The organism is Leptolyngbya sp. GGD (assembly GCF_026735145.1).
Classification (GTDB): Bacteria; Cyanobacteriota; Cyanobacteriia; order Leptolyngbyales; family Leptolyngbyaceae; genus Leptolyngbya; species Leptolyngbya boryana.
Window position 1 is genome coordinate 228203 of the sequence record NZ_JAPQKE010000003.1, and the last position, 115343, is coordinate 343545.

Below are 115343 nucleotides of genomic sequence, written 5' to 3' on the forward strand. Positions count from 1 at the left end.
AAAGAGCTAATTCAGCACCCAGATGGCTCCAAAAAAGCGGATCTCAACATTGAAATGGCGGTCGATATGATCACCCTTTCCCAGCACTGTGACACGATCATCTTGCTCAGCGGCACAGGCGACCTCACCTATGCCGTTGATCATGTGTCCTATCGCGGAGTCAAAATCGAGGTCGTTAGCCTACCGACGATGACCAGTGACAGCTTGATTCATGTGTCGGATCACTTTATCGATCTCACCCACCTCAAACCCAATATTGAGAAGCTCCGTCCCGCTCAAGAGCGAATACCCGACTGAACTCGCCACAAGGCAGCATAAACGCCATCATGAGCCAGTAATTCTTCATGCGTTCCTTGCTCCACAATGCGCCCATACTCCATTACATAAATGCAGTGTGCCTGTCGAATCGTAGAGAGACGATGCGCGATCGCAATCGTCGTGCGATGTTGGGTGATCGTGTCGAGCGATCTCTGAATGGCTGCCTCAGTCTCGTTATCGACTGCAGAGGTTGCTTCATCCAAAATCAAGATAGGTGGATCTTTCAGAATGGCACGCGCGATCGCCAGTCTTTGTCTTTGCCCACCCGATAATTTCTGACCGCGTTCTCCAACGATCGTGTCATACCCCTGGGGCAAATCTGCAATGAATTCATGCGCTTCAGCGAGCTTCGCGGCTTGCATAATCTCTTCACGACTCGCATCAAAGCTGCCATAGGCAATGTTTTCAGCCACCGTTCCATGAAAGAGAAAGACCTCTTGACTGACCCAACCGATACAGCGTCTAAGATCCCGTAGTTGCAGCTCTCGAATATCAACTCCATCAATCAGAATTTGCCCTTGCTGAATTTCATAAAATCGCAGCAGCAATTTTACTAAGGTGCTTTTCCCTGAACCCGTTGCACCGACAATGCCAATGGTCTGTCCAGCCGGAAGATGCAAAGAAAGATTCGTCAACGCGGGTGTGCGATCTGGGTATGCAAACGTGATGTTGCGAATCTCAACTTCACCTTTAACTTGATGGGTCGGAAAAGGTCGATTTCCGGTGGGAATTGCGATCGGCGTATCGAGCAAATTCATGACGCGGTTAATCGATGCCATAGCTCGCTGATATTGATCCAAAGTCTGTCCCAACTGCGTAAACGGCCACAGCAACCGTTGAATAATGAACACCATAAATCCATACGTTCCAACCGATAGCCGACCATTTGCCGCTTCAAGTCCGCCGAGAAATAAGGTGGCAGTGAATCCAATCAGAATGACAAATCGAATCAACGGCACAAATGCAGCAGAAAGCGCGATCGCTTTTCGGTTACTGCGTCGATAGGCTTCACTCTCAATGCCAACGCGTTCGAGTTCATAATCCTCAGCCGTAAAGCTTTTAATCGTGGCAATGCCCGACAAATTATTTGCCAATCTTGCGTTGATCAAGCCTGATTTCTGCCGCACATCAGCATAGCGAGGGGCAAGCATCTTCTGAAAGACCAACGTGCCCCAAATAATGAATGGAATCGGCAACATTGCTAGCCATGAAACCGAGGGTGCAAAAGCGATGAATGTTCCACCGACGAGCAATACAGTCGTGAAGAATTGCAGAATCTGATTTGCACCACTATCGAGAAAGCGCTCTAGCTGATTGATATCGTCATTGAGAATGGCGAGTAAATTGCCAGTTGTCTCAGTTTCAAAGAAGCTTAGCTCTAACTCTTGCAAATGTTGGTAGGCATCGAGCCGCAAATCATGCTGCATCGTTTGGGCGAGATTTCGCCATTGTCGATCGTAGAAATATTCAAACAGGGATTCTAAGCCCCAAATTAATAAAGTCAGGAATGAAATGACCGTCAATTGTCCTGGAATGCTTTTTACCCCAAGTTGAGCAATCCAAGATTGATCCCGCTTGACGACAATATCAACTGCAATCCCAATCAGATAAGGAGGCGCAAGGTCAAATGCCTTATTGAGAACAGAGTTGAGACTCGCTTGTAGTGCTTGAGAACGGTAAATGCGATCGTAGTTAAACAACCGTTGCAGTGGGTGAGGCTTCTTCTGAGTCATAGCAACGTGATTTTAGGAAATCTCACCATACTACAACTTGTGGTATTCATTTCAACAAACGAAATTTCAACAAACAAAAAAATGGAGAGATGCAGTCGCTACATCTCTCCGAAGATTCTTCATGGAGAAAACTTGTGATTGACAATGCTATTGCTGCATTGAAGGAGCCGAGAAAATCCGACTGCTCAATGGCACTCTGGCTTGCGTCTTTTGAGCAACGGGTTTTTCCGCATCGGATTGTGACACGAGAACTGGCTGATCCTGCTTTGGAGCTTCTTTCTGCACGACAACCTGCTGATTCTCAGTAACAGGTTGCTGGACTTCAGGAGCCGTCTCAGCCACTGCCGGATTGACCATCGCACCTGCAAAACTCAAAAGAACAATCGAACGCAAGAGTGAAGAAGACATAATCAGCGTGAAAAATGGATGCTCACACCCTAGTCCTTCTCCCTAGTCGATCGCGTTGAGCACTTCTACTGATTTTCTTGTGAAGAACTGATAAACCTAGAATGCGAAAGTTGTCCGGACAACCCCTGTCACAAACGAATCGCTATCTGGTGTATGTCCAGGTTGAATGATCCAAATCAGTCCAGGGGTCACACTGATATTGTTATTCAGCTGCCAGCGGTAGAACGCTTCAACGTGTGTCGTCGTTCCAGGTTGTCCACCTGAGCGACCCAATCCCGTATTCAGTGAATCCGGAATATTACTCCCGATGGGTAAGCTACTCCGCGTAATTTTCGGTGGCTGTCCCACATACAGACCTCCCAGATTTCCTTTGCCAAACAGATCCAGGAAATTCAAGTAGACCATGTAATTCGTCGTCTCAACTCGGCCCGATTCGCCCGGAATGTAAGAGTTGGTATAGCCAAACCATCCTCCCAGATTTAGCCGCGGATTAATTTGCCAGTTTACCGTTCCCCCAAATGCATTGGTTTGAGTAGGAGCAGAACTTCCGCGTACCGGATCGATCGCTGTCAGTTGAGCATCCCCCACAAAACTAAGCAACTGACCATTCGGAGAATAGTTGTTGATGTAGTACAGGGCAACATCGACTTGATCGGTCGGAGTCACAGCAAGCTGGACACCTGCTGTATTGTGTCCTTTGCCGCCAATTGAGTTAGGGAAGAATCCAGGAATATTGGTGGAGTAAATAGCCTGCAAACTTGCCCGCTTGGCAAATTGCCAATCAAAAGCAACGCCACCCCGACCAAAGCCAATATTCAAAATCGGATTACGCTGAGCAAAGTAAGAAACCGGGCCTGTAAATGCTCCTTCAGCTCGATTAGGTCCTCGAAATGCCAAACTGCTGTAAATGCCTTCTGTTCCAACCATCCCGACCAATTTGTCCGTGACCATAAAGTGATATTTTAAGTCACTGATATAGAGGGGGAATCCACCCGCGTCATAGCCGACTCGAGCATCATTGGTGAGCCGAGGATCGCCACTTCCATTTTGTTGCCAGAATGCGAAGTAGAGAAAATCGCGCGGGCTGAACTGCGTGGTGAAAGACAGATAGTTGTTTGTGATGACATTAAAATTCGTTCCTGGATCATCGGTATCCCGTTGCCCATCTCTGGGATTACGATCGCCCCGATTTGGTGTCCTTCCCTGTACGCCAATGACCGAAAATCCATTCATTTTGGTCGTGGTCGAAAACTGTTGAGATTCGAGCTTTGCAGTGCGTGCTTCTAGAGTGTCAACCTTACCTCGAAGTGCAGTTAACTCCGATGAGAATTGAGTTTGCAGCGTTTTCAGCTTCTCTAAGTCTTCCTGCTTGACCAAATCAGCGGTGCTCGCCGCAATCAGTTCATTCACACGATCAAGACAAGCATTCAAGCCTGCTGCAAATTCGTACCGAGTCAGGGCGCGATTGCCGCGAAAGGTTTTGTCAGGATAGCCTGCAATACAACCATAGCGCTCGACTAGAGACTGCAATGCCTGAAATGCCCAATCGGTCGGCTGAACATCGGTTAACTGAGAAACAGAAGTGACCTGATCTAATTCTGTTGCTTCAGGTGCTTCCGACTCTCCTGCGATTGCAGGAAACGAAATGAAGCTCAGCAATAAACCGACAAGCAGACGATCGCGCAAACGTTGAGACATGATTGGAGAAGAACTCAATGATGCTCATCAATCTACGGATTTCCTCAGGGTTTCAATCCGTAATCTTGCCCAGGATTTTTATGTTCGTAGAAAACGCGAGAAATTTTACGCAAAAAAAAAACTCGCCCTCATTGAGAGCGAGTTGAATTGAAATTGATTTAGCCGCCAGCGATCGCCGGAATGATGCTGACTTCATCGCCATCTTTCAGTGCCGTATTCTCGTTATCGAGAAAGCGAATATCTTCGCTGTTGACATAGAAGTTGACGAAGCGGCGAAGCTTGCCTTGTTCGTCTACGAGACGAGCCTTGATGCCCGGACAACTCGATTCAAGCGATTCTAGCAATCCACTGATCGTATCGGCACTGCATTCAACAGTCGCTTGATCGTTGGTAAGTTTTTGCAAAGGGGTGGGAATGAGGACTTTGACAGCCATAGTTCAGAAAATGCGTAAAAAGAACAGAAATTAATTAAACCAAAACTTGTTGCCACTCTAAGCGATCGAGGGTGCGAGATCTTTCTAAAGCACGCTCAAAGCTTTCCAGCTTCGGCTCGATCGTTAAGGGTTCACCGACGTAACCTTGAACCGCTTCTTGCGTCTTCAAGCCGTTACCCGTGATGTAAACCACAGTTGTTTCATCAGGATTGATCTTACCGGCTTCAACCAATTTCTTCAGAACTGCGATCGTGGTTCCACCTGCGGTTTCTGTGAAAATGCCTTCAGTTTCAGCCAAGAGTTTGATGCCATCTACAATTTCCGCGTCGGTGACCGATTCGATATTTCCATTGGTCTTCCGAGCAATATCAACGGCATAAACGCCATCTGCCGGATTTCCAATTGCGATCGATTTTGCGATTGTGTTCGGCTTAACCGGAGAAATGAAGTCTCTGCCTTCTTGGAATGCTTTTGCGATCGGAGAACAGCCTTCAGCTTGTGCACCACTAAACCGCACTGCTTTTTCTTCGACCAATCCCACTTCGACGAATTCGTTGAAGCCTTTGTAGATCTTGGTGAACAACGAGCCAGAAGCGAGAGGAGCCACAATATGATCCGGCAATTGCCAGCCGAGTTGCTCGATCACTTCGTAGCCCAAGGTCTTCGACCCTTCTGAGTAATAAGGACGCAAGTTGATATTGACGAAGCCCCAGCCGTGAGTGTTTGCCACTTCAGAGCAGAGACGATTCACTTGGTCGTAGTTGCCATGAACTGCCATCAGGGTTGGGTTGTAGATCAGCGTTCCGAGAACTTTACCCGCTTCTAAGTCAGATGGAATAAACACGCAGCAATCTAAACCTGCGTGAGCCGCGATCGCTGCTGTTGAATTTGCCAAATTGCCAGTACTTGCACAGGAAACCGTCGTAAAGCCCAATTCGCGCGCGCGGCTCAATGCTACTGAAACGACGCGATCCTTAAAGCTGAGCGTCGGCATATTAACCGCATCATTCTTGATAAACAGCTTTTTCAGACCTAACCGACGTGCCAAACGATTTGCTTGAACCAGGGGAGTCATTCCGGTTCCGACATCAATCACATTGTCAGTTTCGACAGGCAAGAACTGACGATACCGCCAAATCGAGTTCGGGCCTGCTTCGATCGTTTCACGAGTGACCGTTTTGCGGAGCCAATCGTAGTCGTACTTCACTTCCAACGGGCCAAAGCACAATTCACAAACGTGAGTCGCTTTCGGTTCATATTCTGCGCCACACTCTTTACACTTCAGTGCTTCAAACGCAGATTGGCTGGAACGGGTTTTAGAATACGTTGCGGTCATCTCTCGAAACTCCCTAACTGCAAGCTTTTTATCGTTTGACTGTGATTTCGTTTGAAATCGTAGCACGGCAAAAATACGGAGTCAAACATACCCGACAAATTTTATCGGGTATAGCTCAACCGCCGCTCACAGGCGGGATCAAGACAATTTCGTCACCATTTTGCACAACGGTGTCCGGTTCGACAAATTGCAGGTTTACACCGAACCGAGTAATTTCTTTGAATGCAGAAAGTTCTGGATGCTCCAGGATTAAGCGATCGCAAATCTGCTCCACCGTTTGCCCAGTCGGGATTTCCAATGAGAGTTCGGGTACGCCATACGCATCCTGATATGCCGCAAAAAGTTTCACGGTTACGGTAATTGAATTATTCATTTCAGCAAAATTTACAAACGCTTGTTCAAAATCAGGCAGAAAAGATCAATCTAAAGATGACGATCCTCGCCCTTCTCTGAGTATGACGTACTGTATTAACCCGGATTGCCCCCAGCCTCAAAATCCAGATGGACTAGACTCCTGTCAAACTTGCGGTACAACATTAATCGACCGCCTTAGAGGGCGCTATCGCATTCTCGAACCCCTAGGGCAAGGGGGATTTGGGAAAACATTTTTGGCAGCAGATGACGATCGTCTTGGAACTCGCTGCGTCATTAAACAATTTTCCCCGCAACTGAAGGGCACAAAAGGACTAGAGAAAGCGATTCAATTATTTGAGCAAGAAGCGGTTCGCCTGCATGAACTGGGCGAACATCCGCATATTCCGACGCTGCTGGCATATTTTGAGCAAGACCAACGCTTATATCTCGTTCAGCAATTTATTGAAGGATCAACGCTCTCTCAAGAATTGAACAAAAATGGTCCTTTCAGCGAACAGAAGATTCGAGAAGTGCTGGTGCGGCTGTTACCGCTGTTGAAGTTCGTTCACGATCGCAATGTGATCCATCGCGATATTACCCCTGCCAATATCATTCGTCGCAATATTGACGGGCGCTTAGTGTTAATCGATTTTGGCATTGCGAAGGTGCTCTCAGAAGAGAATGCCAGCAAGCCTGGAACTAAAATTGGCACAGAGGGATATGCGCCGATCGAACAACTTCGTAATGGCAAAGCTTATCCAGCGAGTGATCTCTACAGCTTAGGTGCAACCTGTCTCTATTTATTGACGCAGGTGCGTCCTGAAGAATTGCATGATCCGCTCTCTGGTAAATGGTTGTGGCGTGAACGCTTAGCCAGTCATGGCGGCGGTATTAGTGAAAATATTGGACAGATTCTCGATCGCATGTTGAAGGATTTAGTCAGCGAACGGTATCAAACTGCTGATGAAGTTATGCACGATTTACGCATGGCACTCTCAAAACCTGCGGTCGGTGCGGCTCCTCAGACTTCAATCCCCAGCCGTGGCAGAAGCATTCATCTTTCGGCGATCGCGTATCCTGCAACTCAACCGCCTGCTGACCTCCCATCTCCCTTATCTGCACCGCAAAGAGTTTCAACACCCCCGCCCCCGCCGTCTCTGCCTCTCAGCGCGACGCGACACTCTGGGATTCCGAAGCCTCAGCCAAGAAAATGCTTCTACACGCTGACAGGTCACACCTCATGGGTCGTATCGCTTGCCATCAGTCCTGATCGTCGCACGCTTGTCAGTGGCAGCTTAGACGATCGCATTATGCTCTGGGATTTAACCACGGGCGAACGCTTAGGAACTCTAACCGGGCACAAAAACTCGATTAATTCACTGGCTTTTAGTCCTGATGGGCGAACGTTAATTAGTGCGAGCGATGACGACTCGATTAAAATGTGGCGACTGCCCACTGGGGAAATGATTCGATCGCTCCAAGGTCATTTGCGCGATGTGAACTCGATCGCAGTCAGCCCGGATGGGAGCTTTTTTGCCAGTGGTAGCGAAGATCGCTCGATTGGCATCTGGCGAATGAATACAGGTGAAATGATTCACAGTTTTACAGGCTTGTCTGGCATGGTGAAAACCGTAGCAATTAGTCCGAATGGGCAAATTTTGGCAAGTGGTGGATTGAACAATCTCGTCAAACTATGGAATCTGATCACAGGGCAACCTGTCAGAGAATTAGCAGGACATCAAAATTCGATCACTTCGATCGTGATCAGTTCAGATGGCAAACATTTAGTCAGCGCCAGCAAAGATAAAACGATTAAAATTTGGGAACCCAATACTGGGCAAGTGGTGCAAACTTTAACCGGGCATTCGGACATCATTAACTCGGTCGCAATTACACCCGATAGTAAGACGCTCATTAGCGGTAGCAACGATAAAACCGTGAAATTGTGGAATCTTAATACTGGTGATCTAATTTGCACTCTGACGGATCATTCTCATTCTGTAAATGCGATCGCGATGAGTAGTGATGGTCAATGGTTTGCCAGCGGCAGTTCTGACAATACAATTAAAGTCTGGCAAACATTTCCCTGATGCCAAAAATGAGACGTAGGGATGAGCACCGATCGCCTTGGTTTCGATTACGCTAAAACTATTCGCTTCGATTCCGATCCTCTTATCCTTTCCCGGAACTCTAAATCGATGGATGCAGCTAGAAGCCCGCTTCGACGAATTGACTACTTGTTGCGTAAGGCTGACTATGTGAATTGGCATCGCCAGCAGAGTAATCGCCAAATTCTGCGATCGCAACAGGGATTTAGTGATGTAGAACCGTCTCGCCCAAGAGCTTGCCGAGGCTGTGCAAATTATCACGGGGTTGCCTACGGCTATAGCCGCGAGAGCCGCACTGCATTAGTCTGCGGATTTCATCCCTATGGCTGGCTAGACAGTTCAGATTGCCCAGATTGGCAGGAAATTCGCTGATGGATAAAGTCGAAGAGTTGGTGTGCAAGTTCTAGTTTTGTACAGGGTGGAATCGCAACTTGTCGTCCAGTGCGATCAATGAACATTGCCTGATTGATATCGCTGCCAAATCCGCTATTCGGTTGGTCAATCGGATTGGCAATAATCACATCTAAGTTTTTGCGGTGCAGTTTTTCGAGTGCCGGGGTCACGAAATCTCCGGTCTGCGCAGCAAATCCAATCAATTGCTGATTCGGGCGTTTCAATGTTGATAGTTCTGCAAGAATGTCAGGAATGGGAACTAGGTCTAACTTCTCTGGCAGTTGGCTTTTTGGCAATTTCGCATCACTGTAAAAATTAGGTTTGACATCCCCGACCGCAGCAGACATAACAATATAATCTGCACTGCTAAAGTTCTGTTTCATCGCTTGCTGCATTTCTTGTGATGTTGTAACAGGAATGCAGCGAATCGAGCGGAGGGGAGCGAGTAAATGCGAGTCGATTGGCGCGTGGACGAGCGTTACTTGTGCACCTCTATGTAATGCTGCTTGTGCGATCGCGATTCCCATTTTTCCAGTTGAAGGATTGCCGATAAATCGCACTGGATCAAAGTGTTCTCGCGTTCCGCCTGCACTAACGAGAATCTGTTTGCCCGTTAAATCGCGATCGTGAGTTTGTAAGAGCGATCGAATTTGTAGCAGTAATTCTTCTGGCTCTGCCATGCGTCCCGTGCCGACACGATCGCACGCGAGAATTCCTTCTCCGGGAGCAGCAGAGTGATAGCGTGTGTCAGACAACAGTTCGCGCCAATTGCGTTTCGTCGATCGCTGTTCCCACATGTCGGTATTCATCGCAGGAGCTAGCAATATCGGGCAGGTTGAAGCGAGAACTGTATTCGTGAGTAAATTGTCTGCAAGTCCATAGGTTAGCTTTGCCAGCGTATTTGCTGTCAAAGGTGCGATCAGAAACAGATCTGCCCATTCGCCTAATTCGATATGCAACGGACGAGGATTTGACGCATCCCAAAACATTTGATCCGTGTAAGCCGGATTGCGGCTCAAGGTTGCAAACGTCAGAGGTGTGACAAAAGCTTGAGCCGCATCGGTGAGAATCACCCGCACCTCAATCTGCTCTTTGGCTAGGGCTGAAACCACATGACAGACTTTGTAGGCTGCAATTCCGCCACCGACACCGATTAGAACTCGCTTTGGTCTCTCACTCATTTTGTTTGTGCTGATTATGTCCAGTCATCATCGTCCCAAACATCTGAAGTGGAGGACTGCGATCGCTGAGGTTGAGGCGCTTTCACTTCTGGTTTTGTTTTAACTTCTGGCTTTTTGGGCGGTTCTACTTCCCAATCGTCCCAGGGATCAGGATCAGAAGAAGGTGCAGTATACGGCTCGGTTTCTTCCAAGGCAATTTCTTCGACAAATTCATAGGTCTGTTCGGCAACGGATAGCGCTTTTTCTTTTAATCGACGCGCTTTTTCGCGTGCCAGGTCAGCCAGAGATTTTACTTCTTGGCTGACTTGTTGAGTGACTTGCGATCGCTCTTCTTTTAGGCGATCTTTTACCTTCGAGAATTTCTCCTGAACGCCACCTCGATACACTGCAAACGATTCGACCGACTCTTGAGGCACAAGCACCCGCTGATTGCCAAATCGCAGAATATAGTTCGCTGGCAACAGATAAACGCTGCCGACAATGCCACCCCAACCATCTGACACATACAAATAATGTTGAATCTCGCCCGTTTCAAGATCGAATAAATAATCTACAATTCGACCGACCTGATCGCCTCGATCTGTCCAAACCTCGGAGCCAACCAGCGATTCGAGCTTCTTCACTTTCTCGGCATCAGTTTCAACAGGCGCAGAATTGACCAAAACGCCGTTACTGCCGATCGTGTCCAACTGATCGAGATTAAACGCCGTTTTCTTACTGCCAAGCCAACCCGACTTACAAATAAATCCAAGCACCCGATGCACTTTCGGATACATCCAAAGCACTTCGATCTGTCCTAGCTCTTGCATCGAACCGCGATCGAGGACAGTCTGATTCAGAACCTCACTTTGCCGAACGATCTCCGCCATATCTTGCCAAAACGCTGCTATTTCTTAGAGTTTATCTCGCAAATGCCAAAAATGTCGCTTGACATAAGCATGTTACATTTTGCATACTAGTTAACTGGCTATTAATTCATGCTCGGATCAGGTATTGGCAACTGCGATTCTCGACGATCGCGACCTGTACGGCGCTTATCAGGATAAACTCATGGCTCACGCAATTATCGAAATCGCAGGACAGCAAATTCGGGTTGAACCGAGTCGTTTTTATGATGTGAACCGTCTCGTCGGAGATGTAGACTCGCAGCTCGAAATCGATCGTGTCTTGTATGTGAATAACGCAGGCGAAGTTAGCATCGGTGCACCCGTTGTAGAAGGAGCAACCGTTCAGGCAACGATTTTGCGTCACATGCGCGGACGTAAAGTTCTCGTCTACAAGATGAAACCGAAAAAGAAAACCCGCAAAAAGCGCGGTCATCGTCAAGAACTCACCCGCATCATGATCGATTCGATCACGGTCGGTGGAACCGCGATTGATACCAAAGATCAGCCGCGCGGTTAGTCTAGTCAATACAAGCACGAATTTCAGAGGAAATCATGGCTCATAAGAAAGGTACAGGAAGTACAAGAAACGGACGCGATTCTAACGCTCAGCGTTTAGGCGTGAAGCGTTACGGTGGTCAGAAGGTTTTGGCTGGAAACATCTTGGTTCGTCAGCGCGGAACCAAAGTGCATCCAGGTAACAATGTCGGACGCGGTAGCGATGATACCCTGTTCGCATTGATCGAAGGTGAAGTGAAATTTGAGCGCTTGGGCAAGAGCCGCACGAAAGTGAGCGTTTACCCTGTTTCGGCATAGATCGAAATCTGAGGATATTGAAAAGCCGCCTAAATTTTAGGCGGCTTTTTTGGTGTTGATGCTGGCTAGATTCTAAACAGGTGCTGTGACTGCGGGGACAGCAATGATGGATAAATCTACTCGTTCGTTTGCGGGTTGAGTCACATCGACGCGGACATTTGGGCCGAAGAATGAAGTCATTTTTTCAATCTTTTTCTGCCACATTTCCAGGGTAATAAAGGGCGAATCGAATTCGAGAATCATGGCGTAGGCTCCGTCGATATTCTCTTCGCGGATGCCAATGATTGTGGGTCGATCGTCATCAGTCGGAGCAAGACCCAAAAATTTCAAAGCGCTGTCTAAATGTGCTTCTTGCCCATAGCGATACCGAGTCAGGTCATCAAAGATTTGCTTTTGGGTGTCGGTCGCTTGGGTCGCTTTGAGTGCTTCTACTTCGGAAGTTGTGGGAATCGTCAGAGGCACGGGGCGAAGTTCAGTAATTTTGAGCGCTACGCCGCCTAGGAGTAACGGAATTCCATAGAAGAAGCCAATCATGTTGAGCGCTGCATAATTGAGCGCGTAGGCGGTAAATCCGATGATTGTGATGATGGCTCCTCCACCGAGGCACAACGCAGCCAAAGGAGGCAATCGACGAAGTAGCGATGACATAAGACGAGTTTTTTGCAAAGTTTGTTAACTTTTATTATCACCGCTTTCGGGAACGTGCAGCAAAGCGGATTGATTCTCGATCGCAGATTTACACAGGTTTACGTTTCTGCCCTTCGGAACGCAGGATCTTTTACCCTAGAAATTGTATTCAAAATGATGATTTCAATATGACTCGTGCTGTAATTAAGTTCTCGTCTGAAGATTGCGGAATTTGCCACAAAATGTCGTTCTATGACCAGAAAGTGGTGGAAGAATTGGGCTTAAGCTTTGTGGATGTGAAAATGCAGGATACCGCGACTTATCGGATGTATCGCAAGATTTTGTTGGCGCAATATCCGGATAAGGCGGATATGGGATGGCCGACTTACATTATTTGTGATTCACCAGAAGCAGAATTTAAGATTTTGGGTGAAGTCAAAGGCGGACATCCCAAAGGCGAGTTCCGCAGTCGATTGCAAGCGATTTTGGCGGAATCAAATTAGTTAGGTGTCAACCCGCGCAGCATCTCAAGTTTTTTGGATGCTGCGCGAAGTCGAAACACAGTTCAAGCTGTGTTTTAGAGCAATTCAAACGTTTTCACTTCGAGAATCTGTCCGACCATTGCAAAACTCATCACATCATCGCGGATCTCGCCGTCAACTTTGACTTTCAGACCCGCTTTTTGCAAGTCTTTCGGCGGTTTATGCAATTCGTAGGTTTTCCCGTCTTCGGCATCGATCGCCCAAGTTCCGGTTCCAAATCCTTTTCGCTGAATCACACCTGTGACTGTCATACCCATCGATCCTTCGGTTTCAACGCTAAGCGAGCTAAGCCAAAACAGAGCAGTGCATTGATGCTCAAATAAGCACGTCCAATCCATCCGTCACCAAGCCACATGACTTGCGGATCGACGATTGCGCTAATTCCTAAGCAAGCCGCAACCCCGATCGTTGCTCCGATCGCGAACGGTTTCCCCCAGGAATGACCTAACAATAACGCAAGCAGCAGAAATGGAATCAGCACACTGGCAGAAATCGGGTTCAAGGCTGCACTACCTTGCACTGCACTGCCTAACTCTGGAAGCGAACTTCCCAAAATCCGGAACGGAAATTGCGGCAAGTCAAATAAATAAAGACCTTTGAGCAAGAACAAACCAGAGCTACCCGCGACTAAACCTGAACCCATTGCCCAACTCCAGTTGAAAGGGAAATAGACCCGCAGGAACCAGGCAAGTAGATAAGATCCAAGCACCATCGCAATTTTAGGCAACAGTGCAACTACGCCCCCATCAATCCAGAATCGCGGATTGAGATAGCCATTATCTCGCAACCATCGGAAGAAATCGTTAAAGGTAATTTTGCCGTGTAGTGCAAGCTTCACAGCCGCAGCCGCATCTAATTTTCCGGCTCCGTAATGATTGAGATCATCGGATTCTACTTTGCGTGCAGATTGCTTGAGAACTGCTAAGACTTCATCTGGATTGTCTACACCTGCTGCTTTGATCAAGGCTGCTACGCCTGCTGCATGAGGAGCGGCCATACTTGTGCCCTGGAAAGCTGCAAAGACGGATTCTCCTGTTTCTGGATTGAATGTATTTTGCAGAATGCCACCCGATTCTCCTTGCTCAGTTGAGCCACCTGGAGCCGCAATATCAACGCCTGCACCAAAGTTAGAATAGGGGGCTTTGGCTCCCGAAGCATCGAGAGCGGCAACTGCGATCGCATGGGGATATCGGGCTGGATAATCGGCTGCATTACGATTCGAGTTTCCGGCAGCAGCGATGACGACGACCCCTTTACTGTGGGCATAGTCGATCGCATCTCGCATCACTACGCTTTCACCGCCTCCACCTAAACTGAGGTTAATCACATCTGCTTTGTTATCTGCGGCAAATCGAATTGCTTCGGCAATGTCTGCAACCGTTCCGCCTCCAAAAGAACTGAGAACTTTGAGCGGCATAATATTGGCTTCGTAAGCAATTCCAGCCACGCCAAAATTGTTATTGGTCGATTGTGCGATCGTGCCTGCGACATGAGTTCCATGTCCATTATCATCTGCGGCATTTTCTTGATCGTTGACGAAATCGAAGCCTTTGACAAAATTTGTTTTTTCTAAATCAGGAACCTTTGACACTCCGGTATCAATCACGGCAACGGTTACACCCCGCCCTTTTGTCTCAGTCCAAGCTTGCTCAATTCCGATGTTATGCATATTCCACTGTTTGCTGTACATCGGATCGTTTGGAGCCTGACTCGCCCGTGGTTCTGAAGTTGAACCGACGAATTTTCGAGATTCGCCGTCTGGAATACGATAGATATAATCTGGCTCGATCGCTTCGGTATAGCGTTTCAGATCAGATTTTCTCAAAGCATCTAGCAGTGATTTATCACCTTTAACGATGTAGAGATGTTCTGGTTTAGAGAACTGGCTATTGAATTGAGGACGAACCTTATAAGTTTGTGCGATCGCGTTGAGTTGCTGCTGAATTTCTGTATCTGCAATATCTTCGCGAAAATCGAGAACAATCTGATCGTAAATTCCTTGAGTTGCCAAGCCGGGAAACTGTGCAATTGTCCACCCCAATCCAACCAGAAATAGGGCGATGATCAGGAGTTTTTTCATACTTAGAAATCGTGCTTGCGATCCAACGATAGCGAATCAACTCTGCCCTTGGGGAGACAAAATCGTAAAGAGTAGTAAAGCTGTGGCAGGATGAAGGGTGTCGATCGTGCGTTTACGTTATGATTCACGGACTGTTATGGTTTCCCTTACTCGCAGTATTCATCGGCTTGGCCTATGCCGGATGGAATGAATATCAAACTCTAGAAACGTATCGACGCTGGGCAGACCCGTTTCAACGGGCGAAGTATGATATCTATTCCGTTTTAGGACAGCAAAGCGAAACGCTGATTTTCGGCAAGGCTTCTCGGAAAGGGATTCAAGTCATCGAAACGTTCTCACTCAAAGCAGTCGAAAGCATTCAATTACAAGTAAACGGGCAAACGGTTGATATTGCAGCACCCCCTGAAAAAGGCAAGCAGATTGTATTGAAGTTTCAATTGGGCGATCGAGCGATCGAAGTACCGTTTACCAATGTCAAACTCGCAGCAAAATGGGGCGAAGTTTTGACAAAAGACTGGCAAGAATTGAACTCTTAAATCTTTACTCATGAGCTTTTATGAAAATGCCTGCACTCTCAAATTTCCGTGATCGTACTTGCTTGCGAACTGATTACACTGGATTGATATCTTGAAACAACAATCAGTATGACCGACACTACAATCAATCCTCTCACATACGATGTCGAGCAAGCAGTTTTAGAACGCTACGAAGCAGGAGCGCGACAGCCTCAGGCTGCACTCTGTTGTCCGACTGATGGCTATGAGAGTCGCTACTTAGAGATTTTGCCGCAAGAAATTATCGAGAAAGACTACGGCTGTGGCGATCCGACACGATACGTGAATGCAGGCGAAGTCGTGGTTGACTTGGGATCTGGGGCTGGAAAAAATTGCTACATTCTGGCGCAGAAAGTCGGTGAAAGTGGGCGAGTGATTGGCGTTGATTTTAATGATGAAATGCTAGGCTTGTCGCGCAAATATCTTGCACCGATGAGCGAGAAGCTTGGCTATCAGAATGTGGAATTCGTGAAAGGTAAAATTCAGGATCTAGCATTGAACTTAGACTTAGTTCAAGCTTGGCTGGAAAAGACCCCCATTACTTCGGTCGGGCAAATTGCAGCATTTGAAGCAGAATGCGATCGCTTACGCCAATCTCAACCGCTGATTTCAACCGATAGCGTTGATGTTGTCATTTCCAATTGTGTTTTAAATCTGGTGCGTCCTCAAGATAAAAAACAATTGTTTCAGGAGATCTTTCGGGTTCTCAAACGCGGGGGACGAGCTGTAATCTCTGACATTGTTTGTGATGAAGCTCCGACAGCCAAGATTCTAAATGATCCTGAATTGTGGAGCGGCTGTATTGCTGGAGCCTTTCGAGAGAATGAGTTTCTCCAAATGTTTGAGCAAACTGGATTCTATGGCATTGAGATTTTGGCAAGGCAGAGTGAGCCTTGGCAAGTGATTGATGGTGTGGAATTTCGATCGCTGACAGTTCAAGCTTTCAAAGGGAAAGAAGGTGAATGTTTAGACCGCAATCAAGCGGTAATCTATCGTGGCCCTTGGAAAGCGGTACAAGATGACGATGGACATACGCTACAGCGTGGAGAACGCATGGCAGTCTGTGATAAGACTTTCCATATCTATACCAATCCAAAAGGGGCTTATCATGCCGATATTATTGCGATCGCACCTTATGAAGAAGTCCCATTAGATTCAGCACCGCCCTTTCCTTGTACAAAAGACATGATTCGTGATCCAAAGCAAACGAAAGGATTGAACTATAACGTGACGACCGAAAGCGGTGATTGCTGTAGTCCACAAAGCTGTTGTTGAATGAAATCACCCTAAGCAACCTTAATCGTTCAAGTTGGCTAGCTCTGCTCAGTTTAGCTCTGCTCAACGGCTGTTGTGAGCAGAGCTAAACTATCGCTTAATCCTGCTCAAATACCTTCCCCAATGCAGCAGGTGGAGTACTCCGAATCAATTCCGAAGCTGTGTGATCGAGAGGCGAAGGTAGAGCTTTCAACACTCTTTCCACCCATTCGCTCGAAGTCAAAACCAACAGTACAATCATCAGCAAAAATGGCGCAACAGTGAACACTTGCGTCGGAACATCAGGAATTGTACTTTGAGCGACCCCAGCTAGAGATTGCAAAATGCCAAACAGGTAGCAGCTAATCGCCACTCTTAAAGGATTCCAACCACCAAAAATGACGATCGCCAAAGCAACCCAACCATATCCAGCAGTATGTAACTGGCTCCAACCCGCTTTGAAATTCAGCGAGAATGCTGCTCCTGCAATGCCCATGAATGCACCGCCCACCAAAGTATAGATGTAGCGCATCAAAACAACATTTGTACCTCTAGCAAAGGCAGCATTCGGCTGTTCTCCGATCGCTCTCAGCATCAATCCGGCACGAGTCCGATAGAAGTAGATCCAGGCAAACGCGATCGCGAAATAGCTCACATAAACGAGCCAATCACTCTGAAAGAAAAGCTGCCCAATCAAGGGAATATCTTGCAGCAATGGAATTCTAAAACTGGGAACAGTCGGCCCTGGAATTCGCACAAACGGATTCCCCAAAAATGACGATAAGCTCGCTCCTAACAGTGCCAACACAAACCCGATTGCAACTTGAGACTGTTTCAGCGTTAATGCTCCGAATGCAACAATGAACGCGATCGCGGCTCCAACCAATGCCGCACCTGTAAAGCCTGCGAGCAAGCTGGGAATAGTTCCGGTGGATTCGAGCGTTTTCGCGATCGCAAATCCGGTCATTGCACCCATTAAAATCGTGCCTTCAGCCGAGAGATTGATCACTCCCGCTCGTTCTCCGATCGTTTCTCCCAAGCAAGCAAAGACAAGCGGAGTAGAAGTCGCGATCGCAGTTGCAAAAATCGGAATCAGTTGAGCTGCATCCATGGATTTCAAACCTTTTTGCTCACTGTATCATCCTTTCAAAGTGTCACTTTGTCGTAAATTTCAGCGATCGACAAGGTGACATCGATTGATTTCAGTTTAATTTCAGTGTCTTGATCGTCAAACTGATCAATTTGCCAGTGTTTTGGTTGAGTTTTGTAGAAATGATCGATCGCGATCTGGCTTTGATCAATCAAGAGATATTCCTGAAAAGACGGAATCGATTGATAAAGTCTGAACTTATCTTCTCGATCAAATTCTTCTGTAGATTCCGATAAGACTTCAATAATAATCTGTGGATTTGTAACCGTTGTTTTGCGATTCTGATAGTATTCTGGTTCTCCAGCAGTCACCATAATGTCTGGATATCGAAACTTTTGGGAAGTTGGAACCCAAACTTTCAAATCTGAAATAAATACTTCAAACCTCTGTCCTCTTAACCCGATTGTTAAAGCAGTACAGAGATTCCGACAGATGCGATTGTGATTTGCAGTTCCACCTGTCGTTGGGGTAATCACTCCGTTATCGTATTCGCTTCTAAATTCAGCGTTTGTTTCTAGATCAAGATACTCTTCTGGTGTGTAAAGACGCTGTTCTTTTGCGGTAGCTCCGCTGTACGAAGTGGTCGCTTGAGTCATCAGAAATGCTCCAAATCCATGAATTGATTCTATCAATCACAAAGAGAATGCCTGCTAGATCGCTTGAACTTCTCCAAGCGATCTAGCAGGCATTAAATTTTGGTTCAAAATTCAATTTAGAACAAACCGAGCGTCAAACCTTGGCTGACGGGCATAATTGCACCAATTCCAAGCCACATGGTCACAAAGGTTCCAAACAAGAACACTGCCATCGCCACAGGACGACGGAAGGGGTTTTGGAATTTGTTGACGTTTTCGATGAACGGAACGGCAATCAAACCTAAAGGCACAGATCCCATCAAGACCACACCCAAGAGCTTGTTCGGCACGAGGCGCAGAATGTTGAAAACAGGATACAGATACCACTCAGGCAGAATTTCCAGCGGAGTTGCAAAGGGATTTGCAGGTTCACCATTCATTGAAGGGTCAAGCACTGCCAAACCGACACAAAGCGCGATCGTACCTAAAATTACGACCGGGAAAATGTAAAGCAAATCGTTGGGCCAAGCAGGTTCACCATAATAGTTGTGACCCATGCCTTTTGCCAACTTAGCGCGCAATTGAGGATCGCTAAGATCCGGCTTCTTAATCGTTGCCATTTAACAGAGGCTCTCCTAGTTCTAGAGATCAGCAGAGACAGAATTTAGACTTTGATTTCATCTTACGGTTGAATCCAAAATCCAAAATCTAAAATTCATTACAACGGACCGGAAATTCCTTGCTTCCGAATCATCAGGAAGTGCGCCAGCATAAAGACGGCGATCAACCAAGGTAAGACAAAGGTATGAGCACTGTAGTAGCGAGTCAGGGTCGATTGACCAACACTTGCACCACCGCGCAGCAAGTCTGCAATCAGGGTTCCCACAACTGGAATCGCTTCAGGCACACCGGATACGATTTTCACCGCCCAGTAGCCGACTTGATCCCAAGGCAAGGAATAGCCCGTCACACCGAAAGAAACGGTGATCACAGCCAAGATAACGCCCGTTACCCAGGTCAATTCGCGGGGCTTTTTGAAGCCACCAGTCAAATAAACGCGGAACACGTGAAGAATCATCATCAGCACCATCATGCTGGCAGACCAACGGTGGATGGAGCGAATCAGCCAACCGAAATTGACTTCGTTCATGATGTACTGAACAGAAGTGAATGCTTCGGCAACGGTGGGCTTGTAGTAAAAGGTCATTGCAAATCCAGTTGCGAACTGGATTAAAAAGCACACCAGAGTAATGCCGCCCAAGCAATAGAAGATGTTGACGTGGGGAGGCACGTACTTGCTGGTTACGTCTTCGGCGAGCGCACCGACTTCTAGGCGCTCATCGAACCAGTCATACACATTTGCCATAAAGCAAGCGTTCCTAAAAAATGATTGCTGTTCATAAAAAATGTAACATATGAGAACGCTTCATTTCATCGCGGAAAGAGTCAATTCGTCAGGGGTTTTACGGCTTTTTGGGATGTTAGGCTTTTATAAGTCTTCATGAAGAATAATTTCATTCTGAGAATTTTTTATCGGAACGTTCGATTTCTGGCAGAGTGAATCATGCTTGAATTGGGACACCGATTGACGCAATATTTGGCGCTACTATCACGATCGCTATGGAAAAACGATTCATTTGGGTTCGCTCTCTTACGATTGTTGGGTTGTCGATCGCGGCGGCGCTCCTGTTTCTTGCGGCTCCAGCACTGGCACTGACGGAAGAACAAAAGTTAATCAACGAGGTTTGGCGGATTATCGATCGCGGATATGTCGATCCGACTTTTAATCATAAAAATTGGTGGGCACTGAGAGAAAAATATCTCAAGCAATCTTTGCCGAATCGAGAGGCGACGTATGGAGTGATTAGCCAAATGTTGGCAGTGCTTGACGATCCGTTTACTCGATTACTCAAGCCCGATCAATATCGCAGTTTGCAAACGAGTACGTCAGGTGAATTGACAGGCGTGGGCTTGCAGATCGCGCTGGATATGGAGACGAAGCGCTTGAAGGTGATTTCGCCGATCGTCGGATCGCCTGCGGCAAAAGCGGGGATTTTGGCGGGAGATAGCATTCTTGAAATTGATGGCGTGACTACCGAAGGATTGAGTCTCGATGAAGCGGCAGAGAAAATGCGCGGGACGATCGGAAGTCATGTGATGCTGACAGTCAAGAGAGAAACCGAAGAACGCGAATTTGATTTGGTGCGCGCTCGTGTGGAGTTGAATCCGGTTGTGGCTGAATTGCGATCGCAGCCGAATGGATTGAAGGTTGGATATTTGCGGTTGAGCCAGTTTAATGCGAACGCAGCGATGGAACTGGGACATGCGATCGCGTCATTAGAGAAAAATGGAGCCGATCACTATATTCTCGATTTGCGGAATAATCCGGGCGGATTGTTGAATGCTGGAATTGAGATTGCGCGATTATGGCTGGATGAAGGCGCGATCGTTTACACGGTCAATCGCCAAGGGACATTAGGAAGTTTTGAAGCGACTGGGAAAGCCTTGACGCATGATCCGCTTGTTGTTTTGGTCAATCAAGGTACGGCAAGTGCCAGCGAGATTTTAGCAGGAGCACTGCAAGATAACGCACGAGCAACGATTATCGGAGAGAAAACATTCGGCAAAGGGTTGATTCAATCGTTGTTTGATTTGTCAGATGGATCGGGCTTAGCTGTCACCGTTGCCAAGTACGAAACGCCAAATCACACGGATATTAATCGGTTGGGGATTCAGCCCGATCGAGTTGTGCCGATCGACCAAACGTTTACGCTGGAGCAGATTGGAACAGAAGCGGATCGCCAATATCAAGCTGCGATCGCGGCGTTTTCGGATTCGCTCGTAGCTGGGGCGAAGTAGTGAGTGAATTAGTTTTCAATAGTCATGGTTGAGCGCGTTTATCACGATCCGTTACATGGCGCGATCGCGCTCGATCAAAGCGATCCGACTGAGGCATTGTTGATTCAATTGATCGATACGCCTGCATTCCAACGCTTGCGGCGGATTCGGCAGTTGGGTCCTGCGAGTTTGACGTTTCATGGCGCGGAAGGATCGCGATTTACGCATTCTTTGGGCGTGTTAGCAGTCGCGAGACGGGCATTTGATCGGATTGCACGAGATTATCCGCAATTGCTTCCGCATCGAACGATCGTACTCTGTGCGGCATTGCTGCATGATATTGGACATGCGGCGTTTAGCCATACGGCAGAAGAGATTTTTGGCAGTGATCATGAGCTTTGGACGCGGCGGATTTTGCGGGAGTCAGAGCCAATTCGGCAATTGCTCGATCGGTTCTCGCCAGATTTGATTGATCAACTTGAAGCCGTTTTCTTGAAGAAATATCCATTGCCATTGGTTTGGCAGTTGGTTTCAAGTCAGTTAGATTGCGATCGCTTAGATTATTTGATGCGAGATAGTTACTTTACGGGCGCATCTTATGGACATATTGATCTCGATCGCATTTTGATGGCGATGCGCTACGATCCGGTCACTCAGCAGTTAGTGGTGGCAAAAAAAGGAATGGCTGCGATCGAGCATTATTTGATCGTGCGCTATTTTATGTATTCTCAGGTTTATAACCATCGTAAAAATATTGCTGCGACTTGGGTTTTACTCAAAACATTTCAGCAAGCTCGATATCAGTTGAAGCTTGGCAATCTAGAAGCCGATCAAAATGTTCGAGCTTGGCTGAATCAAGACGGTAATCAAATCGAATTAGACCAGTATTTAGCCGGAGATGATGGAGCTTTTCTCTATCATTTTCAGCAGTGGCGATCGCATAGTGATCCTGTTTTGGCGGATTTATCGCGGCGATTTCTCGATCGAGATTTGCTGAAATCTTTGGATATTTCCCAGTTAGAAGAAAGCGATCGAGATTTACTGCTAGAAAAGGCTCGATATTGGACAACGCAAGCGGGATTTGATTCATCGACTTACTGCGGGCTGAGAATCGCGGTGAGTCGAGGGTATACGTTGTACGATCGTGGCATTCATATTCAAACAACAACCGGACTGCGAGAAATTGGAGAGCTTTCTGCTTTGGTACAAACGTTGACACAGCCAATTCAGAAAGTGTGGCTAATCTATTTGCGCGAGATTGATGACAAGATTAAAAGCTTTGTGGATAAAGCAGGCGAATTGCTGTGAAATTTGAGGATAACGCTTTGGATAGAGAGATCGACTGTTGAGAGATGTTCTAAGAGGATGCAAAAGACTCTTCGCTCACGTTTCCATCCCGCCCTGGAATTCTATTCTGGGGCGGGTGAATGCGTCTCAACGATTACTGTTCAAACATCCTCTAAACGACCAAATGATGTTCCATCGCAAATCGAACTAATTCGGCTCGATTACTCGTTTCAGTTTTTCTCAGCAAACTACTGACATGCTTCTCTACGGTTCGCGCACTCAGATGTAAATGATTGCCGATTTGAATATTCGATAGCCCATCACTCAAGAGCGCTAAAACCTGTTTCTCACGATCGGTTAAAGCAATATCGATATCTGCGATCGGTTTTTCTCCAATCTCACCGGATGCTTCAAAGCCTTGCCGCGATCGCCATTCTGTTTCGATCATCTGAGTGCGATCGAGTAAATTTCGCACGACCGCACCTAATTCAGACAATTCAAACGGTTTGGCAAGATAAACATCACAGCCAAGCTGATACCCTTTCACTCGCTCCGTTGTCTCAGTCCGTCCTGTGAGGAACACGATCGGCAAAAGCCGCAAAGCGGGACGGCGACGGACGTGGCGAACTAACTCGTAACCATCAATTAAAGGCATCGAAACATCGGTCACGATGAGATGGGGTTGATGCGTGTCAAGCAGTGCGATCGCATCAGCCCCATTCTCAGCCGAGACCACGGAATAACCAGAACATTCAAGGTAGTCGCTGATCGAGAGTCGGGTTCCGACATCATCCTCAGCAACGAGGATCGTCAGGGGCATGAAACACAGGTTAGCAAGAACTCCAGATGCCGGAAATTGCGGCATATCGGATATTAAAGCGATTTATTATGCGGCACTAGGACGCAAAAATTCTTGGAGTTGGTGAGCAATATCTATATCGTAGGGGATTGGTCGGCGCATTGGACGATAATCTTGCTCGATCGCGGGTCGGTGACGCAGCACAGCATTCACTAAAACACAGGGCGAATCACTCAAGTTAATGGCTCCATGTGGCACTCCTGGCGGAATCTTGACCACTTGTGGGTAAGACTCGCTTAATGGGATGTATTGATACTTACGATTCTGTAACACAACCAAGATAAAACTTCCCCGTACCACCAGCAATTGGTCGGTTTGAGTCCGGTGAACGAAAAGGTCATCGATCGTATTGGCGGGGACATTCACCAACATGGTTTCATGACTCGATTGCGGCGTGTAGAATTCTGCCATTCCGCCTTTAATCGATTGCAATTGAATGATCTCAATTTGCGTTGTGATACCCATACGAATCTCCTAGTGACGATCGCATTTTTTCTAATTTAATCGCTGCTCTGGGAAGCGGCTGTGCTTATTATTACAAAAGATAATAAGTACTTCTAAAGTGTGACACTTTATGGTAAAGCATCCCATTTTTACGTTTTTTGAACTTGCCTCTTGACTTCTGATGAATCGTACATTAATACTATTTATAGTACTTGCGTACTAAAGATTCATATGCCTTAGGAGCCGCGATGACAGAACTTAAAACAGAAAGTCAGTCTACTCGGATCGTTCAGACCCAACCGACTGCAAGACGACAATCTAAGAAATCAGCGATCGCGGCTGGCAAAGAATCCCCGTCTGAAGCGCCTGCTGAGTCTAACACTGAAGATATTGCGAAAAAAACTTCGCGCACAACGAAAACTAAAAAAACAACTCAAACCCGTCAAGCGGCAAGTAAGTCTACCAATCAATCCGCTTCTACCCGCGTGAAATTAACTTGGGAGCCGTCTCCTTCGATCGAAGCAAGCTTGCAACAATTCAATGAGCAATTAAATGCGACTTGGATGGCGATCGACGAACTCAAAGCTACCGTCGAACAGATGCAAATTCAAACGGCAAGACCCGCAAGCGTCCAACTGCCTTTAGAACCACCCAAGGCACAGATGAGCGATGTTGCGCCTCACCAACCTGCACAATCTGTTCCGGTCCCGCGAACACGGGCACGTGTACCAGAGACAGCGCCGCAGTCTGCGATCCCACCCTTTCGCCCGACTTCTGGTTTTCCGACTTCGGTGCGAGTCCGTCGCCGCAAGCCGTTTGATCTGCTGATGCAGAGTGTCTTACGGCTTCCGGTACAAAATTCTGGCATCGCGATCGATGCTGCCTTGTGGGTGATGGCGGCTGCCGGACTGAGAGTTGGCTTGAAATACGTCGTCATGGCATTTCCAATGTTGGAACTTCCCGTGATGATTCTTGTGTTTGTGCCAGCCTTGCTCGCTGCTTATGCTGCATTGTTTATTCCGAACGTCAATCGAATCGGGGTCTATCGACTGTTGCTTTTAGCCTTAGGACTGTTCGTTGGAGGACGGCTATGATTGATAAACTCAACTCGAATCAATTTTTAGCAAGCATCGCAGGTGTTCTCGCCATTGGGATCTTCATTCAAGCGATGGGCTTACCGTCTTTTGGAAGTAAAGAGGCGACTTTAGAGTGTCAGGGAACCGTGCGATCGGACTCTGCACTTGCGAAAGACAAAATCGCGAATCTGATCCAATTCAAAACAGGAGATACAAAAGATTCAGTTCGCAAGGTGCTTAAAGAGCCGTACTGTGTTCTGCCGAAAATTGCCATTCGCAGCGGGATGCAGACTGAGCGGGAAGCGTATCGGGTCGCATCCGATGCCCTAGAAAAATCAACTTCTCAAACGTTTATTGTGGTTTCCTATGAAGGTGATCAATATCTGGGGTATAAGTTCTGGATTCGTTAAGCTCGGAACTATTTTTTTGTTGCTGCTGCTGATTTCGGGTTGTACTTCTTCTCAACAGCCAAACCATAGCATTTCAGAACCGAAGTTGTACCAAAGTTGGCAACTGAAGCTCGGAGATCAAATTGCTGGATCAACTGTGATAGGAGGATTAGGAGATATTTCGATCGCATTGAACGGTAAGTCTGTCTACGCTCCATCGACAGGCAATGTTTATTTAGGTCAGCGAGGCTGTGTGTACTTTGCAGGGACAGATACTCCAGCCTATTTGTTTCGGCTCTGTGGATTAAAGTCTCCGAAGCTCGGAGCATTGAAAGCTGGAGACGCGATCGCGACTGGAGACATCTTGCAATTTGCAACGTTACTCAAGCAATCCGACGGAACTTGGGCACTCGTCGAGCCTGATAAAAGCCTATTGGAACGAACTCTGAAGCCACGATGAAGAAAATTGTTTCTCTGATGATGAGCGTGATTGTTCTCACCTTGAGCGGAGTACGATCGACGCAAGCTCAAGTGCTGGAATTCACCCCGAACCTACCAAAATCTGAAGTAAAAAAAGCTCCAAAGATTCAAGAAAGTCCCCCCTCTGAGATTCAAGAGAGTCCCTCGTCTAAGACTCAAGCAAGTTCGCCTGCAATTCTCACTCCTCTCAAACCATCGAGTCCACCAAAACCCCAACCGAAACCCCAAAACATTGATACTTCAACCGATGACACTCGCTTAGTTGCCGTTGCACCGGATGAACTCTTTGCAGGAGGATCGGATTCGCTCGTTGCAAGAGCAGTCGGAAGTGCTGAAGGAACTCGCACACCAGAAGGAGGAAAGACTTGGGCGTACTATGGACATGTTGATCCAGGTAATGGGGCTTGGAATATGGGAAGCTTTTCTTATCAGCATGGTGCTAGCTCTCCAGATGATGCCGATCGCCGACAGCTTGATCGCTTATGGCGGCAGTATCAGGTGATTCAAGAATCTGCGATCGCGGCTGGATTGCGATTAGGGTTAGAAGAACAACTCAATGGCATTGATTTAGCAAACCAAGCACCACTTGCAGCTTTGGATGAAGGAGGTTATGTCGATCGATTACGGCAAGCTTATGAGCGAGGTTTTCGCGGTTCTGAGGCAGTGTTGCAGGCTCGAACTTACTCTTACCTCAATCCTCGCACCAATCGATGGGAGGCTCCTGGATTGGGCAATACGCTAGAAGGGATTAGTCGAGATCAGGCGCGGCGGCAAGGAGCGATCGCAGAAGCAATGAGCTATCATCAGCAGAGCCAGGTTGCGCGATCGCGGACATCGGATGATGAGCGGGTTAGTGCGGTTCCGAAGTGAGAGTTTGTCTAGTCGTCGAACATTTTGTGGAGTAGGGAGTAGGGAGTGGGGAGTGGGGAGTGGGGAGCAACAACCATGATTTTAGATCTTCTACCTATCCCCCTATCAGATTGATTGTAGTGAACTACTGGGTCGAGACAAAATACATCGCATCTCGACCGGAAGTTTAACGATTCTACGATCGCAAATAATCAACAACCGCTTGAGCGATCGTAAGATTCCCATCTTTCGGCAATTTTTCAGATTTGCGTGGCGGATTCATTGGTTGACGAATGTTGCTCCAATCTCCGTTAAAAAATTCATCGAGTGACCAAATTTGATGTTCGGCATAGTCTTGAATGCCTTCTAGTAAAATCGGAGATTCTGCAAAGCCTTCACGAGTCACAGTCATCACCGGAATTTCATAACGGCAGGCTTCAGAGAAAGTACTATATCCAGGTTTTGACAGGAGACGACCACAGATGGGCATTAAATCGATCGGACGGTAAAATCGATCGTCTACTTTAATCAAATTGGGCAAGTCTGGAGCATTGTTATCAAAACAGAGAAACTGATAGTCAGACAGATGTGTGAGATTCTCGTACGGAACTCGATCAAGTCCTAGTCCACCAAACGTTACTAGGATGATTTTTTCTTTTGGAGTATCCGTGAGGTTGAACTTTGCTAAAACTTCTGCTGCCTCGAATCTTGGAGCAACGCCAGTTAAACCGACATCTGTGACAGTTGGAAACGCTTGCATCGATTCGTGAAATGGCATTCTGAATAAGCGATCGCACTGTGAAAAACAATCGCTGATCCAATCTGCCATTTCCAGAAACTCACCGCCCCAATCTCGATAGATAAAGTCCCACCCAAAGTTACTCATCATCCAACCGGGTACACCTGCTGCTTTAGCAATAGGAGCAGCTAAAGGTGGAATATCTCCAAGCACTAATCCGGCTTTGTTTTGCAAAATAAAATTCGCTTCTGATGCGATCGTTGCTTGTTGACGCGATCGAATTTCTCTTAATTTCTCTAGCGTTGCAGGCTTATCCATGATTAAACTGTCTTGCTGAATAATTCCCACGTCTAATGCTCTGGGGCGATGGATAAAATCGCCGGGAATGTAAGCTTCTAAGACCGAGCGTGGAGCCGTTGTCGCCAGGATTAAAACAATTTCGGGATCAAGGCGTTGAATTTCAGCCGCGATCGCTGCCGCGCGAGTTGCATGACCAAAGCCATGATTCGTAATTGCAAGATAGAGAATGGGTTGGGGCATAGGGAGTTTAGAGAAAGCAATCCGTAAACAAGCTTAAGCGATACCTATCAAAACGCAACAAGTTGTAGAATTTTACTCATTGAGCTTTTCAAGATTTTGTCTCAGGGCTTGTCTTAGTACCGAATTGATTGAGTGTGATGGCGCAAGTATAAGAGGATGTTTGACAAAGTATCGTTCATCGCATTTACCCGCCCCGGAATGAATTCGGGGCTAGTTGAACAAAGTCCCTTCAGGGACTAACAGCCAATCAGAATGAGATCTTCAGTCCTTTTCAAAGGACTTCGCACCGTTAGCCCCGAATTCATTCCGGGGCGAGATTGAACGGAGCGAGGAAACTGTTGATACTTTCAAAGCACCTTTTGAGAGATGAAAAGACATCATCTCGAACCTTCATAACTTGCGCCAATCATTCGCTTATCTCCTACCCAGTTCAAATTTTCACATACAAAATTTTGCTCAAAGAGGGTTCCCAGATGGCTCGAATTGGTCGGATAGTCGGCTTGTTTTCCGGCATCACACTCGCATTTAGTCAAGCTTCAATTACATTTGCAAAAGCAGTTCTTTCCCCGTCTGAAATTCGCCAAACGGCTCAACCGCTGACCGTTCAGATTTTAGGCTTTAGTTCAGGAGGCAGTCAGACTGGATCAGGTGTGATCATTGCAAAACAGGGAAATACTTATGCTGTGTTAACCAACCGACATGTGATTTGCAATTTGGATTTTGCGGGACAATGCGATCGCAATTTAAGACTTCAGATTCGGACTGCCAATGGTCAGCGCTATCCAGTCGCAAATACTCATACATTTGAGCAGTTAAAAGGCATTCCTGACGTTGCAGTGGTTTTATTTCAATCTCCACAAAGTTATCCAGTTGCAACATTCGGGGATTCAACCCAATTAGCTAAGCGGGATCTGATCTGGATTAATGGTTATCCAGGCAGTCCGCAGCAATCTCCTGGGACAGAGCCTATTGCATTTCACAAAGGCTTTTTCACCTCTCAGGTGAATGATCCTCATAGTGAAGGTTACTCATTGATGTTTACAACGATCGCGGCTCCTGGAATGAGCGGTAGCCCGATCTTTGATGCAAGCGGGCGAGTGATTGCCATTTTTGGGCAATCCGGCGATATGGGCGTTTTAGCAGGCATTCCCTCGAATTTTGTCTCGGATTTATTGCAAAAATCGTCGAAGTTAAATCAGATGACACTGACTGTCGATCGCTCTGCTCTCACCGGAACTCGACCACAGTTGAGCACACCTCAAACGGCTGAAGATTACTTTTTGCGAGGAGTCAGTCAAATTGATCAACCCCAATCTGCACTCGCTGATTTGACAAAAGCAATTGAGCTAAATCCCAAGTTGATGATGCCGTATCGAACGAGAGCTACAATTCGAGCCAGAATGGGCGATCGACAAGGTGCAATGCGCGATTTTGAAACAGTACTGAAGCTCAATCCAGATCGCAGTGATGCGTTGTCTGCACGGGCACAAATGCGCATTCAATGGAATGATCTCACAGGCGCGATCGCAGATTACACCGAAGCCCTACAACATGCTCCTCAAACCCCAAGTTTGCTCTTCAATCGAGGCATGACACACAGCCGACTGGGGAACTATCAAGCCTCAGTAGACGATTTTACAGCGGGAATTGTACTTCAGCCTAAAGATGCAGTTGCTTATCGAGAACGAGGACGTAGCTATCTCGGACTGCAACAATTACCGAGTGCATTGAAAGATCTCGATCGCTCGATTGCACTCGATCCTAGCTCAGCCGTTGCTTACGATCTGCGCTGCTTTATTCAAATGGGAATGGATCGTTATCAGGCAGCTTTGAATGATTGTAATCGCGCGATCAAGATCAATCCTACTTATGCGATCGCGTATGCCGATCGAGCATTTGCTTGGCTTGGCTTAAACAATCCTCAGAATGCGATTCAAGATGCGAAAACAGCGAGTCGGCTTGATCCGAAATTGAGCGAATCTTATACGGTGCAAGCGATGGCGTATGAGCGGATAGGAGATCTGCAAAATGCGATCGTTGCTTATGAGGCTGTGATGAACTTGTTGCGAGAGAATGGTCAGATCAATTCCAGAGCATATCAGGGAATTTCAGCGACGATCGCGCAACTAAGAAGCAAGGTAAAATCACAAGAATCTCGATAACGAGGTTTTTGTCGTGGGGATTTGATTTTGACTGCGTTTAAGAAGGCGTTTGTTAAGTATCAACCTTTCCTCGCTCCGTTCGATCTCGCCCCGGACTGAAAGTCCAGGGCTAACGGTGCGAAGTCCTTTGAAAAGGACTAAAGAGCTGATTCTGATTGGCTGTTAGTCCCTTGAGTGGACTTCGTTCAACTAGCCCGGAATTCCATTCCAGGGCGGGTGATTGCGATGAACGATACTTCTTTAAAATCCTCTAACCTCCGAGGACTCAGATTTGAATTTTTGAGCAAAGTCTCACCGCACCTTACCCCGTATTTCACTCAACTTTTCTTATGGCAAATCAGGGCTGGCAGTTTTGGATTGATCGAGGTGGCACATTCACTGATGTTGTTGCTCAACGTCCAGATGGCACGATCGTCGTTCACAAATTGCTGTCTGAAAATCCTGAATGCTATAAAGATGCTGCAATTCAAGGCATTCGAGATGTGTTAGGACTGACGAATGATCAACCGATTCCTTGCGACCAAATCGCAGTTGTGAAAATGGGAACGACTGTAGCAACCAATGCTTTGTTAGAGCGTCAAGGCGATCGCACTGTATTACTGATTACTCAAGGCTTTCGAGATGCGCTGAGAATTGGCTATCAAAACCGCCCCAACATCTTTGCTCAACAGATCGTGCGACCAGAAATGCTGTATGAGCGAGTGATCGAAGTAGAGGAACGCTTTAGCGCTCAAGGCGCAGAACTTTGTCCGGTTCAGATTACGGAGGAACTTATTCGATCGCTCACTGCTGCGTATGAAGACGGGATTCGAGCTTGTGCGATCGTTCTACTGCATGGATATCGCTATCCTCAGCACGAACAACAGCTCGCTGAGATAGCTCAAAAGATTGGATTTACTCAAATCTCTGTTTCGCATCAGGTGAGTCCGCTCATGAAGCTCGTCAGTCGAGGCGATACAACCGTCGTTGATGCTTATCTTTCTCCAATTTTGCGCCGTTATGTCGATCAAGTTTCAGCCGCGCTTAACAACACTGATTTGATGTTTATGCAGTCTAATGGGGGCTTAGTCAATGCTCAGCAATTTCAAGGTAAAGATAGTATTTTATCGGGACCTGCGGGTGGAATTGTCGGAGCGGTAAAAACCAGTGCATTAGCGGGGTTTGATAAAATCATTGGTTTTGATATGGGCGGGACTTCTACAGATGTTTCGCATTTTAATGGACAGTATGAACGCACCTTTGAAACTGAAGTTGCCGGAGTGAGATTGCGATCGCCAATGATGGCAATTCACACGGTTGCAGCAGGAGGTGGATCCATCCTTCGCTTTGATGGATCTCGGTATCGAGTAGGTCCGGAATCAGCCTTATCCAGTTCGCAATCCTCAGCAGAATATCGCTGATTTGCAAGCTCAGATCGCAGCGAATGAGAGAGGATCACAGCAGCTTTTACAAATGGTCGATCGCTATGGTTTAGCAACCGTTCAAGCTTACATGCAGCATATTCAAGACAATGCTGAAGAAGCTGTGCGTAAAGCGATTACAGTGCTACAAGATGGCAATTTTACTTACGAAATGGATGATGGCAATCAGATTCAAGTTAGTGTCAAAATTAAAGACCGAAGCGCGATCGTTGATTTTACTGGAACTTCTCCGCAACAGTCATCGAACTTAAATGCACCGCTCGCCATTTGTAAAGCAGTAGTTCTCTATGTCTTTCGTACCTTAGTTCAAGATGATATTCCACTGAATGCAGGGTGTTTGAAGCCTCTAGAAATTATTGTGCCTGAAGGGTGCTTATTGAATCCTCGATATCCGGCAGCAGTCGTGGCTGGCAATGTGGAAACATCACAAGCGATCGCGAATGCTCTCTATGGTGCATTAGGAGTTTTAGCGGCTTCTCAAGGCACAATGAACAATTTCACATTCGGCAATGAGCAGTATCAGTACTATGAGACGATTTGTGGCGGGTCTGGAGCAGGCGCGACATTCGATGGGACAGATGCAGTTCAAACTCATATGACCAATTCGCGATTGACTGACCCTGAAGTGTTGGAATGGCGCTTTCCTGTCTTAGTCGATATGTTTGCAATCCGGGCAGGAAGTGGCAGTCAGGGGAAGCATTCAGGCGGAAATGGGGTGATTCGTCGGATTCGGTTTCGCGAGGCAATGACTGCTGCAATCTTGTCAGGGCATCGGCGCATTCAGCCGTTTGGATTAGCCGGAGGTCAAGCCGGAAAGACAGGACGAAATTGGGTCGAACGAGCGAATGGAACGATCGTAGAAGTGTCGGGAAAAGCGGAAGTACAGATGTTGCCGGGAGATGTGTTTGTAATTGAAACTCCGGGCGGGGGTGGGTTTGGGGAAGGCTAGTAGTTTGCCGGAATTTAGATGATAGGGAGTGGGGATTTTTAAGAGCTATGATGCGATCGCGCTTTTTCGCTTCACGACAACCATTGAATCTCCTACGATCGGCGGTCGTGCTAGTAACACACCTCGCGGATCACGAACCTCTAATTTGGGAAGCTTGAACGTCTGAGATCGTGTCCATAATTCGTCTGCAAATCGGTCTTGCTGTTCAGCATTAAATCGATACCAGTCATTTGAAACCGTAACTTTCATCTGACCTCGTGTTTCGTTCTGCTCAACTGACACGACTAGACCATTGATGAAGCGATCGCTAATTTCTATCACTTGATCCTCGATCGCAGCGATGCGTTTCTCTTCAGGTGTCAATTCTGGTTGAGGAATAGCTGGTTCTGCAACAACTTCCGGCACTTCTACTTCTGGCGTTTCTACAATCGGTTCTGCTGCTTCAACTGGAATCTCTGCAACGACTTCTGGTTCGCTAACCGCTTCTGGTTCACCGACGACAATCGGTTCACTTACAACAATTGGCTCACCAACTACTTCTGGTTCACCGACGACAATCGGTTCGCTGACCACTTCTGGCTCACTGACGACAATCGGTTCACTCACTACTTCCGGCTCGCTCACCACAGGAGTCGTCACGGTTTGTGGTGCAGTGTCAGGAGTGGATAAATCAGAGGGAAAAGACGATTTTGTCTGATCTGGCAGAATCAGCGGGGGACGATTTGCGACTTGTGGCTGAGGGGGTTTCGAGGAAAAAAGCGATGTCGTGAACCAGAATAAAATCACGATCGCGCCTGCCAAAATCCCGCTTAAAGCGCGATCGCCTAATTTCTCATTCCATTCGGGCGAGAGTCGATCGCGTACCAGTTTTAACAACTGATTCCAAATCGGTAAAAACTTCTCCCACACGACAGAGAAGAACTTCAAAATCTTCGCAACCGTTGGATTCGGTTCTGACGAACCTTCTAGCGTATTGGCAGTTTTTTCGAGAAACTGAATCGTCGATCGTAAGAGCTTAATCGTGCCAGTTTTTAGCGAAGAAATAAAATCCGTTGTCTGAGACTGTGCCACACTAGACTGGGATTCTGGGGTTTGGTTTGAGTCTTGTGACATAGATGTGACCTCCTCGACAACAGAAATCTGTATGAATCCAGTAGAGTAAAGAGCGGTAAGATCTTCAATCTACCATCTGAGCGATCGCAACTGTTGTTAAGAACAAAGTCGTATGAGATTAAGTCGTCGTCAACTGCTGGTGTTAGGGGGAGTCGGTGCAGCCGGACTTGCCGTCGCCGGAAAGAGCTTTAGTCGGCAATTTGAGCCAATGCCACAAACGGTTTCTGAACCGCCTAAACCTGCAAGTCAAGAATTGATGCTGCGATTTGTTGCGGTCGCAGATTCAGGAGCAGGCGATCAAAATCAGTTTGATTCTGCGAATGCAATGGCAAACTATCACAAGAAGCATCCCTATTCACTCGTCACGCTCGCCGGAGATAATATTTACAACAGTGGCGAAATGGAGCGGATTGGCATTGCTTTCGAGCAGCCTTATGCACCTTTGTTGAAGCAAAATGTTCGCTTCCAAGCCTGCCTGGGCAATCATGACATTCGCACAGCAAACGGCGATCCACAAGTTCAATACAAGAACTTTCACATGAAAGGACGGTACTACACCTACCGCGAAAAAGATGTGCAGTTCTTCGTGCTGGATACTAATGGCAATGCTGACTGGAAAGATCAAATGGCTTGGCTGAATGCTGAGCTAGGACGGAGTAATGCTCCGTGGAAAATTGTCTATGGACATCATCCGATCTATTCCTCCGGGCATTACGGAACCGATCGAGAGATGATCCGAAAATTTGCGCCATTGTTCAAAAAACATCAAGTGCAGCTTTATATCAATGGGCACGAGCATCACTATGAGCGATCGACATCCATTGATGGCACGACTTACTTAGTCACTGGTATTGGAGGCGCAAGTCTCCGTCCCGTTGGAACTTCAAAGACAACTGAATACTCAGTTTCTCGCTTTGGATTTAGTGCGATCGAAGTCTATCCGGATCGACTCCAAATCGAAGGCATCGGCACAGATGGGCTAGTGTTCGATCGCGGTATCATTGCTCGGCAAGCTCAGGTAGCAGTATGACAGATGCATCTACTCGCACCGTTCAACTCGCAACTGACTTCATCGGCAAGGGCGACCCCTTGGGATGGTTTGAAGAACTCTATGCGACTGCAAACGGAGATCCCACCACAGTTCCTTGGGCAAGGTTAACCCCGCATCCGCTGTTTGTGGAATGGTTAAATCAACACTCGCTTGTCGGAAAAACGGCGATCGTCATCGGTTGCGGATTAGGAGACGATGCCGAAGAACTCGCAAAACGAGGCATGGAAGTGACAGCTTTTGATATTTCGGAAACCGCGATCGCTTGGTGCAAAAAACGATTTCCCGACTCATCTGTGAACTATCAAGTCGCTGATTTATTCCAGCTTGCATTGGGCAAATTCGACTTTGTTCTAGAGTCTTACACGATTCAAGCGATGCCGCCAGAATTGCGCGCTCAAGCGATTCCCAAAATCGCCGAACTTGTTGCAGAATCGGGACAACTGCTTGTGATTTGTCTCGGCAGAGAACCGGAACAGCCGTTAACGACCGTGCCATTTCCGCTGACTAAAATAGAGCTATCTGGTTTTACTCAAGCTGGACTGCATGAAGTCAAGTTTGAAGACCTGAACGAACCGGAAACGGTCAGACGTTGGCGAGTGCAGTATCGAGGTTAATCCAATGGCAAATATGATTTGGATGGAAGACATCACCAAGACCTATCGTTTAGGTGAAGTCGATGTTCCGGTTCTCAAAGGCATTGATCTCGCGATCGAAGAAGGCGAGTATGTTGCCATCATGGGCATGTCCGGATCGGGTAAGTCCACGTTGATGAATATCATTGGCTGTCTGGATCGCCCATCCGATGGCAATTATGTGCTCGAAGGTCGAAATTTGACCACCTTAGATAATGATGAACTTGCCTTTATTCGGAATCAGCGCATTGGGTTTGTCTTCCAGCAGTTCAATTTGCTCAGCCGGGCAACGGCTTTAGAAAATGTGATGTTGCCGATGGTCTATGCAGGCGTTGCCCGATCGCAAAGAAAACGCCGAGCCGAAGAAGCTCTCACACGAGTTGGACTTGCAGAACGTTTATCCAACCGTCCCAATCAACTGTCTGGCGGACAACAGCAACGAGTTGCGATCGCGCGAGCTTTAGTCAATCGTCCGGCGCTCGTCCTCGCTGATGAGCCAACAGGTGCTTTAGATACGCAAACTTCAGCCGAAGTGATGGCATTGTTGACGGAACTCAATCAGCAAGGAATTACGATCGTGATTGTGACGCATGAACCTGATATTGCCGCACAAACTCAGCGGACGATTCATGTGAAAGATGGGTTGGTCGTAGATGGGTGAGTACCCGAAGCATCGAGTTTCGAGGAAGTGATATGTAGCGATCCTGTCTGAGTTGCAAAGGCTAGAAAAAGTGGGGAGTAGGGGGTAGGGAGTAGAGAGCTACCAAACAAACAACTCCCCACTCCCTACCCTAGCAATTAAGCAAACTTGAATGAGCATCCTCAACTTGCAGGCTTGACTGTCCCCGCCGATTGATTAAACAACAGTTCTCGTGCTTGTTCTGGGCTAATCTGATCTGCCTTAAACGCCTCTGCTTTCTCATAAGCTCGTACCGTTGCTGGACGAGATTGAATCGTCTCAAACCAGCGCTTCAAATTGGGAAAATCTTCGAGCTTTTGCCCCTGACGCTCGTAAGGCACAATCCACGGGTAGCAAGCAATATCCGCGATCGAATACTCGCCTGCTAAAAATTCGCGATCGCTCAACTGTTTGTTCATCACCGCATAAAGCCTTCCCGTTTCATTCACGTAGCGATTGATCGCGTACGAAATTTTCTCAGGTGCATACTGGCTGAAATGGTGATTCTGTCCTGCCATCGGACCTAGCCCTCCCATCTGCCAAAACAACCATTGCAACGTATCTGACCGACCTCGAAGATCACTTGGAATCAATTTACCTGTCTTTTCAGCCAGGTAGAGCAAGATCGCACCCGATTCAAACAGAGAAATCGGCTCACCGCCGTCTGCTGGTTCATGATCTACGATCGCTGGAATCCGATTGTTTGGAGAAACCTTGAGAAATTCAGGTTGAAACTGATCGCCCTTGCCAATATTGATCGGCACAAGAGTATAAGGTAGCCCTACTTCCTCTAGAAAGATTGTAATTTTATGCCCATTGGGTGTTGTCCAGTAGTAGAGATCGAGCATGAGAGTTTGTGTTCCTGAGAATGTACTTCAATTGCACGATCGTAGCGAATCTCCGTCTCATCGATTTGCATTAAGATATCTAATTCTTATTCAAATCTGAATCAACTCTGCCGATGTCAAAAAGTTCCGGAGAGCAGGAATCCGTCACGTAATAGAGGAAATATTGGTATTTTTTATTACATTCTCTCTGGCTACGCAAGCGAATTAATACAAGAAAACAAACTAAAAAATTGTGATGGAAAACTTTCAATATAGGCATGTCTACAGTTCAGTCCCATGAAGATTGTTTGTTCTTGCTCAGCCCTCTAGCATAAGCAATTTATGTCGTTCTTATCTCAAGACACTTTTGCCCCTTTGAGTTCTCAAGATGACCTTGAGCTAGCATTACTTCTATGCTGTGCCAGAACTCATCGCGATGCTACAACAGTGGCTCAGATTCATCAACTAGTACACCAGCCGATTCGATGGGAAAACCTCATTCCCCTAGCCGAGTGGCACAGTGTCCTGCCGCTGGTCTATCAAACCTTAAACACAGTCTGTCCAGAAAAGATTCCTCCTGAAATTTCTAAGCGGCTCCGGCAGTCCTTCTATGCAATCTCACTCAACAATCAACTGTTGATACAAACGCTGCTTATCCTATTAAAACAATTTGAGGATGCAGAGATTCCCGTTCTCGCTTTCAAGGGTCCATTGTTGGCGATTTCGTACTACGGCGACTTGAATTTAAGGCAATTTAACGATCTCGATCTGCTTGTTGCTCGAAATGATTTTGAACGTGCTCAAACCTTATTGCGGGAAAAAAATTACCAGCCTTATCAAGTATTAGGGTGGCAAACGGCTTTCGCTCATTCATCAAGTGGAGTAGGAATTGATCTCCACCGTGCCCTAACTCCACCCTATTTCAAATTCGATTTGCAGTTTGAAGAACTGCGATCGCGCCTTCAATCTTGTTCGTTCGACAATCAGCAGATCGACTGTCTCTCCCCGATTGATATGTTGCTCATTCTCTGTGTGAGCTTTTGCCGCGATCGCCATGAACAAAAATCTCGGCTCATTCAACTGTGTGATATCGCTCAACTGATTCAAGCTTATCCCAATCTCGACTGGCATCAGGTTCTCAACCAATCTCGTCGATTCGGCATCCTGCATATGGTTCTAGTGACACTAGCACTTGGACAGCAGCTTTTGCAGATTCCCTTACCGAAAATGATGCAAACTCAGATTCAACACAATTCAGCGATCGAGTCGTTGCTGCATCCACTTGCAACCAATCTACTTAAAACCAATTTACAGCCTCAGCTTCTACAGTTTGATTCAGAAACATTCTGCTTGGATCACACTTTCTATTTGGCGCTCAGAGAACGCTGGTCGGATAAAATCCCTTACTTTCTCAATTATGCTGCTCTGCCCGTTGATCATCCGCAACGCATCCAGTTACCCAAAGCATTCGATCATCTATACTTAATTCGCCGAACAATTGGACCGAAGACTAATCTATTTCGGCTGAAAGTATTGCTACACAAAGTAAAGCTTTTCTTGCGCCTTTCTCCACAAGACAGCATTCGTTTCATCTGTGCCTTAGCATTGTTCCCTTGCATCGAGATCGCACTACAGCATTGGAATATTGCACAGATTCAAGGTGTTCTCACTCGCTTATGCCGACCACTCTCTCCTGCATCACCAGTTCAAGTAGAGCGAACAGCCAGATTAGTCGAAATTGCAGCACGGCAATACAGTTCTCGCTGGGCAAATTGCCTGAAGCGATCGCTAGTGCTCTGGTATCTGCTGCGCTGTCAAGGAATTGCGAGTGAACTCAGAATTGGGGTGCGCCGAGAGCAAGGGGAATTTCAAGCCCATGCTTGGGTGGAATGTCAGGGCAAAATCCTGAATGATATCCCCGATGTTCACCAATCGTTTGCTGCCTTTGACTCGACACTTATGCATAAGCTCTCATCTGACTAATCTCCGGATTGGAATAAATTGCTGTGGATACAGCAAAGCACTATTAACAACTATCACTTCTCAAACCAATGCTTGAACATCCTCAAATCACCCTAACAGATTCACTTCTTAATCAGCAGAAATACCAGATTGCGGATGATGTACTCTATCGCCAAGTTGATACTGAAGCAATCCTGCTCAGCATTTCTGGTGGCGCTTACTATAGTTTGAATGAAACCAGTATTTACATCTGGGACGCGCTCAAAAATCAGCAGCCGCTCGCCTCTGCGGTAGACCGCATTCTGGATGAATACGACGTTGAGCGGACTCAAGTTCTCACGGATTTGCAACAAGTACTCCAAGACCTATCAGCTTATGGTCTGATTTCTCCCGTTAACCTAGAGTGAGCTATGAGCGGAATTTTAGGAATCTGGAATAGCCAGCAGCCTAGCCCTTGGGAAACAATGCTGAGTGATTTAACCGTGTTGGGAAGAGATGGACAAGGCAGTTGGCATGATCCATCGATTGGACTCAGTTTAGGGCGATCGCAGTTATTTAATACACCAGAATCTTGCTTAGAAGCACCTGTTGTTGAGCAAGATGGCTGTGTACTCGTTTGGGATGGGCGACTTGACGATCGAGAGACGTTACTCGCAGGGCGTACTCAAGTCCCAGATGCTCAATTGATTATTGAAAGCTATCGACGCTGGGGAGTGGATAGTCTGCGCCATCTCGTGGGTGAGTTTGTATTTATCCTTTGGGATGCGAGCCAAGACCTATTATTCGTCGGCTGTGATCCTGTCGGCAATCGTACGATCGCTTATGTCTGGGATGGCAATACTTTATTGCTTTGCTCACGGGTTTTGACTTTATTGCTTCACCCGCAAGTGAGCCATGAATTTGATGAAGGTTACATGGCTCATACGATCTGCGATGCCTGGGCACATCCTGCCGAAATTACTCCATTTCAGGCAATTAAACGGCTCCGACCTGGATACGGCTTAATCCTCCAATCAGGACGACTTCAGCAGCGTCAACTTGCAAAATTAGCACCGACAAGCTACGACTTACGGGACTCACCGGAAACCTACTTCGAGAAATTTTGGTATCTTCTCAATCAATCCGTTCGCGATCGCTTACGCAACTACCGTCCGGTATGTACGACCTTGAGCGGTGGGTTAGATTCTACAACGGTAACAGTTGCTCTCCTCAATCATCTCTCCAATCTTGAAGCATTCTCAGTCACTACAGAGCGTTATGCTGCAATTGATGAAAGCGAACCCATTCAAGCATTTCTCGATCGATATTCCCAAGTCAAATGGCATTCCATTAACTGTGATGATGCTTGGGTATTGAGTGAACCGTGGGAACAGTTACCGCTGCCTGATGATCCGTTTACGAGTTGTGTTGTACCAATGCATTTACGGATGATGCAAGAGGCTCAAAAATTGGGCTTTGGTCTGATCTTTGATGGCGAGTGGGGCGATGAGTTTTGCTATATATTCTGGCGCGATCGCATTCAAGTGGGAGACTGGCAATTTCTGTGGCAACAGCTTAGAAGCCCAGGAAATCGTCGATCGTTTGTTTTGCAAGACCTCATTTTGCCCAATTGTCCAAAGCCCTGGCAAACTCAGTGGATGATGTCACGCCTGAAGCTCAAAAAACTTGCGCCGCAATGGATTCAATCCACCTATCTAGCACAGATACAACAGACTCAAGTTGCAGAACAGCTTGCGATGAAGTCTTTTGGATTAGATCGAGTTAAGGCTTTGAATCAAGAGATCGAAGATGCTAGTTTTGTTGGGACGATCCAAGTTCACCGATTGCTTCGATCTGCTCATCAATTAGAATATACTTCGCCACTACGCGATCAGCGCGTAGTTGAATTTGCAAATCGGTTACATCCTTCGCTACAACTGGATTCAAACTATCAAAAAGTCTTTTTGCGCCATGCAAACCGAACAACTTTACCAGATGCAGTTAGGTTACGTCCAAAAATCAACTACTTCGATCCATTGAAGTATGCTGGACTCGGTAGAGGAAGCCAAGCTCTTGAATTGCTAGAACAAGCAAAACAAAATTCCTATTTACAAGAAGCAATTGATTTCAAGCAACTAGAGAATTCGCTCTTGTCCTATCGGCAGTCATACGAGCAAGATTATCGACCAGACGAACCTTTCCACGATGGAATTGCGAATCAGTTGATCAGCACACTTGGATTAGCCAATTGGTTAACGCAGTTGGATAAAAAATATCTTGCTAGAAAGGTAATCTAATGATGATTAAAATTCATAAGCAATCCTATCGTTATTTTTATCAATTGATTGACTTGCTCACGGCTTGTTTTGTTGGCTTCTGGTTAGGAGTGCTCGATCGCAATTCGATGTATCAAATTGATCAACAGTTTTACGATAGCGAAGCCATCTATCGAGATGAAGAATATAATCAAAGTGGTTTTTGGGAGTGGGAATTCAAAGCGATTCAAACTCATTTTCAAACCTGTAAAACGATTCTGCTTGCAGGCGCAGGAGGAGGACGAGAGATTTTCGCCTTGCATGCCTTGGGATATGAAGTAGATGCGTTTGAATGTAATCCTAATTTTGTGAAATTTGCGAATGAATTTCTTCAAAAACATCAGATAAATTGCACAATTCAAATCGCGGCGAGAGATACCTGTCCCATTTACGAAAAAATATACGACGGATTGATTGTCGGTTGGACAGCTTATAGCTTAATTCAGGGACGACAAACTCGGATTGATTTTCTAAAACAAATGCGCGATCGTGTTAAGAGCGGATCGCCAATTCTCTTATCATTTCTGTACGCTTATAAGTCTGCGAAATATTACAAGATGATTAGTACGATCGCGAATCTTATTCGAGCAATACGATGGCAATCTAAAACCGAAATTGGAGACTTTATACTTCCAGAAAACTTTGTCCATTACTTCTCGAAAGAACAGATTTCCTCCGAATTAAAGGAAGCAGGATTTAGACTTGAGTTCTATTCAGAACTCGACTACGGACATGCAGTCGGAATCGCCGAATGATTGAAAAAGAATCAATCGATTACTCCTAATAATGTATGAATTGATGTTAGAAGAATTTTCTATCAGCTCCTTCAAAACTGATTCTCAAACTCCTCATTTTTTCTCATACATTTACTGAAACTTTATCTTTAAACTAATAGACTGAAACTAGTATATATACAGGGTGCGCTTCGTAATTTATAAGACCATAAGGAGGTCAATCACAATGAAGAAGACATACCTATCAATGCAGGTTTCGCAGCTAGGAAGTCTTGCAGAACTGACTCAACAAGCGCAAGGGAATCCTAAATCAGGTCGATTTCAAGATGGAATTAACATGAGAATCACTAATCCAGGTGGTTTTGATGGCAGCGAAAACATGCGCTAAACATCGATGTGAAGAGCATTGTTACAGTTTGCACACTGAGTAAGTAAAATTTGCTCAGTTCAGAAACTTAACAGGTGCTCAGATCATTCATCAAGGGAGCATTCCAGTTGACGGAATGCTCCTAGCAAGTTTATCAAGATTGACCCATGAAATTTCAGAGCATTCTGCAGGCTGCTACCGACGAACTCAGACATATCTCAAACACTCAACTAACCTTAGAGTTAGTTGCCGAACTTCCCTTAAACTCAGGAGCAGGCTCTATATATAAGAATAGCTCTGCACAAAATACTTCACAGCATTACTGGATTCCTTGGACAGAAGAGATGGGTGCATGGATTGATGCCAATGGTCATCATGCAATTCTCGTCGTGGTTGAATCAGCCCCAATCGAGAACATTCAAGGCTCTCCCGTATTGTGTTTTGCTGCTCATATTGCTGCTACTTGTTTAGGGTTACAGGGACAAATCGCACTTCATGCAAATGTTGTCGCTTTAGATGGAGTCGCGATCGCGTTTGCAGGATGTTCTGGAAAGGGGAAATCGACCTTAACTACATATTGTGTAAGCCGTGGTGCAAGCTTTGTCACCGATGATGTTTTAGTCGTCAATGACCAAGGGCAAGTGCGCCCTGGAAGTCCTCGGATTAAGCTGTTTCCTCATACTGGAGAAAGCTTTGGACTAGACGCTTCCGAAACAACAACCTACAAAATTCATTATGCAATAGAACAATTGGGGATAACTCCTCAGAACCAATCTTTCCCATTGGGTACCATTTACCTACTCGAAGAAAGCGATCGCATCTATATTGAGCAGCTTTCACCTAGTCAAGCCCTACTCGATCTGCTGATTCATAGCTATCACGTGACCGAAATTATGCCCGATCAGCCGAGCTTGTTTTATGCCTACACCAATTTAGTGGCACAAGTCTCCGTCAAAAAACTGTTCTACCCACGATCATTCGAGAGTCTACCCAAGCTCTACGACTTCTTGCAAACCGAAACGCATTCTTTTACTCCTCAACTTCTATGAGCTATCTTCTTCTACAGGGGCAGCAGGTGATGACCCTTGATGCTAGACGCAATGCAGCTTATCTTCAAGCGATGCAAGCAGTCATCACCCCAGACAGTGTGGTGCTAGATTTAGGAGCAGGTCTAGGAATTTTTGGACTGCTGGCAGCTCAACTGGGCGCAAAACGAGTTTACATGGTCGAGCCAGAAGACATTATCAGCTTGACACAGCAGATTGTGAAAGCGAATGGATACAGCGATCGCATTCAGTGTTTACAAGGCAAAATCGAAGAAGTGACGATCCCTGAGCCTGTTGATGTGATTATTTCAGTCTTTACAGGGAACTTTTTACTCTCAGAAGATCTCCTACCTTCGCTATTCTACGCCCGCGATCGCTACCTTAAGCCAGGTGGCGTGCTCATTCCCTCAGCGGCAGTCATGGAGACGGTTCCTGCCTCTGTCCCCGCTTTCTATGAACGAGAGATTGCAGTGTGGTCAAATCCACATCTGAATTTAGATCATAGTCCAGTTCGTTCCTATGTGAGCCAAGCTATGTTCTTTGCACGTCAAGACCTTGGACAGGCTCAATATCTGGCAGAACCCGAAAAAGTCATGGCATTAGATTTCTATCAAGCCACTGATACGAATTGTCGTGTAGAGATACACCATACCATCACTCAAGCAGGCATCTGTCACGGTTGGATCGGTTGGTTCAAAATGCTACTTGGAGATCAGTGGCTTTCGACTGCGCCGCACGAACCTCCGCTGCACTGGTCATCTGCATTCATGCCGATCGATCCACCTGTTGCTTTTGAAGTAGGCGAGACTGTTACTTTCAAATTACAACGCCCGCCTTATGGGGACTGGATTTGGCAATTTAAGAGCCAGCAGACACAGCAACAGCGATCGACATTCTTCTCTGTGCCCAACACCCTAAAAACCCTGCAAAAGATGGCTCCTGCTTATCAGCCTAATCTAAATACCAAAGGCAAAGCCGTGCATTATATTTTGGCTCATGCCGATGGAACTCACTCTGTACAAGAACTCGCACAGCAACTCGTTTCGCTGTTTCCAGATACATTTGCGACAGATCAGAAAGCCACAAAATTTATTCAAACGCTCGTCAGTTGGTTGGCATAACGAATGTTGTCTCTCCGTTATTTGATTCGCAAACTTCAGGGTGCAAGCCATTTGCTTCCTGCACTGCGCTTTGTTTGGAAAGGTTCGCCACGATGGACTTTAGCCCATGTGGCGCTAATTTTCATTCAAGGGCTTTTGCCGATCGCATTACTCTATCTAACCAAACTCATTATTGATATCGTTACAAGTAGTATTGCGCTGCCTGATAAAACATTGCTGTTTCAGCGTTTACTTGTCTTACTTGGATTGATGGGTGCTGTTACCGTCATCGCTGCGATTCTCGCTGCTTTAGCCGAACTAGTTAACAGTGCCCAGACTCAGCAAGTCACTGATTATATGCAAGGCATTGTTCATGCCAAGTCACTAGAAATCGACCTAGAATACTACGAAAATCCAGACTATCACAATAGCCTACAACGTGCTCAACAAGAAGCTTTTTACCGTCCTAATCAAATCTTGGAGCACTTGATCCAGCTTGGTCAAACAATGATCACGTTAGTGCTGATGGTCGGCTTACTCGTTGCGCTACATTGGGGAATTGCAGGCATTCTCTTTGCGGCTTCGGTTCCATCCATTCTCGTTCGTTTGAAGTACGCCTCTATCCTACATGCTTGGCAACGTCGTCGAACTGAGATGCAGCGACAAGGAGAATACTTAAGCTGGTTACTCACAGGGGATTGGTTTGCAAAAGAGCTACGCCTCTTCGATCTCGGCAACCTTTTTAGTCAACGCTTTCAGCGGATTCGCAAGCAATTGTATCAAGAAACTTTGCAGATTGGAACGCAGCGCGCGATCGCGAATGTTCTCGCCCAAAGCCTCTCTGCTCTGCTCCTTTTTTCTGCTTACAGTTTTGTGGTCTATCAAGCGTTTCAGGGTCAACTACAAATCGGAGATTTAGTCCTTTACCATGCTGCACTCCAACAAGGACAAGCTGCTTTGAAAGGGTTACTTGGAAGTTTGTCTGCACTCTACGAAGACAATCTCTTCCTGAGCAATCTTTATGAATTTCTAGAACTCCAGCCAAAAATCGCCGCACCCCTTCATCCTAAACCGCTCCCTCGACCGATGCGATCGGGGATTGTATTCGATCGCGTGAGCTTTCAATATAGCAATACGCCCCGTTGGGCATTGAAAGACGTTAGCCTGACAATTCGCCCTGGTGAGGTCATTGCTCTCGTCGGCGAAAATGGTTCTGGAAAAACAACTCTGATTAAACTGCTCTGTCGGCTATATGAACCTACACAAGGCAAGATTACCCTCGATGGCGTTGCCTTGGAGCAATATGATCTCGTAGACTTGCGCCGACAGATTAGTGTAGTTTTTCAGGACTATGTGAAGTACTATTTCACAGCTTGGGAAAACATTTGGTTCGGCAATATCGAACTTCCACCTGGGGCAGAAACGGTGATGCAAGCTGCTAAACAATCGGGAGCCGATGCGGTGATTCAAACATTACCCCAAGGCTATGACACGATGCTCGGAAAATTATTTGAACAAGGCGAAGAGTTAAGCATTGGACAATGGCAAAAAGTTGCGCTGGCGAGAGCGTTTTTGCGCCAGTCCCAGTTAGTTGTCTTAGATGAGCCGACCAGTGCAATGGATCCGAAAGCAGAATATGAAGTTTTTCAGCAGTTTCGGCAACTGATTCAGAATCAATCTGCCATTTTGATCAGCCATCGATTGTCTACGGTTAAGATGGCTGACCGAATTTATGTCGTCGATCGAGGAACGATCGTGGAACAAGGCACGCATACTGAATTAATGCAGTTAAACGGTAGATATGCTCATTTATTTGAAACTCAGGCTCAGAACTATCGCTAGAGATTCTTGAGCACTGTAGAGATATCAATGCTTTATCTCAGTCAGCAACATCTTTACCAACTCTGATTTTCTGGAAAACCCTAAAGTGACTGTTTTGTAGAACAAGTTGAATCTGGCGATCGCAGCAATCAAAATCTCCTCCAAAATTATGCAGATTCGCAAGTTTCTCTACAAGTTCGGATTAGATTGAGGAAATCTAATCCGAAGCCGTTTATCAAAGTGGAGGAGCGGCTCCTGAGAAAACTGCGTTCCAAGAATTCTTGTGAAGCGATCGCTGCTCCGGATCTTCTCGGCTTGGGAGAGCGATTCTTTAAACTGCATAAGCGAGCAGGCTTGAACATATTAATTAATATCAGCCACAATCTGCGGAAGATTGGGTGTTGCAGTTCACATCAGGTAGCAAAAAATGCGAACCAACCCCCTACGGTTGCTGTATCTATCGAGAGTACGTTGTAATCTTGATAGGGAGTATCGTCACATTTTCCGCGTTTTATGACAGAACGGACACATTCGTGTTGTTTCGCTTGAGGTCAAGAAATGCCCCCAGTCGGTGTTGGTGCGAGTCGATTTGCTTCCGCCTTAGAAACAGGTGAAGCAAAACTCTGGGTAATGATGCTTGGGATCAATGATTACCAAGATGCAACATTGCCAAAGTTACGCTATGCCGCTTTTGACTGTCAAGGGTTGAGCCAAGCACTCGCTGAAGCAACGCAAGCATTTCCGCAGAAAGAATTTTTTATTCATCACGATCTGACTCCAGACAAACCGACGCTACAAGCAATTCAGGCGAGCTTAGACCGCATTGTTGCCTCGGCAAAAACGCAAGATACAGTTTTATTCTATTTTTCTGGGCATGGTGTTCTAGAACCGGAGAGCCAGCAAACCGTGTTATGTCTTGCGGACACACAAAAACAGCATCTGCTCAAGACTGGGCTATGTTTTCAAAATCTATTAGCGACTTTGGGCAACTGCGCGGCTCATAGTCAACTGATTTGGCTCGACGCTTGTCACAGCGGCAATATTTCCCTATCTGGTGCGCGTGGACACTTCTCTGAACCTGCTCTGCTCAATCCAACGCCGCAACTTTTAGAAATGCTGCGCCAAAGAGCAGCAAAGAGTCGCGGATTTTATGCCTTGCTTTCGTGCGATCAAGGACAGCAATCTTGGGAGTTTCCCGATTTGGGTCATGGTGTATTTAGTTACTACTTAATGCGGGGATTGCGCGGGGAAGCGGCTGGAGCTTATGGCATTATCGATGCAGATGCGCTTTATCGCTATGTGTATCATCAAACACTTCAGTACATTGAGCAGACGAATCAGCAGTTGCGGTTAATCAATCAGCAGAAACGGAATAAAGGCGAAACAGATTTACATCCAGAGTATTCCTTGCAAACACCGAAGCGGATTGTTGAGGGGATCGGAGAGACAATTTTAGGACTTAAACCAACTCACACTGAAGTAGTGCAACAACGACAAGCTTTGATTGTGGACGGGCTGATTCATCATACAGTCAGTCCTGCCGTATCGGACGTTCTGCGTCAGGATGGTAATTTTGACCTAACTTACTTCCCCCAGCCCAGTGATGCTTGGTCGAATGTTCGATCTGAGATTGCAACATTTCTTCAGCAAGACATGACTGTGCCGGAACAGCGATCGTCCGGGTCGATTCAAACCGTGGCAACGCGATTATTGTATTTGCGAGGACGGATTGAATCTTCAGAGGATGGCGATTCCTGGTTATTTTTGGGAGATGGGGCTTGGCTGAGTCGAACTTGGCTGCGGCAAGAACTTCGGCGATCGCGCACGGCTCAGCAAATTGTCATTCTCGATTGTCCGGGCGCAACTTCTTTAGAAGATTGGGTCGAGGATCTCAAGTTTTCGTCGGATCATGGTCAGTGCATTCTTGCCTGTGCTTCGCCTCAAGATGAACCAGAATTGTTTGCTCAAGTCTTGCTCGAAGCATTGATTGCGGCTCCGGCTCAAACAGGGTTGTCGATGGCAGGATTGCTGGCAAAGCTGCAAACGAACTTAGATGGTTTGGGATTGACGTGCTACCTTTGGCTGTCTGGGACGCAGGGATTGATTGAAATGCTGCCTCCAGTCCTAGAGACGCAAACCGTTCAATCGGTTCAGTCAGACACTTCGCATGATTCGCAAGCGGCGAGTACTGAAATTCCGTTGGATGAATTCATCGCTCGGATTAAGCCCTTGTTGTTGAAATTAGTCGGGCCGATCGCGCCGAGTTTAATCGAGCAGGCAGCAGAACCGCTGCAAGAAAGCAGTCCTCAACTTTTGATTCGCGCCTTGTCTGCACTGATCCCCGCCAAGCATCGCACATATTTTGAACAAGAGGCAGGCTCGCTGATCCAAGTTCCTGCTCAGCCTGAAAATGTCAGTGAAGCAAGAGCGATCGCTTTACCGATCCCCGAGCAAATTCAGCCACAAACTCATCCATCTATCCAGCAAAGCGTACCCCCTCAGCAACGCGACCAATTTGTCGATCAAACGGCTCCCCGTCTCACCGCAGAGCAGCTTGCAAGCATTGAGCAATTTCTGATTGAACTTGTAGGACCGATCGCACCCATGCTCTTAGGGCAACTCTCTCCCGCAGCTTGTGATCCGATAGTCATGCAGGAAGAGTTAGCCGTGCATCTATCACCTGTGCAGCAGACAAAATTAGCGCAGCGCATTACTGCACTGATGCAGTTGCCTCCGAAACCACAGAGTCCTCGCTTGAGTACGGCAAAAGGGTATGGAGTTGCTGTCCGAGCGCCACAGCAGACTCAAGAAGCGCTGAGCGATCGCTTAGTCAACGCTCAACTGATTCAGGTCTGTGAGCAAGAACTGACCTGTTTGATTGGGCCGATCGCGAAGTTTATTGTGACAACGAAACGAGATTTAGAGAATCAGGTGTCTCTGACCACGTTTGTGGAGGAGTTGATCACAGAGATTCCTGATCGTCAGAAAGCAGACGAGTTTCGGCGGAAGATATTGAGAAATTAAGAGATTAGAATCGGCGCGAATTCGATTCGTCGATCGCTCAAATGTTAATTAAACATCTCGTCGAACTCAGGTTAATTGAGGCTGTATGAATTGGGTTTCGACTTCGCCCAACCCGCGAAAAATGCTCACTTTCAAGCGGTTCGCGAAGCGCATCTGAGCGGGTGAATGAAAAGTTTTCGCTGATACGCGTTCACCCGCCCTGACTTCTACAGGAACGGGTGAACGCGATAAACAACAGGATTTTATTGAATCGTAAATCCTTTACTTGCGCTTGTTCAGCAAGTTCATTGAAATCTCTAGGCTCGACTTCATCCGATTAAAAGCTGCCGCCAACGCGCCAATCTCATCTTGAGTATCTTGCTCAAACTCCATATCCATTTGCCCCATACTGACTGCTTCCGCAGCATTCGAGATCCGACGAATCGGACGAATCACCGATCGTCTGAGCAAGGTGTTAATTAACAGCGCGAGCGCAATGAAGACTGCCGTTAAAATTGCCATCACGGTTAAGAGCGATCGCCAAGCGTTATTAATCACTTCACCTGCTGGTACAGCAATAATCTGAGTTGCAACAATCTCATTGAGATTCCAGCCAAATCCACCCGCATCGCCATAGGTTGCAATTTGACTTTTCGGTGCTTTATCCGGGGTCGAATGGCACTCCAAACAGCTTTGCTTACTCACACTTAACGGACGAGCAATATAGTAAACCTGCCCACCCGGTAAATCGCGAAACCCAGAGATTTCCTTAGTGTTAGGTTCTTTTTGAAACCGCTCGACTAAAGAAGCCTCAAATACATCTGCCTTATCTCGCGGGTTAGTTGGATTCAAAGTGGCTTCTTTGTAAAAGAAATCTTTGTACTCGTTATTTTCACGAAACCGCTGAAAGACTTCATTTGCAGAGTAAGCAGGAACCGTTTCAGCAATAAAAGTCGGCTCTGTCTCTAAACGCGATTTGAGCAACGGCTGAATCTTAGTACTCGTATAATCGCGCACTGAGTTCATGGATTGAATCAGAATCAAAGCTTTCGTCGTCACTTCTCCCCTAGCTCGATTTTCGAGCACCTGCGATAGTGCCAAACTACTCAACAGCAATCCAATTAAAAATGCGGCTGCTAACAAGACATTAAATTTAGCGCCAAGCTTTAGTTTCTTTAAAATCATGACTCAGACAACCTCGCGGGGATCAAGAAACATCAACAAATAGATGCTCATTCAGGCAGGGAAAAGGAGATCGAATCAATCTGTATGCTCTTCTTAAAAGTAGCGAATTTTGGGTCTTTTCCTATCAAAGCGCTACAAACAGTTACGGTTCACAAAACGTTAGGTAGTATTCCGAGCAAAACAAGACGAGCATCCGGCAGTATGAAACAATAACTAGCATTCATAAATTCATTCAGCAATGGATAGCAGAACCTCCCGGCGCTCATTTCTAATTCTGTTATTTCTATCGGGATGTGGCATCGGTTCACGTTCAGTTCAAGCAATTCAACTCACCATTGGAACGGTTAGCTACGGAGCCGCCAATTCTGGCAATCAGTACGATCGCTTTAAACAATATCTGGCTGAGAAACTGCAAGCGGTCATCCAATTTGAGCCTGCTTTTAATGAACGCAAAGCCTTAGAGCGCATCAAAGCACAAGCTTGGTCAATCGTGTTTGCACCTCCTGGACTTGCCGCGATCGCGATGTCACAATATCAATACACGCCGCTGTTTCCCTTAGTCGGGGTGAACAATCTGCGCTCGGTTCTGGTCGTTCCCAAAGAGAGTCCTATTTCAGACTTGCAAGCCTTATCAGGTAAAAGGTTAGCAATCGGACAACCTGGATCAGCGACAGGCTATTACTTTCCCATTTTTAATCTCTATGGTTTGACGCTCAAAGAGCTTCTGGTGACATCCACTCCCAAAGCAGTCTTAGAAGCGATCGCACAAGGAACAGCAGATGCGGGAGCGCTGTCCCTTGAAGAATTCAATCTTTACAAATCGCAACTTAGCTCAGCAGAGTTTCGCATTTTGTACAACGACCCGCACAAAGTTCCAGCGGGAGTCGTGCTAGTTAGTCCGAGTGTCGATCGCACACTGCTAGAATCGATTCGCAAAGTTCTGGGAGATACGCCTTCAGTCGTTGCCCAGGAAGCAGGATTTGTTCCGACGGGAACTGTTCCGGACTACAAATATATGATTTCGGTCGTCGATCGTGTGCGTGCAATTTTTCCGGCAGATCGCGCTGAAGGTGCAGCTCTACTCGCCCAAAAACCTGTTCGACTGTTTACAGATGAACAGCCAGCAGCGCCTCAAGCTGCTTCACCTGCTCCTGCTTCGCCCACTGCTTCGCCTGCGTCAGAATCTCCTGCATCAACACCTGATGCTTCACCGACCGCAAGCTCTTCTCCTGCTCCTGGCTCACCTTGAGCGATCGCCAATCATTCATCACCCACCTCCAAAAATTGCTTCTAGTCATTCTTACGACGGGGTGAAGAAGAATATGCAGTTCTGGTGCTTTTTCTAGAAAATGGATATAGTTTGAAGACTAGCTCTCGCTCAATCTGAACTCATGCGATCGCGACAAAGTATTCTTGAAATCTTTTCCACGTTTCTACAGTTTGAGAGCGATTCAGCGACTCGATGGGTTTCAGATGCTCGCCTGCGTCGGAGTATGCAACGCTGTCTTGAAGAATCCGATGAACAAGACCTTTCCGAAATGGTTTGGTCGCTGTATTGGCATCGGCTCTGGCAAGCCGACAGTCATCCTCTCGCAGTCGCTCATTTATCTGCTTATTTGCAAGAAGTCTGCTTTTGGTCAGCTCGAAAGCTGGCATTGAATATCGGCAGCAGTCAGTCGCTTGCGGATTTCTTTCAAATCGCGATCGTCAAAATTCACCGTGTCCTGCAAGGGTTCAATCCTCAACACAGTTCAGGTCTGAAACGCTACGCAAGCCTAGCGTTTAGCAATGTGATTAAAGATACATTGCGCCTGCGCCAAGAAGTCGATATCTGCACCGATTGGGCACTGATGCACAAACTCAGCCACAAACGATTTGTCGAGTCGTTGCAGAATTTTGGGCTAGATGCTTCTGCGATCGCAGAACGAGTGTTCGCTTGGCAATGTTTCAAAATCATCTACGCACCTGCTCAAGGCAAAGGCTTACGAAAATTAGCAAAACCTGACCTTTCGACCCTGCAAGCGATCGTCGATCTCTATAATCGCGATCGCGTTGCCACGTTAGGCGCAACTGCCCAACCTTGCAATCCAGCTTTATTAGAGCAATGGCTGACCACTTGCGGCAAGGCAGCGAGATCGTATCTCTACCCGTCTTTGATTTCGGCAGACACGCCGCAGCCGGGAGCCGAGAATACGGAAATGTTAGACAATTTTGAATCGACCTTTCAGGAGTCGAATCTCAACCAAATTATTGAAGCAGAAGAGGAAGATCAGCGGAAACAAACGCGATCGCAGTTGAATGCGACTCTTTTGAAAGCCCTCGTCAAACTGGATTTACCCGCGCAACGGTTGCTGCAAATGTACTACGGTAAAGGCATGACGCAGCAAGAAATTGCGAAAGAATTAGACACAAAACAATACACAGTTTCGCGACGATTAACCAATCTCAAGCAAACCCTGTTACAAATTCTTGCAGAATGGAGTCAGACAACCCTGCATCAAACTCTCAACTCGAACGTAGTGTCTAATATGAGTACGATTTTGGAGGAATGGCTGAAACTGCACTACAGTCATCCAGACCTGCCCTCCTAAATATCGAGCGATATTTAGCGCGTTCTGAGGCAAGTTCTATGTCTTATCCTGGTACATCACCCATTATGATCGCTGACACCCCGCAACTTCAATTAGAAATTCCGAGCGATGCGTTGTCCCAGGTTTGGCAGCAACAAGCATTTACGACGGATGGAATTCATTGGCAAGCGGCACTCAATCAAGCGAGTCTCAAAACGCTCTTGCCCTGGGTACAAAGTTTTGCGCCGAATGCGCGAATTTGGGCAAATTCAGCCGCGCTTTCTAGTTTTTGGGAAGTGGTGAACGGCGGAGCGATCGAGTTTGAGAATCAGCGTTTAGTGGTGATTCCAACTGCTGCGATCGACGATCGCGAACTGCGAGTGCCCCAAGAATGGGTGGATCTTCCCAGTTGGGCAGGGGATTATTATCTATCGGTTGCCGTCAATTTAGAAGACGATGAAATTCAGGTTTTGGGATACACCACCCATCAAATGCTCAAGCAGCGCGCTCAGTATGATCCTCTTGATCGAACATATTCGCTCGATGAAGCCGATCTGATTCCTGATACGAATGTGCTGTGGATTACGCGACGGCTTTGTCCGGATGAAGTTTTGCGATCGCAGCTTGCGCCTTTACCTGCGCTTTCCCTTCAGCAAGCTGAAAATCTACTTGCTCGGTTGGGAACTACGGATGTGGTTGTGCCGCGTTTAGCGATACCCTTTCAGCAGTGGGGCGCATTACTGGAGCATGGCGGTTGGCGGCAACGTCTGTATCAACGACGCTTAGGTCTACCCGAACAATGGTCAGTACAACAATGGCTTCAGAGCGGCATTTCCACGCTAGCAGAACAATTCGGCTGGGGAGCAACAGAGATGCAGTCAAATCTGGCTTGGGCGCGTGGGTCTGAGATTAGCTCACAAAAGGCATTGTTACGCCATTTGTCGATCGCTGGAAAACCTTATGAGTTGAGAGTGTTTCAAAAGAGCGATGATGTCTGGCGTTTTGAGCTACAAAGTACTTCTGGAGCATTAATTCCAGGTGGCTTTAAGCTGCGATTGCTTCTAGAAGATTTGATGCCGTTTGAAAATAACGAAGATGTCGCCATGAATGCGATCGAGTGTCTTTATCTAGAAGTGCGGCTTAGCCCTGGCGATACTTTAGTCTGGGAAACAGAACCCTTGCCAGAGAACTACGATCGCGAAATTCTTTGCTTTTAGAGGGTCTTTGAAATGTATCAACAGTTGCTCGCTCCGTTCTAGCTCGCCCCGGAATGAATTCGGGGCTAACCGTGCGAAGTCCTTTGAAAAGGACTGAAGACCCCATTCTTATTAGCTTTTAGTCCCTTTAGTGGACTTTGTTCAACTAGCCCGGATTTTCAATCACGGGCGGGTGAAGGCGATGAACAATACCTTTTAAACATCCTCTTAGTCCTTATCCAGGCAGCGATCGCGCTTCTGCTAAAAACACCTGAATCCGATCCCAAACTCGATCGACTAAATTTCCTGCATCCGCATCAAACCATTCCAGTTCCGGGACGGCTCGGAACCAAGTTCTTTGCCGCTTTGCAAACTGCCGCGTGTGCAGCACCGTCAATCGTTCCGCCTCTTGCAGAGAAATTTCTCCTCTCAAGTACTGCCGCATCTCTGCATAACCCAATGTATTCAACAGTGGCAGATCCTCGCCATACTTCTGGCACAGTCGTTCTACTTCTTCGACAAATCCCATTTCAATCATTTGTCCTGCCCGTTTCGCAATCCGCTGCTCCAACTGATCCGACTCCAATCCAATCTGCAAAATCGGATAATTCGGCGGATTCTCCCCTTGCTGTTCAGAAATCGGACGACCCGTCACATAAAAAACTTCCAACGCTCTCAACGTCCGCACCTGATCATTTGCATGAATCCGCTCTGCTGCAGCCGAGTCTACTTGTTGCAGCATTTCATAAAGCGTCTTCTGCCCAAGCGTCTCCAACTGCGATCGCAATTCCAACTGAGGCGCAACTCGCGGAATCTTCATCCCACGCGCGATCGCTTTAATGTAGAGTCCAGTTCCACCAACCAGGAAAAGGTGGGGAGTGGATCTACTCCCCACTTTCTCAATCAACCCATTCGCCCGCTCCTGATAATCCGCCACCGTCAACGTCTCCGTCGGCTCGCAAATATCAATCAAAAAATGCGGCACTTGATTTAACTCTCGCTGGGTCGGTTTTGCCGTTCCGATGGTAAACTCTCGATACACTTGGCGCGAATCGGCACTCAAGATGATAGACTGCGAGCGTTTTGCAAGCTCGATCGCTAAACCCGATTTGCCACTTGCCGTCGCGCCAGCGATTATAATAAGTACAGGCGTATTGCTTAATCTTTTTTGATCGTTTTGCGATTTATAAGCCAAAATAGACCGATCCATCCTACTTTCAAAATTCATCAGAGACTGTCCTAAAACCGCTCATAAGCCATTTGTGCTATAATTTTGGTGAAATTTGTCTCTCTCTTACTGATTTCGCTCCTTATTGCCCTAAAAGAACGCTTCCTATGACGACAAACTACGATGCGCAGCAGATTCAAGTCCTTGAAGGTCTTGAAGCCGTAAGAAAACGCCCCGGCATGTATATCGGCAGTACTGGACCTCGCGGACTGCACCATCTTGTTTACGAGGTTGTCGATAACTCGGTCGATGAAGCACTTGCGGGCTACTGTAAAGCGATCGATATTTCAATTAACGCCGATGGTTCTGTCACCGTAACCGATGACGGACGCGGCATTCCCACTGGAATTCATCCTAAAACCGGGAAGTCAGCACTGGAAACCGTGATGACGATTCTACACGCTGGCGGTAAGTTTGGCGGCGGTGGATACAAAGTCTCAGGCGGTCTGCACGGGGTTGGGATTTCAGTTGTCAACGCACTCTCCGAATGGGTCGAAGTCACCGTCTGGCGCGAGAAGAAAGTTCACCTGCAACGATTTGAGCGGGGAATTGCGATGGGGGAATTGCAAGTCGAGCCTTATCCTCAAGCGAGAACCGGAACATCCGTCACCTTTCTGCCCGATGCTTCGATCTTCACGGAAACCACGAAGTTCGACTACACTACCCTCTCTGGACGATTGCGGGAGCTTGCTTATCTTAACGGTGGGGTTCGGATCAAATTCGCCGATCACCGAGAAGGCGCTGAACGAGAAGATGTCTACTTCTACGAAGGCGGAATTCGTGAGTACATCTCTTACATGAACCGCGAAAAGCAACCGCTGCATGAAGAAGTCATCTTTGTTAGTGGGGAACGCAACGGCATTCAAGTTGAAGTGGCGCTGCAATGGTGTTCCGATGCCTACAACGACAATATTATTGGCTTTGCGAATAACATTCGTACCGTCGATGGTGGAACGCATTTAGAAGGCTTGAAAGCAGTTCTGACTCGCACCCTGAATACGATCGCGCGCAAGCGGAACAAGATTAAAGAAAACGAATCGAATCTTGCCGGGGAAAACATCCGAGAAGGCTTAACGGCTGTGATTTCGGTGAAGGTTCCTGATCCTGAGTTTGAAGGTCAAACCAAAACGAAGTTAGGCAATACCGAAGTTCGTGGGATTGTTGATTCGCTGGTCGGTGAAGTGCTGACTGAGTATCTAGAATTCCGTCCGAACGTTTCGGATGCGATTATTGAGAAAGCAGTTCAGGCGTTCAAAGCAGCAGAAGCGGCTCGACATGCACGAGAAATGGTGCGCCGCAAGTCGGTTCTCGAATCTTCTACACTGCCTGGAAAACTCGCAGACTGTGCATCTCGCGATCCAAGCGAATCCGAGATTTACATTGTGGAAGGGGATTCTGCGGGCGGTTCTGCAAAACAAGGACGCGATCGCCGATTCCAAGCGATTCTGCCGTTGCGCGGTAAGATTCTCAACATCGAGAAAACCGATGACTCGAAGATCTACAAGAACACTGAAATTCAAGCTTTAATTACTGCATTGGGCTTGGGTATCAAAGGCGAAGAATTCGACGTATCTCAGCTTCGCTACCACCGCATCATCATCATGACGGACGCAGACGTAGATGGAGCGCACATCCGCACCTTGCTACTGACCTTCTTCTATCGCTATCAGCGCATGATGGTGGATCAAGGCTATGTGTATATTGCTTGTCCTCCATTGTTCAAGGTAGAGCGTGGACGCAATCACTACTACTGCTACAGTGAGCGAGAACTGCAAGAACGCTTAGCCACTTTCCCAGACAATGCGAGCTATAACATTCAGCGCTTCAAAGGGTTGGGTGAAATGATGCCGCAACAGCTCTGGGATACAACGATGAATCCTGAAACTCGGACGCTCAAACGAGTTGAAATCGAAGATGCAGCAGAAGCCGATCGCGTCTTTACGGTGTTGATGGGCGATCGCGTTGCCCCCCGTCGCGAATTCATCGAGACTTATGGCTCGAAGATGAATTTAGCAGACCTCGATATCTAATTGGTTTGCTATTTCAATTGTCTTGAAGCTCAGCTAGTTTAAAAGCACTAGCTGAGCTTTTTGTTGATGAGTGCAGCTTCTCCAAATCCGGATTGCATAAACTGTTGCCGCTGGCGTTCTGCCATCCAGCAGGTCACATCCCACACATCCGCGATCGGCATTTTCGTAAACGGCAAGGTCTGCATATAGCCATCCCATAGAAACTCTGGATTCATTGTGACTTGAGAGAATCCTCGTTGCTTTTGTGCCTTCCAAATGAGATCCCACCAGCGTTCATGCGCCGCCAAAGCTGCCGTATATTCTGGCGCTCGCGGATCAGGAACTTGAGCATGTTGAGCATAGCCGACTCGACAATGAATATGCATCGCTCGCTGAGCGCACTGCTCTAGAATTGCCCATTCACTATCGAGTAACCGTTCACAGACGACGCACCAATGGCTAAAATCACACGTCAATTTCATCTCTGGAAATTGTGCGAGTAAATCTCGCGTAATCCAAGGATTAAACAGCGATCGACTTCGATGCGTCTCAAAGCTAATTGTTACTCCTGACGTTTGCTCTAGTTCAAGCGCTTGTCCAAAAAAGTCCACATTCTGCTGCCATGACCAAGCATCATACCCACACATGGTCGAAACAAACATCGCTCCCATGTCGATCGCATGTTCGACAGTCCAGCGTAAATCATTGAGATGATCTTGGATTGTGCGATCGCGCTGAGGAATCCACCAATCTCCAGGTGCATCGGGATGGATTCCAGTGGTCGCTTCAGCAATGTAGACCAATTGATGATCAGCTAATTTTTGACGTAGCTTGTGGCGGTGTTCAATTTCTTCTGGAATCGGGCCTTCTAGCCCATCGAACCCGCCCTGAAGCGTCTGCTCAATCAATTCATCGAGATCGGATGAACCTGACCAGACTGAACGTAGCATCAATAGTTTCATTGTGAATTCGCGACTTGAATTTGCTGGGCTAGATATTTTTGAAATAACCAAATCGGCATTTCTAAATGTCCCAACGCTCCGGGTGAATAAACCGACGATCGCAATCCTCGCTGTACCGCAGTACAAACCTCAACATCTTCTAAGTGAAACTCTTTGAGTCCAGCAATCTCTCGTTCTAGGATCTGCGGGAACTCTGGCATATCTTTGCTTTCAGAAGTCACTAACAATGTTGTATGCAGCGTCATTTCACCTGCGCTCGTCGGCAGTAGCAAGTACCAATAAACGCGATCGGGTCCTGTAAACAATAAGAAATTCGGATTCCCAAGGTAGACTGCATATTCATAATGATCTTGAGGGAGCAGATTCACTGGCGTTTGAAACACTGTCGGAGACTGCCCTGCGTTAATCCGTTCTACGATCGATTTTGCTAACGGTAAATGACAGACAACTCCGTTTAAGACTTCTGGCTCTGTCCATGTTTTTGCCGCAGGCAGCATCGGTTCAAAGGTTTTAGCGTGAGTCCCTAAATGATGATAGGGTTCCATAAAATTCTCAACTAAGACCTTCCAATTAAATTGGCAATTCCACTCTAGGTTCGCAACCATCTGCATTTCTGCAATGTTCCAACGTTCTAGATAGGGAGAGAGTGCAGCATAGTGAGTGCTAACCGATTCAATCTCAGGGTCGAAGGTGATAAAAATAAAGCCGTGCCAAATCTCAGACCGAAACTTGGGTAAACAAACTTTGTCCGGCTCAAACTGCTGACTCTGGTGCATTTCTGGCGCGCCGACGAGCGTTCCGTCTAATCCATACACCCAATGATGATACGGGCAGAGAAAGCTCCGACGATTGCCTTGTGCTGCATGTCCAAATCCTTCTGGCATCATGTCCATCCCGCGATGAGCACAGACTCGCGACAGCACTCGAATCTGATTATCTTTGCCTCGGACAATTACAAGAGGTTCATCGATTAGATCAAGGTTAATATAATCGCCGGGCTGAGGCACTTGTGAGCAATGCCCGACACAGAGCCATTGTCGTTTGAAAATGTGTTGAACTTCCCATTGGTAGAAGTCTGGATCAGTGTAAGTTTCTGCGGGTAGTGCGATCGCAGTTTCTAAAGGTCTACTCGCAGCTTCTAAAATCTTCTGTTGTAGTTCAACAAGCTTTTGTGTGGTCATAAATACAGCTCCTTATTGATCTCTAAGCTGGAATCCCTTTCAGAAACGAGGTATTGACGACCGAATCAGCTTTAACAGTCTTCGTCATCAAACCTGCTTCTATCCAAACTTGTTGTGCTTTCGGAAAGCTGTCAAAGAATGGAGCCGTGCCATTTCCCTTTAAGCCAAAATAGGTGGCATTTTCTTGGAGATCCGAGTACTTACATCCTTTGACCATTTCGCTGACTTCTTGCTCGGACACGCCTAGACCTTTCGCAATCACAGCATTTGCTTGAGTCGGGTTCGCTTTCCAGTATTCAACCGCATCAAACCAGGCTTTAATCACTCCACTCACTGCATCTGGATTGGTTTTGGCGTACTCCTGATGAACAATCAACAAGTCGAGTAAGAGTCCTGGTTTTTCTCGGCTAGTGGTCAGGATATGAGCATTCGGGGCTTGTTTTGCAGAAGTGGATAGATATGGCTCCCAGGTTACAGCAGCTTTGGCACGCCCTGCGCTGAATGCGCTTGCCGCATCGCCTGCGGTTGGCATGTATATGGCTTGAACATCTTGAGCCGATAACTTGGCTTCTTTCATCAAAGAAAGGAGAAAGAAATGAGAGGGAGAGCCTTTTTCAACGGCGATCGATTGTCCTCGCAAGTCAGCAACTTTAGCAATTTCTTTACTAGAGACGATGCCATCTGCGCCGTAGGAATCGTCTAATTTAAGAATGCAGGATGCAGGGAGTCCCTGAGCGGCTTCGATCGCAAACCAGTCGAGTGTAGAAATCGAAAATTGCACTTCTTGCGAAGCTAAGGCACTGCGACGGGGGGCTGCATCTTCAATTTTGAGAATTTCTGCATCGAGTCCATACTTTTCAAAGAGTTTCTGGTCTTTCGCAACAAAGAAAGGACCATACCCAACCCAGGTCAAAATCGCAATTTTGATCGGTTTGAGAGAACTGGGTTTGTCTGATGATGAGGAGTTCGTTCGATTTTGACAGGCTGCGATCGCTGTTGTTGTTCCAGCCAGCAAACCATATTTCAGCAATTGACGACGCTGTATCACTCTAGTCACTCTCCAATCGTTTTAGATGGAACTGTGTAGTCACTCAAGTAGTCACTCAAAGGCACGACAAACAAGCGATAGGGATAAAATCATTGTCTAGGTTAGGAGGATATCTAGTAGAAAAATGTGTCTCAAGCAACAAAATTCGTACTTATGTGCCAAAATAATTGCGAATTTAGAGCCTCAAAGCTATTCAGATTTGTTTTAGCTACAAAATTCTGTCTATAACTGCGAATATCGAATTTAACTCTATCGAATGAGTTGCAGACATTCCGATGTATACTACGGGTTCCGTGCGATAAAGTTGGTGCTATGTCTGATGAACCCGCATCTCAAGGAGTCGAAGGCACTCAGTCAAACTTAGATGAGCTGGACATTGAAATTGTTCAACTCCTGCACAAAGATGGAAGGATGCCATTTACGGAAATTGCTAAAAAGCTAGGCGTGTCAGAAGCCACGATCCGCAATCGGGTTCAGCGCTTAACGAATTCTGGCGCAATTACAATTCAGGCTTACTTAAACCCGAATAAGCTAGGATTCCGCAGCATTGCGCTGATTGAATTGAAAACGGTTAATTTAGAGCGAGCACAAGCGATCGCCTCTGATTTAGTCGAGCAAGATTCAGTGAGCTATGTTGCGTTCGTTGCAGGAAGCTATGATCTATTTGTAGAAGTTACTTACGATACGAATGAAGGATTGCTTGACTTTCTAACCGCGTTAAGAGCAAAACCTGGCATCATTAATTGTGAAACAGCCACAGTTCTGAAGCTACTGAAAACTCAGTATTCATTTCAGATACGATCGACGAAGAGTTCTAGCTTTTCATCTTAATTTCGCCTCTAAGAGGGTGTTTGAAACGTATCAACAGTCTCCTCGCTCCGTTCTAGCTCGCCCCGGACTGGAAGTCCAGGGCTAACGGTGCAAAGTCCTTTGAAAAGGACTGAAGACCCGGTTCTAACTGACTGTTAGTCCCTTGAGTGGACTTTGTTCAACTAGCCCGGAATTCCATTCCAGGGCGGGTGAATGCGATGAACGATACTGTTCAAACATCCTCTAAGACTTGTAAAATCGCCTTCGGGAGCAATTGATCCTTAAACCAAACAATTCGAGCAGGTGTATCTGAGATTTTCACCCCTGCATTCTCTAAATTCAGTCGTTCTGAAACTGCCAAAATCAAATCATCCCGCCCTGATTGCCTAACTTGTGAAAACTTTTTCCGCAAATATTCAGGTCGCCAATAGCCCACAATTTCTACTAGAAACGATCGACCATCTGGATGCACGACTCGAAAATCTGGAATCATCACACTGCCGGGAATCGGAATTAAATCAACTTCTCGTTCTAATCGCCATTCCGTCTTCGCTTTATTCCAGCGATCGACAAATCCTGCTTCTAGTAGACTATCGTAGGTCTTCCCAGGCGGATAGTGGCTGACCAATCCACATTCAGAATCTAGAGCAAATCGCCCTTGTCGCTTTTGACCTGAATAGCTATCGTTGATCTGCAATTCTGCTGCAAGGCTCCAGCGAGTTACATGCAGTAAAGCAGGAAGTAACTTTGCGATCGCAAGTCCATACCGAGTTGAAGGCTTAAACAAACTGGTCGGACCATCGATCGTCAACGTAAATCCATGATCCGCATCGCCTTCGATATACGTCATCAACTGAAACAATTTCATGTACCGAAACAAGAGCTTATACTGTCCCGGATCATTGCGGTGAGCATTGATCACCAGATGACTTGCCCGATAAAACACACCTTGCACTTGCGATAAATTGTAGCGATGTAACAGTGCGTCTGGCGTTGGAGCTTCAAAGCTCGTTAGAATTTGATTCTCTGGTAAATCCGCATACAATCCAGCTTTTACTTGTTCTGGTAAGACTTCGCGATCGAGTTCTTGACCCAAATCATTGGCAACCTTCTCGATTGTCATCTGAGTTGCCTGAGCACTCGGAACACTTTGCGCGGACAATGCAAACACCCGCTCTCGTAACATCGGCGGGTCAAGCGGACTTACCGTTTCAAACGTACTAAATGAGCTATTGAGTAAATGCGCTAATCCTCGCTTCACTCGATAGTCCGTTTCTTCTCCTTCCAGTTCTTGCAACTGCCGATTCAGTTCGCCTCTCGTACCGTTCCGAGCTTCTTGAAATAAGGTGATGACATCTTCAGCGATCGCTAAAACTTTCGCATCAAACTCTAACCGTTTTGGTGCAATTTCTTCTCCATTGAATCGATGAATTAATAACTCAGTCGGTAACATGATTGCAATACATTTCTCTATTTCTTAGAAGTAGCGGGCACATCACTACTCTAGCGTTAAGATTGAACACTTTGCGTACTATGGAAGTCAAAAACCACTGCATAATGGTGTCCAAAAGATTAGTTTTCGTATGCTGAAACCTCGTTGGCAAATTTTCGCGATCGCGGCTCTGGTCATTGCCTTAATTGTAGGCGGCATTATTTTAATCAATCGCCCCAAGGAACCGACTGGAACTCAACCCTTTCTCCCTCCAGTTGTCGGAAATGTTCATCTGACGATGGGGATTCCGAGCAAAGCAACTCGCGACACTCAAAATGCCAATGATTATTTAATCGACGATAACCAGCGCCCCTATGCACTGTCATACAACAACAGCAAACGGATTCCCAACTGGGTGAGTTGGCAGCTCAATAAAAGCTGGTTAGGTACGGCTCCTCGTAGCAATGATTTTCGTGCCGATACCACTTTGCCCAAGGGTTGGTATCAAGTCAAATCAAGCGACTACAACGGTAGTGGATACGATCGTGGACATATGGCTCCTTCTGCCGATCGCGCGAAAGATATCGCGACGAATTCTGCAACTTTCTTGATGACCAACATTGTTCCCCAAACGCCAGATAACAATCGTGATGTTTGGGAGAGCTTAGAAAGCGAGTCTCGTCGATTGGCAAATCTGGGCAAAGAACTTTATATCATTGCAGGTGGAGTTGGGGAAAAAGGCACGATTGGGGCAGCAAAAATTTCGATTCCTGCTTCGACTTGGAAAGTAATTGTCGTTCTGGATAAGCCGGGGTTAAGGGCGGCGAATGTCACGAATAAAACGCGGGTGATTGCAGTCGATGTTCCCAATATTCAAGGCATTAAAGATAAGACTTGGCGAGACTTTCGAGTGAGTGTCGATCAGCTTGAAGCAAAAACAGGCTATAACTTTTTGACCAACGTACCGGAAGCCGTGCAAACCGCGATCGAGAGCCGAGTCGATCGCGGATAGCCAAAATTAGATTCTGAACAAACAATTCTCAGCGACAGCTTTTGTCTCGATCGCTCTGCCTCTGGTTAGACGAAGTTCGGATCCTGACTCTCTATCATCCGTCCAAGTGTTGTCTCTGCTTTCAGCCTGCCAACAAATGGCGAATGACATCGACTTCACGGTTCAGACAATAGAGGAACTTAGTGATGAAAGCTGTTGTGTTTCACGGAGTCGGTGATATTCGGTTAGATAATGTCCCTGAACCCAAGATAAAAGATCCCCTAGATGCGATCGTGCGATTGACTGCCAGTGCGATTTGTGGAACTGATCTTCATATGATTCGCGGAACGTTCGCAGGAATGAAGCCAGGAACCATTCTTGGACACGAAGGCGTGGGAATCGTTGAAGAAGTCGGCGCAAATGTGCGGAATCTGAACAAAGGAGATCGAGTGGTGATTCCGTCTACCATTGCGTGTGGCTACTGTTCATATTGTCGATCGGGCTACTATGCTCAATGCGACGTTGCCAATCCCAATGGTCCCGCTGCCGGAACCGCATTCTTTGGTGGACCCGAACCCACAGGACCGATCGATGGACTGCAAGCCGAGTATGCGCGGATTCCCTATGCCAGCACGGGTCTTGTCAAACTGCCTCAAGGTGTGACTGACGATGAAGCAATTCTACTATCCGATATTTTCCCAACCGCTTACTTCGGAGCAGAACTAGCAGAAATTACACCTGGAGATACAGTGGCAATCTTTGGCTGCGGTCCAGTTGGACAATTTGCTATTAAGAGCGCACAACTCTTGGGTGCAGGACGAATTTTTGCGATCGACACGATTCCGTCTCGTTTACAAATGGCAAAGGCACTCGGAGCCGAAATCATTGACTTTAATGTTGAAGATCCGGTCGAGACCCTGAAAAGTTTAACGGGAGGAGTGGGAGTCGATCGAGCGATCGATGCTGTCGGTGTCGATGCTGTTGCGCCGCATTCAGGTGCTGCTGCTCAAAAAGCTCAAGCACAAATGCAGCAGTTTCAGCAACAAGTCCATGAGATTGCGCCTCAAATCAATCCGCAGAATGGGAATTGGCATCCGGGAAATGCTCCTTCTCAAGCGTTGGAATGGGCAGTCCAAGCACTAGCAAAAGCAGGAACATTATCGATTATTGGGGTGTACCCCCTGACGCATAAGTTTTTCCCAATCGGGATGGCAATGAACAAAAATCTCACGATCAAGATGGGAAATTGCAATCACCGCAAATACATTCCGAAACTGATTGATATGGTACAAAGCGGAATGGTAACACCCACGCAAATTCTGTCACAAATCGAGCCGATGACTTCGGTGCTAGATGCTTATAAATCGTTTGATCAACGTAAACCAGGATGGGTCAAAGTAGAATTAGTACCCGGAGCCACAGCTTAAAACTATTTCTAACAAATTCAGAAACGTCTAAGAGCAGAGTTTAGAACATTTGGCAGAAGTCTTCCTAAAGGTCAAGGTACTTCCTAAAACCCTGACCTAATCTCTTAGATGTGTTTCATTCACCAAACGATAAAGCCTTCTAAGAAAGTATTTTCATAAGCTAGAACAAGGGGACAAAATGTTTTTTCACAAAAAAGAATCTATCCATACTGTCAATGTTGACGACGCAAATCCAAAATTTGCTCAATTACTATTAGAACAATTCGGGGGTGCCACGGGTGAGTTGACTGCTGCTCTACAGTACTGGGTACAGTCTTTTCACTGCGAAAATCCTGGCATTCGAGATATGCTCCAGGACATTGCGATCGAAGAGTTTGGGCACTTGGAAATGGTGGGCAAACTGATCGAATCCCATACCAAGAATGTAGACCAAACCGAAGCTTACAAGAGTTCTCTGTTTGCTGTGCGCGGGATGGGACCTCACTTCCTCGATAGCCAAGGCTCAGCTTGGACGGCTGCCTACATTAACGAAGGCGGTGATGTTGTCCGTGACTTACGCGCTAACATTGCCGCAGAAGCAGGAGCGCGACAAACTTATGAGGCGCTGATTAAACTCGCTCCAGACAAAGGAACTGAGAAAACGCTAGTCCATTTGCTAACTCGCGAAATTTCGCACACCCAAATGTTCATGAAAGCATTGGATTCTATGGGCAAACTGACTGATCCGATGTTTGGTAATATTCAACCGGATGAAACTGTGGATATCTACTACAACCTCTCTCAAAATGGTCAAGATCAGCGTGGTCCCTGGAATTCAGAACCCACGTTCAAGTATATTGCTGATCCGATGTCGCAAAAACCATAAACTGCGATCGACCCAGTTCTAAATAACCTTTCATGCTAGGAGCCTTGATCTTCAAGGCTCCGTTTTGCTATATAACCTCATGGGTCCTCGTTACTGTTCTGCCTGTGCGATCGCCATTCTCGTCTTCAATACAGAATCAGGATTCAAGCTAATCGAATCAATGCCCTGCTGAACTAGGAATTTGGCGAACTCTGGATAGTCACTGGGAGCCTGTCCACAGATGCCAATCTTACGTCCACAGCGTTTCACTTTCGCGATCGCCAGTCCGACCATTTGCTTGACCGCTTCATTACGTTCATCAAACAAATGAGCAACCAGTGAAGAATCGCGATCGAGTCCTAGTGTTAACTGAGTCAGATCATTCGACCCGATCGAGAAGCCATCAAACACCTCACAGAACTGAGTCGCTAACATGACGTTACTCGGCAACTCACACATAACATACACTTGCAGCCCATTTTCGCCACGAGTCAAACCGTATTTTGCCATCTCGGCTAGGACTCGTTTTCCTTCTTCGGGCGTTCGACAGAACGGAATCATCAGAATCACATTCGTCAATCCCATCTGATCTCGAACTCGCTTCATGGCTTGACATTCTAGGGCGAAGCCTTCTTGATACCGCTCATCATAGTAACGAGAAGCACCACGCCAGCCAATCATCGGGTTTTCTTCGCGGGGTTCAAACTGCCGTCCACCAAGTAAGTTCGCATACTCATTGCTCTTGAAGTCCGACATGCGAACAATCACAGGTTTCGGATAGAACGCAGCCGCGATCGTGCCAATTCCATAGGCTAACTTATCGACAAAGAACTGAGATTTGTCGTCGTATCCGGGAGTGAGTGCTGCAATTTGAGCTTGGGCAACGCGATCGTCTAGCTCATCAAAGTAAATCAATGCGAGTGGATGCGTTTGAATTTGATTGGCAATGATAAACTCCAAGCGTGCTAGCCCAACACCATCGTTTGGAATGGCAGCAAGACTAAATGCTTCCTGAGGATTGCCGACATTCATCAAAATGTCGGTTTTGGTCTGCGGTAAGGTTTCTAACTCAACTTCATTGATTTCAAACGGGATCATTCCCGCATAGACTCGCCCGGTTTCGCCTTCTGCACAACTTACGGTAATCGTTTGACCCGTATAGATTTGAGTCGTCGCATTGCCGCAGCCGACGATCGCTGGAATCCCCATTTCTCTTGCAATGATTGCCGCATGACAAGTTCGACCGCCTTGATTCGTCACGATCGCGCTTGCTTTTTTCATGATGGGTTCCCAGTCTGGATCAGTCCGATTCGTCACCAAAACATCCCCAGTTTGGAATTGATCAAGCTGATGCACATCAAGAATCACTCGTGCTTTACCTTGCCCGATCATTTCACCGACAGCCCGCCCCGTGATCATGGGTTCTGGAGGCGTAGCGACTAACCGATACGTGCGCAGAATTTGCTGAGTCTTTTGTGATTGCACCGTTTCGGGTCTAGCTTGCACAATAAACAGTTCGCCTGTGATGCCATCTTTTGCCCATTCAATGTCCATCGGCGTCGGAACGCCACGCACTTGTGAATAGTGGTCTTCAATGATGCAAGCCCAGTTTGCGAGTTGCAGAATCTCCTCATCTGCGATCGCAAATTGCTGCCGTTGTTCGAGTGAAACCGAGCGATTCTTCGTCGATTTAGTTCCACCGAGGTCATAGACCATTTTGATTTCTTTAGAACCGAGTCGCTTGTCCAGAATCGGACGATAGCCTTGTTTCAACGTCGGTTTGAAGACAACATACTCGTCAGGATTGACGGCTCCTTGCACCACGTTTTCGCCTAGACCGTAGGCTGCCGTGATCAACGCTGCATCTCTAAATCCCGTTTCAGTATCGATCGAGAACATCACGCCCGACGCAGCAAGGTCTGAACGCACCATTTTTTGCACCCCGACTGATAGTGCAATTTCTAAGTGATCAAAGCCGCGCAGTTGGCGGTAAGAAATTGCGCGATCGGTAAAGATCGAAGCAAAACATTTATGGCAGGACTCTAGTAAACTCGATAAGCCATGAATGTTCAAATAGGTTTCTTGTTGTCCTGCAAAACTGGCATCTGGCAAATCTTCTGCGGTCGCACTTGAGCGGACTGCTACATCGGTATCTGTTCCATATTCCTCACAAAGCGTTTGGTAAGCATTCGCGATCGCTTGTTCTAATTCGACCGGGAAAGGAGTTTGGAGAATCAGCGATCTTGCTTTTCTGCCCCGTTCTTGCAAATTTTGCACATCTTCGACATTCAAATCCGCGAACAGTTGACGCAGTTGTGTTTCTAATCCTGCACCTGCAATGAAAGAGCGGTAAGCAAATGCGGTCGTCGCAAATCCATTGGGAACATTCACGCCTTTGGATGTAAGTTGTTGAATCATTTCACCGAGTGAAGCATTCTTGCCGCCGACGATGGGAATATCTGCAATTCCAACTTGCTGAAAGGGCAACACCAGCGCTTGTGCTTTGGTGGATTCATTGATGAGGGAGTTCGATACTTGAGCTTCTAGCATAATTGCACTTCCCAACGGAATGTATCGGATAGGCTTCAAACCTGCTGAATTTATAGAAAAAAAGTTTGAGGAACTTGTGAGGAAAAAATCAGCAGCCCCTGTCCTACATACCTTGGGAATGAAAGACTTGCCACTGCACCTTATCTGGCTCGATTGTCATAGTGTGTTGATAATCCATAAAAGAGAACCCTTTTCCCAATAGATAGCTCATCACTAGACAAGTAACAGTTGTACTCAGAATCGATAGCAAATACGATACTGTAGAGTCAGAAATTAGAAGAATGGCAGGTTTTATGTCAACTACGTCTGAGATCGCATCCCCACAATTCGCGCTAGAGCACTTGCAATGGCGGTATGCTACGAAGCAATTTGATCCTGCTAAGAAGATTCCGACCGAAACCTGGAACGTCCTCGAACAGAGTCTAGTCCTCTCACCCTCTTCCTTTGGTTTACAGCCTTGGAAATTTCTAGTCATTCGCAATCTAGAACTTCGCCAACAACTGCTGGAGCATTCTTGGGGACAGAAGCAAGTTGTCGATGCCTCTCATCTCGTTGTATTCGCAATCCAGAAAAACATTGATGCCGCATACGTCGATCGCTATATTGCGCGGATGGCTGAAGTTCAACAAGTGCCTGTAGAGTCACTCCAAGGATTTGCTAATGTCGTCAAAGGCTTCCTTGACCAGCGCCCCTCTCCTTCAGATGTGCAGGCTTGGGCTACCCGCCAAGTCTATATTGCCCTGGGGCAGTTTATGACGACTGCTGCAATGTTGGAAATCGATACTTGCCCAATGGAAGGATTTGTTCCAGCCAAGTATGACGAGGTGTTGGGATTGAGTGAACAAGGATACGCTTCCGTTGTGCTTTGTCCTACGGGCTATCGGTCTGCTGAGGATAAGTATGCAGCCAAACCGAAAGTGCGGTTTGCAACTCAGGAGGTTGTTCAAAACCTCGACTAGGAGAGCTGTAGCAGAACTGAGAATGCAATTGTTGAGAACACAATTGTAGGGTAAGAGACTCTTCAAATTTCCACCTTCTTGTTGCTTAGACGATAAACGGGTTCCTTGAAAAATTCGTTTTTATAGAGAAGAGATGTAGAAACGCGGGACGATAAGCTTCATTCTTCTCAATAGCGTCTATTTTTCGAGGTGCCCTTTCGTTTTCCAAGGCGGATTATGGCTGCACAATAAGAAGCAGTCCTAAACTTCGATCGAGTCCTGTGCAGTTAAAACAAGTTCTGATTATTCATAAATCCGGTGATGCGCTCAGCCAACGATGGGCGAAAAAGTGTGCCGAAGCGTTAGAAAAGCGGGGTTGCAACGTCCTCATGGGACCAAGTGGTCCGAAAGACAATCCCTATCCTGTATTTCTAGCCTCCGTGTCTCTGCCGATCAATCTCGCTGTCGTACTTGGGGGAGATGGAACCGCATTGTCTGCTGCTCGGAATTTAGCCTCTGATGGCATTCCGATTTTAGCGGTGAATGTTGGGGGACATTTAGGCTTTCTGACCGAATCACCCGATGATTTTGACAGTGAGACGATTTGGGATCGATTAGAAGCCGATCGCTATGCCGTGCAGACCCGAATGATGCTTCAAGCAACCGTACATGAAGGAAATCGCACAAATTTAGAGCCTGTCAGCGATCGCTTTCTCGCCTTAAATGAGATGTGTATTAAGCCTGCATCTGCCGATCGTATGATCACCTCAATTTTAGAAATGGAAATTGATGGAGAAGTCGTCGATCAGTATCAAGGCGATGGACTGATTATTTCAACGCCGACCGGATCAACGTGTTATACGGTTGCAGCGAATGGTCCAATCATTCATCCCGGTATGGCAGCGATCTCCGTTACGCCGATTTGTCCCCTGAGTTTATCTAGTCGCCCGATTTTGATTCCGTCTGGATCAGTCGTGAGTATTTGGCCTTTGGCAGATTATGACTTGAGTACAAAACTTTGGATGGACGGAGTGCTGGCAACTTCGATTTGGCCTGGACAGCGGGTGGATATTCGGATGGCAGCAGAAGAAGCAAGATTTATCGTGCTGCGCGAAAATTACTCTTACTACCAGACGTTACGCGAGAAATTACAATGGGCAGGCGCTAGAATTCACTATCACAATAATCATCGCAATTAGATTACTTCTAGATAGCGATCAACCGCTTGTTCAATACTGAAATCATCGGCGCGAAATTTTAGCAGTCTCGGTGAGATGGGATGTTGAATTGAATTTTTCATCGCAGCAGCCATTGCTACTGGATCTGCGATCGGAACAATTTGCCCAAACTCGCCGCCAGATAAAATCTCATCTACGCCTGATCGGCACTGAGTTGCAATCACTTGGCACCCACATGCCATCGCTTCGATCAAGACCGTCGGCAGAGCTTCCCAGCGCGAGGATAAAACAAAAGCAGTGGCGCGACTCATGTATTGGTAGGGATTATAAACAAAGCCTGGAAGCTCGACATCGGCTTGTAACCCTAAGGATTGGATTTGAGCTTCTAACTGAGATCTCAAAGCTCCATCTCCTAAAATCACCAATCGAGCTGGCATCTCTTGTCGCAAAATTGAGAACGCTTGAATCAGCGTCGTAAAATCCTTTTGCGCCGCGAATCTTCCGGCTCCCAGAAAGACCGGAATCTCATCGGATGCAAACCAGGGATGATCTAGGTCTGATTGCGCTTGTTCAGTGAGACGAGAATTGACGACCGCATTTGCGATCGCCAGCACATTCGTGAGATTGTACTTACTTCTCAATTCTGCACCAATTTGCTGAGACACAGAAATCACAGCATCCGCATGTGGATAGAGCACTCGAATCAGCAGTGGGAGAAGTTTACTGTGAGGTTCACCGTCATGTTCATCGGTAGAGAGGGCAAGATGCTCCACCAGAACCAGTTTTGGGGCTGGAAACGTGAGAAATTTGCTGAGGGTCATGATCGCATTTGCAAAACACAAATTCGAGATCAAGGTTTTGGGTTGAACACGCCGAAGGTAATGAAGCAACGGAAACAACAGCTTGATCATACTAGACGTGCGGGCGGTGACAGGAGTTTGCAGATCAATCACATTCACCTGCTTTGACAAATCTGATAAAACAAATTGCGCAGAAGATGCGAGCAGTAAATCAATTTCAAACCCTCTAGCAATCAGTCCTTCGACTAAATTAAAGATAACTCTCGTGTCGCCAGTCATCTTATTACCGGCTAGCAAAATTGCAATTCGATCGCTCATGTCTTTCCCTCATTTCTCAGTCTAGAGAGTGCCCGAACGATCTCAGTATCTAAAACGTTCATGCTAAAAATCATGAATTGCAGAGCAGAACACTTGATTTATCTGATCAGAGCATTTGAGAATTAATGGACTGCAAGTTTAAGACAGAGATCTGCTGTGAGTGTTTTAATTCGATTAATTTTGGGGCTGATCTTCGCGATCGGGGGATTGTTTAGCTACTACGGCAATACCAGCCAAAACCCAGTCACAGGCGAAAATCAGCGAGTCCAACTGACTCCTCGACAAGAAATTGTGCTCGGACTACAAAGCCGTCAGCAAATGGCAGCCAGGCACGGTGGATTGTTTCCCGACCAAGGCTTGCAAACTTATATGGATGAGGTAGGACAGCGGATTGTGCAGCGCTCTAATGCGTCAAAATCGCCTTATACCTATGAGTTTCACCTCTTACGCGATCCGAAAATCGTGAATGCTTTCGCTTTACCGGGTGGGCAAGTTTTTATCACAGCAGCATTGCTTGGACAAATGAAGTCAGAAGCACAGTTAGCAGCCGTATTTGGACATGAGATCGGGCATGTCGTGGGTCGGCATGGAGCAGAACATTTAGCAAAACAGCAGTTAGGAAGCGCGCTAGTCACAGCAGTCGGGGTGGCAGCCAGTGGGGCGCAAGATGGCGGACAGGGTGCAGCCGCGATCGCACAAGCCACGAACCAGTTAGTGAATCTGCGCTACGGTCGCAATGATGAATCCGAAAGCGATCGCTTAGGACTCAAGTTTATGCTGGACGCAGGTTACGATCCCCGTGGCATTTTAGAAGTGATGCAGATTTTGGCAAAGAGTGCAGGGAGTGGACGACAGCCGGAGTTTCTCAGTTCTCATCCCGATCCCGGCAATCGGTTGCAGGCATTAAAAGCAGCAATTCAGAAACAATTTCCACAAGGATTGCCGAGAGATCTAGAAGATGGGCGCGATCGATTTGCTCAGGCAGTCTTGCGTAGATAGGGCGAGTTTGGATAGGTCAGACGGAGTAAAACTATGGAATTGACAGTGCTCTATTGGATATTGGTGGCAGTGATGGTGGTGGGAGTCGTAGGAGCAGTAGTTCCAGGGATTCCGGGGCCGAGTTTAATTTTAGTGGCAATTTTGCTGTGGTGCATTGTCACGAAATTTGCGATTCCGCTGCTGCCGCTCGGATTGATTTTTGTCGCCTTGCTGCTCAGTTCGGTTGTGGAATGGCTGGGATCTTACTGGGGTGCAAAACAGATCGGCGCAAGTCGGTGGAGCCAGATGGGGATGTTTATCGGGATGGCGATCGGCTTTTTTGGATTGCTGCCTGCACTGCCGCTCGGTGGACCGATCGCTGGAATTTTAGTCGGCGGATTGCTCGGGGGATTTATCGGTGAGTTTCTGTATCGCAGCGATTTGCCGACTTCAGAGCGGCTGAGAACGGCTGGACGAGTCACATTGGGAATTGGCTTTGGCGCACTGATTGGAAATCTTATTGAATTGGTTCTGGCGATCGCTGCGGTGGCAGTTTTTGTTTGGGTAACTTTGCCGTCGGTAATGTGGACATGATCCTGGGTTTGCCGTCTGCTACTCCAAAAGCATCACGCGGAGGTTTGAAAAAACTACAGACGGCTTCAGCAGTTCCGTCTTGCTCAAACAGTTCTAAAACTTTGTTGTCTTGAATCGTTGTTTTCGATCGACAATCGTAAATCTGTAAGGGTTTGACTGCGCCATCGACTTTGACGATCGCTCGGTATTCCCAATAGTTTTTAGCACTGCGCCGAATTGAAACAATGCAGACTTCCTGATCGTTGACTGGGCGACAGCGTTCAGCAGCGTAGGCGGGAAATGCAATGCTCAACCATAAAAGCAACGCAATCAGAAATCTTTTCACGGTTCTCAGCGACAAGTTGGAATTTGCTCGATCGTACAGGGTGCGCCGCCATCAATTCAAGCTTGCCGGTCGGGATATCTTTCGTGATCGAGCGATCACCCACTGGCTAACTTATGAGCATGTCGGGTGGTTTCTGGCAATCGATATTTTGTTGTACAACCCATTACATACGCGATCGCACTTTCTAAACGAATGCGATGTCCAGATGAAATATAAAGCGGTTTCGTCCCTGGACGAGTTCTGAGAACGGCTCCGATCGTGTTGCTTTTATAAATCAAAGGAACCCAAGCCCCGCGCTGATCCGGCGGTTCTTCGTGCTTGCCCACCAATCGAGACTTGCCGACTCCGATCGCAGGAAGATTCGTCAAGATCCCCAAATGACAGGCAATCCCAAACCGTCTCGGATGAGCTAACCCTTGACCATCACACAGCAACAAATCCGGGCTTGTCTTGACTTGCTCCAACGCATCTAGCACGGCTGGAACTTCACGAAATGAGAGAAAACCGGGAATGTAAGGAAAAGTAGTAGGGCGACGCGCGATCGCATGGTCACAGAACTCTAATTCGGGATACTTTAAGATCGCGACAGCAGCACGGGTAATCGTTCCCTCTGCTTCAAATCCGACATCGATCCCCGCCACATAGTTCACTGTCCCAAACTGATCGTCTGTGATCACTTCTTGGGATAGTTCTTGTTGAATGACGATCGCGGCTTCTGCGGTCAACACCCATTCGTGACGCTGTTCAATTTTCATGACTGGATGTGCCTGAACTTGTCGATCGACCTACAATGCCATTATCGCTTTTCAGGGCTGCAATGCTAGGACGTATACTCGACGCACGGTACAAAATTCTTCAACCCCTTGGCTCTGGTGGCTTTGGGCAAACGTACATCGCCGAAGACACTAAACGCCCCGGAAATCCTCGCTGTGTCCTCAAACATTTGAGTTTTTCGAGTCAAGATGAAGCCATTCTACGTCAAGTGCGGCGCATGTTCTTTGCAGAAGCAGAAACCCTGGAACGCTTGGGCAGACACGATCAGATTCCACGGCTTCTCGCTTATTTTGAAGAAGATCAAGAGTTTTATCTCGTTCAGGAATTCATTCAAGGGCATCCGTTGAGCGAAGAAATCGGCGGAGATCGCAGGCTTGCAGAAGCACAAGTCGTTGATTTGGTCGAAGATGTGACTCAAGTTCTAGGATATGTGCATGAGCAGGGCGTGATTCATCGCGATTTGAAACCCGAGAATTTAATCCGGCGCGATCGCGATCAGAAACTCGTACTGATCGACTTTGGAGCCGTCAAAACGATCTTAGAATCGTCGATCGCAACTGAACCCGTTGATCTCAGTGTTCCAATCTATACGTCTGGCTATGCCGCCAGTGAGCAATGTTTAGGTCAGCCCCGATATAACAGTGATTTCTATTCGTTGGGCATGATTGCCATTCAGGCTTTGACTGGAGTACGCCCGTCTCAACTGGCTTACGATCCTAATACTCATAACTTGCTTTGGCGAGATCGCGTCACGGTCAGCCATGATTTTGCCGCCGTTTTAGAGAAGATGACGCAGTTTCACTTCAACGATCGCTATCAAACTGCGGCAGAAATCTTAGAGGCACTCAATCAGGTCAAGTCCTCGATTTTTACGCAGATGCCAATTTCCGAGGCAAAAAATCGACTGCGATCGCCAAAACCTGTCTTGAACAAGCCGTTGAAAATGAGCGCGATCGCGGCCGGACTCACTGCGATCATTGGCGCTTCAGCTTGGACACTGACCCGCAACACTCCAACCCCGACCGACCCACCCGGACAACGCGGGCAATTTCTCAGCGTTGGACAAACGTTACTCAGTCCAAACACACCGCCACAACCCTTGAAACAAGCGGCAATCGACAAAATGAAAAGCGGCGAGTTTGCAGAAGCCGTCAGTTTGTTTGAACAAGCCCACAAAATCGATCAGAGCGATCCTGAAACGCTGATCTATCTCAACAATGCGCGAATTGGTTCCGAGCAGGCAAATACGATCGCTGTCGTTCTGCCGATTCGGACAAATCCAACAGCTTCGGCTGAAGTCTTGCGAGGAATTGCTCAGGCACAAGATCGGATCAATCAAACGAAAGCAATGAAATTGAAAATCGCGATCGCGTCTGATGATGCGAATCCGGATCTCGCTCGCCAAATTGCGACCCAACTGGTTCGCGATCCGACCGTCTTGGGCGTGATTGGACATGGAACGAGCGATACGACGCTGGCAGCAGGCAAGATTTACCAAGAAGGAGAACTGGTTGCAATATCTCCGGTGAGTTCAGCCAAGAATTTATCCGGATTTAGTCGCTATGTGTTCCGCACAATGCCAAGCGATGAACTGCCCGCCAAGCGGCTCGTAAGTTATATGACCAAACAATTGAAGAAGCGAAAAGCTGCCGTCTTTTTCAATTCCAAAAATCTCTATAGCAAATCGCTGACAGAAGCATTCAAAGATGCACTCTACTATGCGGATAAAGGTAAGGTCGTGCATGAAGTGGATTTGAGTAATCCTGCGATCGAAGTTGCAGAAAACGTTGCCCAAGCGATGAAAAAAGGCGCAGAAGTGATTTTCTTGGCTCCGAATGCAGAATTGCTCGATCGCACTCTACTTATCATTAATGCCAATCAGAAACGTCTGCCTATTCTCGCAGGAGATGCGTTGTACAATTCTCGAATTTTGACTGAGTTAGGAAGCGCAGCGAGTGGAATGGTTGTGGCGATTCCTTCGGCACAGACTCAGCTTCAGAATTCGCCCTTTGAACAGCAAGCGAAATCCGTCTGGGGGCGTGCCCCAGGCTGGCGATCGGCGTTAGGCTACGATGCGACGCAAGCCATGATCGCTGCACTGCAAAAAGCCCCAACGCGAAATGGTATTCGAGCGACACTTTCAACCCCAAGCTTTACCACAATTGGGGCAGTTCAGTCCGTCAGTTTTACCCCAGAAGGCGATCGTGAAACAGAAATTACGCTCGTGCGAGTCACAGGTGCGAAATCTGGCAAATTTATCTTTCAACCGATTCCGAAATAGCAGAGGGTTCGAGACTGCGTTCCTGTCCTGCACCGGATTCAAAACCCGGTGCTAACTGTGCGAACTCCCTCAAGGGACTCCCGAACCTAGCTAATGGCTTAGAGATACAGTCTCTTCAGAGACTCCGTTCGATGAGCACGGGGTTTCTAACCTCGCGCGGGGTTATTTCAATGGCTGAACTAATTCAATGGCTGTACCACAGGCGCAGGTGCGGCTTGAGGCTGAGTTTGCAGCATTTGGCGACGTTTATTGAGAAACTCTGCTGTTGCAGCGTCTAGGCTTTCTCGTTGCTGTTGACGAAAAGCTTCGGGATCAACGCTGCCTTGCGAAACTCGTTGAATCAAGTCCATCAGACTGCTCGTTGCGTTATCGCCTCGGTTGTTGAATAAGTTGCTGAGCGAATCTTGAGATTGGGGATCTCTAAGCAGATCAGCACTGCTCGGAGCTTGTTGGGCATGTGAGGGAGCAGCGATCATTGCTATTCCAAACCCTGCAATCAAACCGAGCGCGCATTTTTTCTTAGACATGACACTGAACTCCACAGGATGGTTTTTGTAAGTTGCCCTATCGATATTTTACAAACGACGAAATCTTTTGAAAATTTCTCCTGAAAAATTGTTGAAACAGCGATCGACTTAATTTAGCGCTTCTCTATCAGTCCTGAATCAATTGTGAAGTGGGGAGTGGTTGCGGATCGCTATCTTTAGAATTTCTCCCCGAATCCAAATTGGAAACGCCCTTCGCCTTGATCGTTAATTCCATAGCCTGCTCGAATTGTTCCCAGAGGCGACTTTAAGCGAATCCCTAAGCCAAACCCAAAACCAGTTCCGGGACGATTCCGAACAATGCCAGGTTCACCTAACACTGTATCTGCAGATCCGAGATCAGACGCAAAGTCGGCAAACACGGCTCCGCCAATGATGCTGTAAATCGGGAAGCGATACTCTGCCGAAGCTAAAACAAAACTCCGTCCGACTCCAACTTCTCCGACTCCATACCCTCGAACTGAATTGGGGCCGCCGAGCGTATAGGCATTGTAGGGCGGCAAATCTCCGATCGTGGTTCCTGCCTGCACATTAAATGCCAACACTTCTGGCTGCTGCTGCGTTTTTTCTAAATTAAAGAAATTCACTGGCATATACTGCGAGTAGTTCGCTTGCAGACGATTCGAGAGAATGTTCCCTCGACCGATCGGAATCGATTGCTCGGTACTGAGCGTCAAAATCGAACCACTCGACGGATCGATCGCGCTATTGCGCTGATCTCGAACGGCTGTAAAACTGAGCGTCGTCAGATCATCAATCCCAGTACCACTCCAGGAAAGCGGTGCGCCATTTGCATCGCGTCGCGCGACATCACCATCGCGATCGCGAATACTCACTCGCGTATAGTTCAAGCCCAACGTTCCATCCCAACCATTCCCAATTGGACGATTGACCGCAACGGTTCCCCCAAATCGACCTTCTCTTGGGCGATCGCCATTTGCTAATTCGCTCTGCTCGTCATCAAACACCCGCGACACCCCACGTCGCCGGAATCCGCTGATACTGTAGCCAAGCTTATCGGGTTCTGTCGCGCGATAAGGACTGACAAATCTGCCATCAAACTGTGCATCTTTTGTCCCGATCGAGGCATTCCCACTCAACTGTTGCCCAACTCCATTGAAGTTGTTATCGCTGTAGTTGAAGTTGCCAAAGATGCCTAAATCATCATTAAAGCCACCACTGACATTTAAGGCACGACTGCGCGCCTCAGTCAGGTTATACACAACCGTGGTTTGACGGGCATCGCCTTCGAGTGAAACCCGCCCATTTGTAAACAGTCCTGTTTGCAAAATGCGCTGAAGATCTTGACGAGCCGCAGATTCTTGAAAGATCTGACCGGGCTTTAGTTGGATCTGATTGCGTAGAAAACTTTCGCGGGTTCTGCCGCGCACAGGTTCACCTTGATCATTCACCAGTCTGCCTTGCTCATCCGTAAAGCGAATTTGAATATCGCTCACTGCCCCTTCTGCAACTTCCAGCGTTAAGACTCCATCCCGACTCGGAACGACCCCAATCACACGCGCTAAAGTGAATCCATTCTGGCGATACCAAGCATTGATTTGACGAATGCTTTCATTAATTGCTGTTGGGCTGACGGGCGCGCCAAGTTGTGATTGGAAAAATTGATTGGCGATCGCAGGTGTCAACGCCTGAGCATTCACCAAATTCACTGTGCGTACTGTCGTCGGTTGCACTTGAAACGTCACACTCAATCCATTCGGATTCGCTTGAGTCGTAAAGTTTGCCGTACTAAACAGCCCCGTTTCTAAAATGGCGGCGATATCGCTCTGAAGCTGAGGAGTACTAACATTTCCGCCCGCTTGAGTGCGGATCTTAGAGCGAATGATCGATTGCAGCTCCGAGTCTGCACCCACAATTTGCACATCGGTTGCTGTGAGAACGAGATTAGCAGGAACCGGAGCCGGGGTTGCAGGAGTCGGGGTTGGACGAGGGCTAGTTTGAGCGGTTGAGGCAGGCGAACGACTCGGAACGATCCACTCTTGCGTCGGAGAAACGGGTTGATAGGTCTGCTCAAATTGGGCTTGAGCAAGTTGGGAAGGGCGCGAAAATTCTGGAGCCGCGACAGGAGTTGCGATCGCGGGAACGAGTTGAGCGGAGCGCGAAAATTCTGGAGCCGCGATCGCTTGCTTAACGGCAGCACTCTTCGGACTCGGAGCGTCTGAAACGCTCTGCGTCTGAGTAGACTCAGCTTCAATCGGAACAATTTCATCGAGATTCGTCGCGCTCGTTGCTGCTGCTGTTTGCGCGAGATCTGATATGGAAATTAATCCGATCGTACAAGCCGTTAATGTAGAAATTCGCATTGCTAAACTCACAGAATTAGAGCACTCAATTCAACAATCAGAAGCCAAGATTTAAGAGTAGTTGTATCAGAAAATTGAGCTGATCTCACGGATGAATTCGTGATCCCTCGAACAGCTTTGTGATCAAAAGTTGTAGTACCTATTGAAGAAGAATTGAAACCTAGAGTTCCCCAAATATGAATGAGCCGATGTATCCACTCGGTCTTCCACCGAATGCCTGGTATGTGAATTCCACGATCGCAGATCTAACTCGATCTCCTATTCCTCCTCAAATCATTACGGTCGAAACCGCAACAAAAAAAATACGATTAGACCTAAACAAATCTGCATTGATTGTCATCGATATGCAGAATGATTTTTGTCACCCGGATGGATGGTTAGCCCATATCGGAGTGGATGTTACCCCTGCACGATCGCCAATTGTGCCGATTCAACAATTTCTACCGATCGCGCGACAAGTTGGTCTATCGATCGTTTGGGTCAATTGGGGAAACCGTCCTGACTTACTGAATATTAGCCCCGCAACACGATATGTCTACAATTCAGACGGACAAAGTGTAGGACTCGGCGATCCGCTCCCGAAAAATCAGGCTCCCGTTTTAGAAAAAGGCAGTTGGGCGGCAGCGATCGTCGATGAACTTCAACCGATAGAAGGTGATATTCAAATCGATAAATATCGAATGAGTGGATTTTGGGATACACCGCTGGATAGTATTCTGCGAAATTTAGGAAAAACGACGCTATTTTTTGCAGGCGTAAATGCAGATCAGTGTGTGATGGCAACTCTACAAGATGCAAATTTCTTAGGATACGATTGCATTTTGTTAGAAGATTGCACGGCAACAACTTCGCCGGATTTTTGTTGGCAAGCCACTCTGTATAATGTCAAACAATGCTTTGGATTTGTATCCAGTTCCATCTCTGTTTTGAATGGGATAAAATCCAGGGTTAAAGATAAAAATTAACTGATTAGCTCTCATCACTTTACATCTGCCTGCTGAATTCATGATTGAGTTCATCACGGAGTCCATCACTCTGATACTCAAGCAACGGAATTCCAGCGTGGCATCTTGTTGCTGAGTTCCTATGTGAGGAGAAGTATGACATTTTTTGATAGTTTGAATTCGTTCAAAGCACCTGATTTTAATGGAGATGGGCGGACTGATTTATTCAGTTTTGATCTCACGACACGCATTCCAGAAATTAATTTATCAGCCAATATCAGAACGAGTGCATCAAGTCCGATCTTCTTCATTCCAGAAGGTTGGCAGACTCCAAAATATGGCGACTTTAATCAAGACGGTAAAACGGATCTCGTTTGGCGAAATCCCAAAACTGGAGAAAATGCAATTTGGCTGATGGATGGAACTTCATCCTTGGATGCCCAATGGCTTGATTCTCTGCAAGGGACATGGACAGAAGTGGTCGGCGATTTTGACGGCAACGGAACCAGCGATTTGTTTTGGTATAACTCTACGACTGGGGAGTTCCAGATCTGGGCAATGAATGGGGCGCAGCGTGTGAAACGCTCGATCGCTCAGATTGAACCGGGTTGGGAACCTGCTGCTGCAAATTTTATAAGTGATCATCGCCATGAATTATTCTGGCGCAATCCGTTGACAGGACAGAATGCCGTCTGGACAATCGATCCGCAGACACTGGGTATCTCCGGAGAATGGCTTGAGGCGAAGTCTCCAACTTGGAACTATGAAATGATTGACTACAACGGCGATGGGCGCAGTGATTTGTTTTGGCGCGATCGCTTAACCGGACAAAACCAAATTTGGCTTTGGACAAGCGACAGTCTGCAACCTGATCCAATCGCGATCGATTTACCCAGCACAAGCAGCGATTTTGTGATCAAAACGGGCGATTTTGATGGCAATCACAAAACAGATTTTCTCGTTCGCAATCCAAGTACAGGCGAGAATCAAATCTGGCGCGCCGGAGACATCGAAGTGCAAATTTCCGATATTCCAGCGCAGTCTGCTACATTCTTTCCCGAAATTGGAGATTACAACGGCGATCGGTTTTCAGATATTCGTTGGGTCAGTGTGACGGGTCAGGAAAATGTGATTTGGTTCAGCGATGGGAAACTACCTCAGTCAATAGCAACCGAGTAAATCTGATGGGAGATAGGGCAAAACTCTAAAATCATGGCTGTTTCTCCCCGTCTCCCCATCCCACAAGATGGATGCAACCGATCGCTTAATACTTAAACAATCCAACCCCTTGAACTTTATAGCCCGTCGGTTCCAGAATTTTCTGAGCCGCCTGCTTGCCTGAAATCGTTGCACCTTCCATGCTATCGATATAGTCCTGTTGAGTATAACTGCCTGCTAAGAAGAAATTCTCGATCGGCGTTTTTTGCGAAGGACGATACGGATCCTTTCCGGGTTCTTCCCGATACAGCGACTGTGCTAGCTTCACCACGTTAAACCAGGTCATATTCAGTTCGCGCGAGGAAGGAAACAGATCATGAATTTGCTTGAGAGCATGTTGAGCAATGTCTTCATTACTCATTGGCACAAACGGATCACCCGGCGTGAGCACGACTTGCATCAAAGAGCCTTGACCTTCTCGGTAGTAATCTTTCGGACTTGTCAGTGCTAGATCTGCAAAACAAGAAAAATCTGCGTCCGAACTGTAGAGCAAGTTATCAATTCCGGCTGCATGGTCAACTTGCTTTCTCGCGGCTGGATCATTCATTTCTGTCACCCAGCCGTCAAATCTCATTTGCACTGTTGCGACTGGAACTGCTTCGAGTTTGTAGATATTGTCAAACTCCTTGATACTGCGCCATTCCTGGGGAAGCAGTCTCTGAATTCCAGGAACATCACAGGCTGCAAGATAGGCATCAGCAGTAATAATCTCTTCGGTTTCACCATTCGCGATCGCAAGTCCAGTCACGATCGTATTCGTTCCCTCACCTTCAAACAAAATCCGTCGGGTTTGTCTGCGGGTGTGAATCTTTGCACCTCTCGCTTCTAGATAATCCACGATCGGTTTGTGCAAATATTCCGCAGGTGAGCCAGATAGCATGTTCAATTGCGACGCTTCTGTTTTCGCGGCGAACATCATAAAGATGGTTAACATGCAGCGTGCAGAAATATTTTCGGTATCGATGAAGCCGAGAGCGAGAGCGATCGGATCCCACATTTTCTTCAAGCTATTTTGAGATCCGCCATGACTGCGGAACCAATCAGCAAAGCTAACTCCATCCAACGCGCGAATCATTTTCATCGCGGCATCGAAATTAATCAGCCCCGGAACAATCGGACTTGTCCCCAGCGCGATCGCGTTTTGCAATTTATCTTGAATCGTGAGTTGTCCGGTTGTAAAGAACGCCTTCAATCCGTGAAATGGCGCACCGACTAAGAAGCGAAAATCTAGCTTGCCAAGTTCACCGCCACGATTCACAAACGTGTGAACATGTTCTTTCGGCAGCAATTCTTGATATACGCCGACCTTTTTCATTAAGGCGAATAGATTCGCGTAATTGTTGAAAAACACATGCAATCCCATCTCAATGTGATTGCCATCCGCATCGATCCAACTGCCCACTTTCCCGCCGACAAACGATCGTGCTTCAAAGATTTCAACTTCGTGACCCGCATCGACTAATTCTACGGCTGCGGCTAATCCCGCTAATCCTGCCCCAACGATCGCAACACGCATTCGCTCATCTCACTGACATGACTTCATTAAGAAATTTTAACGCTGTTGTGTGATCAAATGTGGAAATTGAGGCATTCTAACGGGGTCGAATTTGTTCTCTGCTCATGGTTAAGGTTTTGTCACTCGTCGCAATGCTAGGATTTCTCACAAGCTGTACTCCTTTACCCACAAAGATCAGAGCCTACGTCGAGTCTCGTCCCGTTGATCCAACGCCCTACGAGAAACAAGGTTTGGTTGCAGTACAACCTGATGCACCCAAGCCTTCTGGATCTGAGATAAAGCTCCCGCCAACGGTCACAGTAAAACCGGGTCAGAAACTTTCTGAGGAAGAAATCAAGACTTTACTGACTCAAGCCGATGATAAAGCGGCGAGTGCGACTAACCTTTCAAGAGTGGCGCAGTCGAAGGATGATTGGAGACTGGTGATCGATCGCTGGAAATTAGCGATCGATATTCTCAAACCTGCGGCGCAAATTCCTCGAATTCGCAAGCAATTGTCCGAGTATCAAACCAATTTGACAGCAGCACAGGTACAAGCCAGCACGAATCCAAGACAAATAGAAGCAACCGAGCGATCGACCAGTGATGGGATTCCCCTAACAATTCAAGCGCCTTCACCGTCTCCGTCGCCGTCTGCATCGCCATCTCCGACAGCATCTCCTTCATCGACAGCATCTCCGTCCCCATCTCCATCTCCCTAGAGTTGGTCAAGATTCTCACACTGTCAAACCTGCTCAAGCCGCAGCACATCAGTCTGAATTCAACAACAATTCAATCAACGCTTGCGTGATTGGAAATCCAGTCTGTTGTTCAAAGGCTAAGAAGGATGGATTGGGATTCGCTTCGAGAAAGAGATACTCGCCGCTCGGTGTTAATCTCCAATCAATCATCAGCCATTCCGCATCCAAGGCTTGAGCGATCGCAATTGCCTGCTGGCACATCGCTTTCGGAAAGATGATCGGAATGACTTTAACATCGTCATCCTCATGAAAATCCAATGCAGCACTGCAAATCTCGGCTGCATAAACAGTGTCACCAATGACATACGATCGAATATTTGCTCCCGCAATGTATTCGCACAGCGTCACAGGCGCAATTTTTAGACTCAATTTCAAGCGTTCAGGATTCAAGTGTTCTGCTGAAATGAGTTGGGTTCTAGCTCCGCCATAAATTGGTTTGAAGGTCGTTTTGGAATGTCGATAGACGAACTCTCGCACTGAAGTTGGATCATTCGTGACGATCGTATCGGGAAGGTTGACTCCTAATTGATGAAGTTTGCTGAGTTGCAGCGGTTTCTCGCGATGCAGTTGATACGCCTGTATGGGATTCACCCAGTGGATTGAAGGAATTTGAATCAGAGAGCGAACGAGCGCGATCGCATCTTGATACGCGGCTTTTTGCACCGATGCATGAGGTAATCTGGGCACTCGTACCCCGGCAAAATGTCGCCAGAACACACTGCGAATCTGGCTGACTGCTAAGTGCCGCCCATCTGCCAGACGCAATAAGCCTTCTTGAGATACGGGCGACCAAGTAATTTGTGCTTGGGTCGGAAACGTTGCCACATCCCAGTAGTGACAGACAATTCCCAATCGTTCTAAGGTTTGATACAGATGTGATGCATGAAGATCCGCGGCATGTCCCAAAATCAGCACGGTCATATAGATGTAAGTCAGAAGTTTGCCAGATTGAGAAGCAATCGACGGACAATTGATAGTTTCTATCTACGATCTTGTGACCCGAAATCAGGGTAATTTGGTACGTTAAGGATAACGTTGCACAGGAATGATCATGACGGCAGTAGTGACCCAACCCAATTGGCAAGCGATCGCACGCGAATTTGAAGCAGTTGTGGGAAAATCGGGGGTTGTGCAACGCCGCGAAGAACTTTTGGTTTATGAGTGTGATGGCTTGACGAGCTATCGAGAACGTCCCGCGATCGCAGTGTTACCGCGCACGACAGAAGAAGTCGCAGAAGTCGTGAAGATTTGCGCGCGCGCTTCGGTTCCCTTTGTGGCGAGAGGTTCGGGCACAGGACTGTCAGGTGGCGCTTTACCGATCGAGAATTGTGTCTTGATTGTTACCTCTTTGATGCGGAAAATTCTTCAGGTGGATTTGGAAAATCAGCGCGTGATTGTTCAACCGGGCGTGATCAATAGTTGGGTGACTCAGACGGTGAGTGGAGCCGGATTTTACTATGCGCCCGATCCATCGAGTCAGATTATTTGTTCGATCGGCGGTAATGTAGCTGAGAATTCCGGCGGGGTGCATTGTCTGAAATATGGAGTGACGACGAATCATGTGTTGGGGGTGAAGATTGTCACTCCCGAAGGCACGATCGTGGATTTGGGCAGTGAGATTCCCGAATCGCCAGGATACGATCTGACCGGAGTGTTCGTTGGGTCAGAAGGAACGCTCGGAATCGCGACTGAAATCACGTTGAAAATTTTGAAAACACCAGAGTCGATTCGGGTGCTTTTAGCAGATTTTATGAGTGTTGAAGCGGCGGGAGCCACGGTATCTGACATTATTGGTGCTGGCATCATTCCAGGCGGGATGGAAATGATGGATAACATGAGTATCAATGCAGTCGAAGATGTCGTCGCGACTGGGTGTTATCCACGTGATGCGACTGCGATTTTGCTGGTGGAAGTAGATGGCTTAGAAGTTGAAGCAGACTTGAACAGTCAGCGAGTCGCGGAGATTTGTAAAAAAAATGGAGCGCGAAATGTCACGGTAGCAACCGAAGCGGACGAGCGACTAACAATTTGGAAGGGACGAAAAGCAGCATTTGCGGCAATGGGGAAGATGAGTCCCGATTACTATGTGCAAGATGGGGTGATTCCGCGCACGAAGTTGGAATATGTGCTGCGTGAAATTGAAGCCTTGGGACAAAAGTTTGGCTACAACGTGGCGAATGTGTTTCATGCAGGCGATGGGAATTTGCACCCGTTGATTTTGTATAACAATGCGATTCCAGGTGCGTTAGAAGAAGTCGAAGCGTTGGGGGGAGAGATTCTGAAGCTCTGTGTGAAAGTGGGGGGAAGTATTTCTGGGGAGCATGGCATTGGAGCGGATAAGCGGTGCTATATGCCAGAGATGTTTTCGCCTGCGGATTTGGAGTCGATGCAGTGGGTGAGGTTGGCGTTTGATCCACAGGGAATTGCCAATCCGACAAAGTTATTCCCGACTCCTCGGACTTGTGGAGAAGCGGCACAAGCGCATGGACAGAAGGTTTTTGAGGGCGTTGAGCGGTTTTAGGTGAAGGTGCGATCGCTTATTCAAAACTGCGATCGCTTCGGTTTATGCAGTGTTCGTTAGATGTGTGAGATAAAACGAATAATATGCTGCGATCGCAGCACCCTTATACTAGAGATACCTTGGCATTCAGCAGATTGAGGCAGCGGGCGTATGGTTCAAGTTGTGATCAATCCAGCATCATTGTTGGAAACTGGGATTCGAGTGGAGAAGGTCGATCAACTGAATCTGTTCAAATTTACTGATGCGCTGCAAGATCGGTTAGAGGAATTGCTGGAAAAAAATGAAACGGGGGATCTGACCCCGGAAGAACAAGAGGAATTAACCGGAATTCAGGAGCTTGATCGCATTTTCACCTATCTCAACTCGCGGCTGATTGCTCAACAATGACTCTTAGTAAATTAACGAGACGCATTGTGCGCGAGCGAGGAAGGGATCGCTGCGAATATTGTCACTCTCCTGAACGAATTAGTACGTCTCGTTTCACGATCGATCATATTCAACCAAGATCGCTAGAGGGTTCTGACGATCTAGAGAATCTCGCGCTTGCTTGTAGTCGTTGTAATCAACGCCGATATAACTTCATTGTGGGTCACGATATAGAATCTGCTGAGACTGTATCTTTGTTCAATCCTCGACAACAGATTTGGGCAGATCATTTTATCTGGAGTGCGGATGGCACTCGAATTCTTGGAACAACACCAATCGGACGAGCAACTTGCTATCGCTTGGACATGAATGACGATCGCTACCAAGGAGAACGCTCAATTACGGAGGCGAGATCGCTGTGGGTCGAAGCAGGTTGGCATCCACCCAGTGATGATCCTCGGCAAGCTGATTGATGATGGGCTACGCTCTCTTAGAAATTCTGCGATCGCTGTCTACGATTTCTCATTTTGCAAGGGTTGGAGGGATTTTCAAAATTTCTCCAGGCTCTCAGCAAGCTCAATCTACTGTAATTCTCTGATGCAGTTCTCTGGCTCTCTGCCCCTGAGACATCCCCTAAGTTTTACAATTGAATCTGTGATGTATTGCGGATTGTCTCATGCAGGTCGCTTCTTCGATCGATACGGTTCCAGGACAGTATTGGAACTGGCGAAACGAGCCAGTTTACTATGTAAAGATGGGCGAACGAACCAATCGCCCCCCGCTGTTATTGATTCATGGGTTTGGAGCTTCGACCGATCACTGGCGCAAAAACGTGATCGGATTGAGTCAAGAATTTGAAGTTTGGGCGATCGACTTACTCGGATTTGGGCGATCGGCAAAACCAGACTGGAAATACAGCGGTGAACTATGGCGCGACCAGATTCATGAATTCGTCACTGAAGTCATCGGTGCGCCTGCCGTCGTTGCTGGAAATTCGCTCGGTGGCTATGTTGGACTTTGTGCCGCTTCCCAACGTCCCGAATCGTCAGCAGGATTAATTTTGATCAATAGTGCAGGTCCCTTTACCGATATTCAAGGCACAACCAAGCCTGATCCGATTCGCCAAGTCATGGGAAGCTTTGTGATGAGCTTATTTCACCAGGACTGGGCAAGTTGGTTGCTCTTTCAGTATGTGCGGCAGAAATCAACGATCCGAAAAACCTTAGAAAAGGTCTACTTAGATCAAACGGCAGTCACCGATCGCTTAATCGAGGAAATCCAACGCCCTGCCTTTGATCAAGGCGCAGATAAAGTCTTTGCATCAGTCTTCCGCACTCCACAAGGAGAAAAAGTCGATGTGTTGCTCGGACAACTAACGCGACCCTTGTTAATGTTGTGGGGAGAAGCTGACCCCTGGATTAACGCGCGCGATCGCGGTGCAAAATTCCGCAGCTATCATCCCCAACTGACCGAGCATTATTTGAATGCAGGACATTGTCCGCATGACGAAATTCCTGACCAAGTGAACGCACTGATTCGGACTTGGGTCACATCGGCAGTCAATTAAGCGATCGCAGCATCAATTCCAAAATCCCCAGAAAATCACCGTTCCGTTAATCAAGGATAACAGTGATTTTCTGGGAATTCTTTGTGATAATCAGCCTCACGCTAGCGCTCTACAACCATCACAACTTCCGACTTAAATCTCAATCACATTCACCCAGTCGCGATACGTCTCATTCCGATTTTCCGTTACCGCCGTCACCGCTTCACGCAGCTTATCCGTCACTGGACGATGCTTACTAAACTCAAACGTCTCAATGCGTTTCACAGGCGTTACCTTCGCTGCCGTTCCGCTTAAGAACACCTCATCCGCGATGAATAACTCTGACTTATCCACCGGACGTTCGATCGTTTTAATCCCCAAATCGCGCGCGATCGTCAACACACTATCCCGCGTAATCCCTTCCAAAATATCCTGGTCATATCCTGGCGTAATCAATTCCCCATTGCGCACCAAGAAAATATTCATTCCCGACGCTTCACTGACTTTGCCTTGCGAATTCAGCAAAATCGCCTCATCAAACCCACAAGACACCGCCTCTGTCTTCGCCAATGAAGACGTAATATAGGCTCCACTAATCTTGCCGCGCAACGGCAGACTGCGATCCTCCTGCCGATACCAAGAACTAATGCGGCAACTCACCCCATCCGGCGACAAATAATCCCCTAACTCCAGCCCATACACAAAGAAATCATGTTCAATATTGTGTAATCGCGGTGCGATCCCCAGATCCGAGGTATAGACAAACGGACGAATATAAAACGATGTTTTTGGCTGATTTTTCTTAACAAAATCCGTAATAATCGATTGGATCTTATCCGCAGGCAGCTCAAAATTCAGCAATCTTGCACTATTACTCAAGCGTTGACAATGGCGATCGAGGCGAAACAGCAAAATCTGATTTGGATTCTCTGGATTCGGAATCCCGCGTAATCCGCCGAACGCACCCGTTCCGTAATGCAGCGCATGGGTTGCGATCGACAAATTGGCATTCTCAAAAGGGAGAAATTGATTTTTGAAATAGGCGATGGGGAGGAAATTGTGCATGGGAGTGAGGATCAAAAACTAGAAAACGCGTCCCGATAAGACAGATTTCAAGATTACCTTGAAATTCGCGTTCTGGTTTGATTCACCTCCTGCTGAATCCTTTTCATCGAGGAGAAATTTTTATTTTGCCGCGTTCATCTCCTGACCTAACTATGGTTTAAATAAAACGTGGGCGATAATTCTCCACGATGAAAAATACATATGGCTTCTCACTCGCGATTTCAAATTCTGCTCCTGTCGCTACTTCCTCTTGTTCATCCGTCGCCTGCTCTCGCTCAGCGCGTTTTGCCAATTCCCCCACCTCAAGATTTACCCAGACCGCTACCGCCGCAGCCTTCTCCACCAGAACCCACTTCAACTCCACTTCCCCCACCTGATCAACTACTCCCGGGTCTAACTCCCCCCACTCCTGAACCTCCGGAGAATGTCTCAGACACGATTCAAATTAAACAAATTGAAATTGTCGGCAGTACTGTTTTTCGCCCGCAAGACTTCGCGGAGATTACTCGCAAATATGTCGATCGCAGGATCTCGTTTGCAGAATTGTTGCAAATTAGAACTGAAATTACTGAACTGTATATCAAACAAGGCTATGTCACCTCTGCCGCAGTTCTCCCACCTCAGGTTTTAACGGGTGGCACCGTCAAAATTCAAATCATTGAAGGTGCGATCGCGAGCATTGATGTCATCGGAACCCGTCGCCTTAATCCTGCTTATATCCGCAGCCGAATTGGGCTTGTGGCTCAAAAACCTTTGAATGTAAATCGGTTGCTAGAAGGCTTGCGGCTGTTACAGCTTGACCCCTTGATTGCTTCGATTTCAGCCGACTTGCAAGCAGGTACACGCCCAGGCACGAGTGTTTTACAAATTACGATCGCAGAAGCGAAAACGTTGACCCTCTCGCCTTTGCTCGATAATTCCCGTTCTCCGAGTGTCGGCTCGTTCCGCAGACAACTCGAAGTCTCGCAGGCAAATTTACTCGGCTTAGGCGATGGTCTTAGAGCTAGCTACACCAACACAGACGGAAGTAATGGCATTGATTTGAGCTATATTGTTCCATTCAATGCGCGCAACGGGACACTCCGACTAGCTTATGGCAGCAATCGCAGCCGAGTGATTGAGGAGCCGTTTGATATTTTGGAGATTCAAGCGCGATCGCGTTACTACGAATTGACGCTGAGACAGCCCATCGTTCAGCGCCCAACCAATGAGTTTGCGATCGGTTGGACGTTCTCGCGCCAAGAAAGCCAGACCGAGCTTGGTCTAGATAATATTGGACCTTTTCCCCTTTCTCCTGGCGCAGATGAACAGGGACGCACTCAAATTTCAGCCTTGCGCTTCTTTCAGGAATATGTACAACGCAGCGATCGCCAAGTTTTTGCCGCGCGATCGCAATTTAGCCTGGGCTTGAATTTCTTGAATTCAACCATCAACGAGCAAGCACCAGACAGCCGTTTTTTTGCTTGGCGAGGTCAAGCACAGTGGACAAGACTTTTAGCAAGAGACTCATTATTCCTAGTGCGAGGAGATATGCAACTTGCCGATCGTACACTCGTCCCTTTAGAACAAATTGGCGTGGGAGGACAAGAAACAGTTCGAGGATATCGACAAGATGCCCTGCTCACCGATAACGGTTTTTTGTTCTCGACCGAATTACGATTGCCGATTTTCAGACCGAGAAACGGACTGGTACAACTCACACCGTTTGTTGACCTAGGAACAGGCTGGAATCGCAGCGGAGACAATCCTGAAAAGAATACGCTCGTCGGAGCGGGTCTAGGGCTTTTGTGGCGGCAAGGAGAAAACTTTTCAGCGCGGATCGATTTTGGCTTTCCGCTCGTGTCGATCGAAAATGAGAAACGCACCTTACAAGAGAATGGAATTTATTTCTCGATTCGGTATAGCCCATCGTTTTAAGATGAAGAAAGATTTGAGAAAGGATGCAATCGGTGCAAGACATTTCAACAGATTCGAGAGAGCGATCGTGGTTCTATTGGTTTCTCCTCCCCATTTATCCCTATCGTCAGCGTCGAACCCTTAGAACTGAAGTTGTGAAAGATGCCGTTTGGACATTTGACCAGCTTCAAGGCATCTTTTATGTGGTCACACCGATTCGCATGACTGTGATTAAGCTCGATGAGGGTGGACTGTTAATCTATGCTCCGGTTGCCCTAACCCGCGAATGTTCAAGATTACTCGATGAGCTAGTCGCCCTACACGGCGAGGTAAAATACATTGTTCTGCCAACGATATCGGGACTAGAGCATAAAGTCTGTGTTCCGCCTTTTGCGCGTCGGTTTCCTAAAGCTCAAATCTATGTTCCACCGAGCCAATGGAGCTATCCAGCCAATTTACCTCTGACCTGGTTGGGATTTCCAAAGCAACGCACTCATGTGCTAGATGGGCAGAATGTTTCTTTTAGTAACCAATTTGAGTCTGCAACTCTCGGCCCGATTGGATTGGGACTCGGCCCCTTTGGAGAGATTGCATTGTTGGATAAAAGCTCACGCACCTTACTGGTGACAGATTCTGTTGTCTCAGTGCCAGAAGTTGCTCCAGAGATTATTCAGCTTGATCCTTATCCGTTGTTGTTTCATGCGCGTGAGACTGCTGTCGATCGCATCGAAGATACAGAAGCCAATCGTCTCAAAGGCTGGCAGCGCGTGGCATTATTTACATTTTACTTTCGCCCTAGTGCGCTGGATATCGCAGACTTAGCTCCTTCGGTTCGAGAAGCAATGAAAGCTCCCGATCGCTCAAAGAAAGCTCTATTCGGCTGGTATCCGTTTCATTGGAAAGCGGGCTGGCAGCGATCGTTTGAAGCATTACGCAAGCATCGCTTGGTCGTTGCTCCGATTTTGCAGCAATTGATCCTCAATCGTGAACCGCAAAAGGTGATGGATTGGGCAAATCAAGTTGCAAGCTGGAACTTTGAGCGGATTATTCCCTGCCACTTCGATGCTCCTATTCCAGCAGATGCACAAGAGTTTCGATCGGCATTTAGCTTTTTGGAAAAAGAGAGCGATCGAGTTTTACCAGATGAGGACTTTGAATTGCTCAGAGAAATCGAGCAGGGCTTAGTTCAAACGGGAGTAACACCGCCTGCGCAAGAGAAACTTTAGTTGCTATCGTAGCCCTAAGTTGGGTGAGGAGTGGGGAGTTATTTCCTTACTAGCTCCCTACGCCCTACTCCCCACTCTTTGAGCATCTCCATCTCAAACAGACTCGTCTCAACTCGTTCGACGCTGCGAATTGAGAACCGAATCCATCGACTTCGGACTACTGGGCTGATATTCTGGAACCAAAGTTTTGAGCAGCGATCGTAGTTTAGTAGCATTTTTCTGATACGCCGCTAAGAAAAGCTGATCCAACAATGGCTCTAGCTGCTCCCACGGTATCATTGCCTCTCGTGCTGCAAAAATCTTAGGATGACTCGTCGCCATTGAATTTCCGCTGATGAGTAGCTCCTCATATAACTTCTCGCCCGGTCGTAATCCCGTAATTTCAATATCAATATCTGCTCCGGGTACTAATCCACTCAGTTCAATCATCTGCACCGCCAGATCATAAATCCGCACAGGTTCACCCATATCGAGCAGAAAAACTTCACCACCCTGAGCCATTGCACCTGCTTGAATCACCAGCCGTGACGCTTCTGGAATCGACATGAAATAGCGCGTCATTTCTGGATGTGTCAGTGTAATCGGCTGACCTGCTGCAATCTGCTGTCGAAATCGGGGGACAACTGACCCGTTACTATTCAGCACATTACCAAATCGCACCATCACAAAGCGGGTTCGTGTTTTCGCCCGTGCCGCTAATGCTTGCAGTACTAATTCTGCAATCCGCTTCGTCGCACCCATCACATTGGTTGGACGCACAGCTTTATCCGTTGAGATCAAGACAAAAGTCTCAACTCTGCATTTTTCTGCGGTCTGTGCAGTCACCATTGTGCCATAGGCATTGTTGATGATTCCTTGCGCTGCATTGCTTTCAACCAAAGGAACATGCTTGTATGCCGCTGCATGATAGACCGTCTCAACTTGATGCTTCTCCAATACTTCCGATAAGCGATCGCCATCAGTGACCGAGCCTAAATAAGCAAAACGAGGCACATTGGGATACGTTTCTGCTAGCTCTGTTTCAATCGAATACAAAGCAAACTCATTCAGCTCATAGAGCACCAGAAGTCGAGGATTTTGCTGGGCAATTTGGCGGCAGAGTTCTGACCCGATCGAGCCGCCTGCTCCTGTCACCAGCACTGACTTATCAGTGATGTTAACTCGAAGTAGACTCGGATCGGGCAGAACTTCGGCGCGCCCGAGCAGATCAGAAATATCAACATTCCGAATTTTACCGATCGGCACATGACCTGCAACAATTTCACGCACCGAAGGAACTGTTTTGACCTTGACAGGCAATCCCTTCAAACTCTGAAGAATGCGACGCTTGTCTTGGGGACTCGCAGAAGGCACTGCCAGTAAAACCATCGTAATCTGGTACTGAGCAATCAGCGTTCTCAACAGAGTTGGACTGTAAATATGAGCGCGATCGAGCGATCTGCCATGAATTTCAGGATTGTCATCCACAAAAGCAATGACTTGGTATTCTGTTTCACGCAGCAGTGCCTGCGAAAGCTGAAATCCAGCCGACCCTGCGCCATAGATGATAATTCGCTGTGACGTTGAATAGGGCAGCGACTTATGGCGCTGACGAGATCGCACAGCAGCCGCATGAGTTGCCTGAGGTGCAGTATCGATCAGGACCAAAAAGCGCCGGATTGAGAACCGAATTCCGACTACTCCAATCCAAGTGATCAGCGCAGAAATAATTTGAACCGATCGAGGTAAAACCTGCACATGTAACAGGGTACTGAATGCAACCAGTCCCGCTTCGCTCAAAATGACTGCCTTTAGTGCCAACCATAAGATTTCTGCCCCTGTATGCCGTAACAGAGGTCGATACATGCCTAATAAATAAAATATGCAGAATTTAACCGGAACAGTTAGCGCAAGAGATGCTTGGTAATACCAGAATTGGTCAATCAAAGGGGAATCTTCAAACCGCAGATTGAGCGCAATACAGGCAGCAATTAGAAAGATGATACTGTCGCCTGCGAACAAAATATAGCGTCGCAAGCGGCGGGGCAATTTAAGCAAGCCTGTGATGAATTGAAGGAGTAATCCAGTTTGAAAGAGCCGAAGGAAAGCCGCCGAAACAGAAAGCTTTTCACGCATAAGGAATCTCGTTCTTTACTCAGTCGCGTAATGCAGGACGAAATCAACTCAAAGTTCGGTAGATGTGAGTCTTGATTTCAAAAACAACCCTGTCCGTTCGATCAACCTGGTAGAAAACGCCTTGATTAAACGTGAAAAATGTCGCTCTAATTCACTTTCTCAAATTCACATGCGTGCCATTAGGTACACCCATGCAAATTTTTAGTCTGTCTCCACATAATGCAAAGTATTACGTACACCCTTAGTGAAAATACTACCTTCTTGAAGTCTCGTACTTAAAGAAATGAGCAAGGAATCAAATCGTTTATAAACTAGAGATAAATTTCAAAATCTGATGGATGCACTCAAGTTTTCAAGTTTAGTTTGTCTAGCTTTTGATTTAGTGTAAACAAACTGATGATTCTCAGAAAAAGCGAAGTTAAAGCTTCATGAATCCTATTTAGATTAAACGAGCCTGAACGCGATCGCTAAGCGTTCAAACACGCAAATCTCAGACAGATTTTCTGGTAAATTACACGGCTATGACTTGCGCAAAATTTCAGGGTTATTACGGTAAAACTTGCGTCTAGACGTTCAAAACCGTTCAAGTTGCAGCAAGACCGCATATTTTCCAAGTACTTGTACGGATTAAGATCGAGATCGCTCCTGCGTATTCTCAAGGTGAAAATCGTAAAATCGTAGAGAGCGAGCGTCAGTATGTATCAATTTTTTTCCACTTCTGCGTGAACACTGAATCGTTCACCTTGCTCAGCGCGATCGCTGAATTGTTTTCAATAATACAGGTCAATAATATAAAGAAACAATAAAGATGCCCGAAATTGTACGGATGATCCACAGAGATCGGGGAAATTAGCTAATAGAAATCACTGAGGCGCAACATCAGCGTGTCGCAGTCGGTTCCCTGGATGTGATTAAGCAAAGCAAGCTGCCATGAAGTCAACGCATCAGGCTGTTAAAGTGTGTTTTACCCCAACCCTCAATCATGCTTCTCGCTTTCAAGCGTCTCGAAAGCCAGAGGTTGAAAGCAGGTGTCCCTCAAAGGTTTGGAGCGAGTTAAGTTGGTTCGGCGCGATCGCTCAGCAGAGTCAAGATTTAATCGGAGTCGTGTCCCTCGATCACGAGTGGATTTGTCTGAATCCGAGTGGAAAGACTTTACTTAAATTATTTGAGTTCAAGTTAGACGAAGCCCGGCAACAGGTTTGGAATGACACGATCTTGCCGAGACTTTATGAAGTTGGAGAGTGGCGAGGCAAGTTTGCACTCTTAAGATCGTCTGAACTGGTTTGGTTTGAAAGTCAGTGGTTTTTGATTCGCGATCGCGAAACCGATCAACCGATCGGATTTGCCACGATTAGTCACCCGATTGAAGCGCCGGAATCGACCCAAGAATCTCCGCAGCAGCAAACTCAATTTTTAGCAGATACCGCTCACGAATTGCGATCTCCCTTAACGGTGATTTCGACCTCGATCGATTTATTGCAAACGGCGACGGCTCCGCAGAGCGATCGTGCTCGCAAGCATTTTCAGCGAATTCGATCGAAGATCAAGCAGATGGCTCAGATGTTAGAAGATGTCCTAGTGCTGAGTCGGACAGAGCAGCCTGAATTTAAGGTCAGTCCGACCGAGGTGAACCCTGTACAAGTGTGTGCAGAACTGATCGAAGAAGCCCAGGCGAATACGTCTTGCCATGAGATTGTGTTTTCATCTGAAACGACGATGCCCGTGACCCAAATTGATGCCACTCTATTCCAGCGCATTGTCGTGAATTTGCTGTCGAATGGCATCAAGTATTCACCGAAAGGCGGCAAGATCGAATGCAATTTGCAAGTTCATTCCAGCCATCTGACCCTACAAGTTGCCGATCAAGGGATTGGCATTCCCGCATCTGAGCAATCGAAATTGTTTCAGTCGTTTTATCGCGCTCAGAATGCAAGCGCCATTCCCGGCACAGGTTTGGGACTCGCGATCGTCAAACGCTGCGTTGATCTCTTAGGAGGACAGATTGCGATTCAGAGCGCGGTTGGAGTGGGCACTTGCTTTACGGTGCAGGTTCCGATTTAAGGGTTTTGATCGTCAGCACTTGTGGTGGCGTAGCATCCGGGGGATAGAGAAAATCGAACTGTACGAGTCGTCGTTCTTGAGGTTGCATCTGCAAGGTGACAAGCGGCGCACCTTGTTGACCGCGACGTTGAACGAGGTGAACGTAATGAGTTTGGGGTAATCCTTGATCGTCGTTGAATCTCCAACGGACGGTGCCGCGAAAGTTCATCTGCGGTCCCGCAGGCTCAAGAAAGCGCAGTCCTTTGTCGGTGTCTTCTCGCTTCAGCGGGGTTTCGACCGTGAGAACAACGGTTTGAGGCTGGTCGCTGGTATTTTCCAGCGGCATCGTCAGACTATATTGAATGGCATAGTTCCCGTGGGCTTGATAGGCTGTATCAGGATAGCGGCGAATCATTTTAGCGCTTTGGTTTTGATTCGTGCCCAATGTGCCGCGATGCAGCGTGGCTAATCCATAAGAGAAGCCTGCCCCTGGTGCAGGAATGCTGAGAGAATCTCGGTTTGCATCTAAAATTCGTCCGTTCCATTGCGAGCCAACGGCGACCCCTGCAACTCGTCCGTAGATTAAAGTGCCTGTGGTTTCTTCGATCGGGGTTGGCGTTTTATCGCGTGGTCCTGACAGATCTGCTGTATTGAGCAATGCTTCCCATTCTTCGACCGTGGGTTCGCGTTCTGTGCTGTCGGGATTTTGTTTGGCAAACATGCCTAGGCTTGCAAGATACACTTCTCCAGTGCTGCGCAGTCTCATCAAGGACGATCGACCATTGAGCGGTGGGGTGAGCGGCTTCACAGGAATCGGCAAGTTCATTAACATCCGGCTTTCCCCGGGTGGGATCACAACTTGAGCCGGAAAGATATCTTGGCGTAATCCGCGCAGGACTTCCCCGACAGCGCGACTGCCGGGACCTGCGAAAGTTTTGCCATCGTCATTGGCGATCGCGGGATCGAGTGAAATAAACGGCGCATCAGGTTGGCTCAGATAGCTCGCAGCTTGGAGAATGTCGATCGTTACCGCGGTCTTGCCAGGATTGTGAGCAATCACACCGAGATAAAGCGTTCTCAAATCTTCTGGGGTGAGGGCTTTGGCAATGTGATGCGTGAAGATGTCAAATCTGCCGGAAAAGCTTTGATTGAGGTGCGCTGATGGAAATTGTTTGCCTGCTGCGGGAAATGTGGACAGTAAAATTCCTTCTTTTTGCACCACTTCTGGGCTGTTGCTGTTGAAGACGGGCACTGAATCTAATTCTCCCGGTAAAACGCGCATTTCTTGCGGTTCTACGATCGTTTGCTGTGGGGGAGGAGTGGGAGTCGGTGTCGGTGTCGGTGTAGGAGCGGGCGTTGCTTGTGACAAGATCAAACTGGAGAGAAGCGACAACATAAAGGAATTCAAGATCGAGAGCGGGATTGATCATACCGAAAAAGCGCGATCGCAGTTTGCTATTTGTCTCGTTGAATTCTTGACGATTTAGCGAAAAATGCGACTGAGATCGAGTACAAATCCGGGTAAAACGGTTTCGCCGGAGAGTGTGAGAGGGGATTGTAGCGTTTCAACAAGCTGACCTTGCCGATAAATTTTGACTTGTTCCGCTTGGGGGTCAATCAGCCAACCGAGGCGCACTCCATTGTCCATGTATTCCTGCATTTTGGCTTCTAAGTCTTCGATGTCGTCAGTGCGCGATCGTAGTTCAATCACAAAGTCAGGTGCGATCGGCGGAAAGCGTTCTTGCTGTTCTGAGGTTAGAGCATTCCAGCGATCGTGACTGACCCAAGCAACATCAGGCGATTTATTGGCTCCATTTGGCAACTTAAAGATCGTCGAAGAATCAAACACAACTCCTAAATCAGCCTGACGATTCCAAAGCCCAACATCAGTTGTTAGATCAGCATTCCGTTTTCCAGTTCTTCCTCCCACGGGTGGCGTAACAATTAGCGCTCCGGTAGCTGTGGTTTCAATTCGGAGGTTTGGATTCTGCTGACAGAACTTGTAAAACTCGTCGTCGGTCAGTTCGATCGTGGGACGGAGATTGATGACGATTGCAGTCATGGTATGCCTCGCTGAATCGATATTTTTAGAATGAGATTTCTGTGGGCAATTGTTATTGTCAGTTTTGCACAGGCAAGCTTTATATCAATCCATCGCACTGCGATCGAATGCGATCGAGAATGCTCAGAAAATCTTCAACGATTGCAGTGTGATTTGCTGAAGTCAAAATTGGAACGTGAATAAACACACAGGGTTGATTTAGTTGGCAATGCTCTAGATATTTCAAAACGGAATAGTAGAGATAGTTACAAACGTAATCTCCTGCATCATGACTAATTTCGGTGGTGGTCGTTCCTTCGAGCAGAGTTTCTAGATTCAAGCGCGATCGCAGAATTTCGCTCTGAAATCTGCCATTAGATTCGATCGATAACTTTTGGCGCGATTCTGCCATTCCACAGCAAATAATGCCAGCAGGATTAAGCGTTTGAATTTGGGCGATCGTGACTTTCGGTGCGAGTTCAAAATCGACTGGAATACTGCGTAGAAAATGACAGTCTTGGTGATCAGCGATCGCTTGAAGTAAATCATCCGATGAATTGGAGAGCTGGTGAGGCATCCAAGTCGAAAATGAGGTGAGGAGAATTTTCATCGTTCCAGATTGCTACTAGAATCTAAATATTAGATTGGAGGAATGAGCAATGCCCACGATCGCGGTCATCGATTACGATATGGGAAACTTGCACTCGGCTTGTAAAGGGCTAGATAACGCAGGTGCAACTACGATCGTGACGGACTCTGCCAAAGAAATCGAATCCGCAGATGCGGTCGTGCTTCCAGGGGTGGGATCGTTTGATCCGGCGATGCAGCATTTGCGATCGCGCGATCTCGTTCAGCCGATTAAAGATGTGATTGCGAGTGGTAAGCCTTTTTTAGGAATTTGTTTAGGCTTGCAAATCTTGTTTGAGTCGAGCGAAGAAGGCAAAGAAGCTGGATTGGGAATTGTGCCAGGAGTTGTTAAGCGATTTCATCATGAGCCTGATATCACGATTCCGCACATGGGCTGGAATCAATTAGAGTTCACTCAGCCAGATTGTGCCCTCTGGCAGCGCTTGGGTGAGAAGCCTTGGGTCTATTTTGTACATTCCTACTATGTTGAGCCGACTGATCCGAGCATTCGGGCAGCAACGATTACGCATGGAACGCAAACTGTGACGGCTGCGATCGCGAGAGATAATCTGATGGCAGTGCAGTTTCATCCAGAAAAATCCTCTACGGCTGGCTTGCAGTTGCTCTCGAACTTTGTTGAGCTAGTGAATCAACGTCAGCTATTGCAGGTATGAGTTTGCGAATTTACGGCAATCGATCTCTGAAAACGCTTCCAGGACAGGCGACTCGTCCAACGGTAGCGCGGGTGCGCGAGGCAGTGTTTAACATTTGGCAAGGTACGATCGATCAGTGTCGTTGGCTCGATCTGTGTGCTGGAAGTGGTTCGATGGGGGCGGAAGCTCTATGTCGAGGAGCTTCGATCGTAGTTGGGATTGAACAATCTCCCAAAGCTTGTGCTGTGATTGAGCAAAATTGGAAACAAGTTGCTAAGCCAGATCAGTCTTTTCAATTGTTACGAGGGGATGTCGTCAAACAACTCAATCGCTTACAAGGGCAACAGTTCGATCGAATTTATTTTGATCCGCCTTATGCGAGCGATTTGTATGTTCCGGTCTTACAGTTGGTCGAGCAACTGAATCTACTTGCTCCCCACGGTGAGTTTGCGATCGAGCATAGTCCTGAGTATGAGTTACCAGATTCGGGATTTTCGATCGTTCGCCAGAAACGCTACGGTAACACTGCACTAACGTTTTATCAGCTATGAATTGGAAGCTTGTGACGTTGTTTGTTCTGACTGCTGCGCTGCCTGCCACGGCACTTCCCCCGCCAGAAGATTTGCCTGAGGAAGTGGCGCGAACTGAGATTATTACAGAAGCGCGATCGCCGATTGATAACAAACGACTGACGGCTGCTGAATATGCTGATCTTCAGGCTCAACTTCAACAACGTCCGCCTGAAAATCCGCGCAATCAGGTTTCTCCGGGACTGAGAAAAACGATCGGGCTTTTGCGGTTACGGAAGTTTATTAGAACGGTTTTTCCGTTTATCCCAATTCGCTAACCATCCGGAAACTGCCAGCAAGCGATATGTTCGACCTGCTTGCTTCCACATTGACAAGGTTCGGGCTTGGATGCAACCCATTCATAGTCACAGTCTCGACAATGACAGAGAATGTTATGTCGATCGGCTTCTGCAATTGCTATCTGCCATTGATGCAATTCATCGGGTTTCAGTTGCCGTGGAATCTCTGGCATTGCGCTCTCCTGTTGCAAAAGCAGAAGCAGTTTCAAGACTATACTCCTACTTTTTCGCCAAATTTCAAAGTTCTCGATCGTAAGGTCATCTCAAAGGTGAGCGATCGCTTGTGTTTTATCCCCGTTGTAGAGACTCAAGCGCCTGAGCAACATCAAACTCTATGTCTGCGATAGAGCCTTGATGCTACCGTCCGAGTATTAATGTCCACCCTAATCTTGTCCTTTACTGAACCAATCATGAAACGGATTCTTTCTCTCACTCTGATCTTTACTCTTGTGCTTCCACTCATTGCCTGTAGTGGAGAGCAGAAATATTATCGCTCTCGGAGTGGGACTAAGCCCATGCCGGAACGCTCAAAGTAACCTTGAGTTGAATGGTCTAAGCCATGACTTCGAGAACTGTACATAGGAAACCCTGACATCCTCCCTGTATCGCCATCGGAATCTAGCGTTTTCCCGTTGCCAGAATTCAGCAGAAATCCCCTCTACTGTTCAGACAATAAAGGGGATTTCTCTCCATCTGTTTGGGCAAGCCCTTTCCAGGAGTAGTTATGTAGAAGTTGACTTTCTGCTCTAAATATACCCTCAAGTCCCAAACCTCTTAACATTCCACGCTCAATAAGACTTTCATATTTAGGATCAACTTCTATTGTCTTTCTTTGATCAGTGCTGCTTTCTAAAATTGGAACAGGACGAACTGACCATCGGTTTCAGACCCGTTATCAGGAGTAAACTGCGTGATTAGTGAGAGAGCAGTCTCTTGCTCGTTTTATAGTCTCTATCTATACCGATGACAAATCTTTCAATTCTCAAAACGATCGACTTGTCTTGGCTCTAACCTTTTGGCAAACCTCTCAGGTGTTTCGCTCCTGCTTCGGTTTGCCAAAGAAAATTACGCCTGATGCTAAACCGCTAAGAACCGCTGTACCACCTCATTACTCAACTCACTCGTCGATCCAGAAGCCACAATCCCACCCTTCTGCATCGCATAGTACCAATCCGCCTGACGCACAAAATGCAAATGCTGCTCAACCAGCAACACCGAAATCCCAGTCGTCTCAATAATCCGCCGCACCGCAGCTTCAATCTCCAGAATAATCGACGGCTGAATCCCCTCCGTCGGCTCATCTAGCACCAGCAACCGCGGTTGACCCATCAAAGCCCGCGCGATCGCTAACTGCTGCTGTTGCCCACCGCTGAGATCCCCGCCCATCCGAGCCAGCATCGTCTTCAACACTGGGAACAACTCAAAAATCTCATCCGGAATGTCAGCCGTACGCTTCTTCGGTGGCAACGCCTCCATCCCCAACATCAAATTCTCCTTCACCGTCAGCCGAGGAATCACCTCCCGACCCTGCGGCACATAGCCAATCCCCAACCGGGCACGCTGATCCGGAGTCTTCATCGTAATCGCCTCACCACCCAGATCGATCGTTCCTCGGCGCGGCTTCAGCAACCCCATAATCGACTTCAAAAGCGTCGTCTTTCCCACCCCATTGCGCCCAATCAGACAGACCATCTTGCCCGGATGCACCGTCATATCCACATCCCGCAAAATATGACTCTCGCCATAGTACACATTCAATCCCGACACCTGAAGCATCGGAACCGCAATGTCCATTCCCATTGGTTCTAACGTTGTATTCGTCATAGTAAATTACGCAGCGTGATCTTCTTGTTGCCCTAGATATACTTCAATGACTCGCGGATCGTTTTGTACCTCATCCATCGAACCCTCACACAGCACACTGCCTTGATGCAGCACTGTGACTTTACGAGCAATCTGTCTGACAAACTCCATATCGTGTTCGATCACAATAATCGAATGACTCTCTGCCAGCGCTAGTAACAGATCCCCCACCTTCTCGGTTTCTTCATCCGTCAACCCGGCAACTGGCTCATCAACTAACAGCAAATCTGGAGACTGAGCCACTAACATGCCAATCTCTAACCGCTGCTTCTCGCCATGAGACAGCAACGCTGCCTTAATATCCGCTTTGAGATCTAGCCCGATCGTTTCCAGCAGCCCAGACACCGTTCGCCGTTCCGCAGCCGGAGTTTTTCCAACGATCGCATTCCAGATATTCTTATCGCGCGTACAAGAAAGCTCCAAATTCTCACGCGGAGTCAAATTTAGATACACCCTCGGCGTTTGAAACTTTCGCCCCACACCTAACCGCGCAATCTGGTGTTCTTTGAGACCTTTTGTGTTTCGACCTTGAAAGTAGACCGTTCCAACCGTCGGCTGCACCTTCCCAGTAATCGTATCCAAAAAGGTCGTTTTTCCGGCTCCATTCGGTCCAATCACCACCCGCAACTCGCCCGTATCCAGGTCAAAATTCAGGTCATTGATCGCCTTAAAGCCATCAAAACTAACGGTCAGATTTTCGATTTGCAAGATTTTCTCGCTCATATTGCACTTCCGGATCTTCTTCTAAACTTGGGTAGGTCATCAGGTAGCGTTTGCCAAGAATTCGCGATCGCACAAGCTCTAAGCCTTCATTGCGAATCCAGCCCACCAATCCACCCGGCAGCACCGTCACAACTGTGAGGAACAATGCACCTTGGAAAAAATACCAAACCTGGGGAAACTGTTCACTCAGCACGCTCTTAGCAAAGTTCACAATCAAAGCACCCAAAATCGCGCCGACTAAACTCGCCCGACCGCCGACTGCCACCCAGATCACCATCTCGATCGAGAAAGCAATGTCCATCGACTTGGGCGAAATGATCCCAGACTGCACCGTGAACAATGCACCTGCGACCCCCGCAAGTCCCGCAGAAATCGCAAACACCAATACCTTAAATGCCGTCGGGTCATACCCAGAAAATCGCAAGCGCGGTTCATCATCCCGAACTGCAACCAGTAACCGTCCCAATCGACCACTCGTGAGCCATCGACACAGTGCATAAGCGCCCACCAGCAACCAGACCGTCAGCATGTAGAACACCCACTGCACCTCGGGCGAACCTACCGCTTGTCCAAAAATAGTCGCCGTATCCGTCTTCAATCCATTCGTTCCATTGATCAACTTTTGCTGACCATTGAAGAAGTTGAAAAATACGATCAAAGCCGCTTGCGTCAAAATCGAAAAGTAAACGCCCCGAATCCGATTTCGGAACACCAGATAGCCTAGCACTGCCGCCACGACCGTCGGCAACAAGACGATCGCAAAGACCGTAAACGGCAGCGAGTAAAACGGCAACCAAAAAGCTGGCAGTTCAGTGACGCCATAGAGACTGAAAAATTCAGGAAGTTGTCCGGCGGGAATTTGCAACTGCAAATACATTGCCAAACTATAGCCACCGAGCGCAAAAAACAATCCGTGACCCAAGCTCAAAATGCCAGTGTAGCCCCAGATTAAATCAATCCCTAACGCCACAATTGCTAACGCTAAAAACCGCCCGAGCAAATTCACGCGAAAGGCTTGACCCACGCCGACTAACAAAGGCGGAATCACAAAGATCAGCAAGAGCGCGATCGCAATCACAAGTCCAACTTCAATTGCAAACGATTTCGTTTTCCACCAAGGAATTTCCCTTTTCACAACGTCATCCTCTTTTTAAGCATCCACCGTTCGACCCTTTTGCGGGAACAGTCCAGCCGGGCGGAACTGTAGAAACACAATAATTAATGCAAAGACCATCACCTTTGCCATGCTGATCGTTGAGAAGAACCGAAAGAATTCAGCCAACGGCGGAAAGAAACTAAACGCATCGACTAACAAGTTCGAGCCAATAATATAGTTCGCGGTTCCGATCGCCAGTGCTGCGATAATGCTACCGACTAACTTACCAACCCCACCCACGACGACCACCATAAAGGTATCGACGATGTAGTTCTGTCCCGTATTAGGACCAACTGATCCGAGCAAACTCACCGCACATCCTGCGACTCCAGCTAGCCCAGACCCGATCGCAAATGCCAAAGCATCCACTTTCTGCGTCGGAATTCCGAGACAAGCACTCATGCTGCGATTCTGCGTGACCGCACGAATTCGCAAGCCCCAGGACGTTTGATTTAAAAACCAATACACGCCAAACAAACACGCGATCGTCAAGACAATAATAAAAATCCGAGCATAGGAAAGCTGTGTGTCCGCGATCGACAATCCACCCCGCAACCATCGCGGAGCCGTCACATCCACGTTTTGCGCGCCAAACCACGGTTTGGTCATCAGCAGCCCATACGCTTGACCTAAATAATTTCCGAGCGAGAGCGCGATCCCAGCCGAGATCGGCAGTAAAAGCGCGATCGCCCACCCTCGAAATTGCTCAAAATTCGGGCGTTTTGCTAAAAACCACAGTCCCCCGAAGAAGAACGCACAGAAGACAATCAGCCCAACTACAAATTGCCAACTCACACTGCGAACCAACTGCTGCAAGATCAAGCTCACACCCCACGTTGCCAGCAGCGTTTCCAGCGGTCGCCCATACAAATATCGAATCACCCCACGCTCTAGCACCACGCCAAATATGGCAGTCACAATAAACGCTGCGATCAAAGCAACAAAAATATAGGCATCAAACCAAATGCCACCCAACGGCTTCAGGGCATTTTGCACCACAAAAGTTGTGTAAGCGCCGAGCATCATTAACTCACCGTGCGCCATGTTGATCACACCCATGAGTCCAAAGACGATCGCCAGTCCCAATGCTGCAAGTAACAGTACTGAACCTAGGCTTAGCCCACTGAACAATCCATTCAAAAGTCCTGATAGCAAAATCTCCTCCAAGTCGGTATGACAGAAATGAGGAAGTAGGGAGTGAGGAGTGGGGAGTGGGAAACGGAATCGTACAATTCTTTCCCTACTCCCTACTCCCCACTCCCTACCTCTGTGACATGAGACAGAGCCATCAATCCCTAGGTTGTCAGCTTGAACTTCCCACCTTTCGCCGGATCAGACCAATCACAGGAGAAGCCTTTCGTTTCTGCAACAAACTGATTCCAAGGCAACGGTTTCACCGCTTCCTTGCCTTCGGAAACAATCTTGAACAGCGCATCATCTCCAACTTCACCAATCCGGACAAACTTCGACAAGTGGTGGTTCGAGTTCATGGTGACTTTTCCTTCGGGTGCATCGAAGGTCTGACCATACGCGGCTGCTTTCACTTTATCGAGATCATCAGCGGTTCCTGCTTTCTCAACGGATTGCTTCCACAGATAAACCATGATGTAAGCAGCTTCCATCGGGTCGTTCACGACTCGATCGTTGCCATACTTCGCCTTGAATGCTTGCACAAACTTTTGGCTAGCAGGTGTATTCACCGTTTGGAAGTAGTTCCATGCTGCATAGTGACCTTTGAGGTATTCAACCCCGATCGCTTTAACTTCTTCTTCTGCAATACTCACCGACATCGAAGGATACTTGTCAGGTGTCAAGCCAGATGCTTGCAGCTCTTTGAAGAATGCAACGTTCGTGTCGCCGTTCAAGCTGTTGTAGATCACGCCGCCATTCGGAAGCGCTTGCTTGATTTTGTCTACAACCGATTTGACTTCGGTGTTGCCTAAGGGAATGTAGTCTTCCCCTTTCACCGTTCCGCCTTGAGCTGCTAACTGAGCTTTGATGATCGTATTTGCAGTTCTGGGGAAGACATAGTCTGAACCCACCAAGAAGAACTCTTTGCCCTTGTTCTGCAACAACCATTCGACCGAAGGTTCGATCTGTTGGTTGGGAGCAGCACCCGTATAGAACACATTGTTAGAGCATTCTTGCCCTTCATACTGCACGGGATACCAGAGCAAGTGTTTTTTCGATTCAAACACAGGCAGTACCGCTTTCCGGCTTGCTGAAGTCCAGCAACCAAAGACCGTTGCCACCTTGTCTTGATCGATCAATTTCTTCGCTTTCTCAGCAAAGGTTGGCCAATCCGAGTTGCCATCTTCAACGACCGCTTCGATCTGCTTGCCTAACACACCGCCCGCTTTGTTGATCTCCTCGATCGCTAATTGCTCAGCATCGACGACACTCTTTTCAGAGATCGCCATCGTGCCAGAGAGCGAGTGCAAGATTCCCACCTTGATCGTGTTGCCCGATGCTGCGGTATTGGCAGCAGGAGAAGCAGCAGGAGAAGAACCTGAACTTGAACCCGTTGAAGCTGTGGGCGCTCCGCACGATTTCAACAAAATACTCCCTGCAAGAGTGGAGCCAAAAACAATAAATTCACGCCGTCCGAATGAGTTTGTCATAGTCCAAAGTAGTGACGTATTGAACCAAGCAAGAGCGATCGAACAATCCAAAAAAGATTGGCTCTGCGAAGGAGCGAGTCGCAGAGATGTCGCGATTTCAAGCTTCAGTAATATCTCTGAAATACTAGGGCTTGTGTTCTGGCAAGAATTGTATTGAGGACTACAATTTAAGGGTTATTTTGTTATTTTTGCGTCAGGTTCAGCCCTGCGTAAGTGGTCACAAAATCAACAATGGTGCCTAATCCAGCTTGTGTTTTTAAGTTTGTGAAGACAAAAGGTTTATCCCCTCTCATCAACTTTGCATCTCGCTCCATAACTTGCAGATCGGCACCGACATAGGGCGCTAAATCAATCTTATTAATGACCAATAGATCAGATTTTGTGATGCCGGGACCACCTTTGCGCGGGATCTTATCCCCGCCTGCAACATCAATTACATAGAGATTCAGATCAACCAATTCAGGACTAAAGGTTGCAGCTAAATTATCGCCACCACTCTCGACGAAAATCAGCTCTAAATCCTGAAATCGCTGCTCAAGTTGCTCGATCGCAGCAAGATTCATCGATGCATCTTCCCGAATTGCTGTATGAGGACAGCCTCCCGTTTCGACTCCCAAAATTCGATTCGGGTCTAAAGCTTGCGATCGCACTAAAAATTTCGCATCTTCTTGCGTGTAAATATCATTCGTCACAACTGCGATCGCAAACCGATCGCGCAGCGTTTTACAAAGGGCATCAACTAACGCTGTTTTCCCTGATCCCACTGGACCTGCAATTCCGACTCGGAATGCGGTTGAAACTAATGTTTGTGTCATCGTGTACTTGCTGGCATTAATCCTAAAGCGGACAATAAGCGATCGCTGTCGAAATGAGCTTCAATCATTTGACAAATACATTGAAACTTAATTGGCTCCTGCAATCGCACTTCTCCAAAGGCTCGTTCAATAATTTCAACAGTTGTTAATGTATCTAAATCGACTGCAAGAATCGGCACTTCCAAATCCTCTGCGCGTGCCACAATCTCTTTCGTCGGCGCAATGTGCCCGGTCAAGATCAAACACTGTGTGGAAGTTTCCAGCGCTGCTAGCTGTAAATCCGTGCGATCGCCGCCTGTGACCACCGCCATATTGTGTCTCGCTCGAAAATACTTCAAAGCAGAATTGACATTCATCGCGCCGATCGTCAAACTTTCGACCATGAGATCTAAGCGATCAGGGCGACAGAGCACTTCTGCATTTAATTGATGCACTAATTCTGCAACACTAACGCTTCTTAACAACGTACTACTCGGCAACACGCCTAGCACGGGAATATTTTGCTGTTCTAAATAAGGACGGAGTGACTGATTGATGGAATTGATCTGATCCGCCGGAACATCATTAATCAAAACTCCTAACAAGCGATCGCCTAATTGCTCTTTTGCACTCAAAATCTGGTCGAGCAAGAGTACAGAATGAAACCGTGTGACGAGCATTACCTGGGCTTGAATGGTTTCTGCGACTTGCAGCAATGAGAGATCGAACAATTTACCCTCACTGAGATTTCCAGGTCCTTCTAGAATGACTAAATCGCCTTTTTGCGCTTGCGATCGCTGCGCCAACAATTGTGGATAGTCCTGCTGATCAGTTCCACTAATCCGTCTTTCAACCGTATCCGTATCGAGGTTGAGGACGGGAGCCTGGAGCCGTTCTTGTGGCAGTTGTATCGCCTCTGCCACAAATTGAATATCACCATCATTATCTGCCATCTGAGTTTGACCCCAGCCGCCGCCTAGCGCTTTGCCGTAGGCAAGATCAATCCCTTTCGCTTTGAGTTGATGAGCAATTCCTAAAATGGCAGCCGATTTGCCACTGTAAGCTTCTAGCGAACCGATGACTAAATACTTGGCGGACTTTGGCACGCGCTTACTCCGGATAATGATGACTCAATGAACAGCCTTGTAGCTTTATGAATTTTATCGCAATCTTGGATACACTCAGTTCGGAACTACGGCAAAAGTCAGGGCGATCGTAGAATTCTACGATCGCCCTGACTTGATCAGAATCAGATGGAATTGAACCCTCTATTCGTCGATGCGCAACAGCTTGCGATAAAACGACTGGGAAAAATCAGAAAGCCGACTCCGCTTAAAATTAAGAATGACATCAATTAAGAAGTCAACAAACTCGAAGTTCGCCATCATGATCTCATAACTGAGTTCAGCATTGCCTTCAAATTGAATCCGACAACGGCACAAATCCGCAGGTAGGGTTGAAACATTCCAAGTCGCAATAAACGGAATACTTTCAGCTCCCTCAATTCTACGTTCTCCTTCAAGCGCCCCTTTTTGATAGAGGCTAATCGCAAATGGAAGAAGTTGTTTTTTGGTTTGTTGAGGATAATATGGCGTGTAGACCCCGACTTGCTGCGTAGGTGCAGGTTGAAGTTTCTCAATGGACATGCTGGCTTCCTGTTTCGTCAATCCAAAGGGTGAATGTATCAGACAGAACCGTGAGTATCTTGGTGGGCGGATTCATTATGCCCAGGATGAGTAGAAAGCGCACAGGTCAGATTTTGCTAGGCTTTCGCGCGATGCTAAATCTAAATTCGTCATGAAGTTGAACCGTTTATTGCAATTTGTAAAACAACACTAAGAAATTGATTCTGAGCCTGACTCATCGGAGAGTTTTAGCCTAGTCTTGATAATTAAGATGCTCGACGCGATGCGCAATCGATGCACCGCGAGTCCGATTGATTCGATGACTTTTCAATTGCAGCATGTCATGCAATGCTTCATTCAATTTCCCTCAATCCGGGGAAGAATGAACCGTTACCCTTCACTGCACTTTTAGAAAAACGATGCGATACAAACTACTAGGACAGAGCGGTCTCAGAGTCTCGGAATTGTGTCTCGGCACAATGACCTTCGGAGAGGATTGGGGCTGGGGCGGAGCGTATGAAGAGAGCCGCAAAATGTTTGATGCCTTTGCAGAAGCAGGCGGAAATTTCATTGATACCGCAAACCTCTATACCAATGGAACCAGCGAGAAGTTTGTTGGAGAATTTATTAAACGCGATCGCGAAAAGTGGGTACTCGCTACAAAGTACTCACTCAACATGGGCAACGGCGGGGTGAATGCTGCTGGCAATCATCGGAAAAACATGGTGCAAGCAGTTGAAGCAAGTTTGAAGCGCCTAGAAACAGACTACATCGATCTACTTTGGCTCCATGCTTGGGACTTTACAACACCTGTCGAAGAAGTCATGAGAGCATTTGATGACTTAGTTCGACAAGGCAAGATTCTCTATATTGGCATCTCAGATACACCTGCCTGGATTATTTCTCAGGCAAATACGATCGCGCAATTTCGCGGCTGGACTTCGTTTATCGGACTACAGATTGAGTACTCTCTGATTGAACGTACTCCCGAGCGAGATCTCCTGCCTATGGCACGAGCATTTGAGATTGGAGTAACGGCTTGGAGTCCGCTTGGAGCAGGAGTTTTAACGGGTAAATATAACAAGCCGGAACCTGTGGAAGGACGATTGAGTAATCCTGATACTTCGCGCCCGGTCACTGAAAAGCAACTCGCGATCGCTCAAACTGTGCTCGATATTGCTGCTGAAATAGGTAAGCTCCCGGCGCAAGTCGCACTGAATTGGATTCGTCAACAACCGGGTAGCATCATTCCAATCATTGGTTCGCGCAAGCTCGATCAACTCAAGGAGAACATGGATTGCTTAGGATTTGAACTCAGTTCAGAACAGCTTCAGAGATTGAATGATGTGAGTACGATCGAGCTTGGCTTTCCGCATGACTTTCTGGCAAGCGAGATGGTGCAAAATTTTGCATTTGGCGGAGTCGTTTCTAAACTCGATCGCACTCGTCAATAGCTTCTGCATTGAGCTTTCATCAATCAACTTCAGAAGTGCTAGCTATAGCAGTCCTAAATTGATCGTGAAAAGCATAGTCTGTCGTGACCCCTAAGTCCCCCAAATTTCACAACTCAAATCGGATTGCTATAGCTGCATAAGGACTCACTTAACTGATTGAGATGTATCGTTCGCTAAAGTTTAATTTCAGCTAGCACATTTCCTTACTATCTCATCCATGTAGAACAATCATACAAATAGGCTGTGCTTGGCTACAAAATTACTTCGTAGCTAGTAAAGCGAGTGATGATAGTTTCTCTTCTCCGCAAATTCGAGAATTCTGCCAACAAGCACTCGATTCATCGTTGATCATTCAGTGAAGTCATATCGGCTCAAAGTGAATATGAGTCACAAATTTTAGTGACTTCTTCGATGAAAGCTTCACGCCAGCTAAGATTGATCAGTTGGGAAAATCAATCTTGTGCTCTAACAGATCTCGAAGGCAAGAGATAGCACGATTTTATAGTCGGTGTTCGAGCTAGTAGTCTAAGTGCGATCGCGCTGACCTGGTTGTGGAGATAGGTTCGATGGTTCTACCAAAGTACACGCTGATCATTCCGATTTATGACGAGGAAGAGACGATCGCCGCGCTGTATGGTCGTGTGAGTGCGCTAATGGACAGGCTCGATGCCCCATCTGAATTGATTTTGGTCAATGATGGGAGCCGAGATCGGTCTTTGCAGTTAATTCGAGAATTACACGATCGCGATCCGCGCGTTTGTTATCTCAGCTTAGCTCGCAATTTCGGACATCAAATTGCTGTCACGGCTGGCTTGAACTATGTTCGAGGTCGCGTGATTGTCATCTTAGACGCAGACTTACAAGATCCGCCCGAACTGATTCCCGCGATGATTGAGAAGTGGCGGCAAGGCTATCAAGTGGTGTATGCTCAGCGGACTCAGCGGCGCAAGGAAGGATGGTTTAAGCGCTTGACAGCTTTTGTGTTTTATCGATTGCTCAAACAGCTTGCGGATGTCGATATTCCAACGGATACAGGCGATTTTTGCTTGATGGATCGTCAAGTCGTGGATTTACTCAATGCAATGCCTGAGCGCAATCGTTACATTCGGGGCTTGCGATCGTGGGTTGGATTTTCTCAGACTGCAATCCAATTCGAGCGCGATCCTCGAATTGCTGGCGATGTGAAATACACATTTCACAAATCACTTGGGTTAGCCATCAATGGCTTAGTTTCCTTCTCGAAAGTGCCGCTGCGGATTTCAACCTATGTAGGATTATTTGCTGCTTTAGTTGCGATCGTGATGATGCTGCTGACGTTTTACTGGAGAATTGCTTATCCAGCTTCACCCTTGACTGGATTAACTATCATCGTAGTCGCGATTTTCTTCCTAGGTGCGGTACAACTGCTCAGCATTGGAATTTTGGGAGAATACATTGGGCGCATCTATGAAGAAGTAAAAAACCGCCCACTCTATACACTGTCTGAGGTGGCGGGATTTGAGCAACAAAAATTTTCTGTGCCCCAAGAACACTTCGATCGAGGTCACGATTGAAATCAGCAATTATCGAACACTAACAAACCGCTCTTGAGCGATCGCTCTAAGTCGCTGCACATCTTCACGCCGCGTAATCGACAGTGGAACCGTCGATTTAATCACCTCTAACAATAGTGCAGTCTCTAACGGTTTATTCAAATACAACGCTTTATACAACGCTGTAATGACTGCTTGTTCAATCTCTGCACCACTAAATCCATCCGTTGCAGCAACCAAAGCCGATAAATCTAACGTCTCTGGATTTTGGCGGCGGCGGGTGAGATGAATTTGTAGAATTGTCAGGCGTTCGCGATCGTCCGGTAGATCAACAAAAAAGATTTCATCAAATCGCCCTTTGCGTAACAGTTCTGGCGGGACTTGGGAGAGATCATTTGCGGTAGCAATCACGAAGACTTCGCCTGTTTTTTCTTGCATCCAGGTGAGAAATGATCCAAACATTCGCCGACTCAAACCGCCGTCCGCATCTCCACCATTGTTGCCTAAGCTTTTTTCGATTTCATCAATCCACAACACGGCGGGAGCCATCGATTCAGCAAGTGCGATCGCATGTCTGAAATTCTTCTCCGATTCGCCGACATACTTGTCGTACAGCCGACCTGCATCGAGCTTTAACAGGGGCATCTTCCAGGCGCGCGCGATTGCTTTTGCTGCCAGAGATTTTCCGCAGCCTTGAATCCCGACAATTAAAATTCCTTTGGGTGGTTTCAAATTCACGGCTTGAGCTTGCGGACTAAATCCAACCTTGGCATAAGCAAGCCATTGTTTGAGTCCGGTAAAACCGCCCAAATCAAGCGGCGTATCATCCATCGGGAAATACTCTAAAACGCCGCCTTCTTGAATAATCTGCGCTTTGCGTTGCAGAATTCGCTGCACATCTTGCGCCGTCAGTTTGCCATCTTCTAAAGCGGCATAAGCCACAACTTGACGGGCTTGTTTTAAGGTCATCCCGGTGAGCGATTTCACGAGCAGATGCAAGTCTTGATCTTGGACTTCGACTTGCACCCGATTTTTGACCCGCAGCGATCGCACAATGTCTTGAACAGCTTGCAGCAATTCATCTCGTCCTGGAAGTTTGAGATCATAAAAGCAAGCATCATGTGCAAGTTCGACGGGCAATGCAATCTCAGCCCCCACTAGAACAATCACCGATCGCGTTTGCCCAAACAATTGCACCAGTTCTCGAAACTGCCGGGCTGTCTTTGCATCTTCGAGGTGTGACGCAAAATCTTTGAGTAAAAAGACTCCTCGGATGTTTAAAGATTGAATTGTTTCGAGCAGCTTTAGCGGATCGCCTGAGTTTTCGTACCCAGAAGTAGTTTGTCCGGGCGGAGCATACTCATTTGTCCAGCGATCGCTCTGAGAGACACGAACTAATCCCTGAGTCATGCTCCACTCAAACAACGATAAGCCCATTTCTTGCGTTGCTGTTCTGAGCAAGTCTTGTACCCGCTCTTCTTCGACGGTTTCGATCGCGATGACCGGATGAAAAGACAGAATTAAAGTCTGAAGGTCTTGGAGATTTGACGCGATCGAAACGGAACGACTCATAGGGGGGTTCTGAAAAGTAACACTTTCCCAGAATTCCCTTTGAATACAGAATTAGCGCGAGTGACATCTTGAGGATTGGGTTTCGGCTGCGATCAATCCGCAAAGGCACTGGAACCTAAAGATCTTCAGCACTGAACGGTGAGCGTAGCCGAAACGCGGCAGTTCAATTAGGAATTCGAGATAACCTTCGCCGCTGCTGCAATTCCTGCCCCAGGCGTAAAGCTGTCATAGCCCAACTCTTGCAAGGTCGCTTCTAGCGCCGCGATCGCGGTTAATAAATCTCGATCGCTGACAAATCCCAAGTGCCCAATTCGGAAGATTTTGCCTTTGAGATGGTCTTGTCCACCTGCCAGCGCAATATCAAATCGTTTCCGCATCACAGAGCGAATTTGTTCTGCATCGACTCCGTTTGGCATCACCGCAGTAATCGCTGGACTGCCACACTCATCTGCTGCGTACAAAGGCATATTCAACGCTTTTACAGCAGCCCGTGCAGCTTGGCGCAGGCGTTCATGACGCGCAAAAATATTCTCCAAGCCTTCAGCTTTCATCATTCTCAGCGCGGCTTGCATCGCGTAGAACAAATTAATCGCAGGCGTAAACGGCGTGGTATCTTTTGCGCTCGACTTGCGATACTTGCCTAAATCCAAATAGTACCGAGGCAGTTTTGCCGTCTTGTAGGCTTCCCAAGCTTTTGCGCTGACTGCAACAAATCCCAATCCAGGCGGGATCATGTAGCCTTTTTGTGAACCTGATGCCACCACATCCAAGCTCCACTCATCCACGGGCACGCTGGTTGCACCGAGGCTGGTCACGGTGTCTGCCATCATCAGCGCTCCATGTGCTTTGACATAGCTGCTGATCGTTTTGAGATCGTTGATCACACCCGTTGAAGTTTCACTATGGGTAACAATGACCGCTTTGATCTGCTTGTCAGTGTCACTTTCCAAGCGTTGTCGGAATGCTTCTGGATCAAGCGGTTTCCCCCAATCTACTGAGAGGCGTTCGGTTTGCAAACCATAGGCA

The 115343-nt window shown here is 47.2% G+C and carries 108 protein-coding genes (2 of these 108 running past the window's edge); 58 read left to right on the forward strand and 50 right to left on the reverse strand.

The features are described 5' to 3' along the window. On the forward strand, positions 1-297 hold the final stretch of the coding sequence (locus OU814_RS16005) for a LabA-like NYN domain-containing protein (protein WP_017287716.1). Its footprint begins 309 nt before the window's first position; only the last 297 of its 606 coding nucleotides appear in the window; its start codon lies beyond the left edge, outside the window; it ends in the stop codon at positions 295-297. Here the strand turns inward: OU814_RS16005 and OU814_RS16010 are convergent. The 6 genes from OU814_RS16010 to OU814_RS16035 form a co-directional block, all read right to left on the reverse strand. Further along, entirely contained in the window at positions 276-2051 is a 1776-nt protein-coding gene (locus OU814_RS16010) for an ABC transporter ATP-binding protein (RefSeq protein ID WP_268184207.1), read from the reverse strand. The two genes, OU814_RS16005 and OU814_RS16010, sit on opposite strands and share 22 nt — an antisense overlap. A 147-nt stretch (positions 2052-2198) precedes the next feature. Further along, complete coding sequence (locus OU814_RS16015) at positions 2199-2459, reverse strand: hypothetical protein (protein ID WP_268184209.1); 261 nt, start codon at positions 2457-2459, stop codon at positions 2199-2201. 96 nt (positions 2460-2555) lie between these two features. Beyond that, positions 2556-4157 carry an iron uptake porin gene (locus tag OU814_RS16020; RefSeq protein WP_268184212.1) on the reverse strand — a complete coding sequence of 534 codons (1602 nt, stop codon included), beginning with the start codon at positions 4155-4157 and terminating at the stop codon, positions 2556-2558. 158 nt (positions 4158-4315) lie between these two features. Beyond that, positions 4316-4591: a MoaD/ThiS family protein gene (locus OU814_RS16025; protein ID WP_017287720.1), complete on the reverse strand. Its 276-nt coding sequence runs from the start codon at positions 4589-4591 to the stop codon at positions 4316-4318. Between the two features lie 34 nt (positions 4592-4625). After that, positions 4626-5927, reverse strand: coding sequence for a threonine synthase (thrC, locus tag OU814_RS16030; protein ID WP_017287721.1), 1302 nt, complete (start codon positions 5925-5927; stop codon positions 4626-4628). 115 nt (positions 5928-6042) lie between these two features. After that, the gene (locus OU814_RS16035; protein ID WP_017287722.1) at positions 6043-6300 is read right to left on the reverse strand and encodes a MoaD/ThiS family protein; all 258 of its coding nucleotides are present in this window, start codon (positions 6298-6300) and stop codon (positions 6043-6045) included. Between the two features lie 82 nt (positions 6301-6382). Between OU814_RS16035 and OU814_RS16040 the strand changes: the two genes are divergently transcribed. Next, positions 6383-8371, forward strand: coding sequence for a serine/threonine-protein kinase (locus OU814_RS16040; RefSeq protein ID WP_268184215.1), 1989 nt, complete (start codon positions 6383-6385; stop codon positions 8369-8371). Between the two features lie 108 nt (positions 8372-8479). Beyond that, a complete protein-coding gene (locus OU814_RS16045) occupies positions 8480-8761 on the forward strand; it encodes a hypothetical protein (RefSeq protein WP_197693272.1) in 282 nt (93 codons plus the stop codon). On the opposite strand, the gene coaBC is transcribed toward OU814_RS16045, so the two are convergent. Together coaBC and OU814_RS16055 are read right to left on the reverse strand one after the other, a co-directional pair. After that, entirely contained in the window at positions 8710-9963 is a 1254-nt protein-coding gene (gene coaBC / locus OU814_RS16050) for a bifunctional phosphopantothenoylcysteine decarboxylase/phosphopantothenate--cysteine ligase CoaBC (RefSeq protein WP_268184218.1), read from the reverse strand. The two genes, OU814_RS16045 and coaBC, sit on opposite strands and share 52 nt — an antisense overlap. Before the next feature lie 14 nt (positions 9964-9977). Further along, positions 9978-10832, reverse strand: coding sequence for a PRC-barrel domain-containing protein (locus OU814_RS16055; RefSeq protein ID WP_268184222.1), 855 nt, complete (start codon positions 10830-10832; stop codon positions 9978-9980). A 124-nt stretch (positions 10833-10956) separates the two neighbouring features. On the opposite strand from OU814_RS16055, the gene rplU reads away from it, so the two are divergent. Continuing rightward, positions 10957-11367: a 50S ribosomal protein L21 gene (rplU, locus tag OU814_RS16060; RefSeq protein ID WP_017287726.1), complete on the forward strand. Its 411-nt coding sequence runs from the start codon at positions 10957-10959 to the stop codon at positions 11365-11367. 35 nt (positions 11368-11402) lie between these two features. Beyond that, a complete protein-coding gene (gene rpmA, locus OU814_RS16065; protein WP_017287727.1) occupies positions 11403-11663 on the forward strand; it encodes a 50S ribosomal protein L27 in 261 nt (86 codons plus the stop codon). 72 nt (positions 11664-11735) lie between these two features. Here rpmA and OU814_RS16070 read toward each other — a convergent pair whose 3' ends face one another. Next, complete coding sequence (locus OU814_RS16070) at positions 11736-12311, reverse strand: DUF2854 domain-containing protein (protein ID WP_017287728.1); 576 nt, start codon at positions 12309-12311, stop codon at positions 11736-11738. A gap of 167 nt (positions 12312-12478) precedes the next feature. Between OU814_RS16070 and OU814_RS16075 the strand changes: the two genes are divergently transcribed. After that, complete coding sequence (locus tag OU814_RS16075; RefSeq protein ID WP_026148573.1) at positions 12479-12793, forward strand: hypothetical protein; 315 nt, start codon at positions 12479-12481, stop codon at positions 12791-12793. Between the two features lie 74 nt (positions 12794-12867). Here OU814_RS16075 and OU814_RS16080 read toward each other — a convergent pair whose 3' ends face one another. Together OU814_RS16080 and OU814_RS16085 are read right to left on the reverse strand one after the other, a co-directional pair. Next, complete coding sequence (locus OU814_RS16080; RefSeq protein WP_017287730.1) at positions 12868-13083, reverse strand: hypothetical protein; 216 nt, start codon at positions 13081-13083, stop codon at positions 12868-12870. Further along, a complete protein-coding gene (locus OU814_RS16085; RefSeq protein ID WP_268184225.1) occupies positions 13080-14912 on the reverse strand; it encodes a DUF5942 domain-containing protein in 1833 nt (610 codons plus the stop codon). The genes OU814_RS16080 and OU814_RS16085 overlap by 4 nt, the downstream gene beginning before the upstream one ends. 119 nt (positions 14913-15031) lie before the next feature. Here OU814_RS16085 and OU814_RS16090 point away from each other — a divergent pair, with 119 nt between their 5' ends. Both OU814_RS16090 and OU814_RS16095 read left to right on the forward strand, forming a co-directional pair. Then, the gene (locus OU814_RS16090) at positions 15032-15448 is read left to right on the forward strand and encodes a hypothetical protein (RefSeq protein ID WP_268184227.1); all 417 of its coding nucleotides are present in this window, start codon (positions 15032-15034) and stop codon (positions 15446-15448) included. Positions 15449-15556: 108 nt separating this feature from the next. After that, positions 15557-16741: a methyltransferase domain-containing protein gene (locus OU814_RS16095; RefSeq protein ID WP_268184230.1), complete on the forward strand. Its 1185-nt coding sequence runs from the start codon at positions 15557-15559 to the stop codon at positions 16739-16741. Between the two features lie 97 nt (positions 16742-16838). Here the strand turns inward: OU814_RS16095 and OU814_RS16100 are convergent, their stop codons facing one another. From OU814_RS16100 to petB, 4 genes are all read right to left on the reverse strand, one after another. Then, positions 16839-17831, reverse strand: coding sequence for an ABC transporter permease (locus tag OU814_RS16100; protein WP_268184232.1), 993 nt, complete (start codon positions 17829-17831; stop codon positions 16839-16841). Between the two features lie 35 nt (positions 17832-17866). Continuing rightward, positions 17867-18466: a Uma2 family endonuclease gene (locus OU814_RS16105; RefSeq protein WP_268184234.1), complete on the reverse strand. Its 600-nt coding sequence runs from the start codon at positions 18464-18466 to the stop codon at positions 17867-17869. Between the two features lie 116 nt (positions 18467-18582). Then, positions 18583-19065 (reverse strand): cytochrome b6-f complex subunit IV, encoded by a 483-nt coding sequence (petD, locus tag OU814_RS16110; protein WP_017287736.1) that lies wholly within the window; start codon positions 19063-19065, stop codon positions 18583-18585. A 98-nt stretch (positions 19066-19163) separates the two neighbouring features. Next, the gene (gene petB / locus OU814_RS16115; protein WP_017287737.1) at positions 19164-19811 is read right to left on the reverse strand and encodes a cytochrome b6; all 648 of its coding nucleotides are present in this window, start codon (positions 19809-19811) and stop codon (positions 19164-19166) included. A 254-nt stretch (positions 19812-20065) separates the two neighbouring features. On the opposite strand from petB, the gene ctpA reads away from it, so the two are divergent. Together ctpA and OU814_RS16125 are read left to right on the forward strand one after the other, a co-directional pair. Further along, a complete protein-coding gene (gene ctpA / locus OU814_RS16120) occupies positions 20066-21304 on the forward strand; it encodes a carboxyl-terminal processing protease CtpA (RefSeq protein ID WP_268184238.1) in 1239 nt (412 codons plus the stop codon). A 24-nt stretch (positions 21305-21328) separates the two neighbouring features. Beyond that, positions 21329-22591: an HD domain-containing protein gene (locus OU814_RS16125; protein WP_017287739.1), complete on the forward strand. Its 1263-nt coding sequence runs from the start codon at positions 21329-21331 to the stop codon at positions 22589-22591. Positions 22592-22742: 151 nt separating this feature from the next. Here the strand turns inward: OU814_RS16125 and OU814_RS16130 are convergent, their stop codons facing one another. Beyond that, positions 22743-23390, reverse strand: coding sequence for a response regulator transcription factor (locus OU814_RS16130; protein WP_017287740.1), 648 nt, complete (start codon positions 23388-23390; stop codon positions 22743-22745). Between the two features lie 66 nt (positions 23391-23456). After that, a complete protein-coding gene (locus tag OU814_RS16135) occupies positions 23457-23894 on the reverse strand; it encodes a dTDP-4-dehydrorhamnose 3,5-epimerase (protein WP_268184241.1) in 438 nt (145 codons plus the stop codon). A gap of 227 nt (positions 23895-24121) precedes the next feature. On the opposite strand from OU814_RS16135, the gene OU814_RS16140 reads away from it, so the two are divergent. The 4 genes from OU814_RS16140 to OU814_RS16155 are packed head-to-tail and all read left to right on the forward strand — an operon-like array spanning position 24122 to position 26688. Beyond that, positions 24122-24967: a hypothetical protein gene (locus OU814_RS16140; protein WP_268184243.1), complete on the forward strand. Its 846-nt coding sequence runs from the start codon at positions 24122-24124 to the stop codon at positions 24965-24967. Then, positions 24964-25359, forward strand: a complete 396-nt coding sequence (locus OU814_RS16145; RefSeq protein WP_017287743.1) for a hypothetical protein — start codon at positions 24964-24966, stop codon at positions 25357-25359. Before OU814_RS16140 ends, OU814_RS16145 begins: the two co-directional genes overlap by 4 nt. Then, positions 25316-25798: a hypothetical protein gene (locus OU814_RS16150; RefSeq protein WP_026148575.1), complete on the forward strand. Its 483-nt coding sequence runs from the start codon at positions 25316-25318 to the stop codon at positions 25796-25798. The genes OU814_RS16145 and OU814_RS16150 overlap by 44 nt, the downstream gene beginning before the upstream one ends. Beyond that, entirely contained in the window at positions 25795-26688 is an 894-nt protein-coding gene (locus OU814_RS16155) for a hypothetical protein (protein ID WP_268184245.1), read from the forward strand. The genes OU814_RS16150 and OU814_RS16155 overlap by 4 nt, the downstream gene beginning before the upstream one ends. Before the next feature lie 175 nt (positions 26689-26863). On the opposite strand, the gene OU814_RS16160 is transcribed toward OU814_RS16155, so the two are convergent. Continuing rightward, positions 26864-27946 (reverse strand): glycosyl transferase, encoded by a 1083-nt coding sequence (locus tag OU814_RS16160; protein WP_190649963.1) that lies wholly within the window; start codon positions 27944-27946, stop codon positions 26864-26866. 473 nt (positions 27947-28419) lie between these two features. Between OU814_RS16160 and OU814_RS16165 the strand changes: the two genes are divergently transcribed. The 3 genes from OU814_RS16165 to OU814_RS31335 all read left to right on the forward strand — a co-directional run bounded on the left by OU814_RS16165 (position 28420) and on the right by OU814_RS31335 (position 32478). Next, on the forward strand, positions 28420-30108 hold the full coding sequence (locus OU814_RS16165; protein WP_268184251.1) for a serine protease: 1689 nt from the start codon (positions 28420-28422) through the stop codon (positions 30106-30108). Positions 30109-30437: 329 nt separating this feature from the next. Next, the gene (locus tag OU814_RS31330) at positions 30438-31508 is read left to right on the forward strand and encodes a hydantoinase/oxoprolinase family protein (RefSeq protein WP_326498311.1); all 1071 of its coding nucleotides are present in this window, start codon (positions 30438-30440) and stop codon (positions 31506-31508) included. A 1-nt stretch (position 31509) separates the two neighbouring features. Continuing rightward, the gene (locus OU814_RS31335; protein ID WP_326498312.1) at positions 31510-32478 is read left to right on the forward strand and encodes a hydantoinase B/oxoprolinase family protein; all 969 of its coding nucleotides are present in this window, start codon (positions 31510-31512) and stop codon (positions 32476-32478) included. A 45-nt stretch (positions 32479-32523) separates the two neighbouring features. Here OU814_RS31335 and OU814_RS16175 read toward each other — a convergent pair whose 3' ends face one another. Continuing rightward, positions 32524-33591 carry a hypothetical protein gene (locus OU814_RS16175; protein WP_268184254.1) on the reverse strand — a complete coding sequence of 356 codons (1068 nt, stop codon included), beginning with the start codon at positions 33589-33591 and terminating at the stop codon, positions 32524-32526. 112 nt (positions 33592-33703) lie between these two features. On the opposite strand from OU814_RS16175, the gene OU814_RS16180 reads away from it, so the two are divergent. From OU814_RS16180 to OU814_RS16190, 3 genes are read left to right on the forward strand one after another with little or no spacing between them, the layout of a single operon-like run. Beyond that, positions 33704-34621 carry a metallophosphoesterase family protein gene (locus OU814_RS16180; RefSeq protein ID WP_268184256.1) on the forward strand — a complete coding sequence of 306 codons (918 nt, stop codon included), beginning with the start codon at positions 33704-33706 and terminating at the stop codon, positions 34619-34621. After that, complete coding sequence (locus OU814_RS16185; RefSeq protein WP_268184258.1) at positions 34618-35256, forward strand: class I SAM-dependent methyltransferase; 639 nt, start codon at positions 34618-34620, stop codon at positions 35254-35256. Before OU814_RS16180 ends, OU814_RS16185 begins: the two co-directional genes overlap by 4 nt. A gap of 4 nt (positions 35257-35260) precedes the next feature. After that, positions 35261-35935 carry an ABC transporter ATP-binding protein gene (locus tag OU814_RS16190; protein ID WP_017287753.1) on the forward strand — a complete coding sequence of 225 codons (675 nt, stop codon included), beginning with the start codon at positions 35261-35263 and terminating at the stop codon, positions 35933-35935. 161 nt (positions 35936-36096) lie between these two features. Here OU814_RS16190 and OU814_RS16195 read toward each other — a convergent pair whose 3' ends face one another. After that, the gene (locus OU814_RS16195; RefSeq protein ID WP_268184260.1) at positions 36097-36801 is read right to left on the reverse strand and encodes a glutathione binding-like protein; all 705 of its coding nucleotides are present in this window, start codon (positions 36799-36801) and stop codon (positions 36097-36099) included. 321 nt (positions 36802-37122) lie between these two features. Between OU814_RS16195 and OU814_RS16200 the strand changes: the two genes are divergently transcribed. The 9 genes from OU814_RS16200 (at position 37123) to OU814_RS16240 (ending at position 49128) form a co-directional block, all read left to right on the forward strand. Continuing rightward, on the forward strand, positions 37123-38763 hold the full coding sequence (locus tag OU814_RS16200; protein WP_268184262.1) for a lasso peptide biosynthesis B2 protein: 1641 nt from the start codon (positions 37123-37125) through the stop codon (positions 38761-38763). A 68-nt stretch (positions 38764-38831) separates the two neighbouring features. Continuing rightward, complete coding sequence (locus tag OU814_RS16205) at positions 38832-39149, forward strand: PqqD family protein (RefSeq protein WP_190649933.1); 318 nt, start codon at positions 38832-38834, stop codon at positions 39147-39149. A gap of 3 nt (positions 39150-39152) precedes the next feature. Next, positions 39153-41018, forward strand: a complete 1866-nt coding sequence (locus OU814_RS16210; protein ID WP_268184266.1) for an asparagine synthetase B family protein — start codon at positions 39153-39155, stop codon at positions 41016-41018. Beyond that, on the forward strand, positions 41018-41791 hold the full coding sequence (locus tag OU814_RS16215; protein WP_268184268.1) for an SAM-dependent methyltransferase: 774 nt from the start codon (positions 41018-41020) through the stop codon (positions 41789-41791). Before OU814_RS16210 ends, OU814_RS16215 begins: the two co-directional genes overlap by 1 nt. 205 nt (positions 41792-41996) lie before the next feature. Then, positions 41997-42158, forward strand: coding sequence for a hypothetical protein (locus tag OU814_RS16220; RefSeq protein WP_268184270.1), 162 nt, complete (start codon positions 41997-41999; stop codon positions 42156-42158). A gap of 146 nt (positions 42159-42304) precedes the next feature. Then, complete coding sequence (locus tag OU814_RS16225; protein ID WP_268184272.1) at positions 42305-43186, forward strand: hypothetical protein; 882 nt, start codon at positions 42305-42307, stop codon at positions 43184-43186. Continuing rightward, complete coding sequence (locus OU814_RS16230) at positions 43183-44304, forward strand: methyltransferase domain-containing protein (protein ID WP_268184274.1); 1122 nt, start codon at positions 43183-43185, stop codon at positions 44302-44304. Before OU814_RS16225 ends, OU814_RS16230 begins: the two co-directional genes overlap by 4 nt. Positions 44305-44307: 3 nt before the next feature. After that, the gene (locus OU814_RS16235) at positions 44308-46125 is read left to right on the forward strand and encodes an ABC transporter ATP-binding protein (protein WP_268184276.1); all 1818 of its coding nucleotides are present in this window, start codon (positions 44308-44310) and stop codon (positions 46123-46125) included. A 537-nt stretch (positions 46126-46662) separates the two neighbouring features. Further along, positions 46663-49128 carry a caspase family protein gene (locus OU814_RS16240; RefSeq protein WP_268184278.1) on the forward strand — a complete coding sequence of 822 codons (2466 nt, stop codon included), beginning with the start codon at positions 46663-46665 and terminating at the stop codon, positions 49126-49128. A gap of 261 nt (positions 49129-49389) precedes the next feature. Here OU814_RS16240 and OU814_RS16245 read toward each other — a convergent pair whose 3' ends face one another. Further along, positions 49390-50292 carry a c-type heme family protein gene (locus OU814_RS16245; protein ID WP_017287765.1) on the reverse strand — a complete coding sequence of 301 codons (903 nt, stop codon included), beginning with the start codon at positions 50290-50292 and terminating at the stop codon, positions 49390-49392. Positions 50293-50530: 238 nt separating this feature from the next. Here OU814_RS16245 and OU814_RS16250 point away from each other — a divergent pair, with 238 nt between their 5' ends. From OU814_RS16250 to OU814_RS16260, 3 genes are all read left to right on the forward strand, one after another. Next, positions 50531-51541, forward strand: coding sequence for a phosphate/phosphite/phosphonate ABC transporter substrate-binding protein (locus OU814_RS16250; RefSeq protein WP_268184282.1), 1011 nt, complete (start codon positions 50531-50533; stop codon positions 51539-51541). A gap of 142 nt (positions 51542-51683) precedes the next feature. Continuing rightward, entirely contained in the window at positions 51684-52883 is a 1200-nt protein-coding gene (locus OU814_RS16255) for a sigma-70 family RNA polymerase sigma factor (RefSeq protein ID WP_268184284.1), read from the forward strand. Continuing rightward, positions 52841-54079, forward strand: a complete 1239-nt coding sequence (locus OU814_RS16260) for a DUF1822 family protein (protein ID WP_268184286.1) — start codon at positions 52841-52843, stop codon at positions 54077-54079. The genes OU814_RS16255 and OU814_RS16260 overlap by 43 nt, the downstream gene beginning before the upstream one ends. A 214-nt stretch (positions 54080-54293) precedes the next feature. On the opposite strand, the gene miaA is transcribed toward OU814_RS16260, so the two are convergent. Next, positions 54294-55268 carry a tRNA (adenosine(37)-N6)-dimethylallyltransferase MiaA gene (miaA, locus tag OU814_RS16265; RefSeq protein WP_268184288.1) on the reverse strand — a complete coding sequence of 325 codons (975 nt, stop codon included), beginning with the start codon at positions 55266-55268 and terminating at the stop codon, positions 54294-54296. Between the two features lie 125 nt (positions 55269-55393). Here miaA and gyrB point away from each other — a divergent pair, with 125 nt between their 5' ends. After that, positions 55394-57316, forward strand: a complete 1923-nt coding sequence (gyrB, locus tag OU814_RS16270; RefSeq protein WP_268184290.1) for a DNA topoisomerase (ATP-hydrolyzing) subunit B — start codon at positions 55394-55396, stop codon at positions 57314-57316. 47 nt (positions 57317-57363) lie between these two features. Here the strand turns inward: gyrB and OU814_RS16275 are convergent, their stop codons facing one another. From OU814_RS16275 to OU814_RS16285, 3 genes are read right to left on the reverse strand one after another with little or no spacing between them, the layout of a single operon-like run. Further along, positions 57364-58245 (reverse strand): sugar phosphate isomerase/epimerase family protein, encoded by an 882-nt coding sequence (locus OU814_RS16275; RefSeq protein ID WP_268184292.1) that lies wholly within the window; start codon positions 58243-58245, stop codon positions 57364-57366. Between the two features lie 8 nt (positions 58246-58253). Continuing rightward, positions 58254-59438: an aromatic ring-hydroxylating oxygenase subunit alpha gene (locus OU814_RS16280; RefSeq protein WP_268184293.1), complete on the reverse strand. Its 1185-nt coding sequence runs from the start codon at positions 59436-59438 to the stop codon at positions 58254-58256. 22 nt (positions 59439-59460) lie between these two features. After that, positions 59461-60495 (reverse strand): ABC transporter substrate-binding protein, encoded by a 1035-nt coding sequence (locus tag OU814_RS16285; protein ID WP_268184295.1) that lies wholly within the window; start codon positions 60493-60495, stop codon positions 59461-59463. A 303-nt stretch (positions 60496-60798) separates the two neighbouring features. Here OU814_RS16285 and OU814_RS16290 point away from each other — a divergent pair, with 303 nt between their 5' ends. Next, entirely contained in the window at positions 60799-61317 is a 519-nt protein-coding gene (locus OU814_RS16290) for an Lrp/AsnC family transcriptional regulator (protein WP_268184296.1), read from the forward strand. Positions 61318-61528: 211 nt separating this feature from the next. On the opposite strand, the gene OU814_RS16295 is transcribed toward OU814_RS16290, so the two are convergent. Further along, positions 61529-62749: a DUF790 family protein gene (locus OU814_RS16295; RefSeq protein ID WP_268184298.1), complete on the reverse strand. Its 1221-nt coding sequence runs from the start codon at positions 62747-62749 to the stop codon at positions 61529-61531. A 130-nt stretch (positions 62750-62879) separates the two neighbouring features. Between OU814_RS16295 and OU814_RS16300 the strand changes: the two genes are divergently transcribed. From OU814_RS16300 to OU814_RS16310, 3 genes are all read left to right on the forward strand, one after another. Continuing rightward, positions 62880-63740, forward strand: a complete 861-nt coding sequence (locus OU814_RS16300; RefSeq protein WP_268184302.1) for a DNA/RNA non-specific endonuclease — start codon at positions 62880-62882, stop codon at positions 63738-63740. A gap of 185 nt (positions 63741-63925) precedes the next feature. Further along, positions 63926-65146 (forward strand): zinc-dependent alcohol dehydrogenase, encoded by a 1221-nt coding sequence (locus OU814_RS16305; RefSeq protein WP_268184305.1) that lies wholly within the window; start codon positions 63926-63928, stop codon positions 65144-65146. A gap of 178 nt (positions 65147-65324) precedes the next feature. Next, complete coding sequence (locus OU814_RS16310; protein ID WP_268184309.1) at positions 65325-66011, forward strand: manganese catalase family protein; 687 nt, start codon at positions 65325-65327, stop codon at positions 66009-66011. Between the two features lie 90 nt (positions 66012-66101). On the opposite strand, the gene ppsA is transcribed toward OU814_RS16310, so the two are convergent. Next, a complete protein-coding gene (gene ppsA / locus OU814_RS16315; protein ID WP_268184312.1) occupies positions 66102-68540 on the reverse strand; it encodes a phosphoenolpyruvate synthase in 2439 nt (812 codons plus the stop codon). A gap of 293 nt (positions 68541-68833) precedes the next feature. Between ppsA and OU814_RS16320 the strand changes: the two genes are divergently transcribed. Together OU814_RS16320 and OU814_RS16325 are read left to right on the forward strand one after the other, a co-directional pair. Continuing rightward, the gene (locus OU814_RS16320; protein WP_268184314.1) at positions 68834-69499 is read left to right on the forward strand and encodes an NAD(P)H-dependent oxidoreductase; all 666 of its coding nucleotides are present in this window, start codon (positions 68834-68836) and stop codon (positions 69497-69499) included. 260 nt (positions 69500-69759) lie between these two features. Then, complete coding sequence (locus tag OU814_RS16325) at positions 69760-70677, forward strand: NAD(+) kinase (RefSeq protein ID WP_017287781.1); 918 nt, start codon at positions 69760-69762, stop codon at positions 70675-70677. On the opposite strand, the gene OU814_RS16330 is transcribed toward OU814_RS16325, so the two are convergent. Further along, the gene (locus OU814_RS16330) at positions 70674-71774 is read right to left on the reverse strand and encodes a glycosyltransferase (protein ID WP_268184316.1); all 1101 of its coding nucleotides are present in this window, start codon (positions 71772-71774) and stop codon (positions 70674-70676) included. The two genes, OU814_RS16325 and OU814_RS16330, sit on opposite strands and share 4 nt — an antisense overlap. A gap of 156 nt (positions 71775-71930) precedes the next feature. On the opposite strand from OU814_RS16330, the gene OU814_RS16335 reads away from it, so the two are divergent. Further along, the gene (locus OU814_RS16335) at positions 71931-72773 is read left to right on the forward strand and encodes a M48 family metalloprotease (RefSeq protein ID WP_268184319.1); all 843 of its coding nucleotides are present in this window, start codon (positions 71931-71933) and stop codon (positions 72771-72773) included. A gap of 33 nt (positions 72774-72806) precedes the next feature. Beyond that, entirely contained in the window at positions 72807-73346 is a 540-nt protein-coding gene (locus OU814_RS16340; protein ID WP_017287784.1) for a DUF456 domain-containing protein, read from the forward strand. Here OU814_RS16340 and OU814_RS16345 read toward each other — a convergent pair. Beyond that, entirely contained in the window at positions 73270-73671 is a 402-nt protein-coding gene (locus OU814_RS16345; protein ID WP_190649891.1) for a hypothetical protein, read from the reverse strand. The genes OU814_RS16340 and OU814_RS16345 overlap by 77 nt on opposite strands. A gap of 95 nt (positions 73672-73766) precedes the next feature. Then, a complete protein-coding gene (gene nfi / locus OU814_RS16350) occupies positions 73767-74426 on the reverse strand; it encodes a deoxyribonuclease V (protein ID WP_190649888.1) in 660 nt (219 codons plus the stop codon). A gap of 35 nt (positions 74427-74461) precedes the next feature. On the opposite strand from nfi, the gene OU814_RS16355 reads away from it, so the two are divergent. Beyond that, a complete protein-coding gene (locus OU814_RS16355; protein ID WP_268184324.1) occupies positions 74462-76726 on the forward strand; it encodes a bifunctional serine/threonine-protein kinase/ABC transporter substrate-binding protein in 2265 nt (754 codons plus the stop codon). Between the two features lie 179 nt (positions 76727-76905). Here OU814_RS16355 and OU814_RS16360 read toward each other — a convergent pair whose 3' ends face one another. Both OU814_RS16360 and OU814_RS16365 read right to left on the reverse strand, forming a co-directional pair. Further along, the gene (locus OU814_RS16360) at positions 76906-77253 is read right to left on the reverse strand and encodes a hypothetical protein (RefSeq protein ID WP_268184326.1); all 348 of its coding nucleotides are present in this window, start codon (positions 77251-77253) and stop codon (positions 76906-76908) included. 176 nt (positions 77254-77429) lie between these two features. After that, positions 77430-79595: a BamA/TamA family outer membrane protein gene (locus tag OU814_RS16365; protein ID WP_268184328.1), complete on the reverse strand. Its 2166-nt coding sequence runs from the start codon at positions 79593-79595 to the stop codon at positions 77430-77432. A gap of 176 nt (positions 79596-79771) precedes the next feature. Here OU814_RS16365 and OU814_RS16370 point away from each other — a divergent pair, with 176 nt between their 5' ends. Then, a complete protein-coding gene (locus OU814_RS16370; RefSeq protein WP_268184330.1) occupies positions 79772-80560 on the forward strand; it encodes a cysteine hydrolase family protein in 789 nt (262 codons plus the stop codon). Positions 80561-80695: 135 nt separating this feature from the next. Continuing rightward, positions 80696-81718 carry an FG-GAP repeat domain-containing protein gene (locus OU814_RS16375; protein WP_268184332.1) on the forward strand — a complete coding sequence of 341 codons (1023 nt, stop codon included), beginning with the start codon at positions 80696-80698 and terminating at the stop codon, positions 81716-81718. A gap of 85 nt (positions 81719-81803) precedes the next feature. Here the strand turns inward: OU814_RS16375 and zds are convergent, their stop codons facing one another. Further along, entirely contained in the window at positions 81804-83273 is a 1470-nt protein-coding gene (zds, locus tag OU814_RS16380) for a 9,9'-di-cis-zeta-carotene desaturase (protein ID WP_190649876.1), read from the reverse strand. A 104-nt stretch (positions 83274-83377) separates the two neighbouring features. Here zds and OU814_RS16385 point away from each other — a divergent pair, with 104 nt between their 5' ends. Next, a complete protein-coding gene (locus OU814_RS16385) occupies positions 83378-83974 on the forward strand; it encodes a hypothetical protein (protein ID WP_268184334.1) in 597 nt (198 codons plus the stop codon). Positions 83975-84022: 48 nt separating this feature from the next. On the opposite strand, the gene OU814_RS16390 is transcribed toward OU814_RS16385, so the two are convergent. Then, positions 84023-84934, reverse strand: coding sequence for an MvdC/MvdD family ATP grasp protein (locus tag OU814_RS16390; protein WP_268184336.1), 912 nt, complete (start codon positions 84932-84934; stop codon positions 84023-84025). Between the two features lie 130 nt (positions 84935-85064). Between OU814_RS16390 and OU814_RS16395 the strand changes: the two genes are divergently transcribed. The 4 genes from OU814_RS16395 to OU814_RS16410 all read left to right on the forward strand — a co-directional run bounded on the left by OU814_RS16395 (position 85065) and on the right by OU814_RS16410 (position 88467). Next, positions 85065-86534, forward strand: a complete 1470-nt coding sequence (locus OU814_RS16395) for an FAD-linked oxidase C-terminal domain-containing protein (protein ID WP_268184338.1) — start codon at positions 85065-85067, stop codon at positions 86532-86534. A gap of 150 nt (positions 86535-86684) precedes the next feature. Further along, the gene (locus OU814_RS16400) at positions 86685-86921 is read left to right on the forward strand and encodes a hypothetical protein (RefSeq protein WP_268184340.1); all 237 of its coding nucleotides are present in this window, start codon (positions 86685-86687) and stop codon (positions 86919-86921) included. After that, positions 86918-87373, forward strand: coding sequence for an HNH endonuclease (locus tag OU814_RS16405; protein ID WP_268184343.1), 456 nt, complete (start codon positions 86918-86920; stop codon positions 87371-87373). The genes OU814_RS16400 and OU814_RS16405 overlap by 4 nt, the downstream gene beginning before the upstream one ends. Positions 87374-87576: 203 nt before the next feature. Beyond that, complete coding sequence (locus OU814_RS16410) at positions 87577-88467, forward strand: alpha/beta fold hydrolase (RefSeq protein ID WP_268184345.1); 891 nt, start codon at positions 87577-87579, stop codon at positions 88465-88467. A 132-nt stretch (positions 88468-88599) separates the two neighbouring features. Here the strand turns inward: OU814_RS16410 and OU814_RS16415 are convergent, their stop codons facing one another. After that, positions 88600-89511, reverse strand: a complete 912-nt coding sequence (locus OU814_RS16415; protein WP_017287799.1) for a branched-chain amino acid transaminase — start codon at positions 89509-89511, stop codon at positions 88600-88602. A 201-nt stretch (positions 89512-89712) separates the two neighbouring features. Here OU814_RS16415 and OU814_RS16420 point away from each other — a divergent pair, with 201 nt between their 5' ends. Both OU814_RS16420 and OU814_RS16425 read left to right on the forward strand, forming a co-directional pair. Continuing rightward, complete coding sequence (locus OU814_RS16420) at positions 89713-91428, forward strand: ShlB/FhaC/HecB family hemolysin secretion/activation protein (RefSeq protein ID WP_268184348.1); 1716 nt, start codon at positions 89713-89715, stop codon at positions 91426-91428. Between the two features lie 23 nt (positions 91429-91451). Then, complete coding sequence (locus OU814_RS16425; protein ID WP_268184350.1) at positions 91452-92633, forward strand: DUF4336 domain-containing protein; 1182 nt, start codon at positions 91452-91454, stop codon at positions 92631-92633. A gap of 108 nt (positions 92634-92741) precedes the next feature. Here the strand turns inward: OU814_RS16425 and OU814_RS16430 are convergent, their stop codons facing one another. Next, positions 92742-94748 carry a polysaccharide biosynthesis protein gene (locus OU814_RS16430; protein ID WP_268184352.1) on the reverse strand — a complete coding sequence of 669 codons (2007 nt, stop codon included), beginning with the start codon at positions 94746-94748 and terminating at the stop codon, positions 92742-92744. A gap of 930 nt (positions 94749-95678) precedes the next feature. Between OU814_RS16430 and OU814_RS16435 the strand changes: the two genes are divergently transcribed. Next, the gene (locus OU814_RS16435) at positions 95679-96809 is read left to right on the forward strand and encodes a sensor histidine kinase (protein ID WP_268184354.1); all 1131 of its coding nucleotides are present in this window, start codon (positions 95679-95681) and stop codon (positions 96807-96809) included. Here the strand turns inward: OU814_RS16435 and OU814_RS16440 are convergent. The 3 genes from OU814_RS16440 to OU814_RS16450 form a co-directional block, all read right to left on the reverse strand. Continuing rightward, positions 96787-98184 carry a DUF3370 domain-containing protein gene (locus OU814_RS16440; protein WP_268184356.1) on the reverse strand — a complete coding sequence of 466 codons (1398 nt, stop codon included), beginning with the start codon at positions 98182-98184 and terminating at the stop codon, positions 96787-96789. The genes OU814_RS16435 and OU814_RS16440 overlap by 23 nt on opposite strands. 87 nt (positions 98185-98271) lie before the next feature. Beyond that, complete coding sequence (locus OU814_RS16445) at positions 98272-98850, reverse strand: Uma2 family endonuclease (protein ID WP_268184358.1); 579 nt, start codon at positions 98848-98850, stop codon at positions 98272-98274. Between the two features lie 79 nt (positions 98851-98929). Continuing rightward, positions 98930-99439 carry a pyroglutamyl-peptidase I family protein gene (locus tag OU814_RS16450; RefSeq protein ID WP_268184360.1) on the reverse strand — a complete coding sequence of 170 codons (510 nt, stop codon included), beginning with the start codon at positions 99437-99439 and terminating at the stop codon, positions 98930-98932. A 49-nt stretch (positions 99440-99488) separates the two neighbouring features. Between OU814_RS16450 and hisH the strand changes: the two genes are divergently transcribed. From hisH to OU814_RS16465, 3 genes are read left to right on the forward strand one after another with little or no spacing between them, the layout of a single operon-like run. Beyond that, positions 99489-100130 carry an imidazole glycerol phosphate synthase subunit HisH gene (gene hisH / locus OU814_RS16455; protein WP_017287807.1) on the forward strand — a complete coding sequence of 214 codons (642 nt, stop codon included), beginning with the start codon at positions 99489-99491 and terminating at the stop codon, positions 100128-100130. Beyond that, positions 100127-100660, forward strand: a complete 534-nt coding sequence (rsmD, locus tag OU814_RS16460) for a 16S rRNA (guanine(966)-N(2))-methyltransferase RsmD (RefSeq protein WP_268184363.1) — start codon at positions 100127-100129, stop codon at positions 100658-100660. The genes hisH and rsmD overlap by 4 nt, the downstream gene beginning before the upstream one ends. Further along, positions 100657-100956 (forward strand): hypothetical protein, encoded by a 300-nt coding sequence (locus OU814_RS16465; RefSeq protein WP_268184366.1) that lies wholly within the window; start codon positions 100657-100659, stop codon positions 100954-100956. The genes rsmD and OU814_RS16465 overlap by 4 nt, the downstream gene beginning before the upstream one ends. Here OU814_RS16465 and OU814_RS16470 read toward each other — a convergent pair. Beyond that, complete coding sequence (locus OU814_RS16470; RefSeq protein WP_190649844.1) at positions 100953-101150, reverse strand: hypothetical protein; 198 nt, start codon at positions 101148-101150, stop codon at positions 100953-100955. The genes OU814_RS16465 and OU814_RS16470 overlap by 4 nt on opposite strands. A gap of 12 nt (positions 101151-101162) precedes the next feature. Between OU814_RS16470 and OU814_RS16475 the strand changes: the two genes are divergently transcribed. Beyond that, on the forward strand, positions 101163-101324 hold the full coding sequence (locus tag OU814_RS16475; protein WP_268184369.1) for a hypothetical protein: 162 nt from the start codon (positions 101163-101165) through the stop codon (positions 101322-101324). A gap of 730 nt (positions 101325-102054) precedes the next feature. Here OU814_RS16475 and urtE read toward each other — a convergent pair. The 8 genes from urtE to ebsA all read right to left on the reverse strand — a co-directional run bounded on the left by urtE (position 102055) and on the right by ebsA (position 109780). Continuing rightward, positions 102055-102801, reverse strand: coding sequence for an urea ABC transporter ATP-binding subunit UrtE (gene urtE, locus OU814_RS16480; protein WP_017287811.1), 747 nt, complete (start codon positions 102799-102801; stop codon positions 102055-102057). 6 nt (positions 102802-102807) lie between these two features. Then, positions 102808-103563, reverse strand: a complete 756-nt coding sequence (gene urtD, locus OU814_RS16485) for an urea ABC transporter ATP-binding protein UrtD (RefSeq protein WP_268184372.1) — start codon at positions 103561-103563, stop codon at positions 102808-102810. Beyond that, positions 103523-104698: an urea ABC transporter permease subunit UrtC gene (urtC, locus tag OU814_RS16490; protein WP_017287813.1), complete on the reverse strand. Its 1176-nt coding sequence runs from the start codon at positions 104696-104698 to the stop codon at positions 103523-103525. The genes urtD and urtC overlap by 41 nt, the downstream gene beginning before the upstream one ends. A gap of 15 nt (positions 104699-104713) precedes the next feature. After that, positions 104714-105874: an ABC transporter permease subunit gene (locus tag OU814_RS16495; protein ID WP_268184375.1), complete on the reverse strand. Its 1161-nt coding sequence runs from the start codon at positions 105872-105874 to the stop codon at positions 104714-104716. A gap of 140 nt (positions 105875-106014) precedes the next feature. Then, entirely contained in the window at positions 106015-107340 is a 1326-nt protein-coding gene (urtA, locus tag OU814_RS16500) for an urea ABC transporter substrate-binding protein (protein WP_026148586.1), read from the reverse strand. A gap of 182 nt (positions 107341-107522) precedes the next feature. Next, complete coding sequence (ureG, locus tag OU814_RS16505) at positions 107523-108155, reverse strand: urease accessory protein UreG (protein WP_017287817.1); 633 nt, start codon at positions 108153-108155, stop codon at positions 107523-107525. After that, positions 108152-109240 carry a phosphotransacetylase family protein gene (locus tag OU814_RS16510; RefSeq protein WP_268184378.1) on the reverse strand — a complete coding sequence of 363 codons (1089 nt, stop codon included), beginning with the start codon at positions 109238-109240 and terminating at the stop codon, positions 108152-108154. The genes ureG and OU814_RS16510 overlap by 4 nt, the downstream gene beginning before the upstream one ends. 162 nt (positions 109241-109402) lie before the next feature. Further along, positions 109403-109780: a type IV pilus biogenesis protein EbsA gene (gene ebsA / locus OU814_RS16515; RefSeq protein WP_017287819.1), complete on the reverse strand. Its 378-nt coding sequence runs from the start codon at positions 109778-109780 to the stop codon at positions 109403-109405. 398 nt (positions 109781-110178) lie between these two features. On the opposite strand from ebsA, the gene OU814_RS16520 reads away from it, so the two are divergent. Then, complete coding sequence (locus OU814_RS16520) at positions 110179-111213, forward strand: aldo/keto reductase (protein ID WP_268184395.1); 1035 nt, start codon at positions 110179-110181, stop codon at positions 111211-111213. A 566-nt stretch (positions 111214-111779) separates the two neighbouring features. Further along, positions 111780-112766, forward strand: coding sequence for a glycosyltransferase family 2 protein (locus OU814_RS16525; RefSeq protein ID WP_268184397.1), 987 nt, complete (start codon positions 111780-111782; stop codon positions 112764-112766). 9 nt (positions 112767-112775) lie between these two features. On the opposite strand, the gene OU814_RS16530 is transcribed toward OU814_RS16525, so the two are convergent. Then, positions 112776-114317 (reverse strand): AAA family ATPase, encoded by a 1542-nt coding sequence (locus OU814_RS16530; RefSeq protein WP_268184399.1) that lies wholly within the window; start codon positions 114315-114317, stop codon positions 112776-112778. Between the two features lie 167 nt (positions 114318-114484). Further along, positions 114485-115343, reverse strand: partial view of a pyridoxal-phosphate-dependent aminotransferase family protein gene (locus tag OU814_RS16535; protein WP_017287823.1) — the 3' portion only. Its footprint extends 293 nt past the window's final position; the window shows 859 of its 1152 coding nt (coding positions 294-1152); its start codon lies off the right edge, out of view — the gene reads right to left on this strand; it ends in the stop codon at positions 114485-114487.

Bases quoted from the DNA above. Each gene is read 5' to 3' on its own strand.
- OU814_RS16010 (WP_268184207.1), bottom strand. From the start codon at position 2,051: ATGACTCAGAAGAAGCCTCACCCACTGCAACGGTTGTTTAACTACGAT.
- OU814_RS16015 (WP_268184209.1), bottom strand. From the start codon at position 2,459: ATGTCTTCTTCACTCTTGCGTTCGATTGTTCTTTTGAGTTTTGCAGGT.
- OU814_RS16020 (WP_268184212.1), bottom strand. From the start codon at position 4,157: ATGTCTCAACGTTTGCGCGATCGTCTGCTTGTCGGTTTATTGCTGAGC.
- OU814_RS16025 (WP_017287720.1), bottom strand. From the start codon at position 4,591: ATGGCTGTCAAAGTCCTCATTCCCACCCCTTTGCAAAAACTTACCAAC.
- thrC (WP_017287721.1), bottom strand. From the start codon at position 5,927: ATGACCGCAACGTATTCTAAAACCCGTTCCAGCCAATCTGCGTTTGAA.
- OU814_RS16035 (WP_017287722.1), bottom strand. From the start codon at position 6,300: ATGAATAATTCAATTACCGTAACCGTGAAACTTTTTGCGGCATATCAG.
- OU814_RS16040 (WP_268184215.1), top strand. From the start codon at position 6,383: ATGACGTACTGTATTAACCCGGATTGCCCCCAGCCTCAAAATCCAGAT.
- OU814_RS16045 (WP_197693272.1), top strand. From the start codon at position 8,480: ATGGATGCAGCTAGAAGCCCGCTTCGACGAATTGACTACTTGTTGCGT.
- coaBC (WP_268184218.1), bottom strand. From the start codon at position 9,963: ATGAGTGAGAGACCAAAGCGAGTTCTAATCGGTGTCGGTGGCGGAATT.
- OU814_RS16055 (WP_268184222.1), bottom strand. From the start codon at position 10,832: ATGGCGGAGATCGTTCGGCAAAGTGAGGTTCTGAATCAGACTGTCCTC.
- rpmA (WP_017287727.1), top strand. From the start codon at position 11,403: ATGGCTCATAAGAAAGGTACAGGAAGTACAAGAAACGGACGCGATTCT.
- OU814_RS16070 (WP_017287728.1), bottom strand. From the start codon at position 12,311: ATGTCATCGCTACTTCGTCGATTGCCTCCTTTGGCTGCGTTGTGCCTC.
- OU814_RS16075 (WP_026148573.1), top strand. From the start codon at position 12,479: ATGACTCGTGCTGTAATTAAGTTCTCGTCTGAAGATTGCGGAATTTGC.
- OU814_RS16080 (WP_017287730.1), bottom strand. From the start codon at position 13,083: ATGACAGTCACAGGTGTGATTCAGCGAAAAGGATTTGGAACCGGAACT.
- OU814_RS16085 (WP_268184225.1), bottom strand. From the start codon at position 14,912: ATGAAAAAACTCCTGATCATCGCCCTATTTCTGGTTGGATTGGGGTGG.
- OU814_RS16090 (WP_268184227.1), top strand. From the start codon at position 15,032: ATGATTCACGGACTGTTATGGTTTCCCTTACTCGCAGTATTCATCGGC.
- OU814_RS16095 (WP_268184230.1), top strand. From the start codon at position 15,557: ATGACCGACACTACAATCAATCCTCTCACATACGATGTCGAGCAAGCA.
- OU814_RS16100 (WP_268184232.1), bottom strand. From the start codon at position 17,831: ATGGATGCAGCTCAACTGATTCCGATTTTTGCAACTGCGATCGCGACT.
- OU814_RS16105 (WP_268184234.1), bottom strand. From the start codon at position 18,466: ATGACTCAAGCGACCACTTCGTACAGCGGAGCTACCGCAAAAGAACAG.
- petD (WP_017287736.1), bottom strand. From the start codon at position 19,065: ATGGCAACGATTAAGAAGCCGGATCTTAGCGATCCTCAATTGCGCGCT.
- petB (WP_017287737.1), bottom strand. From the start codon at position 19,811: ATGGCAAATGTGTATGACTGGTTCGATGAGCGCCTAGAAGTCGGTGCG.
- ctpA (WP_268184238.1), top strand. From the start codon at position 20,066: ATGGAAAAACGATTCATTTGGGTTCGCTCTCTTACGATTGTTGGGTTG.
- OU814_RS16125 (WP_017287739.1), top strand. From the start codon at position 21,329: ATGGTTGAGCGCGTTTATCACGATCCGTTACATGGCGCGATCGCGCTC.
- OU814_RS16130 (WP_017287740.1), bottom strand. From the start codon at position 23,390: ATGCCCCTGACGATCCTCGTTGCTGAGGATGATGTCGGAACCCGACTC.
- OU814_RS16135 (WP_268184241.1), bottom strand. From the start codon at position 23,894: ATGGGTATCACAACGCAAATTGAGATCATTCAATTGCAATCGATTAAA.
- OU814_RS16140 (WP_268184243.1), top strand. From the start codon at position 24,122: ATGACAGAACTTAAAACAGAAAGTCAGTCTACTCGGATCGTTCAGACC.
- OU814_RS16145 (WP_017287743.1), top strand. From the start codon at position 24,964: ATGATTGATAAACTCAACTCGAATCAATTTTTAGCAAGCATCGCAGGT.
- OU814_RS16150 (WP_026148575.1), top strand. From the start codon at position 25,316: ATGAAGGTGATCAATATCTGGGGTATAAGTTCTGGATTCGTTAAGCTC.
- OU814_RS16155 (WP_268184245.1), top strand. From the start codon at position 25,795: ATGAAGAAAATTGTTTCTCTGATGATGAGCGTGATTGTTCTCACCTTG.
- OU814_RS16160 (WP_190649963.1), bottom strand. From the start codon at position 27,946: ATGCCCCAACCCATTCTCTATCTTGCAATTACGAATCATGGCTTTGGT.
- OU814_RS16165 (WP_268184251.1), top strand. From the start codon at position 28,420: ATGGCTCGAATTGGTCGGATAGTCGGCTTGTTTTCCGGCATCACACTC.
- OU814_RS31330 (WP_326498311.1), top strand. From the start codon at position 30,438: ATGGCAAATCAGGGCTGGCAGTTTTGGATTGATCGAGGTGGCACATTC.
- OU814_RS16175 (WP_268184254.1), bottom strand. From the start codon at position 33,591: ATGTCACAAGACTCAAACCAAACCCCAGAATCCCAGTCTAGTGTGGCA.
- OU814_RS16180 (WP_268184256.1), top strand. From the start codon at position 33,704: ATGAGATTAAGTCGTCGTCAACTGCTGGTGTTAGGGGGAGTCGGTGCA.
- OU814_RS16185 (WP_268184258.1), top strand. From the start codon at position 34,618: ATGACAGATGCATCTACTCGCACCGTTCAACTCGCAACTGACTTCATC.
- OU814_RS16190 (WP_017287753.1), top strand. From the start codon at position 35,261: ATGGCAAATATGATTTGGATGGAAGACATCACCAAGACCTATCGTTTA.
- OU814_RS16195 (WP_268184260.1), bottom strand. From the start codon at position 36,801: ATGCTCGATCTCTACTACTGGACAACACCCAATGGGCATAAAATTACA.
- OU814_RS16200 (WP_268184262.1), top strand. From the start codon at position 37,123: ATGTCGTTCTTATCTCAAGACACTTTTGCCCCTTTGAGTTCTCAAGAT.
- OU814_RS16205 (WP_190649933.1), top strand. From the start codon at position 38,832: ATGCTTGAACATCCTCAAATCACCCTAACAGATTCACTTCTTAATCAG.
- OU814_RS16210 (WP_268184266.1), top strand. From the start codon at position 39,153: ATGAGCGGAATTTTAGGAATCTGGAATAGCCAGCAGCCTAGCCCTTGG.
- OU814_RS16215 (WP_268184268.1), top strand. From the start codon at position 41,018: ATGATGATTAAAATTCATAAGCAATCCTATCGTTATTTTTATCAATTG.
- OU814_RS16220 (WP_268184270.1), top strand. From the start codon at position 41,997: ATGAAGAAGACATACCTATCAATGCAGGTTTCGCAGCTAGGAAGTCTT.
- OU814_RS16225 (WP_268184272.1), top strand. From the start codon at position 42,305: ATGAAATTTCAGAGCATTCTGCAGGCTGCTACCGACGAACTCAGACAT.
- OU814_RS16230 (WP_268184274.1), top strand. From the start codon at position 43,183: ATGAGCTATCTTCTTCTACAGGGGCAGCAGGTGATGACCCTTGATGCT.
- OU814_RS16235 (WP_268184276.1), top strand. From the start codon at position 44,308: ATGTTGTCTCTCCGTTATTTGATTCGCAAACTTCAGGGTGCAAGCCAT.
- OU814_RS16240 (WP_268184278.1), top strand. From the start codon at position 46,663: ATGCCCCCAGTCGGTGTTGGTGCGAGTCGATTTGCTTCCGCCTTAGAA.
- OU814_RS16245 (WP_017287765.1), bottom strand. From the start codon at position 50,292: ATGATTTTAAAGAAACTAAAGCTTGGCGCTAAATTTAATGTCTTGTTA.
- OU814_RS16250 (WP_268184282.1), top strand. From the start codon at position 50,531: ATGGATAGCAGAACCTCCCGGCGCTCATTTCTAATTCTGTTATTTCTA.
- OU814_RS16255 (WP_268184284.1), top strand. From the start codon at position 51,684: ATGCGATCGCGACAAAGTATTCTTGAAATCTTTTCCACGTTTCTACAG.
- OU814_RS16260 (WP_268184286.1), top strand. From the start codon at position 52,841: ATGGCTGAAACTGCACTACAGTCATCCAGACCTGCCCTCCTAAATATC.
- miaA (WP_268184288.1), bottom strand. From the start codon at position 55,268: ATGGATCGGTCTATTTTGGCTTATAAATCGCAAAACGATCAAAAAAGA.
- gyrB (WP_268184290.1), top strand. From the start codon at position 55,394: ATGACGACAAACTACGATGCGCAGCAGATTCAAGTCCTTGAAGGTCTT.
- OU814_RS16275 (WP_268184292.1), bottom strand. From the start codon at position 58,245: ATGCTACGTTCAGTCTGGTCAGGTTCATCCGATCTCGATGAATTGATT.
- OU814_RS16280 (WP_268184293.1), bottom strand. From the start codon at position 59,438: ATGACCACACAAAAGCTTGTTGAACTACAACAGAAGATTTTAGAAGCT.
- OU814_RS16290 (WP_268184296.1), top strand. From the start codon at position 60,799: ATGTCTGATGAACCCGCATCTCAAGGAGTCGAAGGCACTCAGTCAAAC.
- OU814_RS16295 (WP_268184298.1), bottom strand. From the start codon at position 62,749: ATGTTACCGACTGAGTTATTAATTCATCGATTCAATGGAGAAGAAATT.
- OU814_RS16300 (WP_268184302.1), top strand. From the start codon at position 62,880: ATGCTGAAACCTCGTTGGCAAATTTTCGCGATCGCGGCTCTGGTCATT.
- OU814_RS16305 (WP_268184305.1), top strand. From the start codon at position 63,926: ATGAAAGCTGTTGTGTTTCACGGAGTCGGTGATATTCGGTTAGATAAT.
- OU814_RS16310 (WP_268184309.1), top strand. From the start codon at position 65,325: ATGTTTTTTCACAAAAAAGAATCTATCCATACTGTCAATGTTGACGAC.
- ppsA (WP_268184312.1), bottom strand. From the start codon at position 68,540: ATGCTAGAAGCTCAAGTATCGAACTCCCTCATCAATGAATCCACCAAA.
- OU814_RS16320 (WP_268184314.1), top strand. From the start codon at position 68,834: ATGTCAACTACGTCTGAGATCGCATCCCCACAATTCGCGCTAGAGCAC.
- OU814_RS16330 (WP_268184316.1), bottom strand. From the start codon at position 71,774: ATGAGCGATCGAATTGCAATTTTGCTAGCCGGTAATAAGATGACTGGC.
- OU814_RS16340 (WP_017287784.1), top strand. From the start codon at position 72,807: ATGGAATTGACAGTGCTCTATTGGATATTGGTGGCAGTGATGGTGGTG.
- nfi (WP_190649888.1), bottom strand. From the start codon at position 74,426: ATGAAAATTGAACAGCGTCACGAATGGGTGTTGACCGCAGAAGCCGCG.
- OU814_RS16355 (WP_268184324.1), top strand. From the start codon at position 74,462: ATGCCATTATCGCTTTTCAGGGCTGCAATGCTAGGACGTATACTCGAC.
- OU814_RS16360 (WP_268184326.1), bottom strand. From the start codon at position 77,253: ATGTCTAAGAAAAAATGCGCGCTCGGTTTGATTGCAGGGTTTGGAATA.
- OU814_RS16365 (WP_268184328.1), bottom strand. From the start codon at position 79,595: ATGCGAATTTCTACATTAACGGCTTGTACGATCGGATTAATTTCCATA.
- OU814_RS16370 (WP_268184330.1), top strand. From the start codon at position 79,772: ATGAATGAGCCGATGTATCCACTCGGTCTTCCACCGAATGCCTGGTAT.
- OU814_RS16375 (WP_268184332.1), top strand. From the start codon at position 80,696: ATGACATTTTTTGATAGTTTGAATTCGTTCAAAGCACCTGATTTTAAT.
- zds (WP_190649876.1), bottom strand. From the start codon at position 83,273: ATGCGTGTTGCGATCGTTGGGGCAGGATTAGCGGGATTAGCCGCAGCC.
- OU814_RS16385 (WP_268184334.1), top strand. From the start codon at position 83,378: ATGGTTAAGGTTTTGTCACTCGTCGCAATGCTAGGATTTCTCACAAGC.
- OU814_RS16390 (WP_268184336.1), bottom strand. From the start codon at position 84,934: ATGACCGTGCTGATTTTGGGACATGCCGCGGATCTTCATGCATCACAT.
- OU814_RS16395 (WP_268184338.1), top strand. From the start codon at position 85,065: ATGACGGCAGTAGTGACCCAACCCAATTGGCAAGCGATCGCACGCGAA.
- OU814_RS16400 (WP_268184340.1), top strand. From the start codon at position 86,685: ATGGTTCAAGTTGTGATCAATCCAGCATCATTGTTGGAAACTGGGATT.
- OU814_RS16405 (WP_268184343.1), top strand. From the start codon at position 86,918: ATGACTCTTAGTAAATTAACGAGACGCATTGTGCGCGAGCGAGGAAGG.
- OU814_RS16410 (WP_268184345.1), top strand. From the start codon at position 87,577: ATGCAGGTCGCTTCTTCGATCGATACGGTTCCAGGACAGTATTGGAAC.
- OU814_RS16415 (WP_017287799.1), bottom strand. From the start codon at position 89,511: ATGCACAATTTCCTCCCCATCGCCTATTTCAAAAATCAATTTCTCCCT.
- OU814_RS16420 (WP_268184348.1), top strand. From the start codon at position 89,713: ATGGCTTCTCACTCGCGATTTCAAATTCTGCTCCTGTCGCTACTTCCT.
- OU814_RS16425 (WP_268184350.1), top strand. From the start codon at position 91,452: ATGCAATCGGTGCAAGACATTTCAACAGATTCGAGAGAGCGATCGTGG.
- OU814_RS16430 (WP_268184352.1), bottom strand. From the start codon at position 94,748: ATGCGTGAAAAGCTTTCTGTTTCGGCGGCTTTCCTTCGGCTCTTTCAA.
- OU814_RS16435 (WP_268184354.1), top strand. From the start codon at position 95,679: ATGAAGTCAACGCATCAGGCTGTTAAAGTGTGTTTTACCCCAACCCTC.
- OU814_RS16440 (WP_268184356.1), bottom strand. From the start codon at position 98,184: ATGTTGTCGCTTCTCTCCAGTTTGATCTTGTCACAAGCAACGCCCGCT.
- OU814_RS16445 (WP_268184358.1), bottom strand. From the start codon at position 98,850: ATGACTGCAATCGTCATCAATCTCCGTCCCACGATCGAACTGACCGAC.
- OU814_RS16450 (WP_268184360.1), bottom strand. From the start codon at position 99,439: ATGAAAATTCTCCTCACCTCATTTTCGACTTGGATGCCTCACCAGCTC.
- hisH (WP_017287807.1), top strand. From the start codon at position 99,489: ATGCCCACGATCGCGGTCATCGATTACGATATGGGAAACTTGCACTCG.
- rsmD (WP_268184363.1), top strand. From the start codon at position 100,127: ATGAGTTTGCGAATTTACGGCAATCGATCTCTGAAAACGCTTCCAGGA.
- OU814_RS16465 (WP_268184366.1), top strand. From the start codon at position 100,657: ATGAATTGGAAGCTTGTGACGTTGTTTGTTCTGACTGCTGCGCTGCCT.
- OU814_RS16470 (WP_190649844.1), bottom strand. From the start codon at position 101,150: ATGCCAGAGATTCCACGGCAACTGAAACCCGATGAATTGCATCAATGG.
- urtE (WP_017287811.1), bottom strand. From the start codon at position 102,801: ATGACGAATACAACGTTAGAACCAATGGGAATGGACATTGCGGTTCCG.
- urtD (WP_268184372.1), bottom strand. From the start codon at position 103,563: ATGAGCGAGAAAATCTTGCAAATCGAAAATCTGACCGTTAGTTTTGAT.
- urtA (WP_026148586.1), bottom strand. From the start codon at position 107,340: ATGACAAACTCATTCGGACGGCGTGAATTTATTGTTTTTGGCTCCACT.
- ureG (WP_017287817.1), bottom strand. From the start codon at position 108,155: ATGACACAAACATTAGTTTCAACCGCATTCCGAGTCGGAATTGCAGGT.
- ebsA (WP_017287819.1), bottom strand. From the start codon at position 109,780: ATGTCCATTGAGAAACTTCAACCTGCACCTACGCAGCAAGTCGGGGTC.
- OU814_RS16520 (WP_268184395.1), top strand. From the start codon at position 110,179: ATGCGATACAAACTACTAGGACAGAGCGGTCTCAGAGTCTCGGAATTG.
- OU814_RS16525 (WP_268184397.1), top strand. From the start codon at position 111,780: ATGGTTCTACCAAAGTACACGCTGATCATTCCGATTTATGACGAGGAA.
- OU814_RS16530 (WP_268184399.1), bottom strand. From the start codon at position 114,317: ATGAGTCGTTCCGTTTCGATCGCGTCAAATCTCCAAGACCTTCAGACT.